The organism is Curtobacterium sp. MCPF17_021, from assembly GCF_003234605.2.
Lineage (GTDB): Bacteria > Actinomycetota > Actinomycetes > Actinomycetales > Microbacteriaceae > Curtobacterium > Curtobacterium flaccumfaciens.
In genome coordinates this window covers 114,955-226,794 of the sequence record NZ_CP126252.1, presented here as the reverse complement: position 1 = coordinate 226,794, position 111,840 = coordinate 114,955, and the positions used below count along the sequence as shown (strand labels likewise).

Annotated in this window: 111 protein-coding genes and 4 tRNA genes (2 of these 115 cut by a window edge); 56 read left to right on the top strand and 59 right to left on the bottom strand. The window is 69.8% G+C overall.

What is annotated here, in order from left to right:
• The 11 genes in view from DEJ29_RS01075 to DEJ29_RS18345 are tightly spaced (at most 35 nt apart) and all read left to right on the top strand, a layout consistent with a single transcriptional unit that may run on beyond the window.
• Positions 1-741, top strand: partial view of an NDP-hexose 2,3-dehydratase family protein gene (locus DEJ29_RS01075; RefSeq protein WP_181438275.1) — the 3' portion only. Its footprint begins 594 nt before the window's first position; 741 of the gene's 1,335 nt are visible here — the last part of the coding sequence; its start codon lies off the left edge, out of view; it ends in the stop codon at positions 739-741.
• Complete coding sequence (locus DEJ29_RS01070) at positions 738-2,222, top strand: condensation domain-containing protein (RefSeq protein WP_111095870.1); 1,485 nt, start codon at positions 738-740, stop codon at positions 2,220-2,222. The genes DEJ29_RS01075 and DEJ29_RS01070 overlap by 4 nt, the downstream gene beginning before the upstream one ends.
• Positions 2,219-3,076, top strand: coding sequence for a formylglycine-generating enzyme family protein (locus DEJ29_RS01065; RefSeq protein ID WP_111095869.1), 858 nt, complete (start codon positions 2,219-2,221; stop codon positions 3,074-3,076). The genes DEJ29_RS01070 and DEJ29_RS01065 overlap by 4 nt, the downstream gene beginning before the upstream one ends.
• Positions 3,069-4,532: an AMP-binding protein gene (locus tag DEJ29_RS01060; protein WP_111095868.1), complete on the top strand. Its 1,464-nt coding sequence runs from the start codon at positions 3,069-3,071 to the stop codon at positions 4,530-4,532. The genes DEJ29_RS01065 and DEJ29_RS01060 overlap by 8 nt, the downstream gene beginning before the upstream one ends.
• On the top strand, positions 4,529-4,795 hold the full coding sequence (locus DEJ29_RS01055; RefSeq protein ID WP_111095867.1) for a MoaD/ThiS family protein: 267 nt from the start codon (positions 4,529-4,531) through the stop codon (positions 4,793-4,795). The genes DEJ29_RS01060 and DEJ29_RS01055 overlap by 4 nt, the downstream gene beginning before the upstream one ends.
• Complete coding sequence (locus DEJ29_RS18350) at positions 4,729-6,081, top strand: NAD(P)/FAD-dependent oxidoreductase (protein WP_502866885.1); 1,353 nt, start codon at positions 4,729-4,731, stop codon at positions 6,079-6,081. Before DEJ29_RS01055 ends, DEJ29_RS18350 begins: the two co-directional genes overlap by 67 nt.
• A complete protein-coding gene (gene rfbD / locus DEJ29_RS01050; protein WP_111095865.1) occupies positions 6,078-6,956 on the top strand; it encodes a dTDP-4-dehydrorhamnose reductase in 879 nt (292 codons plus the stop codon). Before DEJ29_RS18350 ends, rfbD begins: the two co-directional genes overlap by 4 nt.
• Positions 6,953-8,095, top strand: coding sequence for a ThiF family adenylyltransferase (locus DEJ29_RS01045; RefSeq protein ID WP_111095864.1), 1,143 nt, complete (start codon positions 6,953-6,955; stop codon positions 8,093-8,095). The genes rfbD and DEJ29_RS01045 overlap by 4 nt, the downstream gene beginning before the upstream one ends.
• 6 nt (positions 8,096-8,101) lie before the next feature.
• Complete coding sequence (locus tag DEJ29_RS01040) at positions 8,102-9,436, top strand: glycosyltransferase family protein (RefSeq protein WP_111095863.1); 1,335 nt, start codon at positions 8,102-8,104, stop codon at positions 9,434-9,436.
• A gap of 35 nt (positions 9,437-9,471) precedes the next feature.
• Positions 9,472-10,044, top strand: coding sequence for a dTDP-4-dehydrorhamnose 3,5-epimerase family protein (locus DEJ29_RS01035; RefSeq protein ID WP_111095862.1), 573 nt, complete (start codon positions 9,472-9,474; stop codon positions 10,042-10,044).
• Complete coding sequence (locus DEJ29_RS18345; RefSeq protein WP_181438273.1) at positions 10,041-10,823, top strand: aldo/keto reductase; 783 nt, start codon at positions 10,041-10,043, stop codon at positions 10,821-10,823. The genes DEJ29_RS01035 and DEJ29_RS18345 overlap by 4 nt, the downstream gene beginning before the upstream one ends.
• A 506-nt stretch (positions 10,824-11,329) precedes the next feature.
• On the opposite strand, the gene DEJ29_RS01030 is transcribed toward DEJ29_RS18345, so the two are convergent.
• Positions 11,330-12,556: an MFS transporter gene (locus DEJ29_RS01030; RefSeq protein WP_146248399.1), complete on the bottom strand. Its 1,227-nt coding sequence runs from the start codon at positions 12,554-12,556 to the stop codon at positions 11,330-11,332.
• Between the two features lie 219 nt (positions 12,557-12,775).
• On the opposite strand from DEJ29_RS01030, the gene DEJ29_RS01025 reads away from it, so the two are divergent.
• A complete protein-coding gene (locus DEJ29_RS01025; protein ID WP_258376024.1) occupies positions 12,776-13,306 on the top strand; it encodes an LOG family protein in 531 nt (176 codons plus the stop codon).
• Positions 13,303-14,478: a glycosyltransferase family protein gene (locus DEJ29_RS01020; RefSeq protein WP_111095858.1), complete on the top strand. Its 1,176-nt coding sequence runs from the start codon at positions 13,303-13,305 to the stop codon at positions 14,476-14,478. Before DEJ29_RS01025 ends, DEJ29_RS01020 begins: the two co-directional genes overlap by 4 nt.
• 1,133 nt (positions 14,479-15,611) lie before the next feature.
• Here DEJ29_RS01020 and DEJ29_RS01015 read toward each other — a convergent pair.
• Positions 15,612-15,701 (bottom strand) — tRNA-Ser (locus tag DEJ29_RS01015).
• A gap of 143 nt (positions 15,702-15,844) precedes the next feature.
• Here DEJ29_RS01015 and DEJ29_RS01010 point away from each other — a divergent pair.
• Positions 15,845-16,852 (top strand): SGNH/GDSL hydrolase family protein, encoded by a 1,008-nt coding sequence (locus DEJ29_RS01010; protein ID WP_111095857.1) that lies wholly within the window; start codon positions 15,845-15,847, stop codon positions 16,850-16,852.
• A 10-nt stretch (positions 16,853-16,862) separates the two neighbouring features.
• Positions 16,863-18,224: a DNA repair protein RadA gene (radA, locus tag DEJ29_RS01005; protein WP_027467076.1), complete on the top strand. Its 1,362-nt coding sequence runs from the start codon at positions 16,863-16,865 to the stop codon at positions 18,222-18,224.
• A gap of 4 nt (positions 18,225-18,228) precedes the next feature.
• Here the strand turns inward: radA and DEJ29_RS01000 are convergent, their stop codons facing one another.
• Complete coding sequence (locus DEJ29_RS01000) at positions 18,229-18,612, bottom strand: SseB family protein (RefSeq protein WP_017887661.1); 384 nt, start codon at positions 18,610-18,612, stop codon at positions 18,229-18,231.
• Positions 18,613-18,892: 280 nt separating this feature from the next.
• On the opposite strand from DEJ29_RS01000, the gene cspE reads away from it, so the two are divergent.
• A complete protein-coding gene (gene cspE, locus DEJ29_RS00995) occupies positions 18,893-19,102 on the top strand; it encodes a transcription antiterminator/RNA stability regulator CspE (protein WP_017887662.1) in 210 nt (69 codons plus the stop codon).
• Positions 19,103-19,212: 110 nt separating this feature from the next.
• On the opposite strand, the gene DEJ29_RS00990 is transcribed toward cspE, so the two are convergent.
• Both DEJ29_RS00990 and DEJ29_RS00985 read right to left on the bottom strand, forming a co-directional pair.
• The gene (locus DEJ29_RS00990) at positions 19,213-19,911 is read right to left on the bottom strand and encodes a hypothetical protein (protein ID WP_111095856.1); all 699 of its coding nucleotides are present in this window, start codon (positions 19,909-19,911) and stop codon (positions 19,213-19,215) included.
• Between the two features lie 64 nt (positions 19,912-19,975).
• A complete protein-coding gene (locus DEJ29_RS00985; RefSeq protein WP_071245253.1) occupies positions 19,976-20,518 on the bottom strand; it encodes an amino-acid N-acetyltransferase in 543 nt (180 codons plus the stop codon).
• A 106-nt stretch (positions 20,519-20,624) separates the two neighbouring features.
• Between DEJ29_RS00985 and DEJ29_RS00980 the strand changes: the two genes are divergently transcribed.
• The 5 genes from DEJ29_RS00980 to DEJ29_RS00960 all read left to right on the top strand — a co-directional run bounded on the left by DEJ29_RS00980 (position 20,625) and on the right by DEJ29_RS00960 (position 24,136).
• Complete coding sequence (locus tag DEJ29_RS00980) at positions 20,625-21,077, top strand: SRPBCC family protein (RefSeq protein ID WP_071245255.1); 453 nt, start codon at positions 20,625-20,627, stop codon at positions 21,075-21,077.
• A gap of 192 nt (positions 21,078-21,269) precedes the next feature.
• On the top strand, positions 21,270-21,713 hold the full coding sequence (locus tag DEJ29_RS00975; RefSeq protein WP_111095855.1) for a hypothetical protein: 444 nt from the start codon (positions 21,270-21,272) through the stop codon (positions 21,711-21,713).
• Positions 21,710-22,165 (top strand): hypothetical protein, encoded by a 456-nt coding sequence (locus DEJ29_RS00970; protein ID WP_071404519.1) that lies wholly within the window; start codon positions 21,710-21,712, stop codon positions 22,163-22,165. Before DEJ29_RS00975 ends, DEJ29_RS00970 begins: the two co-directional genes overlap by 4 nt.
• A 4-nt stretch (positions 22,166-22,169) precedes the next feature.
• On the top strand, positions 22,170-23,120 hold the full coding sequence (locus tag DEJ29_RS00965; protein WP_111095854.1) for a hypothetical protein: 951 nt from the start codon (positions 22,170-22,172) through the stop codon (positions 23,118-23,120).
• Positions 23,117-24,136, top strand: a complete 1,020-nt coding sequence (locus DEJ29_RS00960; RefSeq protein WP_111095853.1) for an alpha/beta fold hydrolase — start codon at positions 23,117-23,119, stop codon at positions 24,134-24,136. Before DEJ29_RS00965 ends, DEJ29_RS00960 begins: the two co-directional genes overlap by 4 nt.
• Before the next feature lie 297 nt (positions 24,137-24,433).
• On the opposite strand, the gene DEJ29_RS00955 is transcribed toward DEJ29_RS00960, so the two are convergent.
• Positions 24,434-26,953 (bottom strand): ATP-dependent Clp protease ATP-binding subunit, encoded by a 2,520-nt coding sequence (locus DEJ29_RS00955; RefSeq protein WP_111095852.1) that lies wholly within the window; start codon positions 26,951-26,953, stop codon positions 24,434-24,436.
• A gap of 224 nt (positions 26,954-27,177) precedes the next feature.
• Positions 27,178-27,654 (bottom strand): Clp protease N-terminal domain-containing protein, encoded by a 477-nt coding sequence (locus DEJ29_RS00950; RefSeq protein ID WP_181422596.1) that lies wholly within the window; start codon positions 27,652-27,654, stop codon positions 27,178-27,180.
• A gap of 70 nt (positions 27,655-27,724) precedes the next feature.
• Between DEJ29_RS00950 and DEJ29_RS00945 the strand changes: the two genes are divergently transcribed.
• Positions 27,725-28,657 carry an NAD(+)/NADH kinase gene (locus DEJ29_RS00945; RefSeq protein ID WP_071404515.1) on the top strand — a complete coding sequence of 311 codons (933 nt, stop codon included), beginning with the start codon at positions 27,725-27,727 and terminating at the stop codon, positions 28,655-28,657.
• Positions 28,658-28,851: 194 nt separating this feature from the next.
• Here the strand turns inward: DEJ29_RS00945 and DEJ29_RS00940 are convergent, their stop codons facing one another.
• The 15 genes from DEJ29_RS00940 to tilS form a co-directional block, all read right to left on the bottom strand.
• Positions 28,852-29,910 (bottom strand): sigma-70 family RNA polymerase sigma factor, encoded by a 1,059-nt coding sequence (locus DEJ29_RS00940; RefSeq protein ID WP_035809350.1) that lies wholly within the window; start codon positions 29,908-29,910, stop codon positions 28,852-28,854.
• A gap of 353 nt (positions 29,911-30,263) precedes the next feature.
• Entirely contained in the window at positions 30,264-30,398 is a 135-nt protein-coding gene (locus DEJ29_RS00935; protein ID WP_258320880.1) for a hypothetical protein, read from the bottom strand.
• A 63-nt stretch (positions 30,399-30,461) separates the two neighbouring features.
• Positions 30,462-30,623, bottom strand: coding sequence for a hypothetical protein (locus tag DEJ29_RS00930; protein ID WP_181436817.1), 162 nt, complete (start codon positions 30,621-30,623; stop codon positions 30,462-30,464).
• 58 nt (positions 30,624-30,681) lie between these two features.
• Positions 30,682-30,885 carry a hypothetical protein gene (locus DEJ29_RS00925; RefSeq protein WP_071245264.1) on the bottom strand — a complete coding sequence of 68 codons (204 nt, stop codon included), beginning with the start codon at positions 30,883-30,885 and terminating at the stop codon, positions 30,682-30,684.
• Between the two features lie 29 nt (positions 30,886-30,914).
• Positions 30,915-32,441 (bottom strand): lysine--tRNA ligase, encoded by a 1,527-nt coding sequence (lysS, locus tag DEJ29_RS00920; RefSeq protein ID WP_111095850.1) that lies wholly within the window; start codon positions 32,439-32,441, stop codon positions 30,915-30,917.
• A gap of 253 nt (positions 32,442-32,694) precedes the next feature.
• Complete coding sequence (locus DEJ29_RS00915; RefSeq protein ID WP_181436816.1) at positions 32,695-33,387, bottom strand: Rossmann-like and DUF2520 domain-containing protein; 693 nt, start codon at positions 33,385-33,387, stop codon at positions 32,695-32,697.
• Entirely contained in the window at positions 33,384-35,144 is a 1,761-nt protein-coding gene (locus DEJ29_RS00910) for a PH domain-containing protein (RefSeq protein WP_284173977.1), read from the bottom strand. The genes DEJ29_RS00915 and DEJ29_RS00910 overlap by 4 nt, the downstream gene beginning before the upstream one ends.
• A gap of 9 nt (positions 35,145-35,153) precedes the next feature.
• The gene (locus DEJ29_RS00905; protein ID WP_111096121.1) at positions 35,154-35,675 is read right to left on the bottom strand and encodes a PH domain-containing protein; all 522 of its coding nucleotides are present in this window, start codon (positions 35,673-35,675) and stop codon (positions 35,154-35,156) included.
• Between the two features lie 24 nt (positions 35,676-35,699).
• Positions 35,700-36,191, bottom strand: coding sequence for a DUF3180 domain-containing protein (locus DEJ29_RS00900; RefSeq protein WP_071404509.1), 492 nt, complete (start codon positions 36,189-36,191; stop codon positions 35,700-35,702).
• Positions 36,188-36,742 carry a 2-amino-4-hydroxy-6-hydroxymethyldihydropteridine diphosphokinase gene (folK, locus tag DEJ29_RS00895; RefSeq protein WP_111096122.1) on the bottom strand — a complete coding sequence of 185 codons (555 nt, stop codon included), beginning with the start codon at positions 36,740-36,742 and terminating at the stop codon, positions 36,188-36,190. The genes DEJ29_RS00900 and folK overlap by 4 nt, the downstream gene beginning before the upstream one ends.
• Positions 36,739-37,128, bottom strand: a complete 390-nt coding sequence (folB, locus tag DEJ29_RS00890) for a dihydroneopterin aldolase (protein WP_214550217.1) — start codon at positions 37,126-37,128, stop codon at positions 36,739-36,741. The genes folK and folB overlap by 4 nt, the downstream gene beginning before the upstream one ends.
• Positions 37,125-38,093 (bottom strand): dihydropteroate synthase, encoded by a 969-nt coding sequence (gene folP, locus DEJ29_RS00885; RefSeq protein ID WP_173032459.1) that lies wholly within the window; start codon positions 38,091-38,093, stop codon positions 37,125-37,127. Before folP ends, folB begins: the two co-directional genes overlap by 4 nt.
• Positions 38,094-38,099: 6 nt before the next feature.
• Positions 38,100-40,088: an ATP-dependent zinc metalloprotease FtsH gene (gene ftsH, locus DEJ29_RS00880; RefSeq protein ID WP_027467057.1), complete on the bottom strand. Its 1,989-nt coding sequence runs from the start codon at positions 40,086-40,088 to the stop codon at positions 38,100-38,102.
• Positions 40,089-40,246: 158 nt separating this feature from the next.
• Positions 40,247-40,798 carry a hypoxanthine phosphoribosyltransferase gene (hpt, locus tag DEJ29_RS00875; RefSeq protein ID WP_017887686.1) on the bottom strand — a complete coding sequence of 184 codons (552 nt, stop codon included), beginning with the start codon at positions 40,796-40,798 and terminating at the stop codon, positions 40,247-40,249.
• A gap of 9 nt (positions 40,799-40,807) precedes the next feature.
• Positions 40,808-41,827 (bottom strand): tRNA lysidine(34) synthetase TilS, encoded by a 1,020-nt coding sequence (tilS, locus tag DEJ29_RS00870; RefSeq protein ID WP_110863571.1) that lies wholly within the window; start codon positions 41,825-41,827, stop codon positions 40,808-40,810.
• A gap of 64 nt (positions 41,828-41,891) precedes the next feature.
• On the opposite strand from tilS, the gene DEJ29_RS00865 reads away from it, so the two are divergent.
• Positions 41,892-42,383, top strand: a complete 492-nt coding sequence (locus DEJ29_RS00865) for an inorganic diphosphatase (protein ID WP_027467055.1) — start codon at positions 41,892-41,894, stop codon at positions 42,381-42,383.
• A gap of 234 nt (positions 42,384-42,617) precedes the next feature.
• Here DEJ29_RS00865 and DEJ29_RS00860 read toward each other — a convergent pair whose 3' ends face one another.
• Both DEJ29_RS00860 and DEJ29_RS00855 read right to left on the bottom strand, forming a co-directional pair.
• A complete protein-coding gene (locus tag DEJ29_RS00860) occupies positions 42,618-44,078 on the bottom strand; it encodes a C40 family peptidase (protein WP_284173976.1) in 1,461 nt (486 codons plus the stop codon).
• Between the two features lie 34 nt (positions 44,079-44,112).
• Positions 44,113-45,390 carry a M23 family metallopeptidase gene (locus DEJ29_RS00855; protein ID WP_111095596.1) on the bottom strand — a complete coding sequence of 426 codons (1,278 nt, stop codon included), beginning with the start codon at positions 45,388-45,390 and terminating at the stop codon, positions 44,113-44,115.
• A 258-nt stretch (positions 45,391-45,648) separates the two neighbouring features.
• Here DEJ29_RS00855 and DEJ29_RS00850 point away from each other — a divergent pair.
• The 3 genes from DEJ29_RS00850 (at position 45,649) to DEJ29_RS00840 (ending at position 45,925) form a co-directional block, all read left to right on the top strand.
• Positions 45,649-45,721: transfer RNA gene (locus DEJ29_RS00850), tRNA-Glu, on the top strand.
• 53 nt (positions 45,722-45,774) lie between these two features.
• Positions 45,775-45,851 (top strand) — tRNA-Asp (locus tag DEJ29_RS00845).
• A gap of 1 nt (position 45,852) precedes the next feature.
• Positions 45,853-45,925 (top strand) — tRNA-Phe (locus DEJ29_RS00840).
• Positions 45,926-46,065: 140 nt separating this feature from the next.
• On the opposite strand, the gene DEJ29_RS00835 is transcribed toward DEJ29_RS00840, so the two are convergent.
• On the bottom strand, positions 46,066-47,076 hold the full coding sequence (locus tag DEJ29_RS00835; RefSeq protein ID WP_071404504.1) for an aldo/keto reductase family protein: 1,011 nt from the start codon (positions 47,074-47,076) through the stop codon (positions 46,066-46,068).
• 243 nt (positions 47,077-47,319) lie between these two features.
• On the opposite strand from DEJ29_RS00835, the gene DEJ29_RS00830 reads away from it, so the two are divergent.
• The 3 genes from DEJ29_RS00830 to DEJ29_RS00820 all read left to right on the top strand — a co-directional run bounded on the left by DEJ29_RS00830 (position 47,320) and on the right by DEJ29_RS00820 (position 48,999).
• The gene (locus DEJ29_RS00830; RefSeq protein ID WP_146248375.1) at positions 47,320-47,637 is read left to right on the top strand and encodes a hypothetical protein; all 318 of its coding nucleotides are present in this window, start codon (positions 47,320-47,322) and stop codon (positions 47,635-47,637) included.
• A gap of 128 nt (positions 47,638-47,765) precedes the next feature.
• Positions 47,766-47,948 carry a hypothetical protein gene (locus DEJ29_RS00825; RefSeq protein WP_111095594.1) on the top strand — a complete coding sequence of 61 codons (183 nt, stop codon included), beginning with the start codon at positions 47,766-47,768 and terminating at the stop codon, positions 47,946-47,948.
• A 58-nt stretch (positions 47,949-48,006) separates the two neighbouring features.
• Positions 48,007-48,999: an NAD-dependent epimerase/dehydratase family protein gene (locus DEJ29_RS00820; protein WP_111095593.1), complete on the top strand. Its 993-nt coding sequence runs from the start codon at positions 48,007-48,009 to the stop codon at positions 48,997-48,999.
• Positions 49,000-49,072: 73 nt separating this feature from the next.
• On the opposite strand, the gene rocD is transcribed toward DEJ29_RS00820, so the two are convergent.
• Complete coding sequence (rocD, locus tag DEJ29_RS00815; RefSeq protein WP_111095592.1) at positions 49,073-50,302, bottom strand: ornithine--oxo-acid transaminase; 1,230 nt, start codon at positions 50,300-50,302, stop codon at positions 49,073-49,075.
• Positions 50,302-51,210, bottom strand: coding sequence for a dimethylargininase (gene ddaH, locus DEJ29_RS00810; protein ID WP_071245287.1), 909 nt, complete (start codon positions 51,208-51,210; stop codon positions 50,302-50,304). The genes rocD and ddaH overlap by 1 nt, the downstream gene beginning before the upstream one ends.
• Before the next feature lie 245 nt (positions 51,211-51,455).
• Here ddaH and DEJ29_RS00805 point away from each other — a divergent pair, with 245 nt between their 5' ends.
• The 4 genes from DEJ29_RS00805 to DEJ29_RS00790 are packed head-to-tail and all read left to right on the top strand — an operon-like array spanning position 51,456 to position 53,879.
• A complete protein-coding gene (locus DEJ29_RS00805; RefSeq protein ID WP_017887694.1) occupies positions 51,456-51,893 on the top strand; it encodes an Lrp/AsnC family transcriptional regulator in 438 nt (145 codons plus the stop codon).
• 10 nt (positions 51,894-51,903) lie between these two features.
• Entirely contained in the window at positions 51,904-52,284 is a 381-nt protein-coding gene (locus tag DEJ29_RS00800) for a hypothetical protein (RefSeq protein ID WP_111095591.1), read from the top strand.
• A gap of 3 nt (positions 52,285-52,287) precedes the next feature.
• Positions 52,288-53,121 (top strand): nitroreductase family protein, encoded by an 834-nt coding sequence (locus tag DEJ29_RS00795; protein ID WP_071404500.1) that lies wholly within the window; start codon positions 52,288-52,290, stop codon positions 53,119-53,121.
• Positions 53,118-53,879, top strand: a complete 762-nt coding sequence (locus tag DEJ29_RS00790) for a YqjF family protein (RefSeq protein ID WP_220037356.1) — start codon at positions 53,118-53,120, stop codon at positions 53,877-53,879. Before DEJ29_RS00795 ends, DEJ29_RS00790 begins: the two co-directional genes overlap by 4 nt.
• Before the next feature lie 12 nt (positions 53,880-53,891).
• On the opposite strand, the gene DEJ29_RS00785 is transcribed toward DEJ29_RS00790, so the two are convergent.
• Positions 53,892-54,512 (bottom strand): hypothetical protein, encoded by a 621-nt coding sequence (locus tag DEJ29_RS00785; protein ID WP_111095590.1) that lies wholly within the window; start codon positions 54,510-54,512, stop codon positions 53,892-53,894.
• Between the two features lie 99 nt (positions 54,513-54,611).
• Between DEJ29_RS00785 and DEJ29_RS00780 the strand changes: the two genes are divergently transcribed.
• From DEJ29_RS00780 to DEJ29_RS00765, 4 genes are read left to right on the top strand one after another with little or no spacing between them, the layout of a single operon-like run.
• On the top strand, positions 54,612-55,607 hold the full coding sequence (locus DEJ29_RS00780) for an SDR family oxidoreductase (protein ID WP_031260052.1): 996 nt from the start codon (positions 54,612-54,614) through the stop codon (positions 55,605-55,607).
• A 17-nt stretch (positions 55,608-55,624) separates the two neighbouring features.
• Positions 55,625-55,945: a hypothetical protein gene (locus DEJ29_RS00775; RefSeq protein WP_139196653.1), complete on the top strand. Its 321-nt coding sequence runs from the start codon at positions 55,625-55,627 to the stop codon at positions 55,943-55,945.
• Positions 55,946-55,978: 33 nt separating this feature from the next.
• Positions 55,979-56,521, top strand: coding sequence for a dihydrofolate reductase family protein (locus tag DEJ29_RS00770; protein ID WP_111095589.1), 543 nt, complete (start codon positions 55,979-55,981; stop codon positions 56,519-56,521).
• Between the two features lie 10 nt (positions 56,522-56,531).
• Complete coding sequence (locus DEJ29_RS00765; RefSeq protein ID WP_071404495.1) at positions 56,532-56,729, top strand: hypothetical protein; 198 nt, start codon at positions 56,532-56,534, stop codon at positions 56,727-56,729.
• A 107-nt stretch (positions 56,730-56,836) separates the two neighbouring features.
• Here the strand turns inward: DEJ29_RS00765 and DEJ29_RS00760 are convergent, their stop codons facing one another.
• Complete coding sequence (locus DEJ29_RS00760; protein WP_111095588.1) at positions 56,837-60,406, bottom strand: proline dehydrogenase family protein; 3,570 nt, start codon at positions 60,404-60,406, stop codon at positions 56,837-56,839.
• Positions 60,407-60,534: 128 nt separating this feature from the next.
• On the opposite strand from DEJ29_RS00760, the gene DEJ29_RS00755 reads away from it, so the two are divergent.
• Positions 60,535-61,014 carry a MarR family winged helix-turn-helix transcriptional regulator gene (locus DEJ29_RS00755; protein ID WP_071404493.1) on the top strand — a complete coding sequence of 160 codons (480 nt, stop codon included), beginning with the start codon at positions 60,535-60,537 and terminating at the stop codon, positions 61,012-61,014.
• Here DEJ29_RS00755 and DEJ29_RS00750 read toward each other — a convergent pair.
• From DEJ29_RS00750 to DEJ29_RS00735, 4 genes are read right to left on the bottom strand one after another with little or no spacing between them, the layout of a single operon-like run.
• Positions 61,011-61,718: an anti-sigma factor gene (locus DEJ29_RS00750; RefSeq protein ID WP_111095587.1), complete on the bottom strand. Its 708-nt coding sequence runs from the start codon at positions 61,716-61,718 to the stop codon at positions 61,011-61,013. The two genes, DEJ29_RS00755 and DEJ29_RS00750, sit on opposite strands and share 4 nt — an antisense overlap.
• Positions 61,715-62,230, bottom strand: a complete 516-nt coding sequence (locus tag DEJ29_RS00745; protein WP_071404491.1) for a sigma-70 family RNA polymerase sigma factor — start codon at positions 62,228-62,230, stop codon at positions 61,715-61,717. The genes DEJ29_RS00750 and DEJ29_RS00745 overlap by 4 nt, the downstream gene beginning before the upstream one ends.
• A complete protein-coding gene (locus DEJ29_RS00740; protein ID WP_111095586.1) occupies positions 62,227-62,916 on the bottom strand; it encodes a YceI family protein in 690 nt (229 codons plus the stop codon). The genes DEJ29_RS00745 and DEJ29_RS00740 overlap by 4 nt, the downstream gene beginning before the upstream one ends.
• Positions 62,917-62,959: 43 nt before the next feature.
• On the bottom strand, positions 62,960-64,036 hold the full coding sequence (locus tag DEJ29_RS00735; RefSeq protein WP_111095585.1) for a TerC family protein: 1,077 nt from the start codon (positions 64,034-64,036) through the stop codon (positions 62,960-62,962).
• A 163-nt stretch (positions 64,037-64,199) separates the two neighbouring features.
• On the opposite strand from DEJ29_RS00735, the gene DEJ29_RS00730 reads away from it, so the two are divergent.
• Positions 64,200-64,871: an HAD family hydrolase gene (locus DEJ29_RS00730; RefSeq protein ID WP_111095584.1), complete on the top strand. Its 672-nt coding sequence runs from the start codon at positions 64,200-64,202 to the stop codon at positions 64,869-64,871.
• Here DEJ29_RS00730 and DEJ29_RS00725 read toward each other — a convergent pair.
• Together DEJ29_RS00725 and DEJ29_RS00720 are read right to left on the bottom strand one after the other, a co-directional pair.
• Positions 64,860-65,387 carry an ATP-binding protein gene (locus tag DEJ29_RS00725; protein WP_111040147.1) on the bottom strand — a complete coding sequence of 176 codons (528 nt, stop codon included), beginning with the start codon at positions 65,385-65,387 and terminating at the stop codon, positions 64,860-64,862. The two genes, DEJ29_RS00730 and DEJ29_RS00725, sit on opposite strands and share 12 nt — an antisense overlap.
• A 66-nt stretch (positions 65,388-65,453) precedes the next feature.
• Complete coding sequence (locus DEJ29_RS00720; RefSeq protein ID WP_111095583.1) at positions 65,454-66,818, bottom strand: hypothetical protein; 1,365 nt, start codon at positions 66,816-66,818, stop codon at positions 65,454-65,456.
• 99 nt (positions 66,819-66,917) lie between these two features.
• On the opposite strand from DEJ29_RS00720, the gene DEJ29_RS00715 reads away from it, so the two are divergent.
• Entirely contained in the window at positions 66,918-67,775 is an 858-nt protein-coding gene (locus DEJ29_RS00715) for an NAD-dependent epimerase/dehydratase family protein (RefSeq protein WP_111095582.1), read from the top strand.
• Between the two features lie 68 nt (positions 67,776-67,843).
• On the opposite strand, the gene DEJ29_RS00710 is transcribed toward DEJ29_RS00715, so the two are convergent.
• A complete protein-coding gene (locus tag DEJ29_RS00710) occupies positions 67,844-69,331 on the bottom strand; it encodes a sugar porter family MFS transporter (RefSeq protein WP_111095605.1) in 1,488 nt (495 codons plus the stop codon).
• A gap of 89 nt (positions 69,332-69,420) precedes the next feature.
• Positions 69,421-70,386, bottom strand: a complete 966-nt coding sequence (locus tag DEJ29_RS00705) for a DNA-3-methyladenine glycosylase family protein (protein WP_111095581.1) — start codon at positions 70,384-70,386, stop codon at positions 69,421-69,423.
• Positions 70,387-70,459: 73 nt separating this feature from the next.
• Here DEJ29_RS00705 and DEJ29_RS00700 point away from each other — a divergent pair, with 73 nt between their 5' ends.
• The 6 genes from DEJ29_RS00700 (at position 70,460) to DEJ29_RS00675 (ending at position 76,693) form a co-directional block, all read left to right on the top strand.
• Positions 70,460-71,488 carry a 6-phosphofructokinase gene (locus DEJ29_RS00700; RefSeq protein WP_111095580.1) on the top strand — a complete coding sequence of 343 codons (1,029 nt, stop codon included), beginning with the start codon at positions 70,460-70,462 and terminating at the stop codon, positions 71,486-71,488.
• 581 nt (positions 71,489-72,069) lie between these two features.
• Positions 72,070-73,047, top strand: coding sequence for an MDR family oxidoreductase (locus tag DEJ29_RS00695; RefSeq protein WP_111095579.1), 978 nt, complete (start codon positions 72,070-72,072; stop codon positions 73,045-73,047).
• Between the two features lie 92 nt (positions 73,048-73,139).
• Positions 73,140-73,808, top strand: a complete 669-nt coding sequence (locus tag DEJ29_RS00690; RefSeq protein ID WP_111095578.1) for a GntR family transcriptional regulator — start codon at positions 73,140-73,142, stop codon at positions 73,806-73,808.
• 3 nt (positions 73,809-73,811) lie between these two features.
• Positions 73,812-75,134, top strand: a complete 1,323-nt coding sequence (locus tag DEJ29_RS00685; protein WP_111095577.1) for a GntR family transcriptional regulator — start codon at positions 73,812-73,814, stop codon at positions 75,132-75,134.
• Positions 75,131-75,928: an ABC transporter ATP-binding protein gene (locus DEJ29_RS00680; protein ID WP_110863595.1), complete on the top strand. Its 798-nt coding sequence runs from the start codon at positions 75,131-75,133 to the stop codon at positions 75,926-75,928. The genes DEJ29_RS00685 and DEJ29_RS00680 overlap by 4 nt, the downstream gene beginning before the upstream one ends.
• A 99-nt stretch (positions 75,929-76,027) precedes the next feature.
• On the top strand, positions 76,028-76,693 hold the full coding sequence (locus DEJ29_RS00675; protein ID WP_111095576.1) for a hypothetical protein: 666 nt from the start codon (positions 76,028-76,030) through the stop codon (positions 76,691-76,693).
• Positions 76,694-76,741: 48 nt separating this feature from the next.
• Here DEJ29_RS00675 and hemL read toward each other — a convergent pair whose 3' ends face one another.
• The 11 genes from hemL to hemE form a co-directional block, all read right to left on the bottom strand.
• Complete coding sequence (gene hemL, locus DEJ29_RS00670) at positions 76,742-78,073, bottom strand: glutamate-1-semialdehyde 2,1-aminomutase (protein WP_111095575.1); 1,332 nt, start codon at positions 78,071-78,073, stop codon at positions 76,742-76,744.
• Positions 78,070-79,125, bottom strand: a complete 1,056-nt coding sequence (gene hemB / locus DEJ29_RS00665; RefSeq protein ID WP_258375994.1) for a porphobilinogen synthase — start codon at positions 79,123-79,125, stop codon at positions 78,070-78,072. The genes hemL and hemB overlap by 4 nt, the downstream gene beginning before the upstream one ends.
• Positions 79,122-79,703 (bottom strand): uroporphyrinogen-III synthase, encoded by a 582-nt coding sequence (locus DEJ29_RS00660; RefSeq protein ID WP_258370482.1) that lies wholly within the window; start codon positions 79,701-79,703, stop codon positions 79,122-79,124. Before DEJ29_RS00660 ends, hemB begins: the two co-directional genes overlap by 4 nt.
• Before the next feature lie 258 nt (positions 79,704-79,961).
• Positions 79,962-81,014, bottom strand: coding sequence for a hydroxymethylbilane synthase (gene hemC / locus DEJ29_RS00655; RefSeq protein WP_258375993.1), 1,053 nt, complete (start codon positions 81,012-81,014; stop codon positions 79,962-79,964).
• Positions 81,011-82,243, bottom strand: a complete 1,233-nt coding sequence (locus DEJ29_RS00650) for a ferrochelatase (RefSeq protein ID WP_110863600.1) — start codon at positions 82,241-82,243, stop codon at positions 81,011-81,013. Before DEJ29_RS00650 ends, hemC begins: the two co-directional genes overlap by 4 nt.
• The gene (gene hemQ, locus DEJ29_RS00645) at positions 82,240-83,007 is read right to left on the bottom strand and encodes a hydrogen peroxide-dependent heme synthase (RefSeq protein WP_181422600.1); all 768 of its coding nucleotides are present in this window, start codon (positions 83,005-83,007) and stop codon (positions 82,240-82,242) included. Before hemQ ends, DEJ29_RS00650 begins: the two co-directional genes overlap by 4 nt.
• A gap of 68 nt (positions 83,008-83,075) precedes the next feature.
• Positions 83,076-83,306, bottom strand: a complete 231-nt coding sequence (locus DEJ29_RS00640) for a DUF3618 domain-containing protein (RefSeq protein ID WP_027467026.1) — start codon at positions 83,304-83,306, stop codon at positions 83,076-83,078.
• Positions 83,307-83,347: 41 nt separating this feature from the next.
• Positions 83,348-83,806 carry a phage holin family protein gene (locus DEJ29_RS00635; protein ID WP_071404474.1) on the bottom strand — a complete coding sequence of 153 codons (459 nt, stop codon included), beginning with the start codon at positions 83,804-83,806 and terminating at the stop codon, positions 83,348-83,350.
• Positions 83,803-84,057: a hypothetical protein gene (locus DEJ29_RS00630; protein WP_017887727.1), complete on the bottom strand. Its 255-nt coding sequence runs from the start codon at positions 84,055-84,057 to the stop codon at positions 83,803-83,805. Before DEJ29_RS00630 ends, DEJ29_RS00635 begins: the two co-directional genes overlap by 4 nt.
• A gap of 100 nt (positions 84,058-84,157) precedes the next feature.
• Positions 84,158-85,474 (bottom strand): protoporphyrinogen/coproporphyrinogen oxidase, encoded by a 1,317-nt coding sequence (locus tag DEJ29_RS00625; protein WP_258375992.1) that lies wholly within the window; start codon positions 85,472-85,474, stop codon positions 84,158-84,160.
• Positions 85,471-86,607 (bottom strand): uroporphyrinogen decarboxylase, encoded by a 1,137-nt coding sequence (gene hemE, locus DEJ29_RS00620; RefSeq protein ID WP_111095572.1) that lies wholly within the window; start codon positions 86,605-86,607, stop codon positions 85,471-85,473. The genes DEJ29_RS00625 and hemE overlap by 4 nt, the downstream gene beginning before the upstream one ends.
• A 38-nt stretch (positions 86,608-86,645) precedes the next feature.
• Between hemE and DEJ29_RS00615 the strand changes: the two genes are divergently transcribed.
• The gene (locus tag DEJ29_RS00615) at positions 86,646-87,968 is read left to right on the top strand and encodes a glutamyl-tRNA reductase (RefSeq protein WP_111095571.1); all 1,323 of its coding nucleotides are present in this window, start codon (positions 86,646-86,648) and stop codon (positions 87,966-87,968) included.
• Positions 87,969-88,003: 35 nt separating this feature from the next.
• Positions 88,004-88,402: an NUDIX hydrolase gene (locus DEJ29_RS00610; RefSeq protein ID WP_111095570.1), complete on the top strand. Its 399-nt coding sequence runs from the start codon at positions 88,004-88,006 to the stop codon at positions 88,400-88,402.
• Positions 88,403-88,405: 3 nt separating this feature from the next.
• Here the strand turns inward: DEJ29_RS00610 and DEJ29_RS00605 are convergent, their stop codons facing one another.
• Positions 88,406-89,674 (bottom strand): Fic family protein, encoded by a 1,269-nt coding sequence (locus DEJ29_RS00605; RefSeq protein WP_220037355.1) that lies wholly within the window; start codon positions 89,672-89,674, stop codon positions 88,406-88,408.
• A gap of 69 nt (positions 89,675-89,743) precedes the next feature.
• Positions 89,744-90,019: a hypothetical protein gene (locus DEJ29_RS00600; protein WP_071404469.1), complete on the bottom strand. Its 276-nt coding sequence runs from the start codon at positions 90,017-90,019 to the stop codon at positions 89,744-89,746.
• A 99-nt stretch (positions 90,020-90,118) separates the two neighbouring features.
• Here DEJ29_RS00600 and DEJ29_RS00595 point away from each other — a divergent pair, with 99 nt between their 5' ends.
• Genes DEJ29_RS00595 through DEJ29_RS00585 form a run of 3 tightly spaced genes read left to right on the top strand, consistent with a single transcriptional unit; the run spans position 90,119 to position 92,626 of the window.
• Entirely contained in the window at positions 90,119-90,799 is a 681-nt protein-coding gene (locus DEJ29_RS00595) for a DUF4232 domain-containing protein (RefSeq protein WP_111095569.1), read from the top strand.
• A 12-nt stretch (positions 90,800-90,811) separates the two neighbouring features.
• A complete protein-coding gene (locus tag DEJ29_RS00590; RefSeq protein ID WP_181438249.1) occupies positions 90,812-91,240 on the top strand; it encodes a GNAT family N-acetyltransferase in 429 nt (142 codons plus the stop codon).
• Positions 91,241-91,300: 60 nt separating this feature from the next.
• Positions 91,301-92,626 carry a hypothetical protein gene (locus DEJ29_RS00585; RefSeq protein ID WP_146248374.1) on the top strand — a complete coding sequence of 442 codons (1,326 nt, stop codon included), beginning with the start codon at positions 91,301-91,303 and terminating at the stop codon, positions 92,624-92,626.
• Positions 92,627-92,667: 41 nt separating this feature from the next.
• Here DEJ29_RS00585 and DEJ29_RS00580 read toward each other — a convergent pair whose 3' ends face one another.
• The gene (locus DEJ29_RS00580) at positions 92,668-93,606 is read right to left on the bottom strand and encodes a serine hydrolase (protein WP_071248868.1); all 939 of its coding nucleotides are present in this window, start codon (positions 93,604-93,606) and stop codon (positions 92,668-92,670) included.
• Positions 93,606-95,570, bottom strand: coding sequence for a M13 family metallopeptidase (locus tag DEJ29_RS00575; RefSeq protein WP_111095600.1), 1,965 nt, complete (start codon positions 95,568-95,570; stop codon positions 93,606-93,608). Before DEJ29_RS00575 ends, DEJ29_RS00580 begins: the two co-directional genes overlap by 1 nt.
• Before the next feature lie 81 nt (positions 95,571-95,651).
• On the opposite strand from DEJ29_RS00575, the gene DEJ29_RS00570 reads away from it, so the two are divergent.
• The 3 genes from DEJ29_RS00570 (at position 95,652) to DEJ29_RS00560 (ending at position 99,738) form a co-directional block, all read left to right on the top strand.
• Positions 95,652-96,989, top strand: a complete 1,338-nt coding sequence (locus tag DEJ29_RS00570) for a uracil-xanthine permease family protein (protein ID WP_111095567.1) — start codon at positions 95,652-95,654, stop codon at positions 96,987-96,989.
• Positions 96,990-97,171: 182 nt separating this feature from the next.
• Positions 97,172-98,482: an MATE family efflux transporter gene (locus DEJ29_RS00565; RefSeq protein ID WP_111095566.1), complete on the top strand. Its 1,311-nt coding sequence runs from the start codon at positions 97,172-97,174 to the stop codon at positions 98,480-98,482.
• An 83-nt stretch (positions 98,483-98,565) separates the two neighbouring features.
• Positions 98,566-99,738: a lipopolysaccharide biosynthesis protein gene (locus DEJ29_RS00560; protein WP_146248373.1), complete on the top strand. Its 1,173-nt coding sequence runs from the start codon at positions 98,566-98,568 to the stop codon at positions 99,736-99,738.
• Positions 99,739-100,078: 340 nt separating this feature from the next.
• Here the strand turns inward: DEJ29_RS00560 and DEJ29_RS00555 are convergent, their stop codons facing one another.
• Both DEJ29_RS00555 and DEJ29_RS00550 read right to left on the bottom strand, forming a co-directional pair.
• Complete coding sequence (locus tag DEJ29_RS00555) at positions 100,079-101,776, bottom strand: UvrD-helicase domain-containing protein (protein WP_111095564.1); 1,698 nt, start codon at positions 101,774-101,776, stop codon at positions 100,079-100,081.
• Positions 101,773-103,425 carry an ATP-dependent nuclease gene (locus DEJ29_RS00550; RefSeq protein WP_111095563.1) on the bottom strand — a complete coding sequence of 551 codons (1,653 nt, stop codon included), beginning with the start codon at positions 103,423-103,425 and terminating at the stop codon, positions 101,773-101,775. The genes DEJ29_RS00555 and DEJ29_RS00550 overlap by 4 nt, the downstream gene beginning before the upstream one ends.
• A gap of 298 nt (positions 103,426-103,723) precedes the next feature.
• On the opposite strand from DEJ29_RS00550, the gene DEJ29_RS00545 reads away from it, so the two are divergent.
• Positions 103,724-104,482, top strand: coding sequence for a TRADD-N-associated membrane domain-containing protein (locus tag DEJ29_RS00545; RefSeq protein ID WP_111095562.1), 759 nt, complete (start codon positions 103,724-103,726; stop codon positions 104,480-104,482).
• 144 nt (positions 104,483-104,626) lie between these two features.
• On the opposite strand, the gene DEJ29_RS00540 is transcribed toward DEJ29_RS00545, so the two are convergent.
• The gene (locus tag DEJ29_RS00540; RefSeq protein ID WP_181438247.1) at positions 104,627-105,760 is read right to left on the bottom strand and encodes a substrate-binding domain-containing protein; all 1,134 of its coding nucleotides are present in this window, start codon (positions 105,758-105,760) and stop codon (positions 104,627-104,629) included.
• A 115-nt stretch (positions 105,761-105,875) separates the two neighbouring features.
• Between DEJ29_RS00540 and DEJ29_RS00535 the strand changes: the two genes are divergently transcribed.
• Positions 105,876-107,183, top strand: coding sequence for an MFS transporter (locus tag DEJ29_RS00535; protein WP_111095561.1), 1,308 nt, complete (start codon positions 105,876-105,878; stop codon positions 107,181-107,183).
• A 12-nt stretch (positions 107,184-107,195) separates the two neighbouring features.
• Here the strand turns inward: DEJ29_RS00535 and DEJ29_RS00530 are convergent, their stop codons facing one another.
• From DEJ29_RS00530 to DEJ29_RS00515, 4 genes are all read right to left on the bottom strand, one after another.
• Positions 107,196-108,719 (bottom strand): helix-turn-helix domain-containing protein, encoded by a 1,524-nt coding sequence (locus tag DEJ29_RS00530; protein ID WP_111095560.1) that lies wholly within the window; start codon positions 108,717-108,719, stop codon positions 107,196-107,198.
• Positions 108,716-109,810, bottom strand: coding sequence for a DUF917 domain-containing protein (locus DEJ29_RS00525; protein ID WP_111095559.1), 1,095 nt, complete (start codon positions 109,808-109,810; stop codon positions 108,716-108,718). Before DEJ29_RS00525 ends, DEJ29_RS00530 begins: the two co-directional genes overlap by 4 nt.
• Positions 109,811-109,881: 71 nt before the next feature.
• Positions 109,882-111,006 carry an S-methyl thiohydantoin desulfurase family protein gene (locus DEJ29_RS00520; RefSeq protein ID WP_071249921.1) on the bottom strand — a complete coding sequence of 375 codons (1,125 nt, stop codon included), beginning with the start codon at positions 111,004-111,006 and terminating at the stop codon, positions 109,882-109,884.
• A protein-coding gene (locus tag DEJ29_RS00515) for an S-methyl thiohydantoin desulfurase family protein (protein ID WP_258375991.1) crosses the window boundary here: on the bottom strand, positions 111,003-111,840 show its 3' portion. It continues 323 nt past the right edge of the window; the window shows 838 of its 1,161 coding nt (coding positions 324-1,161); the start codon falls outside the window, past its right edge; the stop codon is at positions 111,003-111,005. The genes DEJ29_RS00520 and DEJ29_RS00515 overlap by 4 nt, the downstream gene beginning before the upstream one ends.

Genomic DNA, 111,840 nt, shown 5'->3' with positions numbered 1-111,840 from the left:
CTCGAGTGCGTCAGGCTGACAGAAGTCGTCAACATGGACGCGCGCAGCGTGCTCGTCACCTTTGCTGCCGCTGAACGGCTGAGGATGTGCGACGAGGCTCACCGGTCCGTGGGAGAGCCACCATCCGGCTCCCTCCCGACCCGGGGATCCAACGGCGACTTCACCGTCCGAAGACTTCCCCTGAAGGAACTGACCGACTGGTCCTTCTTCGATGACTGCATCCGGCATCGGACCGGCCGCTACTTTCGCGTGATCGGCGTGCACGTCGAAGGGGTAAGCCGCGAAGTCCGCTCGTGGGAACAACCGATGCTGCACGCGCCCGTCGGCGGGCTTGTGATTCTTGTCGTGCGTCGCTTCGGTGGCACTTGGGAAGCACTTGTGCAAGACAAATGGGAAGCAGGCAATCGACGAGGTCGCGCTCTTGCTCCGACGGTGCAGCGCGGGGCTCAGGATTCATCTGCCAAGACAGCCCAGGACATGCTGTGTGAATGGGTCGCAGCGCAGACCTGCGCCGTAATTAGCGACCGACTACTCGCTGAAGAAGGAGGGCGGTTCTTCCGACAAGAGAACCGTTACCGCGTGCTGGAAGTCTGGGACGATCCGCCAGCGACGAACTCCCACCACTGGACACGATTGGACGATCTATTCCGGGCGATGGTTAACGGGGAAGACGTCAACATCGAGGCGAGGAGCGCCCTCCTCTGTTTCCTCGCCAGCAGAAGGGCCGAGGAAACACAATGACCAGATCACCGTCGCGCCAAGACCTCGTCGCCGATATCTGGCGAGACGTCCTTCGTGCGCGCTCGATCGATCCTGCGACGCCGTTCGTCGCGCAGGGCGGATCTTCCGTGCTTGCCGCGATGCTGGCGGCACGGCTGCGGCGAGAGCTCTCCATCACGGCGTCAATCGCAGAGATCCTCGACGGCGTCAGCGTCGTCGATCTGGCCCGGAGGACGCGAAGCTCACCCGCGCTGGAGGGCTCGGCTCCAGCCATGCAGCAACGTCCAGCTTCGGCGCCGGAAACCTGGCTGCTCGAGCGCCCCCGGCGCAGTTTCGTAGGGGCGATCTCGGTCCTGCCCGAGAAACTTGCTGCCGCCGTCCTGGGTGACGCCGTCCGTTGCGTCGTCGCCTCGCATGCTGCTTTCCGAACGCACTTCATGCAGGATGGCGCGACGTGGTTTGCCATGAATTCAGCAGAGCCCACTCAGCTTGAGGTGCTCGGCAGCGCGGGGGCTGCCCCTCGCGAAGTCGCCATGCGCATGGTCCAGCGCTATAAGTCGTGGCCAAGGACTGTACCGATGGCAGCGCTCGTAAAAGGCGAAGCTGAGGATGTCTTCTGCTTCGTCGCCGATCACAGTCACCTCGATGGCGAGTCCGTCGGGATGTTCATGGACGCCCTCGCCGACAGCTACGAATCCGGAGCATACCCCGCGCCCTGGTCCGCCTCCCCGGTCTTCGTGCGGGAGGCCTCAGGCGATGTCGGCACCGATGTGTACCAGTACTGGGCCGGCGTATTCGACCGGGTCGGGCCATTCCCGCGGCTGAACGACGAGCTGGAGAGCGCCCGGGGTGAGCAGAAATCGGACCAGTTCGACGCTCAGGGGTTCTCCGTTGCCCTCCGTCCTGCCGACCCGCGTCACGTACAGCGACTGCGAGCGCAGGGCACCACCGTGTTCATGCTCTTCGCTGGCTCGCTCCTGGCAGCGCTGAGCCGCATGCCAGGCGCGGGCCGAGGGCCGCTCGGCATCATGACAGCGAGTGCAGGGCGGCATGATCCTCTGGCGGCTCTGGCTCTCGGCAACTTCGCCCACGAGATCACGGTCGAACTGGGAGCTTCAACACGAGACGTCGGCAGAGCCATCCGGCAAGTCCGTGAGAACGTTCGAGCGACGGCACGGTACGACCGCGTGCATCGTTCTGTCCTCCTGGACCGGCTCGGCGGCGCCCCTGCTTCGCGAGGGAAGACGACTGCGTGGCTGACCATCGACGAGCCAGCTCACCGTAGGGCAGGCAGCGGGCCGGCTGGGCCGCTTCGTTCCTTCGAACCGTTGGCCGATGAACACACCCCGAAGCGCGTCTACGCAGGCATCGGATTGCACGTGGACCTCGCCGGCTCACAGCCCACGTTGCAGGCTCGCTTCTCGGGGGACGGTCCTATTCGCAAGTGGGTTGAAGCGCTCGTGGTCGCCTGGGGTGCTGCTGTCGAGGAGGCGCTCGGATGATCCGCATTCCGGGTGGAGTCGTCCGGATCGGTTCGTCCGCGACGGACCTGGACTGGCTCGAATCCGAAGGGCAGGCCTTCCCGCGCGAGTGGTTCAGCGACGAGACGCCGCAGATCGACGTAAGGATCGCCGAGTTCGAGATCGACCCACATCCCGTGACGAACGAGGCGTTCGGCGAGTTCGTCGCGGACACGGGCTACCGAACCGACGCCGAACAGCAAGGATGGGGAATGGTCTACGGCGACCGTTACTGGGTGGAGAGCGAGGGCGCTTGCTGGCGCAGCCCAGGCGGACGCGGCACGCACGTCGCCGAGCGCCCGGACCACCCTGCAGTTCACATCTCTTGGCAGGACGCAACCCAGTACGCGTCCTGGGCCGGCAAGCGTCTTCCGACAGAGTTCGAGTGGGAGTACGCAGCGCGGGGCCCCCTGCCCCGACGTTGGCCGTGGGGCGATTCCTGGGACCGGAATCGGTGCAACGCCGCGGACTGGCACCTCGGAGAGGATCTATTACACCTCGATGTGTGGCGCGCCTGGTGGGACCGGCAGCGAGAACGCCACGGCGGATTGCCCATGACGACGCCAGTCGGATCGTTTCTCGAGTCACCACCCGCGGCCTTCAACCTGGCAGACGCTTCGGGGAACGTCTACGAGTGGACGGAGTCCCTGTGCAAGCCATACCGCGAAGGTGCGAAACATCCGGTGTACGGCCGACTCGAAGGATTGTTCCGCGTACTGCGCGGAGGTTCGTGGATGAACTTCCGTTACCAGTGCCGTCCCGCGGATCGAATGTACGGCGACCCGTTCGGATGGTCCAACTTCGCTACCGGGTTCAGGTGCGCTCGCGATGTCTGATCTGCTGCACGCGCTCACGGGACACGCTCGACGCAGACCGAACACGATCGCGGTAGTCGACGGCCGACGCACTCTGACGTACGAGGAACTCTGGACCGGCGGCACGCCACTGATCGAGTCGCTGCAGCGAGCAGGAGTTGCGCGAGGAGTCGTCGTCGCGGTCGACCTGCCTCGTTCGATCGAACTGGTGGAAGCGGTGTTGGCCCTTCAGCGCCTCGGAGCTGTCTACCTGCCACTCCACCCGAGCGAACCGGAAGCGCGGCGGGCATCGATCCTGCGAGACAGCGGCAGCGCTGCGCTCATCGACCGAGGCGGGGTGCATCCCATCGCTCCCAAAGAGATCGTGACGCACCCCAACGCGGCCTACCTCATGTACACCTCAGGTTCCACTGGGCAACCAAAAGGTGTCTTGCACATGCAGCAGGCCCTCGATGAACTGATTGCTTGGCAGTCAGCAGCTGCCAATAGTCGGGGCGCGGGGCGCACAGCCCTCCTCTCCCCGATCGCGTTCGACGTGTCTGTGCAAGAGATGCTGGCGACCCTGAGCTCAGGGGGAACGCTCATCTGCATCCCTGAAACGACGAAACGTGATCCTACGCATTTGTGGAGGATGCTCATCGGTTCTGGAGTGCGTCGGATCTTCCTCCCGTTCGTACTTCTGCATCTCCTCGCCGAGGCTGCTGTCGACGAAGACGAGGGCCTGCGACATCTGAGTGCTCTCCGAACGGTTATCGTCTCCGGTGAGCAACTCGTCGCCACCCCGGCGGTCGTGCGGCTCTTCGAAGGTATGCCCCGCTGTCGGCTGGTGAACCAGTACGGCCCCCTTGAGACCCACGTCGTCACGCAGCACGTCCTCGACGCACGACCGAGTGAATGGCCAATGCTTCCCCCGATCGGTCGAAGCGTCCGTGCGGCCAGGATCGCGATCGACGATGGCCAATCTCTGTCGTGGCACGGTGAAGCGGAGGGCGAACTGCTTGTGGCCGGGAATTGCCTGGCCGAACGCTACCTCGGTTCCACAGAGGAGTCCGACGCACGCTTCATCCACAGGGAGGGCGTGCGTCTATACCGCACTGGCGACCGTGTGCAGCGTGACAGCGGAGATCGCCTCCAATGGGTCGGTCGCCTCGACGATCAAGTGAAAGTGGACGGCTACCGGATCGATCCGTCCGAAATGGAAGCCCTCATTCTCCAACAGCCCGGAGTCCGTTCCGCGGCGGTCGGTCTGGTCGGTGCTGGTGCATCGCAACGCTTCATCGCTGCTCTCGTGACGGACGACGACGACGCACTCCGAAGAGCATCTCGCCGGATAGCCGCCGAGTATCCCTCTTACGCCTGGCCCACTGAGTTCAGGAAAGTGTCTACTCCCGTCTTGACGGCGAGCGGCAAGACGGCGCGTCGAGCGCTGCTCGTCGAAGCGGAGGAATTGGCCACGAACACCAAGGAGCAAAAATGACGACCCTTATCGTTTCACCAGCCTGGAAGACGGACGACACAACGGAGTTCAGGGTGCCCGCCGAGAGCATCGAGTCCATCCTGCTGAACTTCGCCGAACGGTTCCCAGCGAATCGTCGCAGGGTCGTTGGGGAGGACGGCCGCGTCTACGGCTACTTCAGCGTGTTCTTGGACGGCGAACGTGTCCCGCTATCCCAGTGGCACGACACGGTCGTCGGCGATTCCTCGACTGTCGAAGTGCTTCCGCCGCTGGTGGGCGGTTGAGTAAGACTGCGGGCTCCGTGCTTATCGTGGGGAGCGGGCCGGTCGGTGCCGCGATGGCGCTCGCTCTCAGTGCTCGGGGCCACGCCGTCACAGTGCTGGACCGCGATGTGGAGACACCGCGCTCCGACATCGACGCGTGGGGGCGTTGGCCGAGGCGCTCGGTGCCGCAGTTTCGACAGGTGCACTCGTTCTCCGCGTCGGCGACGGCGTTCCTCCGATCGGAATTGCCCGAAGTATGGCTAGACCTGCTTTCCCACGGCGCACGCGATCAAGCAGTCGAGCCGTCGCTGGGAGACGGATCAACCGTCCTCCGTTGCCGACGCGTCATCGTCGAGATGACCCTCAGACGACACCTGCGAGAAGCCGGTGTGGGCATCATCGCGGGAGTAGCTGTCCAGGCAGGTGCAGTCGGCCAACACGGGCATGTATGCGTGTCACTCGCGGACAGAGCCCGCATGAGCGCGCAGGTCGTCCTCGACTGCTCAGGGAGACGGAGCCGTCTGCACAAGCGCCGACTCGTGCACCACGTTGCGTTGGACTACATGACGGGGTGGTTCCGCGCACGCGCCGGAGCCGTACCGATCAGCGGAGTCCGATCCGAGCACTCGGGTCAGCAAATCGTCGTGACAGCCGCCGATGGGCCGTGGTTCTCCGCAACGATCATCCGCCCGACTTCCAGCGCTCGCGCGGATCTCACCCGCGCAGCTTTCGACAAAGCGCTCCTGCGCGATGCCGCGGTCTCCGAGGTAATCAGCGGCTGCCGGGCGGAAGCTGTCGGAGTGCCGCTTCACGCGGGTCGACTGCTGGACTCCTTGGCGACCCGGATGCTCAATAAGACGCCTCCGCGCGTCCTGCCTCTCGGTGATGCGGCTCTCACCACGAACCCGATGTACGCGAGGGGCGTCGGACTTGGATTGGCACAGGGGCGCATGTTTCTGTCTGAGTTGGACGGTTCGTCGGGAGTCGAAGAGGCAATCCCGCGAGTGTGGCCGCGGCTCCGCGCACTCACGACCGGCTGGTTCCGAGAGTCGGCAGCTCACGATGCGCTCCTCGTGGCGAGGTCTCGGTCGGAAGCGGGGGCGGGGGCGGAGGTCACTCTGCCGGAAACCGACCGCGAGCTCCTCCAGAGCACCCGCCGACGCATGGAGGACCGTGCGATGGCGCAGGTTGCTACCAATGACTTAGCTCGAATGGCGTATCTGCAGTACCTGAACACCACTGCAGGCCCCGACACGCTCGAACGAATCGCTCGCGGGGCGCTGCCCTTGGAAGGACAAACGCAATGATCTTGTTGGTGGGTGCCGGCGGACTCGTCGGACGAAAGATCGTGGACCTATGGGCGACCGGGGACGTTGTGGCGCTCGGCCACGAGGAGCTTGACGTCACTGACGCAGTCGCCGTGCGTCACTTGGTCGGCGAGCTGCAGCCGAGCGTCGTCATAAACTGCGCAGGCAACAAAGCGGCTGACGCTATGGAGCGCAACCCTACGACGGGCTGGGGAGTCAACGCCGTAGCCCCCGGAATCCTTGCGGCTGCTTGCGAGCTCGTCGGGGCTTTACTGATTCATCTGTCCGCGGACTATGTCTTCGGGGAGGGCTTCTCCGCCCCGATCCCGGTCGACGCCACGGCAACTCCTCTCTCCCGGTACGGAGCTTCCAAGCTTGCCGGCGAACGAGCCGTGCTGGAACATTCTCCGCGCGCATACGTGGTCCGCACCTCATCCGTCTTCTCGGTCAAGGATCCAGGATTCGTCACGACGATGCTCAGGCTGGGACGTGAACGGGAAAAGATCGAGGTCGTGTCGGATCAGCGCAGTAGCCCGACGTGGGTAAACGATCTGGTCGCCGGCTTGCAGACGCTCGTTCGCGTCAGACCGCCAGGTGGGGTGTTCCATTGCACCAACAGCGGCGACGCGAGTTGGGCAGAACTTGCGACCGCGACCTTCGCGGAGGCTCTGGTGCCAGTGACCGTTCAAGCCACGACCGCGTCGTCCCAGAACCAGATCGCACGGCGCCCCAGCTACAGCGTCCTCAACGACGAGGAATGGCTCGCAGCCGGACTGGGACCGATGCGGCATTGGAAAGAAGCCCTGCACGAAGCCTTTGCCGCGCAGGGCGACCCTCGGCTTCCAGCAGAAACTCACGTGAAGGGATCCAGATGAAGAACGCGCCGTCGACGGAGATGGACAAGGAAACTCTCGCCAGATACTCACGCCAGATACTCATGCCCGAATTCGGTCGATCCAGCCAATCGGCCCTCACTCGGTCACGGGTCCTCGTGGTCGGCGCAGGTGGTCTCGGATCTCCGGTCATCTCCTACCTCGCCGCAGCAGGCATCGGCACCATTGGCATCGTTGACGACGACTTCGTGGACGTCACGAATCTTCACCGTCAAATCATCCATGAGGAGCGAGCGGTCGGCACGGCGAAGGTGCTGAGCGCGCAACGGTGGGTGCATGAGCACAATTCGAACATCAACGTCCTCGTTCACCAAACACGACTGAACGAGGTGAACGGCCTGGCGATAGCGGACGACTACGACGTAATCGTCGATGGCTCGGACAACTTCGCGACCCGTTATCTCGTGGGTGACATCAGTGCGATCCAGGGCAAACCTCTCGTCTGGGGCTCCGTCTTCAAGTTCAGCGGACAGACAACTGTCTTCTGGCCCGGGCATGGTCCGACCTACCGGGACGTCTTCCCGGAAATGCCCCCGCCTGGCGCGGTTCCGTCGTGCGCTGAAGCTGGCGTGATCGGTGCTGTCTGCGCCACGATCGGGTCGACGATGGCCCTGGAAGTGGTCAAGCTGATCGCCGGCATCGGGGAGCCTCTGGTCGGACGGCTCCTCACCTTCGACGGCCTGACGCAGCGATGGCGCGAACTTGACATCTCCGGCGCTGCCGGCTCGACGCCCATTCCCAGCGCCCTCAGCCGCGAACAACCGCCTGCCTGCCTCATCCCGGACGTCGCCGACGTCTCGCTCACCGCGTCGTACGTCGCCGAGATGCTCCGAGATCGAGAAGCGGGGGGTCGGCCGTTCCGACTGATCGACGTGCGAACGGAGGAAGAACACGTCATCGCCGCGATCGACGGTGCAGAGCTCGTCCCAATGGCGGTACTCGAGGGCGAGGCGAGTGCTTGGAATCCGACAGACTCAATAGTCGTCTTCTGTAAGAGCGGGGTGCGGTCAAATGAGGCTCACCGCTTGCTCGAACAGCGCGGCTTCACCGACGTGCGTACCCTCAAGGGCGGCATCGATGCCTGGTCCGCCACCGTCGATCCAACGCTCGCTCGATACTAGGCACTGATGAAGATCGGAACGATAGCTGCCTGGCACCAGCGCGATCTCGGAGCAATCGTCGAACTCGAGAAGTGGGAGCGTTTCTACCAGCAACAAGGCGTGGAGATCATCCCGATGAGGGGCGGCGGAATCGATGTTCCAGACGGGACACGCGTCCTCGACGAGCTCGACCCGCGAAATCCTTCGCAGGTCGCGTTCCATCGGGAAGTCCTGCGCTCTTCCCCGGATCCGCGCAGCAACGACGCCCTGTTTCGTGAGGTCGCGCGGCGTGGTCTTGCGGCGTACAAGTCCATCCGCTCGGTCATCGAATCAGAGCGACTCGATGGGCTGCACGTCGACGCGCTTGCCTCATACCTGATCTCCCTCCCGGCTGCCTGGGCCGTGGCCGAACTTGCTGCAGAGGGAGTACCGATGGTGCTTCGTTCGCACGACTTCACCTGGGAGCGGGCGTACGCCTCCAACCCGTTTATCGAGTCACTCATCGGGCGGGTCCTTCCGCCGACCGGACCGTCTGTCCTACACGTGGTGAGTACCGGAAGCGCTCGTCGAGCCTTGGCGGAGCACGTGCCGGACGCGAATGCGATCGTCGCGCCGAACCTGTTCCCGGTCCATTCGACCGCAGGCCGAGGGCGCCGCTTCCGCCAGGACTTCGGAGTCCCCGCTGACAGGCTCCTCCTCCTCCAACCCACGCGATTTATCCCCACCAAGGGGATCCACCACAGCGTGCACCTCGCCCACCGACTCACCGTCGCCACCGGTCAGCCCTCCGAGATCCTGGTCACCGGAAGTGCGGCCGGCGGCACCTCTTGGAAGCCCGGAGTCGCGCAGGCCTACGCCGAAGAGGTGACCAGGCTCGCTCAAGCCCTCGGCGTCCGTATCCGAATGCTCGACGGAAAGCTCCGCAGCTATGCAAGCGACGACGGGGCAGCACAAGGAGTGCGCGATGCGTACGCCGCTGCAGACATCGTGACTTATCCGAGCATGGCCGAGGGATTCGGCAATCCTGTCGTCGAGAGCGCGCTTGAGCGCCGTCCGCTCGTCACCGCGGACTTCGAGGTCATGCTGAAGGAATTCGCGCCGCTCGGCTATCGCCCCGCAGCCATCCTCCGCGGCGATGCAACGTCGAATATCTCAAGTGACGGGTGGACTTTCAACATAGCGCTCGATCGAATCGAGGACGAGATGGTCCAAAGAACGCAGGAGGCTCTCAGTATCGAATTCGCCGGGACGGCGAACTCGAACCGCGAGCTCGTCGTGGCGGAGTACGGTGACTCACGCGCGAACCGTAATCGCTACTTCGAACCTGCCGTATCATGGTTCGGACCCACCGGTAGGTCCTAGCAGTTTGCAATCAGAAAATTCATGAGGAGAACAACATGTCTGCTCCAAGCACAAAGTTCGTGCGCCGCACAACCGACATCTCAGGTCTCCTGATCTTCGATGTGACCCGAGTTGAGGACGATCGCGGTTGGTTTCAAGAAAAGTATCACCGCGAAAAGCTGCTCGACGCTGGCTTCCCGGCAGACTTCGACGTCGTGCAGACAAGCGTCGCCTTCAATAAAGAAGGCTCGACTCGCGGTCTTCACGCTGAACCATGGGACAAATACATCTCCATCATTGACGGGGAGGCGTATGCCGCATACGTTGACCTGAGAGAAGGGCCGGGCTTCGGGCAGATGGTGACGGTGACCCTCCGACCAGATGTAGCCGTGTTCCTGCCGGCCGGAGTGGCGAACTCCTATCAATGCCTGAGCCCCCTCCACTATCTCTACGCGGTCAACAAGCATTGGACACCCGACGCTTACGATCGTTACTCGTTTGTGAACCTTGCGGACCCCGACCTCGCCATCGACTGGCCAATCCCCCTCAGTGAAGCTCTGCTATCGGCAAAGGACCAGCAGCACCCCTTCTTGCGCGATGCGGTGCCATTCAAGTCAGAGCCCTCTTGAGCTTCGACACCGCACTTGCCCCTGGACTTCAGCTCCCGCTCATAGGGTTTGGGACATGGAGGGCCGCCGACAGGGCTATTCGAGATGCGTGTGAGCTTTCGTACCAGCTCTTTGACACCGCACCGACTTACGGCACTGAGGAATCTCTTGGAAGGGCGCTGCGACGAAGGACCGACATTCAGCCGATTGTCTGTACGAAATTACCCCGCGAATCCATGGGCTTCAAGGGAAGCATCAGGTCCTTCAAGCGTTCCGCTCGCAATCTCGGTCGTGATGTTATCGACATTCTCCTCATTCATTGGCCGCAGCCGGACTTCCGTCTTGTCGCAGACAGTTGGCGGGCGATGGAGGAACTAGCAGAGTCAGGGCGGGTGCGAGCTATCGGGGTATCGAATTTCAAGCAGTCCGATCTTGACCGGCTCGAGCGGGTTGCCCGCATTCCTCCCGCGGTGAATCAGATTGAAATGCATCTATACCATCAGCAGACCGAATTGAGGCACGAGTTAGCGCAGCGCAATATCCGCGCCTTGGCCTGGTCCCCCCTCGGGAGAGGTGGGGACCTCCTCCTCAACCCAACGTTGGCATCGGTAGCCGCCGAATCGCGCGCTACTGCCTCTCAGGTAGCTCTCGCGTGGTGCCGCAGTGAGGGAGCAGTTGCCCTACCTCGATCCAATGATCGACGCAGAATCGAAGAGAATGCCGGTTCGGTGCATATCCGCCTATCCGAACGCCAGATGTCCAGTCTGTCCGAGCTCGATCGCAGACGCCCAGTGGGATAACCTCTCCCCACCAGTCGTCCAAGCAGCTGTGACGAAGGACTCGGGCGTCAGGCGTCAGGCGTCAGTCGACGCCAGCACTCTGTTCCGTTGGGTGGGGAGTGGAAGACGGAGCGAATCCTAGCCGGAAGGGTTGCCACGGCGACAATAAGCTGGGCCGTCACGACAAATATTGAAGAAGCGCCAAGGGCGCCGCTCGTTACTCCACTAAATGCACTCCCGCCGGCAGATGCAAGCAGGATCATTCTGATACGAGCTCCGGACGCTGCGCCCATCGCCCTGGCGACGTGGCGCGTTCCGTCGCCGAGGCGAGGAGCCCGGCGATCGCTTCCGCCAGACAACACCGCGGTTGCACTAGCGGCCGCCGGAAACCTTGGCCGGCAGCACGTCATGCCAACTACGGTGGCCGGGAGTCGGGCGACTCGACGGATGGCGCTATCAGACAGCCAGCCGCTTGAGAAGGAGACGTGAGTGGGCTGCTGGATGCTCGACCCCACCGATCGGATCGGTCAGGCCCGCAGAACGGTCCGCATGTACAACGGCAAAGCCGCGGCGACGAGCACTACCGATCCCAGTACGCCCAGAACCACGGACGATCCGGCTACTCCGCCGGACGCTCCCGCTACGGCGCTTCCTACGGCCGACGCGAGCAGTGAAACACTGATCCGCATGCCGGACGCAGCACCTATCGCTCCCGACGAGGCGGCGCCTTCAGTCGCCGCGGCTAGCAGCACTGCAACGGGACCCGACGCAGCGCCGATGCCGAACAGCAGGATCGCGAACGCCCACGGCACACCGGTGGTGAAAGTGCAAACGATCAGCATCAGCCCCGTTACGGCCACTACTGCTGCCAATTGAGCCACCTGGCCGAGCGGCCAACGGATCATCCCGTAGACGACAGCTCCGAGTACCTCCCCGACCGCGAGTGACGCGAAGAGTAGGCCAGACAGTTCGATGGAGCCCGTAGCTGCCAGTACACGAGGGATGACGAGCGTCATCACACCGCCGACAGCTCCGACAACGGCAGCGACTCCGAGAATTGCCATCATCGGCCCATGCAGGACGGCACGATCCGGCGGCATGCCTCTTCCCGCTGCCTTCGTCGCGATCGACGGCGTCGCGCTGGGGTGTGTGACCCGGAGGAACCAACCTGCGGCCACGATCGCGAGGAGGGTGATCGCCACGAGGGTTCCTGTGCCCCCAACCCAGGGCACCGCAGCTGTGACGAGAAGGGGACCGAAGACCAGGCCCGTCTGGAAGCAGGCGCCGAGGAGCGAGTAGCTGGCGACGCGCTGGGCTGACGACAACGTGGAACGGGCGAGCCACACGCGAACCGCCGTGGTGATCTCGGGCAGTGACGCCCCGGCGACGGCGGCGAGGGCGACCAGTGCCGACACGGACCGGACTGCCGTTGCTTCGCCGACGACCACGAACGTAATCGACGCAGCGACGAACACCGCGGTGGCGGAGACCACGGTGCTGCGCGTTCCAAGCCGATCTATCAGGTGCCCCTGCGCAGTAAGCCCGACGGCACTTCCACTGGTGAACGCTGCGCTTACCCAACCTGCCACCGCGAACGAGTCGGTCCAGCTGTGGACCGCCAGCACGACCGTGATCGGGAACATACCGAGCGGAACGGTCGCGATGAGAACCGACGCGAGTTGCCCGCGCAACTCACGATTTCGCAGGAGGACGCGATAGGTGACAGCAGCGCCCTCGTCGGTTCCTGCATTCAAGACCGGTACCGGGTGAACTGAAAAACCTTAAAGTCGCCGCTTGGACAACTCGCGCTGACACCGCCCGTGGAAACATCTGTCGATGCAGCCATCAAGCCCACTCCTTGCGTTTCGTTCGCGGGTGCGGAACCGACCCTTGCTGACACGTTGCATCGAGTGTAGCCTTCGAAGCGATGTAACGAGGGGGTTACTTTGGTCGACGCCTCATCGCCGGTTTCCGTGGCGATTTTCTGTGGATCCTCTATGGGATCGAGCCAGCTTTTCAGGAGAACTGCGGAAGAGGTTGGTCAACAATGCGCATCGCGCGGAATCAGGATAGTTTTCGGAGGCTCGGACGTCGGCCTCATGGGAGCGCTATCCGGGGCCGCCGCCGCCGCCGGAGGCGAGGTCATTGGTGTTTCACCCTCCGTTCTGATCGACTTGGAACCGCCGGCGCATGGTATCGAAATCGAGATCGTCAGTTCACTCGGAGAACGTAAGCGCCGATTCATGGAGTTAAGTGACGCCGTCCTCGTCCTTCCCGGTGGTATCGGGAGCCTCGATGAGGCATTCGAAGCGATGACAGCGAAACAACTCGGTCTCACCTCGGCACAAGTGATATTCCTCAACGTCGGTGGGTTCTGGGATCCACTCAAGGTCCTCCTGGATCATCTACGGCATAACGGCTTCGTCGCAGAGGACCGCCGTTTCGAGTTCCCCGAAGACGTGGTGTCGGCCTTCGACATCATCGAAAGGGAGACGAATTCGTGACATCACCGCTGCTGCTCTCCTACTTGAACGTCAGCAACGCATCCAACCTCGAAGCCGACAGCGGGTTCGTCTTCCAGGAGGCCCTGCTCGCCAGTCTTCGGCAGCTCGGGTGGAAGACGGTCCTCATCGGCCCGCCGGGCATCTCGTCGGTGTCGGGCTCCGACACCATCGAAGTGCCCTACCCGGAATCGAAGTACGGAGCCAGGTTCGGCTTCCCGTGGGACGCCCTCGCCAACGAGCTGCAGCGGGTGGGCGCCGTCGATGCGCTACTCGTCAACCAGCCAGAACTCACCGTGCCGTTGCAAGCATTAGTCGCTTCGACGTCCGGGACGCGACCACGCACGGGCGTGTACTTCCACTACATCCCCGTAGAGAGGATCACCGAGGCGGGAGTTGAATGGGACCCGAGTCTGAACCAGCACGACCTCGCGAACCCCATCTGGTCGAGACAGGTCGAAGCGGCCGCTTGCGCGGACGTCGCAATGATTGGCAGCCAGTGGGGCGCGTCCTGGTTTCAGCGGGCCGCCAAGAGTACCGGAACTGAGGCGGTGGACTTGGAGGTAGTACCTCCACCGGTGACGGTTCTGCAGCAGCCCGAGGAGCACTCAAGCCTCGTATCCGTCGTCTACAACCACCGTCTTTACGACCACTACGGCACACCTGAGATGCTGGACTGGCTTGAGGTACTCCACTCTCGACGCCCCGGTCGATTTGAAGTCGTCTTCACGAACCCGACCGGTGAGCGGTCTCTCGAGCGGCGTCGTCTCGACCCAAGCATCGATGAGGCTGTGGAGCGGATCAATGCCCTCCCGTTCGCCCGGGTATCGGAGGCCAAGTCGCGGGAGGAGTACGCAGGTCTGCTCAAGCAGTCGCATGTCGGCCTTGGTCCGCTGCGCAACAACGCACTCTGGAACATGTCGATCGTCGACGTCATGGGCGCTGGGAGGCCCGTCGCAGCACCAGCGCGAGGAGCGTTCTCGGAGATCGTCGGGGACTCGGACCTCCTCTTCGACGACCTCGACTCGTTTCTCGAGGTCATGAAGAGGTTGATCGACGACCGCGAGCACCGATTGAACAAAGGGCAGGCAGCCCTCGAGCGAGCGGCACGCTGGTCGCCCGCCGAGATCGCGGACCGCGTTCATCATCTTCTCGACCCGCGTATCGGGCACTGACCTGCGCGGCCGGCGAACGCTCCGAGCGGTAAACCGACGCGGCGCTGGCCGCCGCTCGCGGCGTCACGATGACACCCCGACCCCAGGAGGTAACCATGCCCGTCCTCCTTGCGTGCATCATCTACGAGCGTCACGCTCGAGTGTGATGTCTCCGTCTCAACCCGGACGCGAACGGCGCCGGTGACAAGGTCGGCGACCTCGCTGCATCCGGTGGTGGTCCCGCCGATTGAACGAGCGGTTGAAGGTGCCTATGGCACCTCGCCGGTCGGGGCGCCCGTCCGGGACCCGCCGGCTGGCGCGACCGCGACGCGAGGCGGGTCGTAGCGGTCGCGTGCTTGGGTGATTCGAGAGACACGCGGCACACGCTGCACCCCAGACGCCCGTGCACATTACGGTCTACCCTTCCGGCCAGCCAACCGTGCACGTAGAGTCAGCTCACCACACGACAACGGGGAGTTCGGGACTGCTGCAGCTCTATCAGTACGGCACCACCGTCTGGCACAAGACCTATCATGTCGACCGGCAGAGCGACGAAAGCTTCAACAACTACCTAAAGAAGCACCACCACATTGACGACCCAAGCCGACGGCTTATTCGCGGCATCGCAGCCCAGCAGCTCTTCATCGGCATCATCGCAGCCGTAGCAAACATGAACCGCATGCTGAAGTGGCTGCACGACCTCGAGCGGTGGCGCGCGAAAACCGGCACGAGACAGCTCAAACCACCGCCAGGGACCGAGAACCCCCGCAAGCCGAAGCTTCCACGCAGACGCGACCGCCTCGGACTATCCCGCTACGGGTCTCATCCCCCGCCGTTAGAAGCGATGGACACGCCCCCTCCGTGGGGTGGAGGCCAAGAGTAAGCCGCGACCGAACCGCATCCGTGGGACCGGTCACTGCGCTGCCCGGAAATCGGCAAGTGAACCCTCAGCACTGCCATCTCGACACTCAGAAGCGGTCTCTGCGGGCGCTGCCGGTGCCGTGTTCGGAGATCCGGCTGAACCAGGGCGCTCAAAGCCCGAACCAGGCTGCCGCGAGCCCCATAACGACGAAGAACCCTCGGGAAAATCCGAGGGTTCTTCGCGTTCGGGCTGCCCTGCAAACCAAAACGGGGTTGGTCTGCAAATGGCCCTGTGGCGGTACCGGTGGGATTTGAACCCACGGTGGAGTTGCCCCCACACATGTTTTCGAGACATGATCCTTCGGCCGCTCGGACACGGTACCGGGAAAGAGTTTACACGATCCGGGAGGCCCGTGATGACACCCCGGGTCGGCTCCCCCTCCACAGGCGGTCAGCTGCAGGGCTCTCCCCACACCCACAGGTCCTCCTCGTCTCCGGCAAGACCGGCGGGCGTACCGTCCACGGCATGAGATCCCGCACGCTCATCGCACTCCTCACCTCCGTCGTCGGCAGCCTCGGCGTCGTCGGTGCCGCAGCCGTCGGTGCCCGCGCCGGCGTGAAGGGCCAACGGGCAGCGGCGCAACGGGTCGTCGACATGCTCCCGATCCACGCCGACTGGTGGCGGGAACGACAGCAGCACGAGGGGCAGCTGCTCTACGTGGCGATCGGTGACTCGGCAGCGCAGGGCGTCGGTGCGACCGCACCCGGCCGCGGTTACGTGGGGCTGCTCGCACGGCGCATCCGGCACCGCTCCCACATGTCGGTACGGGTGGTGAACCTCAGCGTCTCCGGCTCGACCACGTGGGGCGCGAAGCGTGATCAGCTGCCGAAGCTCCGGCACTACGCGCCCGACATCTGCACGGTGTCGATCGGGGCGAACGACATCGCCGACTTCGATCCGGACAAGTTCGAGCGGAACATCCGGGCGATCTACGGCGCGGTCCCGTCGCACGCCGTGGTGGCCGAGCTGCCGTGCATGTTCGTGCCGGACCGGGAGCGCAAGGTGGCGGTGGCGAACGAGATCGTGCACCGGGTGGCCGACGAGTTCGGGCTGACGGTGGCACCGCTGCACACCATCACGAAGCGCGTCGGGGTCCGCCGCACCTTCTTCAACAGCTACGGTGACCTGTTCCACCCGAACGACCGCGGCTACGAGGTCTGGGCGAGCGCGTTCGAACCGGCGGTCGACGCGCGGGTCGACACGGTGGCGGCGATCCGGCACTACCTGTCCGTGCGCGAGGCCGAGAACCTCGGTCGTGAAGCCGGGGCGGTGGCGAACGCCCGCGCCGAACAAGACACCGACGGCGCCGAGGCGCTCGACCACGCCTCGCGCCAGGGTCCGGGGCCGGTCGAGCGCCTGCGCCACCGGATGACCGGGTCGATCGCGGTGCCCGACGAACGAGACCGGTCGGACGAACCAAGCGGACCAGACGAGCCGGGCGACCACGCCGGTGATGTCGGCCGTACGGCCTAGCCTCGACGACATGGCGCGCCCGCAGTCCCTCTACCGTTGCACCGAGTGCGGCTGGACCAGCATCAAGTGGGTCGGCCGGTGCGGTGAGTGCCAGACCTGGGGCACCGTCGAAGACAGCTCTGCGGCGTCGGCGAGCACCCGCGGAACGTCAGCGGTCGCCGTCACCGGTGCCCGGGCCGCGCGACCGATCACCGAAGCCCGCGGCACCTCCGTGCAGCGCTGGCAGACCGGCATCGGCGAGTTCGACCGCGTCCTCGGCGGCGGCGTGGTGCCGGGTGCCGCGGTCCTGCTGAGCGGCGAGCCCGGCGTCGGCAAGTCGACCCTGCTGCTCGAGGTCGCCTCCCGAGCCGCAGCCTCGGGCAAGCGCGTCCTCTACGTCAGCGCCGAAGAGTCCGTCGACCAGGTCCGACTCCGTGCCGAACGCACCGGGGCGATGCACGACGACCTGTACTTGGCGAGCGAGGTCGACCTCGGCGTGATCATCGGCCAGATCGACCAGGTCCAGCCCGACCTGCTCATCGCCGACTCCGTGCAGACCATCTCGTCGAGCTCGATCGACGGCATCGCGGGTGGCACGTCACAGGTGCGCGAGGTCGCCTCGACCCTGATCCGCATCGCGAAGGACCGCGCCCTGCCCGTCCTCATCGTCGGCCACGTCACGAAGGACGGCACGATCGCCGGCCCGCGGCTCCTGGAGCACCTGGTCGACGTCGTCTGCCACTTCGAGGGCGACCGGCAGACCGCACTGCGCTTCGTCCGGGCGCTCAAGAACCGCTTCGGCCCCACCGACGAGGTCGGGTGCTTCGACATGGGCGGCGACGGCATCCACGAGGTCCCCGACCCGAGCGGCCTCTTCATGTCGAAGAACGCCACCCCGGTGTCCGGCACCTGCGTCACCGTCGCACTCGAGGGGCGTCGTGCGCTGCCGGTCGAGGTGCAGGCCCTCATCGTCCCGAGCTCGGCGCCGCAGCCACGCCGGGTCGTGAACGGTGTCGATGCCTCGCGCGTGGCGATGCTGCTCGCGGTGCTCGAACGCCGCGCCGGTCTCAAGCTGTCCGACGCCGACGTCTACGTGTCCACGGTGGGCGGCATGAAGCTCACGGAGCCCGGCGCCGACCTGGCGATCGCACTGGCGCTCGCGAGCGCCGCACGAGACCGTCCGTACCCGCACACGCTCGCAGCCGTCGGCGAGATCAGCCTCGCCGGCGAGATCCGTCCGGCCACGGGCACGAAGCAGCGCGTGAACGAGGCCACCCGCCTCGGGTTCACGACCGTGCTCGGCTCGGACTCCGGGCACCTGCGCGAGGCCCTGCGTGTGGCGTTCTCGATGACGCAGTCCCCACGCGAACGCGAGCTCGACCGCGCGTTCTGAGCGGCTACGCGCGCAAAGCGGCCAGCAGGTCCGCCGGCGCGGCCTGCATCGTGTGCGGGCCGGCGATGTCGAAGAACACGCCCTCGAGCATGTCGAGGTGGGCGGCCAGGAACTCCTCGAGCCGCGGCCCGTCGTAGACCATGACCTGCCGGATCTTCTCGTCCGGCACCATCGCCGTGTAGGCGTCCGCCGACGAGAACAGCAGCAGGATGCGCTTGTCCGACCCCTCACGGCCGAACACCCGCACCTGCATGTCCTTCTTGCCGGTGACGAGTCGGGGGACGATCACGATGTCGTGGCGGAGCGCGAACGCCACCGCAGCGACGTCCTGCTTCGCGAGGGCTTCCTCGAGCTGTTCGCTCCGGAAGCGCTGTTCCTTGTCTGCCATCAGCTCAATTCCACCAGATTTTCGTCGTTCCGTGACGCACGGGTAGCCAGTCGGCCCAGAGCACGCTAGCCTGATGGGACCGCTTCGGCGGCGCTCAACGTCCGGGCGAGGTGGTTTGCCCCTCAACCCGGGCCCCAGGGTCACTGGCCGACAGGCCTGGCCCCGAACCCGTCCCGCCGGCACCTGCCCGCGTGGCGCATCACCCCCGTCGACGTACGTCGGGGTCTCCGTCGGTGCATCTGCACCTTGGCGGAAGCAAGAAAGCTAAGGAAACGCCATCATGGCATCTACCGGTACCGTCAAGTGGTTCAACAACGAAAAGGGCTTCGGCTTCATCGCCCCGGACGACGGCAGCGCTGACGTCTTCGCGCACTTCTCTGCGATTGCTGGCAACGGCTACAAGTCGCTCGAGGAGAACCAGAAGGTGGAGTTCGACATCACCGAGGGCCGCAAGGGCCCGCAGGCGGAGAACATCACCGTCCTCGGCTGATCACATCAGCTTGAACAGGCCCCGTCGTCTTCGGACGACGGGGCCTGTTGCTGTTCCCGGCGCCCTGCTCGGCACAGGCCAGCCGGAACCGCGAACCGCGAACCCGCCACCTACTGCAGGATGAACTGCACCGAGGTCTTCGACTCGAGGTTCCCGACCCCGACCTGCAGGTGGTAGCTCGCGCCTCCCGCGGTGACCGCCGGCCGTGACGAGTCACACGTCGACGTGGACGAGCGGGTCCGGTCCCAGGCGATCGCCGGGGTCGTGAGCGTCTGACCGGACTTGATCGTGACGTCCTGGTTCGTGCCGCCGGTCTGGCAGTCCTTCGACGACCAGTACTGCTCCTGGCCCGAGCTGATCGTCAGCACCTGCTGCGCCGATCCGAGGTCCAGGTGGCAGGAGTTCGTGCCGGAGTTCTTGATCGACATCGCGATCTTCGGGTCCTCGGTGGGGCCGTACGCCGACTTGTCGAGCACGGGGGTCAGGACGATCTGGTCCTTCGTGCAGGTCGAACCGTCGGCAGCGGCGGGCTTCGACGCAGAAGCCGAGGCGGAAGCCGACGGCTTCGGCGCAGCGGACCGCGAGGACCCAGAACCGGACCCAGAACCGTCGGACGATGCGCCGCCAGCAGACCCGGCACCAGCAGAGGCCGACGCACTCGGCGCCGCCGACGTGGCCCCGCTCCCCCGCCCGACGACGATGAGCACCACGAACAGGACGACGACCAGCAGCGCCCCGAGCGCGAGCGCGCGGCGGCGCCAGTAGACGACCGGCTTCTCGGGCCCGACGGGGTGACGCAACGACGACATGCGCACAGGGTAGACAACGGCGCGGGCCGCACACAGCCACCCCGCCGGGCGGCACGGGAAAGCGTCAGAGGTTCTTCAGCATGCGGGTGTTACCGAGGGTGTTCGGCTTGACCCGGGCGAGGTCGAGGAACTCCGCGACCCCTTCGTCCGACGAGCGGACCAGTTCGGCGTAGACGTCCGGTGAGACGACGCTCTCGCCGATCTCCAGGTACCCGTGCTTCGCGAAGAAGTCGACCTCGAAGGTCAGGCAGAAGATCCGGGCGACGCCGAGTTCACGGGCGTCGTGCTCGAGCGCCTCGAGCATCCGGTGGCCGACGCGCTTGTGGATCCACTGCTCGTCGAGGGCGAGCGTGCGCACCTCGGCGATGTCGTCCCAGAAGACGGCGAGCGCGCCGCACCCGATCGGGGTGCCGTCGGGCCCTTCGGCGATCCGGAACTGCTGGATCGAGCCGTACAGGGCGACGTTCTCCTTGCCGAGCAGGATGCGCCGGTCGACGTAGGGGGCGATGAGCCGCTGGATGTGCGGGACGTCCGAGGCGAGCGCCGGACGCACGAGGATCCCGTGGTCGTCGCGCTCGTGGAACGCGTGCTTGCCGTGCTCTGTCATCCGCCTCACACTACTGCGCCGCGACGGACGGACCCGCATCCGCCGAAGCCGCAGGGGGACAGCGCTGCTGAGTGCCGCCCAGGTCGATCGGCCTACCGTCCGGGGTATGCCTCAGATCATCGAAACCGTCGACGTCAACGTCCCCGTCCGCCAGGCCTACGACCAGTGGACCCGTTTCGAGGAGTTCCCGCACTTCCTCGACGAGGTCGAGAAGATCGTCCAGGTGGACGACAAGACCACCGACTGGACCGTGAAGATCGCCGGCCAGGAGCGCGAGTTCCGGGCCCTCATCACGGAGCAGCACCCCGACGAGCGTGTCGCCTGGACCGTGAAGGACGGCGAGACCGACCACGCTGGTGTCGTCACCTTCCACAAGCTCTCCGACGCCGAGACCCGTGTCACCGTGCAGATCGACTGGGAGCCCTCCGGCATCCTCGAGAAGCTCGGCTCGGTCGTGGGCGTCGGCGGCCACGCCGTCAAGAAGGACCTGCAGAACTACAAGGAGCGCGTCGAGAACGCACCGACCCAGCCGGGCTGGCGCGGCGACGTGCAGGCGTAGTCCGCACCACACGACGGACGGGAGGCGCGGTGCCAGCTGGCACCGCGCCTCCCGTTCGTTCGTCCCCCGTTCGGCATCCCCCCATCGAAATGCCGACCTGACGAGCGAGCGCGAGCCTGGCAGAGTGGTGACACCGGCCGACGCGCTGGATCAGTTTTATCATGTCTGAGACAGATGTGAGAGTGGGGACACGTGATCGAGTACAACGACGACGACGCACACCGTCGGGAACTGTCGCGCAAACTGCAGCTCCTGATGGACGTCGTCGAGGCCAACTCGGGCCAGCGACCCCCGTACAAGGAGATCGCCGCCGAGATCGAGGCGCAGGGTGCGTCGATGAGTCGACCGCGCTGGGGCTACATGCTCGGCGGCAACGGTCCGGCCGTCCGAGACCAGCGACTCCTGGCCGCCCTGGCGACCTACTTCGGCGTCCCGGCGGAGTACCTGACCGACGCGGCCGGAAACACGGACGTGCCGGAGCGGGTGCAGGCGCAGCTGGAACTCGTGCTCGAACTCCGCAAGCGCGAGGTCGTCGCGTTCGCCACCCGGCGTCTCGGCGAGTTCGCCTCGGCGGACGAGATCCGCGACTTCACCGACCACCTGCGTCGCGTCGACGAGTCGGGCGGCACCCCGTGAGCGGGTACCGTGACCGCTTCGACGCCCTGCGTCGGCAGACCGAGGCCCGTCGCCGCGTGCAGCGCCTCGGGCTCCCCCGTCGGCTGTCCCTGCCGGAGCTGACCGCCCGTGCCGAGGCGGCGCTCGGCAAGCCGATCCTCGTGCGCACCACGGAGCTGCCGGGCGACCTGTCCGCGCGGCTCATCCAGCGCACCGACCACGCCCTGCTCGAGACCCGCCCCGGGCTGTCCGAGCGCTCCCGGGTGGCCTGCGTGCTGCACGAACTCGCCCACGTGTTCATGGACGACACCGGCTGCGACCACCAGGCGTACACGGGGCTGCTCAGCGGCCGGACGGCGTTCACCCGCTCGCTGGACACCCCGCACGAGCAGGCCGTCGAGCTCGTCGCCGATCAGCTCGCGCTGCGGATCGGGCTGCTCGACCCCGAGGGCCAGCCCGGGATCTTCCGGTGACGCGGTGACGCTGCACGTCTGGGGGTCGATCCCGGTCTGGCTGATCCTGGCGGTGCTGGTCGCCCGGCTGCTCCTGGTGCGCACCCAGTCGGCCAGCGTCACCTGGCTGATGGTCTGCTGCAGCTGCGTCGCCGTCGGGCTCACGATCAACCAGCCCGACGTCACGACGTTCCTCGCCGGTGTGACGCACGTGCCGAACATCGCCGACCTGATCGGCCGCTGCCTGATGGTGTGCGGCATGTTCGCCCTCGCGCAGTCGGTCGAGGCCGCCGCACGCTCCGCCAAGCTCCTGCGCGCCAGCCGCATCATCGGCTGCGTGCTCGTGCTCGTCGCCCTCGTCGTGCTGTTCAGCTTCATCGACGCACCGACCCCCACGGCGCAGTTCATGGTGGCCTACGGCGACCAGCTGCCGACCGCGCTCTACTCGGCGGTCGAGATGACCTACATCGCCATCGTGATCGCCCGGTCGGCCGTCGCCGTGCTGCGCGGGTTCCGGAGCGGTGACGGGCTCGGCCGCCTGTACTGGCTCTTCGTCGTCGGTGCCGCCGGCCTCCTGCTGCTCGCCGGCATCGCGATCGCCCTCGACGCCGTGCACGTCGCCGGCGCCGACGGTGCGGTCGGGGTCCTGTCGAAGCTCTACACCCCGGTGTTCCTCGGCTCGATGGTCCTGCTCGCCATCGGCGCGGCCGGCGGGGTGCTGCCCGACGCCGCACGGGAGTTCCGCGACTGGCGGGCCGCCCGACGCCGGTTCCGCGTGCTCGAACCGGAGCTCCGGCGGCTCGAGACGGCATCGGGCAACACCGGGCTCTACTTCACGATCGTGTGGCAGCGTCGCCAGTGGCGGAGTCGGCAGCACCGACTGTCCGTCGAGATCGAAGACCGCGCGCGCGAGGCCGGGCAGGACGTCCCGGCCGCTGCGACGCTCACCACGGCACGACTCAGGGAGATCACATGACCGGCGCACGCATCACGGCACTCGGTACCGCGGCAGGAGCGGTCGGCACGCTCGGACTCGGTGCCTTCGTCGCACGGCGGCTGCTGTTCCCGACGCCGTACTCGGCGACCGCCACGGTCCGCAGCGCCACGGACACCGAGGTCGAGCTGACCGCCACCCGCGACACCCGCCTGCCGGGCACCTACGACCTGCAGCGCGACGACACCAGGGTGCAGGTCGGCGCGATCACCACCGCGAGCACGGCGACCGGGACCCGCAGCGACGGTGACACCGTCCACCGCAGCGTCACCGCCCCCGTGGCGACCGGTGCGTGGGGCTGGGACGCCCTGCGGTACGACGGACCGGACGACGTCCCCGGCACCGAGCCCGAGGCCGCCACGACCCACGTGGTCCACGTGCACGGCCAGTCCCTCGGCCCGCGCCAGGTCCTGCGCGGTGTCGGCGTCTGGCGTTCGCTCGGCGCCTCGTCCGAGGTCGTCGACACCACTGACCTGCCGCTCCGCTCCCTCGACGGCGGGGCACCGGACCGCATCGTCGCCGCCGTCCGCGCCGCCCGGGGCCGTGGTGCTCAGCGCGTCGTGCTGCAGGGCTGGTCCGCCGGCGCGCTCGCCTGCTCCGTCGCCGCCGCACGCGTCGACGTCGACGGACTCGTGGCCGTCTCGCCCCTGCTCGACGTCGCCTCGGCACTCCGCGGAGCCGTCCGGGGCGCGCACCTGCCCGCGTTCGTCGGCACCGTCGCCGCCCGCATCGCGACCACGAACGTGCTGTCGCGGCTCGCCGGGGCCCCGACTCCCGTCACGACGACCACCTGGCAGGACTCGTCGACACCGACGCTGCTGATCCACTCCGAGGCCGACGCCCTTGTCGCGGCCGACGACGTCGCCGACGCCGCGCAGCAGGGCGCCACCACGGTCACGTTCCGCACGGCACCGCACACGCTCGAGTGGAACGAGGACCCGGAGCGCTGGGAGCGCGCCGTCCGCGACTTCGCCGCACAGCTGCCCGACGCCGCCTGACGCCACGGGCGCCCGCCCGCACGGACGACCGACACCGTCCCCGAACGTGCAACGGCCCCGGTCTGCGAACAGACCGGGGCCGGCTGCGTCTCGATCCGTTGGGGGGAACCGATCGAGCGCGACGCGCGAGGAGTTGGGGGGAACGTCTCGCGCGTTGTCATCACAGTACCCCCGGACGGGGGTCCGTGGCCGCAAGGACGCGCAGATCGGCGATGCGGGTTCTGAACGCGACCCGAGAACGGACAGGAGGCCCGGTGCCAGCTGGCACCGAGCCTCCTGTCCGTGGGGTGTCAGGTCCTAGGACTCGATCTCACCCTGGGGCGTGTCGGTCGCGGCCTCGACCGCGGCTGCACCGGCGAGGACCTCTTCGCGGCCCGGCTGACGCCCGGTCTCGAAGTGGAACGCACCGTCGACGTAGTCGACCTTCACGTGGTCACCGGCGTTGAGCTCACCCTGCAGGATGTGCTCGGACAGCTGGTCCTCGACCTCGTGCTGCATCGCGCGACGCAGGGGCCGTGCACCGAGGGACGGGTCGAACCCGACCTTGATGAGCTGCTCCTTGGCCGGCAGCGTGAGCTCGACGGTCATGTCGCGGTCGAGCAGGCGGTCGGCCAGACGCTTCACGAACAGGTCCACGATCTGCAGCAGCTCGGGCTGCGACAGCTGCGGGAACACGATCGTGTCGTCGACACGGTTCAGGAACTCGGGCTTGAAGTGCTTCTTGAGCTCCTCGTTGACCTTGCCGCGCATGCGGTCGTAGCCGACGGCCGAGTCACCCTCGACCTGGAAGCCCACCGGGCCACCGGCGATGCCCTGCGAACCGAGGTTCGTGGTCATGATGATGACGGTGTTCTTGAAGTCGACCACGCGGCCCTGACCGTCGGTGAGACGGCCTTCCTCGAGCACCTGCAGCAGCGAGTTGAAGATGTCCGGGTGGGCCTTCTCGATCTCGTCGAACAGGACCACGGAGAACGGCTTGCGGCGCACCTTCTCGGTGAGCTGGCCGCCCTCCTCGAACCCGACGAACCCGGGAGGGGCACCGAACAGGCGGGACACGGTGTGCTTCTCACCGAACTCCGACATGTCGAGGGAGATCAGCGCACCCTCGTCGTCGAACAGGAACTCGGCGAGGGCCTTGGCGAGCTCGGTCTTCCCGACGCCCGTGGGCCCGGCGAAGATGAACGAGCCGGAGGGACGGTTCGGGTCCTTCAGGCCGGCACGTGTCCGGCGGATGGTCTTGGACAGGGCCGAGATGGCCTCTTCCTGACCGATGACGCGCTCGTGCAGCGCCTTCTCCATGAAGACGAGACGCGAGGTCTCCTCTTCGGTGAGCTTGAACACCGGGATGCCCGTGGCCTGGGCCAGGACCTCGGCGATGATGCCCTCGTCGACGGTGCCGGACGCGGCGACGTCACCCGCACGCCACTGCTTCTCGAGGCGGAGACGCTCGCCGAGGAGCTTCTTCTCCTCGTCGCGCAGGCTCGCGGCCTTCTCGAAGTCCTGCTCCTCGATGGCGGCTTCCTTCGACCCGCGGACCGTCGAGATCTTCTCGTCGAACTCGCGGAGCTCCGGCGGCGCCGACAGGATCGACAGACGCAGGCGAGCGCCGGCCTCGTCGATCAGGTCGATGGCCTTGTCCGGCAGGAAGCGGTCCTGCACGTAGCGGTCCGCCAGGTTCGCCGCGGCAACGATCGCGCCGTCGGTGATGGACACCTTGTGGAACGCCTCGTACTTGTCGCGCAGACCCTTGAGGATGTTGATCGCGTGGGGCAGCGACGGCTCGTTGACCTGCACCGGCTGGAAGCGACGCTCGAGTGCGGCGTCCTTCTCGAAGTGCTTGCGGTACTCGTCGAGCGTGGTGGCACCGATGGTCTGGAGCTCACCGCGGGCGAGGAGCGGCTTGAGGATCGAGGCAGCGTCGATCGCGCCCTCGGCTGCACCGGCACCGACGAGCGTGTGGATCTCGTCGATGAAGACGATGATGTCGCCGCGGGTCCGGATCTCCTTCGTGACCTTCTTCAGGCGCTCCTCGAAGTCACCGCGGTAGCGGGACCCGGCGATGAGCGATCCGAGGTCGAGCGAGTAGAGCTGCTTGTCCTTCAGCGTCTCGGGCACGTCGCCCTTGACGATCGCCTGGGCGAGGCCCTCGACGACGGCGGTCTTGCCGACGCCGGGCTCACCGATCAGGACGGGGTTGTTCTTGGAGCGGCGGGAGAGGATCTGCATGACCCGCTCCATCTCCTTCTCGCGCCCGATGACGGGGTCGAGCTTGCCGTCGCGCGCGGCCTGGGTGAGGTTCCGACCGAACTGGTCGAGGACCTGCGAACCCTGCTGCGCGTTCTGCTGCTGCTCGCCGCCGACGGCGACCGCTTCCTTGCCCTGGTAGCCGGACAGGAGCTGGATGACCTGCTGGCGCACCCGGTTCAGGTCGGCGCCGAGCTTCACGAGGACCTGGGCTGCGACACCCTCGCCCTCGCGGATCAGGCCGAGCAGGATGTGCTCCGTGCCGATGTAGTTGTGGCCGAGCTGCAGCGCCTCGCGCAGGGACAGCTCGAGCACCTTCTTGGCGCGCGGCGTGAACGGGATGTGCCCGGTCGGCTGCTGCTGGCCCTGCCCGATGATGTCCTGGACCTGCTCGCGCACGGCGTCGAGCGAGATGCCCAGCGACTCCAGCGCCTTGGCGGCGACGCCCTCGCCCTCGTGGATGAGGCCGAGGAGGATGTGCTCGGTGCCGATGTAGTTGTGGTTGAGCATCTTCGCTTCTTCTTGAGCGAGGACGACAACACGACGGGCCCGGTCGGTGAATCTCTCGAACATGTGCTCTCCCTTGGCCCCTGATGAGCGGAGCCGACGCTGTGCCGGTCTCGTGTGAGTCCGGCCAAGTACTTCGAGAGTAACCAGCGCTCCCCCCGGGGGCTGCACCTGTTCGCCGTGGGCGTGACCAGGGTGCGTCTTGTGCGCAGTGAGCGAACGACGAGACGGACTGGAGGCTCGTGGCCGGGCCACCACGGGCCTCCAGTCCGCTTGTCGGTCGCGCTGGGTCAGGCGCGCCGCACCGCGCGACGCAGGTCGCGTCGGAAGCGGCGAGCGTCGACGCCCAGGGCGTCGAGGACGTCGTGCGCCGAACCGGCGAGCGGATCGTCGACCGAGTCGAGCACGGCGAGGACGACGTGCGGTGGCCGGATGCGCTCCGAACGGCCGGCGATCGTCGCGGCGCGGGCGAGCACGCGCATCGCGGCGGGCGTGCACGCGACGCGGTCGTGTTCGCCGGGGCAGGTGGTGTGGGCACCGACGAAGGCGCGGATGCCGGAGCGGACGGTGTCCGGGGTGATCCGGTGGGCGTCGAGGACGGGGCGGAAGCGGGGCATGCCGGCGCAGAGCGTGACGGCGGCCAGCAGCAGGTGTTCGGCGTCGACGAAGCCGAAGCCGGACTCGTGGGATTCGAGGTCGGCGAGCAGCACGATCTCGCGGCCGTGCCGGACGGAAGGGAGGGCGACGGAGAGCTGAGCGGTCTGCATGTATTCAGAATATCGCATGTCTCTGCGAAGAGACAGCCCGCATGGGAGGTCCGCTCGGTACGATCCGGTCATGGAGCAGCCCGTCGTCGGCCTCGTCGTCCACCCGACCAAGAACGTGCAGGAGTCCGTGACGACCCTGCAGCGCTGGAACGCGTCCGGCCAGGGCGAGCTGCTCGCCCGGCGTGCGGACGCCCAGCGCATCGGTGGCGGGGTCGACGTGGTCGACGACGACGACTTCACGGACCGCGTCGACCTGGTCGTGGCCCTCGGCGGCGACGGCACCATGCTCGGCGCGATGCGGCTCGTGGCCAAGCGCCCGGTGCCCGTCCTCGGCGTGAACTACGGCAACGTCGGGTTCCTGGTCGAGATCGAGCCGCCCGAGCTCGAGAGCGCGCTGGAGCGGTTGTCCGCCGGCGAGTACCAGCTCGAGCCGCACCACGCGCTCGAGGCCCGGTTGTCCTGGGGTGGTGCCCGCACCGACTACCTGGCGTTCAACGACCTGACCATCGTGCGACGGCCGGGCTCCGGGCAGGTGTCGGCCGACCTCAGCGTCGGGGGCCTCGGGTACGGGTACTACCGGGCCGACGCCATCGTGGCAGCGACCCCGGCCGGCTCCACCGCGTACAACTACGCCGCCGGTGGGCCGGTGCTCTCCCCCGCGCTGTCCGGCTCGGTGGTGACGCCGGTCGCGCCGATGGCCGGGATCGACCGCTCCGTGGTGCTCGCCGCGCGGGAGCGCTACCGGTTCGACATCGCCGAGGGCACCAGGAGCGCTGCGCTCGAGGTGGACGGGCTCGTGGTCGGCGAGGTGGCCACCGGGGCACAGATCGACATGCGGCTCCGGAAGGACGCCGGGAGCGTGGTGCGCCTCGACGCCGAGCGGCACGGGCGCACCGGACGCGTGAAGCTCAGCCTGCTCGACCTGCCGGTGCGTCCCGACCAGCTGGTCGAGCTCATCCCGAGTGACCTGCGGCAGAAGCTCCGGCGCGAGATCGACGACTGACGCCGCGCCGGGGCTGGCCCTGGCTATGGCTATGGCCCCGGCTCCGGCCCCGGCTCCGGCTCCGGGAACGTGAATGGCCCGCTCGAGCAGTGCTCGAGCGGGCCGTCCCATCACCCCACCGAATCGTCTTCCCACAGAACGACCCGGTTTCCCCGCGCCGGCACGGGTGAACGTGCCGGCCGAAGTCCACTGACCTAGTCGGTCAGGTACAGCTGCATGTCCTGCGAGACCGCCTTGGCGAACAGACGCAGCTTGGCGCGCGACTCCACTCGGCTGACGGCCTGGCGGGTCGTGTGCACGATCTTCGAGATCTCGTCGAGGGTCATCGGCTTGTCGTCGTCCAGGCCGTAGCGCATGCGGATGACGTTCGCCTCGTCGCTGGGCAGCTCGGCGACGATGGAGCGGATGTCGCGGTGCAGCAGCGTCGTCTCGGTGAGCTCGTTCGGGCTCGCGGCGTCCTCGTCCTCGATGAAGTCACCGAGTTCGCTGTCGTCGGAGTCGCCGACCACGGTGTGGATCGAGACCGGCTCGTGCGAGCGGCCCTTGAGGTCGACGAGTTCCTCGACGCTCATGCTCAGCTCGGCGGCCACTTCCTCCGGCATCGGCGCGCGGCCGAGGTCGACGGTCAGGTCACGCTCGGTGCGCGAGATCTTGTTGATGAGCTCGACGGTGTGCACCGGGATGCGGATCGTGCGCGCCTTGTCGGCGAGACCACGGGAGATGGCCTGACGGATCCACCAGGTGGCGTAGGTCGAGAACTTGTAGCCCTGCGTGAAGTCGAACTTCTCGACCGCACGGACCAGGCCGAGGTTGCCTTCCTGGATGACGTCCATGAAGGGCAGGCCGCGCTGCGAGTACCGCTTGGCGATGCTCACGACGAGGCGGAGGTTCGAGGTGATCATGCGCTCCTTGGCGCGCTCACCGTCACGGACGAGCCAGCGGAGTTCACGCTGCAGGGTCTTCGCGAGGCCCTTCTCGGTGGCGAGCTTCTCTTCGGCGAAGAGCCCGACCTCGATGCGGCGTGCGATCTGCGCTTCTTCCTCGGCGGTGAGGAGCGAGAGGCGGCCGATGTGACGGAGGTAGTCGCCGACCTGGTCGACCGAGGCGCCGCGGACACCGGCGAGCTGCTCGTCGGCCTCGACCTCGGTGTCGAGGGAGGTGGTGGCGGACTCGGCGGTCGCGGTCTTCGATGCCGATGCCTTCTTGGTGGCGGTGCGGCGGGTGGTGCTGGGTGCAGCCGTTGCGATCGTCATGGTGTTTCTCCCTGCGTTCGACGGTGATGGCTTCGTGGGGCGTTGCCGGGGGGTGCTGATGAGTAAAGCGGCCCGGAGGTGTACCCCACAAATCGTTCGGAGCGATTCTCAGGGTTCTCCGTGCTTCATCATCGAAAGCGTCCCCCGCGGGGTACAGCCCACCGACAGTCTGGTCCCCCAATCGGCCCTGGATCAAGCGGATAACGCCGTGTTTCCGGCGTTGCAGGCGTGTTTCACCAGCGTTTCCGATCGTGTACCCCAGGCGACTGCGTACTCCGGACATGCAAAAGGGGTACGTCCGACCGGATCAGTGCGATCTGGTCGTCGTACCCCGAATACCGAATGGGTGGGGGTCACCAGGAGGGTTCGAGCCACCCGTCCCGGCGCTTGGAGACCTCGAGGTCTGCGTCTCGGTCGAACTCGTCGTACTCGCTCTCGATGTCACCGACGAGGCTGCGGCCCGTGAAGGGATGTGCGGTGGTTGCCATGCGGACGATGCTCACCCCGGCACGCGTCGGCGAGGTGAACGGTGCGTGACGGTCCGTCGGCGCTCAGACGTCGAGGTCGTCGACGTCGCCCTCGTCGTCGAGCGGTCCGTCGTCGCTGCCGACGGGCGAGACGGACGCTCCGGACACCGGGTGCCCGAAGGCGTCCTCCACGTCGAGGTCGTCGAGGTCATCGACGCCGGCGGCGGACTCCGGGATGGTGGGCATGCGCGACAGGATCACACCGCGCGGTGAACACGGGGTGAAGTGGATCGTGGGCGGGCGGCTACTCGGCCGACGTCGGAGCCGGCGCGGGGCGACCGTGCTCACGCTCGAAGCGGGCGCGCTCCTCGGCCTCGACCTTGGCGTACGCGGCACGCTCGGTCCGGTCGGCACGCATGATCGCGCGCATCACGAACCAGAAGATCAGGCCGACGACGATGGTCGGCGTCAGGGCGAAGACGATCCCGCTTACGACTCCTTCAGGCACCCGAGCATCGTACCCCGGTGGACCGGGAGCTACTTGACCAGCGGGAACAGGATCGTCTCGCGGATGCCCAGGCCCGTGATGGCCATGAGCAGGCGGTCGATCCCCATGCCCATGCCGCCCGACGGGGGCATCGCGTGCTCCAGGGCCCGCAGGAAGTCCTCGTCGACGCGCATCGCCTCGAGGTCACCGCCGGCCGCGAGCTTCGCCTGCTCGACGAACCGCTCCCGCTGCACGACCGGGTCGACGAGCTCCGAGTACGCCGTGCCCAGCTCGAAGCCGCGGACGTACAGGTCCCACTTCTCGACGACGCCAGGACGGGTGCGGTGCTGCCGGGTGAGCGGCGAGGTGTCGACCGGGAAGTTCATCACGAAGGTCGGGCGGTCGAGCGAGTCGATGACGAAGTGCTCCCAGAGCTCCTCGACGTACTTGCCGTGCGTGGCGTGGGCGACCTCGACGCCCTCGGCCTCGGCGAGCGTCTGCAGCTCGGACAGCGGGGTCTCCGGGCTGATCTCGCGCCCCGCGGCCTCGGACAGCGAGCCGTACATGTCGATGCGGGGCCACTCGCCACCCAGGTCGTAGGTGCTGCCGTCGGGCAGGGTGACCTCGAGCGCACCACCGGTGACCGCGCGGGTCGCGTTCTGCACGAGCTCCTGCGTCAGGTCGGCCATCTGCTCGTAGTTGCCGTACGCCTGGTACGCCTCGACCATCGCGAACTCGGGCGAGTGCGACGAGTCAGCGCCCTCGTTCCGGAAGTTGCGGTTGATCTCGAACACCCGGTCGATGCCACCGACGACGGCACGCTTCAGGAACAGCTCGGGTGCGATGCGCAGGAACAGCTCGGTGTCGAAGGCGTTCGAGTGCGTCACGAACGGTCGAGCCGAGGCGCCGCCGTGCTGGGTCTGCAGCATCGGGGTCTCGACCTCGAGGTACTCGTGCGCGGTGAAGGTCTGGCGGATCGAGGCCATCACGGCAGCGCGGGCACGCACGGTGGCTCGGGCCTCGTCGCGGACGATGAGGTCGAGGTAGCGCTGGCGGACCCGCGTCTCCTCGTTGAGCTCGTTGTGCAGGTTCGGCAGCGGCAGGATCGCCTTCGCGGCGATCGCCCAGTCGTCGACCATGATCGACAGCTCACCGCGGCGCGAGGAGATCACCCGGCCGTGCACGAACACGTGGTCGCCCAGGTCGACGAACTCCTTCCAGCGGGCGAGGGACTCGTCCCCCACCTCGGCCAGGGAGACCATCGCCTGGATGCGCGAGCCGTCGCCGGACTGCAGGGACGCGAAGCAGAGCTTGCCGGTGTTGCGCGAGAACACCACACGACCCGCGATGCCCACGACGTCCTGGGTCTCCTCGCCGGTCTCCAGGTGCGCGTACTGCTCGCGCACGGCCGGGATCGTCGTGGTGATGGGGAGCTCGGCGGGGTACGCCTCGATGCCCGACTCCAGCAGCTTCGCCCGCTTGTCGAGCCGGACCTGTCGCTGCTCGCTGGTCTCCTGCTCGGCCAGTGCGGCGGCGTCGGCGATCGCGGTGTCGGGGGTGACGGTCTCGTCGGTCATGCGGGTGCGGCTCCGATGGTCGTGGGGGTCGGGGGAAATGCTACCCGCGCCGCGGTCCCGCCCCCGAACCGTGCTCGCCCGAGAGCGCGGTCACAACTCCCCGCCCGCACCACGCCCACCGGTCACGATCCGTCGGCTTGAGCACGCGCAACCGACAGGTCGTGACCACTCGGGCGAACTGAGCGGGGAGTCGTGACCTCTCGAGCGCCCGGCCCCGACCGACTCCCCGCGCCGCGGTCCCGCCCCCGAACCGCTAGAGCGCCGACTGCCCGTCGGCGGCGGTCAACGCGTTGTCGACGGCGGAGCGGACGAGCGCACCGAGGACACGACCCGGGTGTTCGACGCCGATGCCGGACAGGGTGCCCGCCGACTGGTCGACGATCGCGGTCGAGAAGCTCACGGCGGCCCGCACCGCATCAGCGTAGGCGGGCCGGTCACCCTCGGCCACGACGAACGGTTCGGCGCCCATCTCGACCACGAGCGCCTGCGCGATCGGCAGGACGGGCGCCGGGGCGGTCACCGCGCAGTACGCGTCGCGCAGCCGGGACAGGTCGACGCTCGTGCCCGTGAAGGCCATCGCGGGGTGGATCGCCAACGGGATGGCACCGGCCGCCATCGCCGGGGCGAGGATGCCGACGCCGTGGTCCGGGCTGGTGTGCACGACGAGCTGCCCCGGCTGCCAGATCCCGGCGTCCGCCAGCCCCTGCACGAGCGAGGCGAGCTGGTCGTCCGGCACCGCGAGCAGCACGAGTTCGCTCCGCTCGACCAGGTCGGGCGTCGCGAGCACCGGGGCGCCGGGCAGCATGGCCTCGGCGCGGTCACGGCCCTCGTCGGACACGGCGGTCACCCCGACGACGGCGTGCTCCGCGTTCGCCAGGGCTGCTCCGAGGACGGGTCCGACCCGTCCGGCGCCGACGATGCCGACCCCGAGACGCCCCGCCCTCATCGTGCGGCTCCGGTCGGCGGGACGTCGTCCCAGCCGGCGGGGACGGCGCCGGACCGGTGGTCCGCCGCCTGCCCGGCAGGGGCTCCGGACCCGGGCACGGTGTCGGCCGCAGCGTGCGCGGCGGCCGCGGGACGGGCCTCCCGTTCGCGCCAGCGGTGGGTCGTGTCGACCGCGGCCGCCTCGACGGCACGCTGCGTCGTCTCCGCCCACAGGCGCTGCGCGTCCCGCGCGTCGAGCGCGCCGACGCGGGCCGAGACCGGGCCGGCCACGGTGTGGACGTGGACGGCCGCGAGCCGCAGGGCACGCTCGAGGGGACCCTGCTCGACCTTGACGCTCTGCACCCGGGGCAGCGGCACGATGACGAGCGAGCGCCACACGGCACCGAGCCGCAGCAGCACCGCACCCTGCACGAACCGGTAGCCGTTGCGGCGGAACGCGAACGGACGGAGCCAGGCGCCACGGCGTGGGGAGTGCACGAAGCCGCCGCGGTCGCCCGAGGTGGTGAGGCTGTCGTCGACGACGTCGACGGCTTCGGCTGCCCCCTCGCGCAGGGCTTCCTGCGAGGCCTCGGGGCCGGCGACGACGGTGCCGACGAGCCCCGGCAGGATGATGTCGAGGACCTCGCGGACGTCCGCCGTGGTGCCCACGGGCAGCACGATCGAGGACACCTGCTGGTTGCTCGACGCCCCGTTGCCGGCGCTCGTCGCACGGTTGATGCGGATGTCCCACCAGCCGAACGGACGCCACAGCAGCGGCTGCGCGACGCTGACGGCGTGGATGCGCCCCGGCGGCAACGTCTCGTTCGACGTCGAGACCAGCCCGAAGCCGATCCGGATGCCGTCGCGGGTCTCGGCGATCGTGTACTGCAGCGAACGGGAGAACTTGCGGACGTAGTAGCCACCGGCACCGAGCACGGCGGGGAACAGCCCGAACAGCACCGCGAACTCGCCGGTGAGGGCGACGCTGACGATCATGCCGGCGATGACGAGCAGCAGGAACAGCGTCGTGCCGGACAGCAGCATCGACGCGATGAGCCGACCGGGGCGCACCTTGACGATGCGGGTCGCGTGCACGGCTGCCGGGTCGAGCTCGGGCGAGAACATCTCGTCGACGCGGTCCTGCAGTGCCCCGTGCGACTGTCGCGACGGACCGCCGTGGCCGTCGTCGTCCTTCGCGCCGGACGCGAGCACCAGGATCCGCTGCCGCAGATCGTCGGCGGCGCGGGCCCCGAGGTAGGCGAGCTGCACGTTGGCGTCGTTGCCGGCCTGCGCGATCTCGAGCTTGGCGGTGCCGAACACCCGGGGCACGAGCGGCCGCTGGATGTTGATGCCCTGGATCCGGTCGAGCCGGGCCTTGCGGTGGTTCCGGAACAGCACGCCCGAGCGCACCTCGACGATCTCACCGGTGACGCGGAACTCGTGCATGCGCCAGGACAGGTAGAACAGCCCGATCAGCACCAGGAGCAGCACCACGATGCCGAGCAGGACCCAGCCGACGACGCCGTGCTCGTACACGTACCGGACCGGGTCACCGTCCTCCTGCTGCTCGCCCGGGATGAAGAACTCGACGAGCTGGTCACGCAGGCTGTTCAGCACGTAGCCGAGGATGACGATGAGGAAGATCCCGCCCTTGAGCAGCGGGGTCAGCGGGTGCAGGCGGTGCCACTCGCCGTCGGTCAGGGGCGCCGCGGCGGCCGCGTTGCCCCGGGTGGGCGGGGCGGGCGGAGCGGGTGGCGGGGTGCCCGGTCGGAAGGTCACGGACGACCCCTACAGTCCGGCGCGACGGGACTCGGCGAGCTCGACGAGGCGGTCGCGCAGTTCGTCGGCGTCCGCTGCCGGCACACCCGGGATCCGGACGTTCGTCACGGCCGCGGCGGTCACGAACTTGAGCTCGCTCATGCCGAGCGCCCGGTCGAGCGGCCCACGGGCGACGTCGACGAGCTGCATCCGGCCGTACGGCACGGCCGTGAACCGCTGCCACATGAGGCCACGGCGCACGACCAGGTCGTCGTCGCGGAGCGCGTAGCCGATGGCCCGGACCCGTCGAGGCGTGAGCGCCGCGGTGATCGCCGTGGTGACCGCGACGACGATGCCGATGGAGAGCCAGACCGTGCCGGCCCCGGAACCGAAGCCGTCGGTGACGATCCCGATGAGCACGCAGCCCGCGGTGAGCACGACACCGATCACGAGCGTGGTGATGAGTTCGGTCCACACGAGCTTCGCGGACACCCGCTGCCAGGCGATCCCACCGAGGCCGAGGCCGGGCTCGTCGAGTCGTTCACGCGGCATCGCGGGCCTCCTGGGGTTGCTCGGTCAGTTCACGGTCGTCGAACCGTTGCGGGGATCGTCACGGTCGTCGTCGTCACCCGGAGGTGCGATGCACATGCGCTCTGCCACGAGTGCGCAGACCGTCAGGACGATCCCGCCCCCGACGGCGATCACGTTCGGCAGGGTCGAGCCTAGCGAAGGCGTCGCGGAACGGGTCAGCAGGTACAGCACGAGGCCGAGGGCGAACCCGCCGAGCAGCGTGCCGCAGATGCTGGACGCCTTCGCGAGCACGACGACCCGCGTCGCGTAGAGCGGGTCGACCGGCCGCTGGCGTCCAGCGCCGTCGCGCGCGTGCCGGCGCACCGGGCGTGCCATGAGCACGACGGCGACGCCGATGAACGCGAGCGTGACGCCGAGCGGGATCGAGAACAGGAACGTCGGCAGCTGGCGCGACGCCAGGACGGCGTCGAGTGCGAAGCCGGCGACCACCGTCACGACGGCGATGCTGATCAGCGTGGAGGCACGGGTGGGCTTCATGCGCTGGTCGCGCTCCCCGCAGGCCTGGAGGCCCGTGCCGGCTCAGCGAACAGGCGCGGCTCGTCGACGCGCTCGGTGTCGTCCCCCACGGCGGTGAGCAGGTCGGCCACCGGTCCGGCACCGGGCAGGACGGCCTCGGGGTCGGCGTCGAGCCACGGGGCGAGCACGAACGCGCGCTCCGCTGCCCGGGGGTGGGGCACGACCAGGGTGTCCGTGGCGATCCGCAGGTCATCCACGGCGACGACGTCGAGGTCCAGGGTGCGGTCGCCCCACCGGACCTCGCGCGCGCGGCCGTGGGCGTCCTCGATGCCGTGCAGGGCGTCGAGGAAGGCCTGCGGCTCGAGGTCGGTGTCGACGACCACGACGGCGTTCCGGTAGCGGGGCTTCGACGTGTCGAGGCCGTCGAGGGTCACGGCGACCGACTCGACCTCGCGGCTCGATGCCACCGGCTCGACCCCGGGCAGGGCGGCGATCGCGGTGGCGGCGGCGCGGAGCGTGCTCCCCCGGTCGCCGAGGTTCGCTCCGAGGGCGACGACGACCCGGTGGGTCATTCTTCTTCCTCGTCCGGCACCGTGGCGCCGCGGGAGCGCCGGATGGTGATCGAGACGTCGGTGAACGGCACGGTGATCGGGGCCTGCGGCTTGTGCACCGTGACCTCGGTCGCGAGTGCGGCACGGTGGGTGAGCACGGCTGCGGCGATGCGTTCGGCCAGGGTCTCGATCAGGTCGACCGGGTCGCGTTCGATCTCGGCGACGACCTGCTCGGCGAGGACGCCGTAGTGCACGGTGGCGTCGAGGTCGTCGCTGCCCGAGGCGGCGCGGGCGTCGAGCTCCACGGCGACGTCGACGACGAAGTCCTGGCCGTCCTCGCGCTCGTGGTCGAAGACGCCGTGGTGTCCGCGGGCGCGGACCCCGGTGAGTCGGATGGTGTCGTTCACGATCGAGCTGCCCTCCAGGCGTCCCAGACGTCGAGCACGGCACGGGTCGGTGCCGGGTCGTGCACGCGCACACCCCACGCGCCGCGTTCGGCGGCGAGCAGGCTGATGGCGGCGGTGGCGAGGTCGCGCTCCCTGGGCGGGGCACCCTCGGGGCTCCCGACACCGTCGAGGAACCGCTTGCGTGAGGCGGCGACGAGCACCGGCAGGCCGATCGAGGCGAAGCGCTCGTAGCCGGCCAGGATCTCCCAGTTCTGCACGCCGTGCTTGGCGAAGCCGAGGCCCGGGTCGATGACGACCTGCTCCTGCCGGACGCCGAGCACGATGAGTTCGGCGACTCGGAGCTCGACCTCACGCCGGACCTCCTCGACCGCGTGGGTGTACTCGGCGTTGCGGTACATCCGGTCGCTGTGGCCGCGCCAGTGCATGACGACGAAGCCGACGCCCGTCGACGCCACCACCCGGGCCATGTCCGGGTCGGCGAGCCCGCCGGAGACGTCGTTGACGATGGCGGCACCGAGGTCGACGGCACGTTCGGCCGTCGCGGCGTTCATCGTGTCGACGCTGACCGGGATGCCTTCGGCCACGAGCTGCTGCACGACCGGCAGCACCCGTTCCTGCTCGACCGGCACGGGCACGCGCTCGGAACCGGGGCGGGTGGACTCCCCACCGACGTCGATGACGTCCGCACCGGCGGCGACGAGGTCCCGTGCGTGCTGCACGGCGGCGTCGTAGGCCTGGTGCAGCCCGCCGTCGCTGAACGAGTCGGGGGTGACGTTGAGGATGCCGAGCACCCGGGTGCGCTCCTCGGCCGGACCACCGCGGTCACGGCGACGGCCGGTCACGACCTCGGGCACCGGCTGGGGTGCACGGAGGTCGATCGCGACCGTCGCCGGTTCGGCGGCGGCGGCGCGGGCACGACTCACCTCGGCGAGTCGACGCTCTCGTCGCGTCGGCAGCTCGGTCATGCCGGCCTACGCGGGGGCGATACCCGGGTTGCCGAACGGGCGACGACGGGTCTTCGAGGTCGACTCGGAGTCCGACGGGTCCGCTGCGGTCGAGGCGGCCTTGCCGGGCACGTCGATCGCGGGCAGGTTGCTGACCGGGCGCTTGTCGCTGGAGAGCCACTGCGGGCGCTCCGGCAGCTTGCGGACGTCCTTGAAGATCTCCACGAGCTCCGGGGCGTCGAGCGTCTCCTTCTCGAGGAGCTCGCCGGCCAGGCGGTCGAGGATGTCGCGGTTGTCGTTGAGCACCTGGTAGGCCTCGTCGTGCGCGGCCTCGAGCAGGGCGCGGGTCTCGGCGTCGACCGTCTGGGCGATGGTCTCCGAGTAGTCGCGACCGGTGCCACCGCTCATGTCACGGCCGACGAACGGCTCGCTCGAACCGGACCCGAGCTTGACGGACCCGACGGCCTGGCTCATGCCGTACTCGGTCACCATCTTGCGGGCGGTGCCGGTGGCCTTCTCGATGTCGTTCGAGGCGCCCGTGGTCGGGTCGTGGAACACGATCTCCTCCGCGACGCGACCACCCATGGCGTACGTGAGCTGGTCGAGGAGCTCGTTGCGGGTGACCGAGTACTTGTCCTCGAGCGGGAGCACCATCGTGTAGCCGAGGGCACGGCCGCGGGGCAGGATCGTGATCTTCGTGACCGGGTCGGTGTGCCGCATCGCCGCTGCCGCCAGGGCGTGGCCGCCCTCGTGGTACGCGGTGATCAGGCGTTCCTGGTCGGACATGATCCGGGTGCGACGCTGCGGGCCGGCCATCACGCGGTCGACGGCCTCGTCGAGGGCACGGTTGTCGATGAGCTGCGCGTTCGAACGGGCGGTCAGCAGGGCCGCCTCGTTCAGGACGTTCGCCAGGTCGGCACCGGTGAAGCCCGGCGTCTTGCGGGCGAGCAGCTCGAGGTCGACGCTCGCGGCGAGCGGCTTGCCCTTCGCGTGCACCTCGAGGATCTGCTTGCGGCCGGCGAGGCCCGGGGCGTCGACGCCGATCTGGCGGTCGAAACGGCCGGGGCGCAGGAGCGCGGGGTCGAGCACGTCGGGACGGTTCGTCGCGGCGATGAGGATGACGTTCGTCTTGCCGTCGAAGCCGTCCATCTCGACCAGGAGCTGGTTCAGCGTCTGCTCGCGCTCGTCGTTGCCACCGCCGATGCCGGCACCACGGTGACGACCGACGGCGTCGATCTCGTCGATGAAGACGATGGCCGGCGAGTTCGCCTTGGCCTGCTCGAAGAGGTCACGGACACGGCTCGCACCGACACCGACGAACATCTCGACGAAGTCCGAACCGGAGATCGAGTAGAACGGCACGCCGGCTTCTCCCGCGACGGCGCGGGCGAGCAGGGTCTTGCCGGTTCCGGGAGGGCCGTAGAGCAGCACGCCCTTCGGGATCTTCGCCCCGACGGCCTGGAACTTCGCGGGCTCCTTGAGGAACTCCTTGATCTCGTGCAGTTCCTCGATCGCCTCGTCGGCACCCGCGACGTCGGCGAACGACACCTGCGGGTTCTCCTTGTTGTTGATCTTGGCCTTCGACTTGCCGAACTGCATGACCTTCGAGCCGCCACCCTGGGCGCTCGAGAGCAGGAACCAGAACAGGGCACCGATGATCAGGAACGGCAGCAGGATGCCGAGCAGCGACAGGAACCAGTTGCCCTGGGCGACGCGGTCGTTGTAGCCGTCCGGCAGGTTGGCGTCGTTGACGGCCTGCACCACCTCTTCGCCGCGGGGCGTGGAGTAGTAGAACTGCTCCTGCTTGTCCCCGTCCTTCAGGACGAGGTCGACCCGCTGCTCGGTGGAGTTGATGGTCGCGGACGAGACCTTGTCATCGGAGAGCTGCTCGAGACCCTTCTGGGTGTCGATCTCTTGCGTGCTGCCCTGGCTGATGACGCTCCAGCCGATGAAGATGCCCGCCAGCGCGATCAGCACGTAGAGGTACGGGCCGCGGAAGATGCGCTTGAAGTTCATGTGATCCGGGCGCGAGTGCCCGACACCTTTCTCTGCCGAAGTTGCGTGCAGGTCAGCATACGGCCGCGATTCTGTGGCGAGAATGGGTGTCCTCTGCGGGCGAACTCACCCCCGGGCCAGAGTCGGCCGAGTGCGGCCCGAGCGCGGCGGGCCGCCCGTCAGGAGTAGACGTGCGGAGCGAGGACGCCGACGCCGCGCAGGTTGCGGTAGCGCTCGTCGTAGTCCAGGCCGTACCCGACCACGAAGGCGTCGGGGATGTCGAAGCCCACGTACTTCACGTCGACCTCGACCTTGGCGGCCTCGGGCTTGCGCAGCAGGGCGACGATCTCGACGCTCGCGGCACCACGGGACTGCAGGTTTTGCTTGAGCCACGACAGGGTCAGACCGGAGTCGATGATGTCCTCGACGATCAGGACGTCGCGCCCGTGCAGGTCGGTGTCGAGGTCCTTGAGGATCCGCACCACGCCGGACGACTTCGTGCCGGAGCCGTACGACGACACCGCCATCCAGTCCATCCGCGCCTGCATCTTGAGGTGGCGCGAGAAGTCCGCCATCACCATGACGGCACCCTTGAGCACCCCGACGAGCAGCGGGTCGCGGCCCGCGTAGTCGGCGTCGACGACCGCCGCGAGCTCGGCGAGCTTCTCGTCGATCTGCTCGGGGGTGAAGAGCACTTCGGACAGGTCTGCCTGGACGTCGGAGAGTTCCACCACGCCAGCCTAACCGGCGCTGAACTCGATGCGGTCGCCGGTCCGCGTGGCACGGACGCCCGGCAGGTCGATCGGGCCCTGTCCGCTCCAGTCCGTGACCAGCCGGCAGACCTCGAGCGTCTGGACGCGCGACAACGTCACCCCGAACTCGCTCTCCACCGCCAGGCGCACGAGTCGCTGCCGGAGCGCCGGCGGGTTCGCCCCGAGCGCCCGCACCGACAGCGAGATGCCCGCCTCGGAGTGCTCGGCGATGTCCTCCGCGATCTCCTCGGCGAAGTGGTCCAGCGCCGCGGAGTCCTCGCGCAGCTGGTCGGCCGTGCGGGCCAGGGCCTCGGGCACCCCGGCACCGAGCTCCCGTTCGAGCACCGGCAGCAGGGTGTTCCGCACCCGCACCCGTGCGTACGCGGGGTCGTCGTTCTGCGGGTCGCGCCACGGCGCCAGCCCCGCTGCGGCGCACGCCTGCCGGGTCACGTGGCGCCGGACCGACAGGAGCGGCCGGCCGTACGCCGGACCGCCGTCGCGTCGGGCGAGCGGTTGCATGCCGGACAGGCTGTCCGGCCCGCTGCCGCGCAGCAGGCCGAGCAGCACCGTCTCGGCCTGGTCGTCCAGGGTGTGGCCCAGCAGCACCAGGGGTGACCCGGTGGCGGCGGCGACCTCGGCGATCGACGCGTGGCGGGCCTCCCGGGCGGCGCCTTCCGGACCACCGTCGGAGCCGACCGTGACCCTGCGGACCGTCACCGGGTCGAGTCCCAGCTCGGATGCCTGCCGGGAGGCGCGGCTCGCGACCGCCTCGGAGCCCGCCTGGAGCGCGTGGTCGACGACCACTGCCCCGGCCCGCAGACCCTGCTTGCCCGCTTCGAACGCGGTGGCCGCCGCCAGGGCGAGGGAGTCCGGTCCGCCGCTCAGTGCGACGAGGACCAGGTCGCCTGCTGCGACCACGCCGTCGTCGACGGCTGCGGCGAGCAGGTCGCGGACCGCCAGGCGGGTCTCGGCGACGGCGGGGTCGAGCCGGGGACGCGGAGAGTTCACCCGGTAACGTTAGCCGCGCTTTCGCAACACACGACAGTCCCCGAAGCAGACACAGGAGCGCAACATGGCCGCGTACGACGTCGTCGTCGAGATCCCCAAGGGCAGCCGCAACAAGTACGAGGTGGACCACGAGACCGGTCGCGTCTACCTCGACCGCGTGCTGTTCACCTCGTTCGTCTACCCCACCGACTACGGGTTCTTCGAGAAGACCCTGGCCGACGACGGTGACCCCGTGGACGCGCTGCTGCTGCTCGAGTTCCCGACGTTCCCCGGCGTCGGCGTCAAGGTCCGCCCCGTCGGCGTCTTCAAGATGAGCGACGAGGCCGGCAACGACGAGAAGGTCCTCGTCGTCCCCGCCAAGGACCCGCGCTGGGCGCACATCCAGGACATCTCGGACGTGCCGGAGCAGACGAAGGCCGAGATCGCGCACTTCTTCGAGCGCTACAAGGACCTCGAGCCGAACAAGTGGGTCAAGGCCGAGGGCTGGGGCGACGCCGCCGAGGCCGAGCGCATCGTGCAGGCCGGTCAGGCCGCGTACGTGCCCGGCTCGCACTGACGATCCCCTGACGACGAACGGCGCCCGCTCTCCTTCCGGAGGGCGGGCGCCGTTCTGTGGTGATGCTGTCGCGCGGGGCGGGGCGTGCGGGGGCGCGGCGTGCGTGGGCGCGCCTGGTGGAACGGGCGTACCGGGTGGAAACGGGCGTACCTGGTGCGTTGATCCGTGCAGGTACGCCCGATCTCACTTGGTACCGCAGCCGCTCTGGGAAAGAACGGGCACTCCGGGAGCGGGCTACAGGGAACCGCTCGGGCGGGCGACGTACGGCATGAGCTGGTTCGGCAGCCAGATGGCGCGCTCGACGACGCCGACGCCGGGGCGGGCGGCCTCGACCATGGTGCCGTAGCTCGTCACGATCGAGTCGTGGTACGCCCCCGAGGCCGTGCCGTTCGACGAGTAGAACAGGATGTCGCCGGGCTGGCGCTGGGACAGCGGGACGAGGCGGCCGATCGACTTGAAGTAGTTGTACTGCCAGACGACGTTGTGTCCGCCGGTCGCGATGCCCTGCGAGTTGTAGGCCATCATCACGAGCCCGGAGCAGTCCCAGGTGTTCGGGCCGGCGCCACCGAGGAGGTACGCCTTGCCGAGCTGCCCACGGGCGTAGGAGATCGCGCCGGCGGCCTTCGAGGGGCTGCTCGGGGCAGGAGCGGGGGCCGGGGCGGGCGCCGGAGCGGGGGCGGGGGCGGGGGCGGGGGCCGGAGCAGGCGCGGGTGCCGGCTTGCTCGGGGTGCTCGGCTTCGCGGGGGTGCCGGGGTTCGACGGGGTGCTGGGCTTGGACGGCGTGCTCGGGACGGCCGGGGTGGAGGTCCCGCCGCCGGTGCTGCCGGTGCTGCCGGTGCCGCCCGTGTTGCCACCGCTCGTGCCGCCGCCGGTGGCGTTCCCGGTGCCGGAGCCGTTCCCAGTGCCGGCGTCGTTTGTCTGCTTCGCGATGGCGGCCGCGGCGGCCTTCGCCTGCTGCGCACTCCAGTACGCGGTCTCCGTCGCGACGCTCGTGCCCTTCAGGTACGCGAGCTGGCGCAGGACCTCGGCCTGCTGGTCCTGCTCCTTCTGCACCCGGGCCTGGGCGCCCGCGGCCACGTCGTTGGCCGTCGCGAAGGTGGTCTTCGTCGCCTCGGTCGCCTTGCTCAGGGCCTTCTCGGCCGCGGACTGCTGGGCGGCCAGGGACTCGACGGTCTTCTGGTCGGCGCGTGCCTCGGCCAGGACGGTCGCGGAGCGCTCGGACAGGTGCGACATCGTGCCGACGCGGTAGAGCAGGTCCTTCGAGTCCGACGAGTCCATGAGCATGGTCGTCGACAGGTCACCGCCGCCCGTGCGGGACAGCTCGACCACGAGCCCGGCGACCTGACCGGCCGAGTCGTCCGCCCGGGCCTTCGCACGCTTCGACTGCGCGGACAGGTCGGCGAGGGTGTCCTTCGCCTCCTGCTGCTGCGACGCCGCGAGGGCGTACGCCTGCCCGGCCTGCTGCTCGGCGACACCGGCCTGGTCGGCGGCGTCCTGCAGCGTGCCGAGCCGGTCGCTCAGCTCGTCGACCGTCTGCTGGGCGTCGGCGGCATCCGACTTGGCGGCCTTGACGTCGTCCCAGGACGGACCCGAGGGTGCGGCCTGGGCCGGTCCGGCGATGACGACCGACAGGCCGATCCCGAGCACGGCGATGGTCGCGATCCCGCAGGAGAACGAGCGAGCGGAGGTGGTCATGACGTGGGTCGACGCCTTCTGGTGGCGCTGATGCTCATACCGAGATCCCCCGCGCTGCCATGAAGGGGACCGGGTCGACGGCAGCGCCGTTGATCCGGGTCTCGAAGTGGAGGTGGCACCCGGTCGACCAGCCGGTCGAGCCGATCTTGGCGATCTGCTGTCCGGCGGTGACGTGCTGTCCGGCGGTGACCATGATCCCGCCGTCGACGACGTGGCCGTACGCGGTGGAGATGCCGCCGCCGTTGTCGAGGATGACCTCGTTGCCGTACCCGCCACCGTTGCCGGCGAAGGTGACGGTGCCGTCGTGCGCCGCGTAGATCGGGGCGTAGCACGCCGGGGCCAGGTCGACGCCCGCGTGCAGGGCGCTGACGTGCGTGTAGGGGTCGACGCGGTAGCCGTACGGGCTGGTCTGGAACCCGCCGGCGGGTCGGACCCACCCGGCCGGGTTGGCGCTGCCGCCACCGGTGCCGCCCTGGCTGGTCGCCGCGGCCTTGGCTGCTGCCTTCGCGGCGGCTGCTGCGAGGCGGGCCTGGCGGGCCTTCTCGGCAGCGACGCCCTTGCGGTAGTCGGCCTCGACGCCGCGCTGCTTCGAGGTGAGCGCGGTCAGCTGCGCCTCGAGCCGGGCCTCGTTGTCGTTCTGGGCGTCCACCGCGGTCTGTGCGGCGTCGGCGGCACCCTGGGCCTGCTGCATCTTCGACTGTGCGGCGTCGGCCAGGTCCCCGAGGGCCTGCTTGGCGCGGTCCGCCTTGTCGGCGAGGCCCTGGGCCACACCGCGGTCCTGCGAGGCCTGCGCGTAGATGCCCTCGGACTGCTCGCTGAGCTTCGACATGGCGCCGAGCTCGTAGAGCAGGTCGCCGGAGTCGGACGGGTGCGTGAGGATGTCCGTCGTCACGTCGTCACCGCTGGTGCGACCGAGCTGGGCGGCGAGCTGACCGGCCTGCTCCTCGGACCGTGCGGCGGTCTGCTTGGCCTCATCGGCCTGCGACTGGAACTTCTTCTGCTTGAGCGTCGCCTCGTCGTACTTGTTCTGCGCGGCCTGGTACGCCTCGCCCGCGGCCTGTGCGGCCTTCTGCTTGGCAGCGGCCTCGCTCTTCAGCGATGAGATGAGCGACTTGATCTCGCTGACCTTGGCCTGCTGGGCACTGGTCGACGACTTCGCCCGCTGCACCTCGTCCCAGCTCGGGTAGCTCGCGGCGCTGGCGGACGACGCCGGGGCGAGGACCGCGAGCGTGCCGGCTGTGAGCGCGACGGCGACCGCGGCGGCGATCAGGCGGCTGCGGGAGCGGAGGGAGAAGGGAGTGGAGGTCGACATGTATCTCGATTTCGTAACAGCGCGGCAAGGCTCACGCACGTAACACTGTTAACAGGTGCAACAGTAACAACAGGGGTCGCAGGCTCGACAGCCCCTCGGACGAGGGGTGCGGCCGCCGACGATGCTCGCACCGACAGCATCGGAGATCCGTGCGCTGACGGCGCGACACGCCGGGGATGCACGGTTGGCGGGGTCGGATTTGTGAAACCCGGGGGGCATCCGTATGCTTGTCCATCGGTAGCGCGATGCACTGCTTGCGGCCCTATCGTTTAGTGGCCTAGGACACCGCCCTTTCACGGCGGCAGCACGGGTTCGAATCCCGTTGGGGTCACTCCTTGAGTGAGCGAGCAAGTAGTACTGAACAACACCACAGCAATTCAATATGGCCCTGTAGCGCAGCTGGTTAGCGTGCCGCCCTGTCACGGCGGAGGTCGCGGGTTCAAGTCCCGTCAGGGTCGCCACGGCTGGATAGCTCAGTTGGTAGAGCGTTCGACTGAAAATCGAAAGGTCCACGGATCGATGCCGTGTCCAGCCACCGGTAAAGGCCCCCTGCTTCGGCAGGGGGCCTTTTCCGTTGTCTGGCCGGTGTGACCTGCTCGCAAAACACCGGTGTTCGCGCATCGAGCCGCGGCATGCGCGTGTTCAACGGGCGAACACCGGTGTTTTGCGGACTGCCTACGCCTCGCGGGTCTTCGGGCTGCTGTCGTTCGTCTTCGCCGGGTCGCGCTCGACCACCGCGCCCAGGGCATCGTCGATCCGTGACATGAGCTCTGCCGGGATCGTGACGCCGGCAGCGCCCGCGTTGTCGTGCACCTGCTCCGGACGCGAGGCACCGATGATCGCCGAGGCGACGTTCTCGTTCTGCAGGACCCAGGCGACCGCGAGCTGCGCCATCGACAGGTTCAGCTCGTCGGCGACCGGCTGCAGCTCCTGCACCGAGGACAGCACCTCGTCGCGCATGAACCGCTTGATCATGTCCGCGCCGCCCTTGTCGTCGGTCGCGCGGGAGCCCTCGGGCAGCGGCTGACCCGGCTTGTACTTGCCGGTGAGCACACCCTGGGCGATCGGCGACCAGACGATCTGCGAGATGCCGAGTTCCTTCGAGGTGGGGACGACCTCGTCCTCGATGACCCGCCACAGCGCCGAGTACTGCGGCTGGTTCGAGATGAGCTGGAAGCCGAGGTCCTTCGCGAGCGCAGCGCCGGCCCGCAGCTGGTCCGCGGTCCACTCGCTGACGCCGACGTACAGGACCTTGCCCTGACGCACGATGTCCGCGAAGGCCTGCATCGTCTCTTCGAGCGGGGTCTCGTGGTCGTAACGGTGCGCCTGGTACAGGTCGACGTAGTCCGTCTGCAGCCGCTGCAGCGAGCCGTCGATCGACTCGAGGATGTGCTTGCGGGACAGTCCGGTGTCGTTGTGGCCCTTCGGACCGGTCGGCCCGAACACCTTCGTGGCGATCTCGAGGGACTGGCGCCGCTCCCCCTTGAGCGCTTCGCCGAGGACCGTCTCCGCGCCGGTGTTGGCGTAGACGTCGGCGGTGTCGAACGTCGAGATGCCGACCTCGAGGGCTGCCTTGACGCAGGCGATCGCCGCGTCGTTCTCGACCTGGGATGCGTGGGTGAGCCAGTTGCCGTAGGTGATCTCGGAGACCTTGAGGCCCGAGTTGCCGAGGTAGCGGTACTCCATGTGCGTGTCACTCCTGTCGTGGGGCGCGTCGGTGCGACCCGAACCGTGACGGTAGTCCGACGTCGTCGGCGCGCACTCGGCAAGGCGGCGCGGCGCTGTACGATGATGTTTCAGAAACGGTCGGCAAAGACGAAACCCCGGCGATGTGGCCTGAGCCAGTGATCGTTCCGGGGTCTTCGATATATGAGTTTACGGGGCGAGCGTTCGATGTCAACTGGAGGTCGCGTGGAGCCGGCGGACGTCGTGGACCTGCTGACCCGGGAACGCCTTCGTTCCTCCTTCCACGCTGTGCCCGACGACGCACGCGCTGTCGGGCTCTACGAATGGAACATGCGAGCTGCAGCTGCCGTGATGGAGCTGACCGGGGCGGTCGAGATCGTGGTGCGCAACGCCGCAGACGTGCAGCTCCGCGCTTGGGCAACTGCTCGTCACCCCGGCTCATCCTGGCTCGACGTCGTTCCCCTCGACACCCAAGGCAAGAACGATCTGGTCGTCGCGCGACGACGTGCCACGCGAGGGGGAAACGAGCAGAAGTGCACGGGCGAGTCGTCGCCGAACTGAGCTTCGGGTTCTGGCGGTAACTGTTCGAGTCTCGTTACCTGACGGCCCTGTGGACACCGGCACTCCACCGCGCGTTCCCACACGGCCCGGCGGATGCGCTGACTCGCCAGCGCGAGGTTCGGACACGTATGCAGCAGCTGCACTTCGTGCGGAACCGCGCCGCGCACCACGAGCCGATCCATGGGCGTGATCTTCGGCGGGACCACGATTACGCGATCGAACTGCTCGGATGGATCCACCCCGGCGCCGCGGCTTGGGCACAGGACGTGACGATGCTCGGCACGGTGCTCGGTGCCCGACCCAGCATCTGAGGGGCAGGATCGGAGGGGTTCGGCGCAGGGCTGCGCCGCGGAGAGCGAGGGAGCATCCATGACCGGAGCGAGCGTGTTGTTCATCGGCGGGAGCGGCGTCATCAGCGCCGCCTGCGTCCGGGAAGCCGTCGAGCAGGGGTTCGACGTGACCGTGCTCAACCGGGGGACCACCGGGGGCAGGCCGATCCCGGAGGGTGTGACGCGCCTCCAGGCCGACGCGTCGGACCGCAGCACACTGGCGGACGCACTCGGCGACCAGCGCTTCGACGTGGTCGTGAACTGGATCGCCTTCACGCCGGACCAGGTGCAGGCCGACGTCGACTTCTTCGCGGGGCGGACGCGGCAGTACGTGTTCATCAGCTCGGCCTCGGCGTACCAGACGCCGGCAACGCACCTGCCGATCACCGAGTCGACGCCGCTGAAGAACCCGTACTGGCAGTACTCGCGCGACAAGATCGCGTGCGAGGAGCTGCTGATGGAGGCGTACCGGGAGCAGGACTTCCCGGTGACGATCGTGCGGCCGTCGCACACCTACGACGAGACGAAGCTGCCGCTGACCGGCGGCTGGACCGCGGTCGCTCGGATGCGTGCCGGCAAGCCGGTCATCATCACCGGCGACGGCACCTCGCTGTGGACCCTGACGCACAGTCGCGACTTCGCGGTCGGGTTCACGGGGCTGCTCGACCGGGCCGAGGCGATCGGTGAGCCCTTCACGATCACGAGCGATGAGGCCCCGACGTGGAACGCCATCGCGCACGAGATCGCGGCGGCGGCCGGGGTCGAGGACCTGCGGATCGTGCACGTGCCGGCGGACGCGATCAACGCCGTCGACCCCGAGTGGGGCGCGGCGCTGCTCGGCGACAAGGCGAACAGCTCGGTGTTCGACAACAGCAAGGTCCGGTCGCTCGTGCCGTGGTACCGGCCGCGCACGACCTACCGGCAGGGTGTGCGCGAGGTCATCGCCTGGTACGAGGCGCACCCCGAGGAGCAGGCCGTCGACGAGCGGCTCGATGCCCTGATGGACGAGCTGGCGGCGCGCTGGGCGGTGTGAGCCGCACTTGGTGAGCAGAAATGGTCGGGTGCCGTGTGGCGACCCGACCATTTCTGCTCACGAAACGCCCGCGTCAGGCGCGCGCGGCGAGCACGTCCGCCAGGGTTCCGATCGCGAAGCGCACCTCGTCGTCGGTGACGACCAGGGGCGGCGCGAAGCGGATCGTCGACCCGTGGGTGTCCTTCACCAGGAGCCCGCGGTCGGCGAGGTCCTTCGAGATCGCCTTGCCGGTGCCGAGCGCGGGGTCGATGTCGATCCCCGCCCAGAGTCCGGCGACCCGGTGCGAGACGACACCCTTGCCGAGCAGGTCGTCGAGCAGCCCGCGCAACAGCGGTTCGCCGTCGAGTGCCCGCTGCTGGAACGTGCCCTCACCGAGCATCGCCACGACCTCGGCACCGACGGCTGCGGCGAGCGGGTTGCCGCCGAAGGTCGATCCGTGCTCGCCGGGGCGCAGGACGCCCAGGACATCGCGCGAGCCCACCACCGCGGACACCGGCACGATGCCGCCACCGAGGGCCTTGCCGAGTGTGATCAGGTCGGGACGCACCCCGACGCGCTGCACCGCGAGCGTGTGCCCCGTGCGACCGAGGCCGGACTGGATCTCATCGGCGATGAACAGCGCACCGAACTCGTCGCAGACCGCGCGGACGTCAGGAAGGTAGGACTCCGGCGGGATGACCACGCCGCCCTCGCCCTGGATCGGCTCGAGCAGCACGGCGACGACGGTCTCGTCCATCGCCTCGCGCAGAGCCGCAGCATCGCCGTACGGCACCGTGCGGAAGCCCGGCGTGAACGGCCCGAAGTCATCGTGGGCCGAGGGGTCGTCCGAGAACGAGATGATCGTCGTGGTGCGCCCGTGGAAGTTCCCGGACGCGACGATGATCGTCGCCCGCTCGGCCGGCACGCCCTTGACCCGGTAGCCCCAGGCGCGGGACACCTTGATCGCGGACTCGACGGCCTCGGCACCGGTGTTCATCGGCAGGACCATCTCGGTCTCCGTCAACGCAGCCAGTGCTGCGGCGAACGGCCCGAGCTGGTCGTTCACGAACGCGCGGCTCGTGAGCGTCACGCGGTCGAGCTGCGCCCGTGCGGCATCGAGCAGCCGCGGGTTGCCGTGGCCGAAGTTCACCGCCGAGTACGCGGCGAGGCCGTCCAGGTACTGCTTGCCGTCGACGTCGGTGACGGTCGCTCCGGCACCCGACGCGATGACGACGGGCAGCGGGCGGTAGTTGTGCGCGAGGGCGCGGTCCTCGACGGCGAGCGCCGCCGCGGTGTTGACCCCGAGCGACGCTGCCGCCGACATCAGCTGACCCCGAGCGAACGCGCGACCGAGGTGCCGGTGCCGACCGGGTGCAGGTCGAGCGTGCAGCACTTCACGCCGCCACCGCCGAGCAGCAGCTCGGACAGGTCGACGCCGATCGGGTTGTAGCCCTTCTCGCGCAGCTGCTCGGCGAACCGAACAGCCCGGGCGGCGATCACGACGTTGTACCCGTCGGAGTAGGAGTTCAGGCCGAGGATCGCGGCGTCCTCCTCGGTGGCGATGATCGCGTCCGGGAAGCGCTCGCGCAGGATCGCCAGCGACGGCTCGTCGAAGGCGCTCTCCAGGTACGCGATGTTGCTCGTCCCGTCGACGGCGGGCTCGGGGTCGAGCACGGCGATGGCGGTGTCGAGGTGGTAGAAGCTCGGGTTGATGAGCTTGAGCGTGACGACCTCTCGGCCGTAGATCTTCGCGAGCTCGTCGTGCGAGGTGCTGTCCGACCGGAAGCCGGTGCCGGCGAAGATCGTGTCCCCGATGAGCAGGAAGTCACCCTCGCCCTCGTTGGTCTGCTCCGGCTCGGCGACGGTCAGACCGGCCTGGCGGAACCAGTCCATGTACGCGGGGCCCTCGGGCTGGCGCTCCGGGTACTGGAACTTCGCGCCGTACGCGATGCCGTCGAGGACGAACCCGCCGTTGGCCGCGTAGACCATGTCCGGCAGGCCGTCGATCGGGTCGATGTACGAGATGTCGAAGCCGAGCTGCTCGTAGACGGCGACGAGCGACTCCCACTGCTCGACGGCCTTCGACGTGTCGGTCGGCTCCTCCGGGTGCATCCACGGGTTGATCCGGTAGCTCACGGTGTAGAAGTCCGGCTTGCACATCAGGATCGTGCGCTTGGTGGCGACACGGGCCGGGGTGGCGACGGACTCGGGGGCGGGTGCGGTGTTCGACATCAGTCCTCCTGGAAGGGACCGGGGCCCGAGCCTGCCAGGAACCGAAACGGAACGAGGAGAAGAGCTCCGGTGAGATGCAGGCTCACTCACCGCAGCGGACCAGGTCGACGCCGTGTCGATCTTTCCACACACCGTCCACGGAGTGCAGTCCCCCGCCTGCGGGACCGTGACACCCGTTCGGGTGACGCACGTTTCGTGCGCGAGACCCACCAGCCTCGCAACAAGTCCGCGTACGATGGGGACAAATGGATACGCTCGACCACCGCATCCTGGATCAGCTCCGGGACAACGCCCGCGCCGGCTACGGCGACATCGGGTCGGTGGTCGGACTCTCGGCCTCGGCCGTCAAGCGCCGTGTCGACCGGCTGGTCGGTGACGGCGTCATCCAGGGCTTCACGATCAAGGTCGACCCCGCCGTCGAGGACCGCGGCACCGAGGCCTGGGTCGAGCTCTACTGCCGCGGCACCGTCTCGCCCGACGAGCTGCGTGCCCTGCTCGACACCGTCCCCGAGGTCATCGACGCCGGCACGGTCACCGGCAGCGCCGACGCCGTCGTGCACATGCGCTCGAAGGACCTGTCCGCGCTCGAGGAGGCGCTCGACAAGGTCCGCCTCGCACCCCAGGTCGACCACACCCGCTCCGCGATCGTGCTCTCCAAGCTCGTCAGTCGAGAGACCGCGTAACGTCCCACGCATGGGACGGAAGACGGCCGGGAGGCGCGGATCACCGCCCACGGGATCGCGTCCGGCCCGGCAGCTGGTCACCGCTGCGGGCCTCGCCTACGTCGCGAACTGCCTGTGGGGCACGGCGGTCGCCGTGCGGCTGATCCGCACGAAGAAGCTCCGCGTCGTGCACCACGGCCTGTTCGTCGTGACCGCGACCCTGACCGGCGTCGCCGCGACGGCCCCCGCGTGGACGCGCGACCGAACCGCACTGTTCCTGCTGCCGGCACTCGTGCCGCTGGCGGTCGCTCCACGCACGAATCCGCGCTCCGGAGCACACTGGAGGGTCGCGGTCGCCGCCGCACCGTCCTACCTGGGGGCCGTGCTCGCACGCAGGCGATCAGAGAGGTGAGCAGTGGAGCTGTTCGAGGCCATCCGACGACGACGCACGACGAACGGGCCGTTCCTGCCCGATCCGGTGTCGGACGAGCACCAGCGACTGCTCATGGAGCTCGCCGGCCGGGCGCCGTCGCAGCTCAACAGCCAGCCGTGGCGCTTCGTGCTGATCGAGGAACGCCAGACGATCGACCGCGTCGCCGAGATCAGCGGCAGCTCGATGACCCGCACCATGGCCGAGGGCACGTTCTTCGAGCGGTACAAGCCGTACTTCCGGTTCTCGAAGGCCGAGATGGACGAGCGGCGCGACGGCATGCTGTTCGACAAGCTCCCCGGGCCGCTGCGGCCGTTCACGAAGCAGGTGTTCACGAAGCGCGGGCAGCTGCTCATGAACACGCTCCGGGTGCCGCAGACCCTGGGTGAGGAGAACCGGAAGCTCGTCGCCGGGTCGCCGCTGCTGCTCGGCGTGCTGCTCGACCGCCACGAGTACCGGAAGGAGGAGCTGTCCGGCTTCTACTCGGTGTTCAGCATGGGCGCGGCGATGGAGAACATCTGGCTCGCGACGACCGAGCTCGGCCTGGGGATCCAGTTCGTGTCCTTCCCGATGGAGACCCCCGGCGCGTGGGAGGAGATCGAGGGACTGCTCCGCGTGCCCGAGTCGCTCGAGCTGATGGCCGTCTACCGGATCGGGTACCTGCCACCGGAACGACGACGTCCGGCCATCGACTGGACCTCGAGCGAGCGGAAGCGACCCTCGCAGTACGTGTTCCGCGGCACCTGCGACACCCCGCAGCGCGGGTGGGACGACGCACCCGTCGCAGCCCACATCGAACCGGAGGCGACCACATCGTGACCGACACCCGACCCACCCAGACCGCTCCGAGCCTCCAGGCCGTCGCCCCCGGCCTGCCGGGCCGCCCCTGGATCTCGCAGGACTGGCTCGACGTCGTCTTCGTGCACTGGCGCGTCGACGTGTCGGCGGTGGCCCCGCTGCTGCCGGCCGGCACCCGGCCCGACACGATGGCGCTCGACGGCACCGACGACGGGGTGACCACCTGGGTGGGCCTCATCGCGTTCCGGTTCGAGGACACGCGGTTCCCGCCGTTCTCGACCGGGAGCATCGGCGACTTCGTCGAGCTGAACGTCCGCGTCTACACGGTCGATGAACAGGGGCAGCGCGGGGTGGTGTTCCTGTCGCTCGACGCCGGGAAGCTCCTGCCGACCATCGGGGCGCGCGTCGCGACCGGCCTGCCGTACCGGTGGGCGATCGCGGAGTCGCGCAGCGGTGACGGCCGCGTGGGGTACGCGATGCGTCGGCACGGCACTCACCTGCGGTCGATGCTCGACGTCCGGATCGGCGAGGCGCTCGACGAGCCGGGGCCCCTCGAGACGTTCCTGACGGCGCGGTGGGGCATGCACGTGCACCGGGCCGGACGGACGCGGTTCTGGCCGAACGAGCACGAGTCGTGGCCGTTGCACCGGGCCTCGGTGGTGTCGCTGCGGGACGACCTGGTCGGAGCGGCCGGGCTGCCCTTCGGGCTGACCGAGCTCGAGCCGGACTCGGTGCTCTACTCGCCGGGGGTCACGACGCGGTTCGGTCGGGGGCGCTGAGGGCGGACGACGTCAGTCGTGGGGTGACCGACGCGCGACGACGAACTGATGGACGGCCATCAGGGCGCTGATCACCGCGAAGGCAGCGCCGAACGTCCAGAAGGTGCTCCGGTAGTCGGGGAGATCAGCGAGCGTCAGGCCGAGGGTCGCCAGGACGACGCAGCACACGGCGACCGCGAGTGCTGTCCACGCGACGACGAGGCGATCGATCCGCGGCACGGAGCGCGCGAAGCGGAACGCCGTCGGGACGCCAGCGAGCGCACCGAACAGGGCGCCGAAGGGGAACCCGACGGTCAAGGTGGTGACCGACACGATACCGACGCTCACGACCGCGACGACCACGCGGGTGACGTGGGACCGCCACGAGGCTCCGCGGCTCTGCTCGACGTACGCGCGCCGACCCGTCACGAACAGGGCAACTGCGCCGACGGTCGTCACCACTGCGGCGGACACCCCGACGACGAGCGCCAACGCACCACCGAAGGCGATGCCGAAGACGACGTGTGCGGCGGCGAGGAGCAGCGCGAGGACCGGGTACGTCCAGACCTCGCGCGGCCGGGTCGGTGTGTTGAGCACCCAACCGGGCGGCGTCTCCTCGGCGGGGCCGGCGGTGTCGGGGTCTCGGGTCTCCACCTGGCCATGATGTCCGATCGGTGCGTGCGTGGTCCGGGACGGCGAATTCGGGGGACAGCGGCTGAGTGGTGCACGGCCGGCCGCAGGTACAAGGGAGCCATGACTCGAGTGGCAGTGGTGACCGGTGGATCGGCAGGACTGGGACGGGCGACCGTCCGGGAGCTCGCTGCGCGGGGGTGGGACGTGGCCGTCCTGGCCCGCGGGCAGGAGGGCGTCGACGCCGCCGTCGCCGAGGTCGAGGCTGCCGGGCGCCGCGGGCTGGCCCTGGTCGCCGACGTCTCCGACCGTGACGCCGTCGAGGCTGCGGCCGACCGGGTCGAGCAGGAGCTCGGACCGATCGACCTGTGGGTGAACGGCGTGATGGTCGGGGTGTTCGGGAAGTTCCTCGACACCGCGCCGGAGGACTTCGAGCGGGCGCTGCACGTGACCTACCTCGGCTTCGTGAACGGCACCCGGTCGGCACTGTCGCGGATGGTCCCCCGCGGTCGTGGGCACGTGATCCAGGTCGGCTCGGCGCTCGGGTTCCGCGGGATCCCCCTGCAGGCCGCGTACTGCGGTGCGAAGCACGCGATCGTCGGGTTCACCGAGTCCGTCGTCTCCGAGCTGCGCGAACAGGGCAGCAAGGTCAAGGTGTCCCGCGTGGACATGCCCGCGCTCAACACGATCCAGTTCCAGTGGGTGAAGTCGAAGCTGCCGCACCACCCGCAGCCGGTCGCCCCGATCTACCAGCCCGAGGTCGGTGCCCGGGCCATCGCCGCCGTGGCCGAACGGCCGCGCAGCCGCACCTGGGTGGGCGAGTCGACGGTCTACACGATCCTCGGCAACCGGATCAGCGGACGCTTCGCCGACTGGTACGCCGCCAAGACCCTGGTCGACGGGCAGCAGGCCCCAGACAAGGACGGCCTCGAGATGCGGGACAACCTGTACGAGCCGGTGCCGGGCGACCACGGTGCGCACGGCGTCTTCGACGAGTCAGCACACGCCTGGTCGCCGCAGACCTGGTGGGTGGAGCACCGCCGGGTCGGCAACGGCATCATCGGGGCCGTGCTCGGTGCCGCCGGGGCCGTCGCACTCGTCGCGGGACGCCGACGATGAGCCGCCGGTCGTCGACCGTGAGCGGGACAGCCGTCGTCGAGCTGGCCCGGGCCGGGCTCGGCCTGTGGCACCTGAGCCGTGCGGCCCGAGGGTCCGACCAGGCCGTGCTGCACGGCGTGCTCGGGGTCCGGCAGATCGCACAGGCCGTCCTCGTCGCGCGGGCGGGTTCCGGCAACGCGCACACCCTGAGTGCCGTCGTGGACGCCCTGCACGGCGCGACGATGGTGCCGCTCGCCGTCGATCCACGTCGACGCCGGTTCGCGGTCGACCAGTTCTGGATCGCCGTGGTGCTCGCGGTCGCCGAGGCAGCGGTCGTCGGTCGCGGGGGTCGTCGCTGACTCCTGTCGGAGGTGCTCGGTAGCGTCCCCGGCATGAGCACGATCTACTCCGTCGCGTCCTCGCTGGACGGCTTCGTCGCTGCGCCCGACGACGACCTCGACTGGCTGCTGCAGTTCGGGTTCGAGCCGTTCCAGGAGCACCACGACCGGTTCTACGCGGGCGTCGGCGCGATCGCGATGGGGTCGACGACGTACGAGTGGCTGCTCGAGCACGACGACACGTGGGCGTACCCGGACCTGGCGACGTGGGTGTTCACCACGCGAGACCTTCCGGTGCCGGACGGCGCCGACGTGCGCTTCGTCTCCGGCGAGGTCGGCGACCACCAGGCCGACCTCGAGCGCGTGGCCGACGGCCGCGACGTCTGGATCGTCGGGGGCGGACTGCTCGCGGCGCAGTACCAGCAGGCGGGCATCCTCGACGAGCTGCGGGTCACCGTGATGCCGATCGCGCTCGGCGCCGGAGTACCCCTGCTGCCGGTCGCCGCACCGACCCCGGTGTTCGAGCTCGTCGGCACCACGCAGTTCGACGGCGGGGCGGTCGAGCTCCACTACCGTTCCGCAGCAACCGCGGCGTAGCGTCCGGAGCATGAGCGACAACGAGCAGACCGAGCCCGTCATGGACGGCGCCACCGATGCCACGAACCACGAGAAGCTGCAGGGCCTGATCGAGCAGGTCGACCACGACCACGCCGGTGAGGGTGCGGGCGCGATGGCGGACCACCTGCGGGACCGCATGGACGAGACCGGCGTCGAGGACGAAGAAGCGGGTGACGCCGAGGACTGATCCTCGGGTCACTTCGTGAGCAGAAGAGGTCGGGTTCCCACACGGGACCCGACCTCTTCTGCTCACGAAGCGGAACGCGCGAAGCGGAACGCGCAACGCACGACTGCTCACACGCGCAGCTCGGAGAAGTCGCTGTCGACGTCGCCGAACCGGTGCGCGGTGATCGACACCGACTGCTCGCGCAGGTACGGCAGCATCTCGATCACGCCGGCCTCGACCACGGGGTCGTCGTGGATCGCGACGTCGATGCTCGCACCCAGGGCTTCTTCGAGGGCCAGGGGGTCACCGCCGAGCAACCGGATCCGGGCACCGGGACCACCGAACGCCGTGTGCGCCGGGCGGTCCGGCCCCTGCGACAACACGGCCTCGAGCGCGTCGACCGGCTGGTCGTCCTGGTCGCTGGACCAGTCCGCTTGGAACACGGCCCCCGAGGACGCGCGGGCGTGGAACTCCTGATCGGACTCCACCAGGTGGTCGACGACGTCGAGCGGCGACCGGTTCCCCGCCAGCAGCTGCGTGAGCGGGCCGGGTAGCGGGCGAGCCGTGCTGAGCAGGACGTGCGCACGTGCCGAGGTCGCGGCGACGAGCGTCCGGACGAGGTCCACGGTCGAGGCGTCCTCGGCCTGGCGCACGATGACGGACTGGGGGCGGTGGCGCAGCACGTTCCGCTGCACCACGAGCCCGGACAGGTCCCGCGACCGGAAGAGGGTCTCTCGTGCGTGCACGTCGCTCAGGGCCCCGGCGCGGACGCGGTCGAACTCCTCGAAGGACAGCCCGCTGCGTGCGGCCTCGATCACCGCGGTGACGCGCGGGGGCAGGCCGTGCAGCTGGATGCTCTTGTGCACGGTGCGGGGCGTGGGCAGCCAGCGGCCGAGCGTCGCGACGTACATGGGCCCGCCGGCCTTGGTGCCGGTGCCGACCGAGGAGCCCTTCCAGCCACCGAACGGCTGGCGTCCCACGACGGCACCGGTGATGCCGCGGTTGACGGAGAGGTTGCCGGCGCGGACGCGAGCCAGCCACTCGGACACCTCGTCGACGTCGAGCGAGTGGATGCCCGCCGTCAGCCCGAAGTCGGTGCCGTTCTGGATGGCGATGGCCTGCTCGAGGGTCTCGGCGCGCATGATGCCGAGCACCGGGCCGGGGTACTCGGTCTGGTGGAAGTCGCTACCGGGGCGGACGCCGTCGCGGATGCCCGGCGACCAGAGCCGGCCGGAGTCGTCGACCGCCTCGGGCTGCACGAGCCAGGACTCCCCCGGCCCGAGTTCGGTCAGCCCCTGGCGGAGCGTGCCTTGCGGTTCGGCGATGAGCGGGCCGACCTGCGCCGTGGGGTCGTCCGGCCACGCGACCCGGAGTGTGCGGGTGGCATCGACGAGCTGCCGCTGGAAGCGCTCGCTCTCGCCCACCGACCCGACCAGGATCACGAGGGACGCCGCCGAGCACTGCTGTCCGGCGTGCCCGAAGGCGGACTGCACGATGTCCTGCACCGCCAGGTCGAGGTCGGCGCTCGGCGTGACGACGATGGCGTTCTTGCCGCTCGTCCCGGCGGTGAGCGGCAGTCCGGCACGCCACCAGCGGAACGAACGGGCGGTGTCGGACGAGCCGGTCAGGATGATGCGGTCGACCGTGGGGTGGCCGATGAGGTCGCGGCCGAGTTCGTCCTCGGCCAGGTCGACGAGCTGCAGCAGCGAGTGCGGCACCCCGGCGTCCCAGAGCACGTCGGCGAGCACGGCACCGGACCGCTTGGCCTCGGGCGCTGGCTTGAGCACGACACCGCTGCCCGCGGCGAGCGCCGCCAGCACACCACCGGCGGGGATGGCGACGGCGGAGCTCCACGGCGGCACGACGACGGTCAGCCGCGGCGGCACGTACTGCGCGCCCTCGATGTCCCCGAGGCGGCGGGCGCTCTCGGCGTAGTAGTGCGCGGCGTCGACGGCCTCGGTCACCTCGGCGTCGGCCTCGGCGAAGGTCGTGCCGGTCTCGGCGGCCATCACCTCGATCAGGTCGGCGCGGCGGGTCTCGAGTTCGTGCCCGATGAGGTCGAGGAGCTCAGCACGGTCGGACGGGTCCTGCCGCCCCCAGTTCACGCCGGCCTGGGCGGTGCGCGCCATGATCCGCTCGAGCTTGGAGCGGTCGGCGACCTTCGCACCGCGGATCGTCTGCGCGCCGAGCTGCGAGCGCGGCACCCGGCGCAGGACGTCGAGTGCCCAGGCCCGGTTCGCGGCGATGGACGGGTCGGTGTCGGGGGCGTTGCGGAACGCGTCGCGCAGGACCGGTTCGCCGAGCGCGCGGTGGCGGTCCTGCGTGCGGTGGGTGGCGGGGACGGGCTCGTCGAGTGCGGCGACGGACGCCAGGAACCGGCTGTGCTCCCGCTCGAAGACGCTGGCGTCGTGGTCGATGTCGGACGCGGCGGCGATGAAGTTCTCGGGGCTCGCGCTCTCCTGCAGGCGACGGGCCAGGTACGCGATGGCCGAGTCGAACTCGTCCGGCTGCACGACGGGCGTGTAGAGCAGGATCTGGCCGACGTCGGCCCGGACGGCCCGGGTGTGGGTGGACGCCATGCCGAGCAGCATCTCGACGTCGACGGCGTCGGTGACCCCGCGGCGCTGGGCGAGCACCCACGCGGTGGCGAGGTCGAACAGGTTGTGCCCGGCGACCCCGATCCGCACGGCGTCGGTGCGTTCCGGTGTCAGTGCGGCGTCGAGCAGCCGGAGGTAGGCGGTGTCGGTCTCGCGCTTGCTGCCCCAGGTGGCGAGGGGCCACCCGTGCAGGATCGCGTCGACGTGCTCCATGGCGAGGTTCGCGCCCTTGACGAGCCGCACCGTGATCGGGGCGCCGCCGCGCGCCCGGCGTTCCTGCGCCCACGCGGTCAGCGCGTCGAGTGCTCCCGCTGCGTCGGGCAGGTAGGCCTGCAGCACGATGCCGGCCGGCAGGTCGGCGAACTCGTCACGGTCGAGCAGCGCCCGGAACACGGCGAGGGTGACGTCGAGGTCGCGGTAGTCCTCGATGTCGAGGTTGATGAACTTGGCGGGGCGTCCGGCGGCCGTCGGTGCCGCGGCCAGGCGGTAGAGCGGGACGAGCCGGTCGACGACGCGCTCGACCGTCTGGTCGAAGGCCCACGGCGAGGTCTGCGGCACGACGGCGCTCACCTTGATCGACACGTGGTCGACGTCGTCGCGGGCGAGCAGGTCCATGGTGCCCTGCAGGCGTCGGTCGCTCTCGGCACTGCCGAGGACGGCTTCGCCGAGCAGGTTCACGTTCAGTCGCGTCCCCGGACCGCGGACCTTGGCGAGGGCCGGGCCGAGCTTGCTCGTGCTCGCGTCGATGACCAGGTGCCCGGTCATCCGGCGCAGGATCCGGCGCGCGGTCGGGATCACGGCCCACGGCGCCATGGTGGCGAACCCGCCGCCGAGCGTCACCGCCCCGCGCAGGTACCAGGCGAGGAAGTCGGGGACGTCACGGCTCAGCTGCTCGAGGTTCCGTGCCGCCACCCGGGGGTCTTCGGGGCGGATGACCTTGTCCACGAACCCCCGCGTGAAGTCGAGGCCCTGCTCGTCGCGCAGGACCTCGGCCAGACGGACCGCACCCGGGTCGGGCTTCACCCCGGCGGACGCCGCCAGCCACCGGCGCACGAGCGCGACGGCGTCATCGGTGGTGTCCTGGAGGCGAGCGCTCGGCATCCCCCGATCGTATGCCGCACGTCCGACGCGACCTCGGAGCACGCCGTACGTCGGCCAGGAGTCATCCGAGCGGATGAAAGGGGTCGCTGGGCGGACCGACCGTCCCCCCGGTGGATACGCTGGTCGGCATGTCGACGGAGGGCAACGGTGGCCACGACTGGGCCACCTGGGACGCGTACCACGACGCCTGGCGACGACTCGACCGGGCGCTCGACCGGGCCGTCCAGGCGGGCGCCGGCATCTCCGTCCCCGAGTTCGAGATCCTGATCGGCCTGCACCGGGACCCCGACCACCGTCTGCGCGTCCGGGACATCGCGGCGGGGATCGGCTGGGAGAAGTCGCGCGTCAGCCACCAGGTCACGCGGATGGTCTCCCGCGGCCTGGTCGAGCGGGCGGACTGCCCGAGCGACGCCCGTGGCAGCTGGGTGGTGATGACCGCGGACGGTCGTCGCGCGGTGCTCGCCGGCATCCGCGCGCACACCGGTGCGCTCGAGGACCTGTTCTGGAGGCCCGTGGGGACCGATGCCGAGACGCTGCGGTCCGTCAGTGCGCGCGTCCAGGACGCCATCGGCCCCGACGACGCCTCGGACGAGGCCGACGTCGGCTAGAGCGTGACGTCGGCGAGCGCGCCGCGCTCACCGCGCAGCCGGACCTGCACGCTCTTGATCTCGTCCCGCGGGATGTCCGTCGACGCCGACAGTCCGCGCGCATCGGCACCGGCAGCCGTCCACGAGCCCACGGTCTGCGTCGTGCCGTCGGTCCGGACGACGACCAGGTCGTAGAGGATCGACCCGTCCGGCGACCACTCCTTGCCGCCGTACGAGCACCCCCAGTCGAAGCGGGTGCCCCACTGCTCGCCGCTGATGGCGAGCTGGACGTCGAGTCCCTGCACGCCGGTCATGTCGTAGCGGTCGGCGGTGGCAGCCGCCGTCGGAGCGGCACCGGCCTGCACCGTGGTGCGCTCACCCGCGGCACCGACCGCGAGCCCGCCCAGGACGGCGGCGACCACCGCGAGCCCCGCGGTTGCGGCGACCCAGACCCGGCGACGGCGGCGACGGTGTCGGACGCGGTGCGCGACGGAGGCGAGGTCGCTCTCGGAACGGGTGTCGGGCCTCCCGTCCGGCTCTGCGATCTCGATCGCCTGGTCGGCCGGCAACTTGCCGAGCAGCCCCGGCAGACCGACCAGCTCCGCGACGGCGGCCGCACAGCGGTCGCACGTCTCGAGGTGCCGTTCGTACTCCAGCCGCTCACCGGCCGGGAGCGACCCCAGGACGTACGCCGCATCCCACTCCGCGTACTTGTCGTCGCTCATCGGGTCACTCCTCGTTCCTGCAGTGCGAGCCGCAGGGCTCGCAGCCCGTAGTGCAACCGCGACTTGGCGGTGCCCTCCGGGATGTCGTGTCGTCGCGCGATCTCCGGCACCGTGTGCCCGAGCCAGTACGCGTCCACCACCACGCGACGGTGGTCCGGGCTCAGCGACGCGAGTGCGTCGGCGACCACGATCCGGTCCAGCACGGCGTCCGTGCTGTCCGACTCGATCCGTTCGACCTGGTGCTCGGTGCCGTGCTCACGGCGGTTGCGGGCCGACCGTGCGTCGTCGACCACCAGGTTGCGCGCCACCGTGAAGAGCCACGCCCGTGCGCTGTCGGGTGCCCGTTCGAGCACGGCCGGGCGCTGCCAGGCGCGGACCATCGTCTCCTGCACGACGTCCTCGACCGTCGAGCCGTCCCGCGTGAGGTGCCGGACGTACCGCGTGAGCGCGTCACCGTGCTCGCGGTACAGCGTCGCGAGCAGCTCGTCCGCGGAACGACTCGTCACGGTCACTTCCCGAGGTCGAGGGAGAACTCGACGGAGCCCTTCCCGTCCACGGTGACGAAGCCGAGCGAGGGGGCCTTCACGCCGTAGTCGGCGAAGGTGATCGGCACGGTGCCGGCGACCTGGACGGTCCCGCCCTTGCCGACCGCGACCTGGGCGTCGGCCGTGACCGGCTTCTCGACGCCGTGCAGGTCCATCGTGCCGGTCAGGGTGACGTCCTGCGTGGAGCCGTCGAGCGCCTTCGTGACGTCGACGGGCTTCGTCAGCTCGAACGTCGCCGTGGGGTACTTGTCGGTCTGCAGCGCGGTGGAGCGGAAGTACTCGTCGCGGGCGGCTTCGGGGGTGCTGATCTTGCCGACCTGGACGGTGACGGTCGCCTTGGTGAGGGAGCCGCCGTCGACGACGGCGGTGCCCTTGACGTCCTTCGTGCGACCGACCACGTTCACATCATTCCCCTGCAGGACCTCGTGCACCCGGTACCCGGCGTACGAGGTGCTCTTGCTGGTCCAGGTGCCGTCGGCGTCCTTCGCGTCGAGGGTGCCGGACGAGGACGCCGACAGCGAGGGTGCTGCGGCGGCCTGGCCGTTGACGGTGTTCGCGTAGATGACGGGGCCGGCGATGACGGCTGCTGCCGCCACGACGACGACGCCGGCGGAGATCCCGATGATGACCTTGGTTCGTTTGCGGAGTGCCATACCCTCAACGACGAGGCAGCCGGGCGGATCGTTCAAACGGGTTTCAGTCGGAGGTGCGGGCGCGGTCCTGGTCGGCGCGGTCCTGGTCGGCGCGGTCCTGGTCGGATCGGTCGTCGTCCGCCGCTGTGTCGTCCGCGGTCACGGCGTCGGCGGGGGTCTCCCCGCGCATCCGGACGAGGCTCGCCAGCGTCGACACGGCCATCGCGGCGACGATCACCAGCAGGGACACCCACGTGTTGATCTCCGGCGCCCACTCGATGTGGTGGCCGCCGTTCAGGAACGGCAGCTCGTTGTCGTGCAGCGCGTGCAGGACGAGCTTCACGCCGATGAAGGCCAGGATCACGGCGATGCCGTACTTCAGGTAGACCAGACGCTCGAGCAGTCCGCCCAGCAGGAAGTAGAGCTGGCGCAGACCCATCAGCGCGAAGACGTTCGCGGTGAACACGATGAAGGGGCTCTCGGTGATGCCGAAGATCGCCGGGATCGAGTCGAGCGCGAACAGCAGGTCCGTGGTGCCGATCGCGATGAGCACGATGAGCAGCGGCGTGAAGTGCCGAACACCGTCGTGGTGGGTGCGGAACTTCATGCCGTCGTACGTGTCGGTGAGACGGACCCGGCGGCGGAGCAGCCGGACGATGAAGGTGTCCTTCTGGTCGTCCTCGTCCTCGCCGCGGAGCTGCTGGATCGCCGTCCAGATCAGCCAGGCGCCGAAGATGTAGAAGATCCACGAGAAGTTCTCGATGAGCTGCGCGCCGACCAGGATGAAGATCCCGCGGAGCACGAGCGCGATGATGATGCCGAGCAGCAGCACCTCCTGCTGGATCTTCTTCGGCACCGAGAAGCGCGCCATGATGATGACGAACACGAACAGGTTGTCGATGCTCAGGCTGTACTCGGTCAGCCAGCCCGCCAGGAACTGCCCCGCGGAGTCGCCACCGGCGAAGACCAGCATGAGCACCGCGAAGACCAGTGCGAGCCCGACGTAGATGCCCACCCAGATGCCGGATTCGCGCAGCGTCGGCACGTGCGGGCGACGCGCGACGATGAGCAGGTCGGCGAGCAGGATCGCGACCAGGGCGATCATCGAGCCGACTTCGAACACGACGGGGAGCTCGGGCATGCGGAGCCTTCCTTGCTGGTGGTGGGGCGGGCAGCTTCGTGAGCGACCCGCACCAGTCTCCGGCATGATCCGGGCGGTGGCGAACCCCGGGGCTGCGTGCGGCGGACAGAGCCGTGCCGCTCGGCGGCCGTCGCGACGTTCGGACGCGCCGTAGCCTGGGCGCGTGGCGACTCCGCGAGCGATCTGCTTCGACCTGGACGGGACGCTGTTCGACCACCACGGGTCCGCTCGGGTGGGCGCGACCCGGTTCCTGCAGGGCCTCGGCGTCGAGCCCACCGAGGAAGCGATCGGCGCCTGGTTCACGGCGGAGGACGAGCAGTTCGAGCGCTGGCGGTCCGGGGCGATCAGCTTCCGGGAACAGCGACGCGCACGGCTCCGCACGGTCCTGCCGCACCTGGGCATCGAGGCGCCCGGCGACGAGGCCGGCCTGGACGCGGTGTTCGACGACTACCTGCTCGCGTACCGCGAGGCCTGGCGGCTCTTCCCCGAGAGCCTGCCGCTGCTGCACGAGCTGCGCGCAAGCGGACACCGCCTCGGTCTCTTGACGAACGGCACGGAGAGCCAGCAGCTCGACAAGCTCGCTCGGACCGGCCTGGCCGACGCGTTCGACGGCGTCTGCGTCTCGGAACGCATCGGGTTCCAGAAGCCGGACGTCCGCGCGTTCCACGCCCTCGCTGGGCAGCTCGGCGTCGACCCGGCGGACTGTCTGTTCGTCGGTGACGACCCCGAGCGCGACGTGGCCGGTGCCCGGGCAGCCGGGATGCGGGCGGTGCTGGTCGACCACGCGCAGCCGGAGGCCCCTGGTCTCCGCGCACTCGTGCTGTCAGCGCGCTGACGTCACCGCGTCCGCGACGGCCCGGGCGACCTCGGTGGCGGGGACCTCGGTCGCGTCGATGACCTCTGCCTCGGCGTGCAGCCAGCCGCGAGCCGCCTCGGCGTAGGCGTCGACGTACGCGAACCGGAACGTGGACGGGCCCACGATCGGGTCGTTCTGGATCCGGTCGCGGAGCGTCGACTCGTCGACGTGCAGCACGAAGTGCCGGACCGGGATGCCGTGAGAGGCGAGCCCCGCGGCGATCTCACGCCAGTACGCCTCGACCAGGACCGTCATCGGCATGATGAGCGGCCCGCCCACGTAGTCGTGCACCCGGCGAGCGGTCTCGACCACGAGCGGCCGCCACGGGTCCCAGTGCTGGAAGTTGTCGCTCTCCGGCAGCCCCGGTGTGACGTCCATCAGCACCTCGCCGACCTTCTCGGCATCGAGGATCCGCGAGCCGGGCAGCAGCGGCTGGAGCAGTCGGCTCGTCGTGGTCTTGCCCGCCCCGTGTGTTCCGTTCAACCAGACGATCACACCAGGACCCTAGCCGCCGACCACCCCGAGGGGCGGTCGGCGGCTGGTTGTCGATCGACCGAACGGTCAGCGACCGCTGAGGTCGTACGGACGCACGGTGGAGTCGACCGTCGTCAGATATCCGCCTCCGGCGAGCGCCGTGGGCAGCGTGATGGTGCGGAGCACGGACGGCTTCGTACCGGTGGTGTCGATCTGGGTGATCTTCCCCTCGTCGCCCCGCGTCACGAACACACTGCGGCCGTCGTCCGTCGCCGCGGTGAACCGCACCGACGCCCCGGTGGCCGGCTGTCCGGCGACGGGGCCCTTGCGCAGCGGCGTGAGCGCGACCGAGGTCGTGCGGCCGGAGTAGACACCGTCGGCCTGCTTCCGCACCAGGACGAGCGAGTCCCCGGTGCCCGACGTCAGCGCGACGGCGGCGAACCGGGCGGTGACGGCGACCCGGGTGAAGGATCCGGTACCGAGGTCGACGCTGCTGATCCTGCTGGACGACGTCGACGAGGTGGTCAAGTAGGCGGGGACGGCGTTCCACGGGGTCCCCGCGGCCGTGCTGCCGGCCTGGGTACCGACCACGGTCGTGCCGTCCGGTGCCATGCGGGGCCGGTAGCTCTGCACGCTCGGCTTCGGGTAGGCGACGGACCGGGAGCCCGTGAAGCCGGTCCGTGTCACCCGGACGGTCTGCACGCCGGCGGCCAGGTCGGAGCCGATCACCGTCCCGGTGGCGTTGACGATCGGGCCGTGCGGGTAGGCACCGAGGGGCGTGGTCGCGACGGGGCGCGGGTGGGTCGCACCCTGCATGATCGCGGACACGGAGTAGGCGTCGAGTCGTCCGCCCGCGGTGACCACCAGGCGCAGGGGGCTGCCGACCAGGAACGTCTCGACCTCTTCGGTGCCGCGCTTGCCCGTCGTGGCGAGCTGCACGGCCGAGGTGTCGATCCGGGCGGTGCGCTCCGTCTTCCGCCGCAGGTCGATCACCGTGACCCGCTGGCGCTCGGAGCCGTCGAAGTCGGAACCGACCGCCAGGTGACGCCGTGCAGTGTCGGTGGACAGCCAGCCGGCACGCTCCCAGCGCTGGTCGGCGTTCGGGATCGCGTAGTGCTGCGCGATGCGCGCCGTGCCGCGGGGGCCGATGGCGAGGACGTCGAGCCGCGGCTTCGACTCGTCCATGAACGCGATCCGCCCGTGGCCGAGCTGCACGGACCCCGCGTGGGTGCCGAACTCGATCCCGCTCAGGGTGGCGGTCCGCCGACCGGTCACGGCGTCGTTGACGTACACGCGCTTCGCCGTCGGGTCAGCCGTCACGAGCCAGCTGTGGTGGGCGGTCCGCGTCACGGCGGGTGCAGCCGACGCAGGGACGGCGATCGCGGTACCGACGAGCGGCACGAGCCCGGCCAGGACGAGCGCGGGGAGGAGACGCAGGGATCGAGGGGACATGGAACTCCTGTCGAGAAGACCGGACGGTGATCGCCCAGTTGAGAACCATTATCATCAAACTCCCCGCCTTCCACCATGAGACCGTGCCAAGGTCGAGCCGTGCAGAACTCCACGACAGTCGTCATCGCCGGATGCGGCGACCTCGGGACCGAAGCTGGCCTGCGCTTCGCCGACCAGGGCCACCACGTGATCGGACTCCGCCGCCGTGCCGAGCTGATCCCCGCACCGATCACCGGCCGGAGCCTCGACCTGCGCCACGAGGTCCCCGAGATCCCCGCCGACACGAGCGTCGTCGTCGTGGCCTTCGCCGCGGGCAGCCGCGACGTCGACGAGTACCGCGCCACCTACGTCGACGGGCTGCGCAACGTGCTCGACGGCATCGACGCCTCGGACGCCGACCCACGGGTGCTGGTCGTGTCCTCGACCGCCGTGTACGACGTCTCGGACGGCAGCGAGGTCACCGAGGAGACCCCGGCGCGCGGTGCGACCCCGACCGCCGAGGTCCTGGTCGAGGCCGAGGTCCTGCTGCGCGAGCGCGCTCCCGGCGCCGTGCTGGTCCGGCTGTCGGGCGTCTACGGCCCCGGCCGCGAGCGACTCATCGACCAGGTCCGGTCCGGGTCCGCACGGCTGGCGCCGGGGACCTCACCGCACACGAACCGCATCCACCGCGACGACGCCGCCGCAGCACTCGTGCACCTGGCGGCCCTGCCCGACCCGGCGCCGCTCTACCTGGGCACGGACGACGAGCCGAGCCGGCTGGACGACGTGCTGCGGTTCCTGGCCGAGGAACTCCACGTCGCCGAGCCGTCGACGGGCGACGGTGACGCGCGGCAGACCGGCGGCGACAAGCGCCTGTCGAACGCGCTGCTCCGGTCGACGGGATGGGTGCCGCAGTACCCGACGTTCCGCGAGGGCTACCGCGCCGTCCTGGCCGGCGAGGGCACCCGCCACCCGTGACGCGCGCGGGTGCCGTGACCTGACGGCCGGGAGGCCCGTGGCGGACGTGGCCACGGGCCTCCCGTCCGTCAGGCGGTCCGGTCCACTGCGCGACGCTCGCGTCCGCCCCGGTGCGGCAGGAACGTCTCGTCCCGCAGGGACTGCTCGATCTGCTCCAGGGACTTGCCCTTCGTCTCCGGCACCCGCAGGAACACCAGGACCCACCCGAGCACGTTGAGCGCGGCGTAGACGAGCATCGTGCCGCCCAGGCTGATCCAGCCGGTCAGCGTCAGCGCGGTCGAGGTCACCAGCAGGTTGGCGCCCCAGAGCACCATCGCGTGCAGGCTCGTCGCGGCGGCCCGGATCCGCAGCGGGTACATCTCGGAACCGACGAGCCACCCGACGACCTGGATGCCGCCGGCCTGGAAGAACATGAACGCCAGGATCAGCACGAGCGTGAGCACCGGTGAGGGCTTGCCGTCCTGGACGTAGAAGAGCACACCGAACAGGCCGATGCTCACGGCGGCACCCGGCAGCATCACGAGGGTCAGCCGTCGACGCCCGATCCGGTCCACCAACCGCGACCCGACGAACGTCATCACGAGGTAGACGACGCCCACACCGACGTTCGCCCACAGGGAGTAGACGTGCGGGAACCCGGCATCGGTGAGGATCGTCGGCGTGTAGTAGATCATCATCTCGAGGCCGGTCAGCTGCGTGAACGCGGCGACGATGAGCCCCGCGATCAGGGCCGGCCGCACCCACGGCTTGCGCAGCTGGGCCCACTGCCCGGAACCGGCGCTCGGTTCGGCCTCGTCGAGCTTGCGGATGTCGTCGAGCTCGTCCTCGGCGGCATCGTGGTCCGGACGCAGCCAGCGCAGCACCCGTCGAGCCGGACCGATGCGGTCCTGCGACACGAACCAGCGCGGGCTCTCGGGCAGGCGGAGCATCCCGAGCAGCAGCACGATGGCGGGTGCGGCGGCGACCCCGATCATGAAGCGCCAGGACACGACGCCGTTCAGGGCCACCCCGACGATGGCGGCGGACAGGATGCCGACGCCGATCGCGCAGTTGAACACCGTGACCAGGCTGCCGCGGCGCGGGCCCGGGGCGATCTCCGCGATGTAGGTCGGGATCGTCTGGGTCGAACCGCCCACCGCCAGTCCGAGGAACAGTCGGCTGAGGATCAGGAACACCGGGCTCGGCGACACCGCGGCGAAGAGCACGCCCAGGCCGAAGACGCCCGCGATCAGCAGGATGGTCCGCCGCCGCCCGATCTTCGCCGAGATCGGACCGGTGACGAGTGCGCCGAGGATCGCGCCGACCAGGATCGACGCCGTGATGAACTCCTTGACGGCGGAACCGATCGAGAACTCCTTGCCGATCTCGATGAGCGTGCCGGAGATGACACCGGTGTCGTAGCCGTAGAGCAGTCCGCCGAGTGCCGCGACGAACGCGACCCGGGTGACGTGCCGCTTCGTGACGCGAGCCGTCTCGGCCGACCCGGTGTCCTCGGGGATCTCCGGAGGGACGCCGGGCACCTTGTCGTGCTCGTCCTCGTCGGTGGTGGTCGTCATCGCGTCCTCTCCGTGCCGGGCACGCCCCGGACCGGCGGTCACGGTAGACGGACCAGCACGAACGGACGTTGAGGAAGCGTCGCCCGGGCTCAGTGGCCGCGGTGGTCCTGGATCGTGATCCGCGGCCCGAACGACGGCTTCCGGAACCCGGAACCACCGATCAACCGCACGACCCGCTCCCGGTGCCCGCGCCAGGGTTCGAGCAGCTCGAGCATCCCGTCGTCGTCGACCGGGGCCCCGGTGAGCGCCCACCCGACGAGCGCCGGCACGTGGAAGTCCCCCACGCTCGGCGAGTCCGGGTCGCCGTGGGAGCGCTGGGCGGTCTCGGCGGCGGTCCACCGCCCCACCCCGGGGATCGACTGCAGCTTCGTGGAGACGACCTCGCCACCGCGCCCGTGCGCCAGGGTCCGTTCGAGTGCCGGCGCGAGCTTCACGGCGCGCATCACGGTGGCCGACCGCCCGGGTTCGATGCCGGCCCGGTGCCACTCCCAGCTCGGGATCCGTGCCCACGTCGGAGCATCGGGCGGCACCATCATGCCCGTGGGAGCCGGTCCGGGCGCCGGGGAGCCGTGCCGACGGAGCAGGTACCGCCACGCGCCCCACGCCTGGCGCGAGGTCACCTTCTGCTCCATGATCGCCGGCACGAGCATCGCGACCACGGTGTTCGTGCGGAGCAGCCGGAGCCCCGGCTGCCGGTGTCGTGCCGCGGCGAGGAACTCGTTGCCGGAGACGTCGAACGACGACCAGTCGTCGCCGCGTCCGAGCAGATCGGGGGCGTGCTCGACCGCCCACGACGCACCGCTCCCCCACGCCGACACCGCGATGGTGTCGGCGGCCCGCCGGATCGCCACGGAAGCGGGACCGGAGGGCGTGCGCAGCGCGAGCCACACGACGCCGCCGACCACCTGGAAGGCCGGGTCGCCGGAGCCACGCTGCAGGGGCCGCAGGGTCGACGCGACGTCCACCGCGCCTCCAGGCCGGTACACCGTGTCGACGCGAGACGCGTCACCGGACGCACCAGCGGCGTCGACGGTGGCGGAAGCGAGCAGGGACACACGGGGATGGTAATGCGGAACCACCGTCAGTCATGATGGGCACTGATCCCCACCACCCGACGACGGAGTTCCCATGCGCATCGGCATCCTCACCTCCGGAGGCGACTGCCCCGGCCTGAACGCGGTCATCCGCGCGATCGTCCTGAAGGGCATCGCCATCTACGGACACGACTTCGTCGGCTTCCGCGACGGGTGGCGCGGGGTGGTCGACGGCGACATCGTCCCGCTCGGCCGCAAGGACATCCAGGGCATCGCGAAGCAGGGCGGCACGATCCTCGGCACCAGCCGCACGAACCCGTTCGAGGGCCCCAACGGCGGGTTCGAGAACATCTCCGCGACCCTGCAGCGGCACGGCATCGACGCGATCGTCGCGATCGGCGGCGAGGGCACCCTGGCCGCCGCGAAGCGCCTGACCGACGCCGGCCTGAGGATCGTGGGCGTGCCGAAGACGGTCGACAACGACCTGGGCGCGACCGACTACACGTTCGGTTTCGACACCGCCGTCGCCATCGCCACCGAGGCCATGGACCGCCTCCGAACCACCGGTGAGTCGCACTCGCGCTGCATGGTCGCCGAGGTGATGGGCCGGCACGTGGGCTGGATCGCGCTGCACTCCGGCATGGCCGCGGGCGCGCACGCGATCCTCATCCCGGAGCAGAAGACGAGCATGGAACAGATCGCGAAGTGGGTGCGGGCCGCCTACGACCGCGGTCGCGCACCGCTCGTGGTCGTGGCCGAGGGCTTCGTCCCCGACCACGAGGACACGGCGCACACCGAGCGCGGGCTCGACGCCTTCGGGCGCCCGCGGCTGGGTGGCATCGGCGAGCGCCTCGCGCCGCTCATCGAGGAGATGACGGGCATCGAGACGCGGGCCACGACCCTGGGGCACATCCAGCGCGGTGGTACGCCGACCGCGTACGACCGGGTGCTCTCGACCCGGCTCGGGCTGGCGGCGATCGACTCGGTCGTCGAGGAGCGCTGGGGCCGGATGGTGGCGCTCCGGGGCACCGAGATCGAGCACGTCTCGTTCGAGGAGGCGCTCGGGGAGCTGAAGACGGTGCCGCAGGCGCGCTTCGACGAGGCCGCCATCATGTTCGGCTGAGTGCGGCTGGCTGGGCTGCGCGGGCTGGGGCGGCGGGGCTGTTTCGGGCGTACCTGGTCGAATCGGGCGTACCTGGTCGGTTCTTCTGCCCCGGTATGCCCGAACCCACCAGGCATCGCACGCGTTCTGGGAAAGAACGGGCACAGCGACGGGCCCGCCGACTCTGCGCCGGGTCAGATCGGGCGTACCTGGTCGAATCGGGCGTACCTGGTCGGTAGTTCTGCCCCGGTACGCCCGAATCCACCAGGCATCGCACACGTTCTGGGAAAGAACGGGCATGCCGAGGCGCCCGCCGACTCTGCGCCGGGTCAGATCGGGCGTACCTGGTCGAATCGGGCGTACCTGGTCGGTTGTTCTGGCCCGGTACGCCCGAACCCACCAGGCATCGCACACGTTCTGGGAAAGAACGGGCATGCCGAGGCGCCCGCCGACTCTGCGCCGCGTCAGATCGGGCGTACCTGGTCGAATCGGGCGTACCTGGTCGGTTCTTCTGGCCAGGTACGCCCGAATCCGCCAGGCATCGCGCACGTTCTGGGAAAGAACGGACCGAAGGCCGGGAGGCCCGGGGTAGCGTCCGGCGCATGACCCGCGCCGTCCTCGTGTCCAGTGCAGCCCCGCCCACCGTCACCGACGTCGACCTGCCAGATCCGGCCGAGGGCGAGGCCCTGGTCGACGTCACGTACTCGAGCGTCAACTACAAGGACGGCCTGGCCCTCGCGCGGAACCCCGGCGTCGCCCGGCTCGACCCGCTCGTGCCCGGGATCGACGTCGTCGGCACCGTGTCAGGGCTCGGCCCCGGCGTCCACGAGGTCGCGATCGGCGACCGGGTGGTGCTGAACGGGGCCGGGCTGGGCGAATCCCGGCACGGTGGCTGGGCGACGCAGGCGGTGGTGCCGTCCGGGTCGCTCGTCGTGCTGCCCGAGGCGATCGACGACTCGTTCGCGGCGGCCATCGGCACCGCGGGGTTCACGGCGATGCTCAGTGTGCTGGCGCTCGAGCGCTTCGTCGCACCGGACGACGGGCCGGTGCTGGTGACCGGGGCATCCGGCGGGGTCGGCACCGTGGCGATCGCACTGCTGGCGGCCCGCGGGTACCGGGTCACGGCGTCAACCGGTCGCGCGGCAAACACGGACTCCCTCCGCCGGCTCGGGGCGACCGAGGTGGTCGACCGCGGCACCCTGTCCGAGCCGGGCAAGCCGATGCAGCGCGCCACCTGGGCCGGAGCGGTGGACAGCGTCGGCGGGGCCACGCTGGCGAACGTCCTGGCATCGACCCGGTGGGGCGGTGCGGTGACGGCGTGCGGGCTGGCGCAGGACTCAGCGCTGCCGACGACCGTGCTGCCGTTCATCCTGCGGTCGGTGTCGCTGCTCGGGATCAACTCCGTCGATGCCCCGCTGGAGCTCCGTCGTCGGGCGTGGGACCGGCTCGCGACCGACCTCGACGCGGCGCTCCTGGCCGACGTCACCCGCACGGTCACGCCGGAGCAGGCCATCGAGGTGGGCGCCGAGGTCGTCGCAGGTCGGGTGCACGGCCGAACAGTCGTCGCGGTCGCGGGCTGAGTCCCGGCCGGCGATCCACGCGACATTTAGCAAACGTTTGCATATTGGCACGCTAGGATTTCGAGTGTCGATTTCGTCCTCGAGGAGATGACATGCCGGTCCCCAAGTCCACCGTGGAGAGCTCTCCCCGGAAGCTCCTGCGCGACGTCGTCTACGACAAGATGCTCGCGGCCCTGCGTGACGGAACCCTGCAGCACGGCGAGCGCCTGAACGACGACGAGCTGGTCCAGTGGCTGGGTGTGAGTCGCACCCCGATCCGCGAGGCCATCGCGAAGCTCGTCGACATCGGTCTGGTCGAGATGGAGGCGAACCGGTACACCCGCGTCGCCACCCCGACCTTCGAGGACTGGGTCACCGCGACCCGCGCGACCGCCGGGTTCTTCGAGCTCAGCCTGCGCTGGGGCGTCCCCGAGTACAGCGACGAGGACGTCGATGCCCTCACCGCGCTGCTCGACAAGGCCGACCGCATGCGCAAGGTGCGCGACTACGGGTTCAGCGGCGCGCTCACCGAGATCATCGAGTTCGCCGTCGAGCACTCCGGCAACCCCCTGGTGCAGAACGCGGCCGTGGGCGCCATGGAGCGGGTCCGCTTCACGCTGAACCCCACGCCCCCGTTCGAGCAGTACGGGTCCGAGGCCTTCTTCTCGATCCTGCGCGAAGCGCTCACCGAGCGCGACGGTGAAGGCGCCGCCGAGGCCGGACGAGCCCTCACCCGCAACTTCGAACAGCACATCGAGGCGGTCCGCGCCGACCGCGGCTGACCCGTGGTCGCCGGCGAGTGGGGTGACGCCGATCCCTGGGCGGCCGTGCACGACGACGCCTACGCGTCCCTGCTCGCGCACGTCCGGACCGGCCCCCGCGGACCGGTGTCCGTCGACCTCGACGCACTGAGCTGGGAGTGGGGCACCCCGCGTGGTGACGTCCGTGCGGCGGCGGCCCGGCTCGAGGACCTCGGCATCCTGGTCCACCAGCCGGACGGCACGTGGCAGTACGAGGAGCTCTCCGACGCCGACCTGTCCGACGCACTGGACTTCTGGGTCACGCTCATCGGTCCGGCCCTCCGTGCCACGATCCCGGCGCTCACCCCCGAGCTGCGTGCCGAACTCGACCGCCGAGTCGCACGAGCCCGCACCACCGCGGCGTTCCGGTTGCCGGAGTACCCGACGGCGTTCGCCGCCGCCTGCCAGTTCTGGTTCGAGCACTCCCCGAACCCCTTGGTGCGGAGCCTCGGCCTGCGCGCGTTCGAGCGGATGCGGTGGGCACGCGTCCCGACCCAACTCTGGTCGGTCCACGACGTGCACGCCTGGTTCGTCACGACCGCCCGCGCGGTGGACACCCGCGATCCGGCCGACGCGGCCGCGGCGGCAGAGGTCATCGATGAGCTGTTCGAGGTCCACCGGCGGAACGTCGGGGTCCCGCGGACGAGCCGCCCGGCGGACGACACCACCGAACACCGCGCAGGTCCGGTCGACCGCGCCCTGCTCCGCGACGTCCGATCCGGCGCGCTGGCGCTCGGGTCCACCCACACGATCGACGACCTGGTGGCACGGACCGGGGCTCCGCCCGAGCAGGTCCTCGGCGCGCTGCGCTGGCTGCACGACCTCGGTCTCCTCGAGGACGACCGGGGACGCCACCGCGTCGTCGAGCCGTCGTTGGCGACCTGGCGCGACACGATGGAGCTGCTCACCGGGGTCTTCACCCACGGCGCCGTCCACGTCCTGCCCGGGCTCCGTGGGCCCGCGCTCGAGGAGCTCCGCCAGCTCGTGGCACGGGCCCGCGAGGACGGCCAGGTGCGCGACCACCGGTACACCGAGAGCGCGTTCGCCGTCACCCGGTTCCTGTCCGAGCAGTCCGGCAACCGCTGGACCCGTGAAGCCCTGCGCCTGGTGATGGCCCGGCTCGCCTACGCGCTGCCCGAGGCCCCCACGTTCCGGCAGTGGGACGCCGAGGCGCTCTGGCTCGCGCTGGACACGGCCGCGGGCAGCGCAGACGTCAGCACCGCACGGGCCGCAGCCCGCCGGTTCGTCGACGTCGCACGGGCGCACGTGGACGACGTCACGGCGCGGTGGGGCACGATGGGGTCATGACCGACGCGCACGACGACGTCCTGATCCACGCCACCGGGGTCCGCGTCACGCGCTCCGGCCGCGACCTGCTGCACGACGTCGACCTGACCGTCCGGCGCGGGGAGCACTGGGCCTTGCTCGGACCGAACGGTGCGGGCAAGTCCACACTGCTGGCCGTCCTCGGCGCGACCGGACACCCCACCGCGGGCACCGTCGAGGTCCTCGGCCGCCGGCTCGGGCGCATCGACGTCCGCGAACTCCGGGAGCACATCGGCCACGTCGACCCCCGGCACCGGATGCTGTCACCGCTCACGGTGCTCGAGACCGTGCTCACCGGGCTGACCGGCACGACGGACCTCATGATGCGGTGGGAGCCCTCGGGCGAGCAGGTCGCCCTGGCCGAGCAGCACATCGCCGACGTCGGACTCACGGCACGACGGGACGCACGCTGGCCGGTGCTGTCGCAGGGTGAGCGGGGACGCGCCCTCATCGCCCGTGCCCTGATGTCCGAACCCCAGTTGCTGCTGCTCGACGAGCCGGCGACCGGTCTCGACGTCGCCGCACGGGAGCACCTGCTCGAGACCGTCGACGCGCTGCGGCACCGGCACCCCGAGCTGGGCAGTGTCATGGTGACCCACCACCTGGAGGACCTGCCGGCCTCGACGTCGCACGCCATGCTGCTCCGCGACGGCGCCGTCGTGGCCCAGGGCACCTCGGACGAGGTCATCACGTCGTCGGCGGTGTCGCACGCGTTCGACTTCCCGCTCGCGATCCTGCGGGCAGAGGGGCGCTGGGCCGCGCGCCGATCCGCCTGACGCGTGCTTGAATGGCTGTTCAGTGTCCGCGGCCCGTGTCGGGGAGGGACCCGGCACCGCACCACGGTGTCACGCCGCGGACCGTCACCAGGGGGAACCATGACGAACACGCCGCCGCCCTACCCGGGGTCCGAACCGCAGCCGAACGGCGGGCAGCCCGACGCCGGCCAGCAGTACCCGCAGCAGCCCGCCGGCCAGCCCCAGCAGCAGCCCAGCGCGAACCAGCAGTACCCGCAGCAGCCCGCCGGTCAGCCGTACGCCCAGCAGCAGCCCGCCGGCCAGCCGTACGCCCAGGCTTCCCCCGCCGGTGCCGCTCCCTACGCACCCCCGCCCAAGTCGTCGTCCTCCCGCGGCAAGCGCGTCCTGATCTCGGTGCTCGGCGTCGTCGTCGCCGTGGTGGTGGCGTTCCTCGTCCGCCAGGGCCTCAACGCAGCCTTCAGCGACTCCACGGAAGAGAAGGTCTCGAAGGCCGTCGAGCAGATCCGCGAGCAGAGCGACCTGCCGAAGCAGGTCGACTCCGTCACGACGTGGACCGGTATCGAGGCCGAGGGCGCCGCGATCCACTACGACTACACGGTGTCGTCGAACGTCGATCCGGCCTCGATCACCGAGGGGGCCATCCGCGACGCCGTCGGGCCGAACCTCTGCTCGAACAGCGAGACGAAGAAGCTCCTCGACGAGGACGTCGACATGCGGTACACCTACAAGTTCGAGGGCTCGTCGAAGACCGTCGACACGACCTTCACGAAGGCCGACTGCTCCTGAGCCCCGACGCCCGTCACGCGGGCGCGGCGGCAGCAGCCTCCGCGCCCGTCACACGGTCGCGGCGGCAGCAGCCTTCGCGGCCGCGGGCAGGGCGTCGAGGATCCGTCCGACGGCGCGGTCGTCGTGCGCGGCCGTGACGAACCACGCCTCGAAGACGCTCGGCGGCAGGGTCACCCCGGCCTCGAGCATCGCGTGGAAGAACGGCGCGTAGCGGAACACGTCCTGTGCCCGCACGTCGTCGTAGTTCCGCGGTGCCTGCTCGGTGAACGCGAACGAGAACAGGTTGCCGGCGCGCTGCACGGTGTGGGCGACGCCCTCGGCCGACAGGGCCTCCGACGTGGCCGCGGAGATGACCGCAGCGGTGCGGTTGAGCGACTCGTACACGGACGGCGTCGCGGCCCGCAGCGTGGCGATGCCGGCGGCGACGGCCAACGGGTTCCCCGACAGGGTGCCCGCCTGGTACACCGGCCCGAGCGGGGCGAGGAAGTCCATGACCTCGCGCCGTCCACCGAGTGCGGCGAGGGGCATGCCACCGCCGATGACCTTGCCGAACGTGATGAGGTCGGGCTTCCACCCGGCACCGTCCGGCACGACCTTGGACGCCTCGACGCCCCACCAGCCGGCAGCACCGACGCGGAACCCGGTCAGGACCTCGTCGACGATGAGCAGCGCCCCGTACGAGCGGGTGATCTGCGCCAGTGCACGGTTGAAGCCGCGCTCCGGTGCCAGGACGCCCATGTTCGCGGCGGCGGACTCGACGATGACGGCGGCGATGCGCTCGGAGTGCTCGTCGAAGGCCCGGCGGACGGCGTCGAGGTCGTTGTACGGCAGCACGAGGGTCTGCGCGGCGGTCTCGGCAGTGATGCCCGCGCTGCCCGGCATGGCCAGGGTCGCGACGCCCGAGCCGGCCTCGGCCAGCAGGGAGTCCGAGTGCCCGTGGTAGTGCCCGGCGAACTTCACGAGCAGGTCGCGACCGGTGTAGCCGCGGGCCAGTCGGATCGCGGTCATCGTGGCCTCGGTGCCGGTCGACACCATGCGGAGCTTCTCGATGGGACCGTCGCCGTCCACCGACACCCGCTGCTTCACGAGTTCGGCGAGCTCGGTCTCCCCCGGGGTCGACGCCCCGAACGACAGTCCGCGCGCGGCGGCCTGCTGCACGGCCTCGACCGTGCCGGGGTGGGCGTGCCCGAGGATCGCGGGGCCCCACGACGCGACGAGGTCGACGTACTCGCGACCCTCGGCGTCGGTGACGTAGGCGCCCTTCGCGGACACCAGGAACCGCGGGGTGCCGCCGACCGACCCGTAGGCGCGGACCGGGGAGTTCACGCCACCCGGGATCGCGTTCTTGGCACGGCCGAAGAGCTGGTCGTTCGTGGTCATTCGGGGGCCTTCCCGGTCGAGGCGATGCCGGCGACGTCCGCGGTGCTGCCCGAGTTGCGGAGGCCCGCTTCCTCGTTGAGCTTCCGCGCGATGTCGACGGCGAAGTAGGTCAGGATCGCGTCGGCACCGGCGCGCTTGATGCCGACGAGCGACTCCATCGCGGCGGCGTCGCGGTCGATCCACCCGTTCTGCGCTGCTGCGGTGATCATCGCGTACTCGCCCGAGATCTGGTACGCCCAGACCGGCACAGGCGAGGTCGCAGCGGTCTCGGCGAGCACGTCGAGGTAGCTCATCGCGGGCTTCACCATCACGATGTCGGCGCCCTCGTCGACGTCGAGCGCGACCTCGCGGAGCCCCTGTCGACCGTTCGCGGCGTCGATCTGGTACGTCCGGCGGTCACCGACGAGCGACGACGACACGGCCTCGCGGAAGGGACCGTAGAACGCCGAGGCGTACTTGGCGGCGTAGGCGAGCAGCGCGGTGCCGCTGTGTCCCGCGCCGTCGAGGGCGTCACGTGCGGCGGCGATCTGGCCGTCCATCATGCCGCTCATGCAGACGAGCTCGGCACCGGCTTCGGCCTGGGCGACCGCCATGTCGCGGTAGCGCAGCAGGGTGGCGTCGTTGTCGACGGAGCCGTCGGCGGCCAGCACACCGCAGTGTCCGTGGTCGGTGAACTCGTCGAGGCACAGGTCGGACTGCACCACGAGCGCATCCCCCACCTCCTGCCGAGCGACCCGGATCGCCACGTTGAGGATGCCGTCCGGGTCGGTCGCGCCGGAGCCCTCGGCGTCCTTCGTGGTCGGGACGCCGAACAGGTTCACGCCACCCACACCGACCGACGCGGCGTCGACCAGCGCGCGGCGGAACGAGTCGAGGGAGTGCTGCTGCACGCCGGGCATGCTCGAGATGTCCACGGCGTCGGTCGCGCCTTCGCGGATGAACATCGGCAGCACGAGCTCGGCCGGGTGGAGCCGGGTCTCGGCCACGAGTCGTCGCATCGCGGGGGTGGCGCGGAGCCGACGGGGGCGGACCTGGGGGAAGCGTCCAGTCACGGGTGACCTTCCTGGTGGGGGGTGGTTGGGTTCAGTGCCTCGACGACGGCGTCGAGCAGGGCTTCTGCGGACCGGGTGCGTCCGACCGCGTGCACGGGCAGACCGGCCGCACGGGCGTCGGTCGCGGTCCCGGGGCCGATGCAGGCCACGATGGTGCGGGGGTCGAGCGGGGTCATCCGGCGGGCGATCTCGCGGGCGACGCTGCCGCTCGTCACGAGCACCGCAGCGGGCGCCGTCTCGAGGGTGATCGGCTCGTCGCCGGTCCCCACGGTACGGTACGCGACCACGTCGTCCACGTCGATGCCGCGGGCACGGAGGCCGTCGACGAGCGTGGGTGCCGCGATCTCGGAGCGGGGGAACAGCACGGTGCCGTCGGTGTCCGGCAACTCCTGCACCAGGCCGGCCGCGGACGTCTCGTCCGGCACCAGGTCGACGACCCAGCCCGCAGCGCGCGCGGCACGGGCGGTCGGCTCGCCGACCGCGGCGACGCGCACCCCGGCCGGGAGGCCCGCCACGCGTTCCGACAGGACCGTCACGGCCGTCGCACTGGTCACCACCACCCATGCGTAACCAGCCACAGGGGTTCGGTCCCCGATGGAATTCGGCGATCCGTTCCTCCCGGCCGCACCGGAGGCGACCAGGCGGCGGACCGAAGTATCGAGGGCGACGGGGTCGGACGGCGGAGCGTCCGTGATGAGGGGGACGACGACGGGGGCGAGCCCTCGGGCCCGCGCCGCTTCGGCGACCCGGTCCCCCCACGCACCGCCACGCGGGACGAGGACGACCGGGGGTCGCGCCTCGTCCGTCGCGGTGGTGGAGGGTTCCGTGGTGACCGCCTACTCGGCCGGCGTCGCGAGGCCGGGGCCCGCGGTGTACGGCCCGTCCGTGGTGTCCTCTGCGACGGTGGTCGCCAGGTCGGCAAGGTCGGCAGCGCCGTTCTCGAGCAGCTCGGTCGCCACACGGCCACCGACCGCGAGCGCTTCGTCGAGACGCTCCTGCGCCGAACCGTCGAGCACGGCCGCGTGCGACGCGGTGCGGTACTCGGTGCCGTCGGGGCGGTAGACGGTAGCGGACACGAGCAGCAGCTCGGCGTCCACGACGGCCGTCGCACCGATCGGAGCGGAGCAGCCGGCCTCGAGCTTGGCGAGCACCTCGCGCTCGGCCGTCACCGTCAGGCGGGTGGGGGCGTGCTCGATCTTGCGGAGTGCGGCGAGCAGCCCACGATCGGTCTCGTCCGAGCGGATCTCCACCGCGAGCGCGCCCTGTCCGGGAGCACTCGGCCAGAAGCCGAGGTCGAGCAGTTCCGTGGCGGCCGACAGGCGGTCGATGCGCCCGAGGCCGGCGGCGGCGAGCACCACGGCGTCGAGGTCGTCGTCCACCCGGCCGAGGCGGGTGTCGATGTTGCCGCGGATGTCGATCACGTCGAGGTCGGGGCGCTGCGCACGGAGCTGCGCGGCACGGCGGGGCGAACCGGTGCCGACCTTCGCGCCCTCGGGCAGGGTGTTGACGGTGGCGCCGTTCCGGGCGACGAGGACGTCACGAGCGTCCGCACGCTTCGGCACGGCACCGATCGTCAGGCCCGGGTACGGCGCGGTCGGCAGGTCCTTGAGCGAGTGCACGAGGACGTCGACCTCACCGGCGACCAGGGCTTCACGCAGGGCGCTGGCGAAGACACCGGTGCCGCCGAGTGACGCCAGGGAGGCACGGTTCGTGTCGCCCTCGCTCGTGACGGTGACGAGCTCGACGGGCCGACCGGCCGCCTTCGCCAGGCGGTCGGCGACGTCCTGCGACTGCGCGACCGCGAGCCGGCTGGCACGGGTGCCGAGCCGGATCGGGGTCGGTCCGTCGGGCCCTGTGGCGCTGGGGTCGTTCACGGTCGTGTCGGTCACGGAGCGACGCCCGCGGCGGCGGGCTTGAACCCCGCTCGCACGTTCTCGCAGCACCCCGGACGGCACACGTCGTACCAGGGGCCGATGTCGGTCATGTGCGGGCGCTCGGCCTTGGGCGTGCCGTTGACCCGCTCGAGCACCAGGTCGACGAGACCGGACACGTAGGCCGGGTCGATGCCGGGGGTCTGCGTGCGGAGCGACCAGAAGCCGAGCTCACCGGCGGTCTCGGTGGCCTCCTCGTCGAGGTCCCACATGACCTCCATGTGGTCGCTGACGAAGCCGAGCGGGACGATCAGCACGGCACGCGTCGGGCCGCCCTTGAGGTCCTCGTTCATGTAGTCGTTGATGTCGGGCTCGAGCCACGGCTGCGTCGGGGGGCCGGAGCGCGACTGGTAGACGAGCTTCCAGGCGGGCTTCGACGTGCCCTGCAGGTGGGCGTGCTCGGGCTGCTCGAGGAGCTCGGCCCAGGCCTGGTCGAGGACGACCTCGCCGACGGCCAGGTGCTGCGCCTCGTACGCGCCGTGCTCGTCGAACCCGCGGTAGTCGGGGCCCGAGCGGGCGGCGTCGGTCGAGGGGATGGAGTGCGTCGAGAAGAGCACCTGCAGCTCGGTCGCGACGTCGAGGCCCTCGTTCTCGGCGATCGCGCGGGCCATGCCGTCGCGGACGCCGTCGATGAACGGGCGGACGAAGCCCGGGTGGTCGAAGAACTGGCGGACCTTGTCGATCTGGATGGTGTCGATCAGACCGGTCTCGTTGAGCACGCGGGCGTAGTCCTCGCGGTACTGCCGGCAGCTCGAGAACGACGAGTACGCGCTCGTGGCGATGGCGACGAGCTTCGTGTAGCCCTTGTCCGCCGCCTCGGTGAAGGCCTGCTCCAGGTACGGCTCCCAGTTGCGGTTGCCCCAGAGGACCGGCATGTCGATGCCGCGCGACGCCAGCTCGGCCTCGAGCGCGGCCTTGAGCGCACGGTTCTGCGCGTTGATCGGGCTCACGCCACCGAAGTGGCGGTAGTGGTGCGCCACTTCTTCCAGACGCTCGTCCGGGATCCCGCGGCCGCGGGTGACGTTGCGCAGGAAGGGGATGACGTCGTCCTGTCCCTCGGGGCCACCGAAGCCGGCGAGCAGGATCGCGTCGTACGCGGTCGGGGTCTCGACGTGCTCGGGACCGGACGCCGCCGCGGGGGTGGCGGCGAGGACCTGGCCGTTCGTGATCATGCTGGTGTCGGTCATGACAGCACCTCCGGGAGTTCGGCGGTCGTCACGCGACGACCCGTGAAGAAGGGGACCTCTTCGCGCACGTGCATGCGCGCTTCGGTGTAGCGGAGATCGCGCATCAGGTCGACCAGGTCGACGAGGTCCGGGCTCTCGAGCGGCAGGATCCACTCGTAGTCGCTCAGGGCGAAGGTCGCGATGGTGTTCGTGAGCACGCGGCGGTACTTCGCGCCGGCGACGCCGTGGTCGCGGAGCATCTTGGAGCGCTCCTCTTCCGGCAGCAGGTACCACTCGTAGGAGCGGACGAACGGGTACACCGTGATCCACGCCTCGGGGTCCTTGCCGCGCAGGAACGCGGGGGTGTGCCGCTTGTTGAACTCGGCCTCGCGGTGCATGGCCATGACGTGCCAGACCGGCTCGGCGTCCTGGAACAGGCCGGTGCGACGGATCTCGCGCAGCACGGCCTGGATCGCCTGTGCGTCGTCGCCGTGCAGCCAGACCATGACGTCGGCGTCGGCACGGAAGGCCGAGACGTCGTAGAAGCCACGGATCGTGACCCCGCGCTCGGCGGCGCTGGCGATCACGGTGTCGAGTTCGGCCACGGCGTCGTCGCCGACGCGGTGCACCGGGCCGAGGGGCCGGCGGAACACTGCCCAGAGGGCGTAGGCCGTCAGCAGGTTCGGGTCGATCCCGGAGTCCGGCTGACCGGTCTCGGCGGGTTCCGTGTGGGGGTGGTCGTGCGCGGGCACGGGCCCGGTGTTCGTGGGCGCGTCGGAGCTCATGGATCCATTGTCCTATCGGTTGCCAGGGTGTTGGCCGCCCCGCATCCGGTGGACCGCGCTCGGGCGGTCTACCGCCGTCGGAGCACCATCACGACGATACCCCCGACCACCGCTACGCCGGCTGCGAGACCGGCCAGGTAGGGCACCGGCTTCTCGTCGAGGCCGCGCTTGAACTTCGACGCCGCGATCCCGATCTGCTTCGGGACGTTGAGCTTGTCCTCGATCGCGTCGAGGGTGTCGAACAGCTGGGCGCGGGTCGCGGCGACGCGAGCAGCGAGATCGTCGTGCGGGTCGGTCACGGTTCCTCCGTCGGTGGTGCGGCTGTCGGGGCTGTCGGCGCTCAGGAGCGGCCGTCGACGTCCGGCTTGCGGCTGCCGTACTGCGTCGGCGGGGTCGGCTTCTTGCCGAGGCCCTTGACCGCGTTGATGTCGTCCTTGACGCTGGCGATCGTGCGCTTCGGCGTGATCGGCAGGCCCTTCTTCAGGCGCTTCCAGCCGATCAGGCCGAGGATCGCGGCGATGATCAGCATCACCACGGCCACCACCAGTGCGGCCAGCCACGCCGGCATCACGGTCGCGAGGCCCATCACGGCTGCGGTCAGCAGGACGCCGATCGCGTAGAGCACGACGACGAGCGCACCGACCAGCAGGCCGGCTGCGAGGCCGAAGATCTTCGCCTTCGCGAGCATCTCGGCCTTGAGCAGGTCGATCTCGCCCTTGACCAGGCCCTTGACGAGCTTCGGGACGTCGCCGACCAGGCCGAACAGCGAACGCGACTTGCGATCGCGGGTGTCGGTCATGAGGTGGTGGTGTCCTTCTTCTGGCCGACCTTGCGGACGGCCTTCTTGGTCGTCTCACCGATGAACTCGGCGACGTCCGGGGTCTTGTCGGCGATGAAGTCCTCGGCGACGTGCACGCCCTTCTGGACGCCGTTGCTGTTCCAGACCTTGCCGCTGACGGTCTTGATCTGCTCGTACCGCGCCCGTCCGGCTCGCGACCCCAGGACGTACCCGAGTGCGGCGCCGGCGACGAACAGGAGCTTTCCGCGCATGTGCGATTCCTCCGTGCATTGGTTGTGCGGTGGTCATGCACCGAACGGAATACGTCCGGCGGTCTGACCAACAGTAGCCCTCAGGGGCTGCGCGGTCCGCTCAGGAACCGAGGATCTGGTCGGCTGCCTTCCGAGCGGCGGCGATGATCCCGGCCAGGCCCCGTCCGGTCGAGGCCTCACCGATGCCGACGACACCCTCGGCCAGCCCGGCCGCGGTGAGGTCCGGTCCGTACCAGCCGACGCGTGCGGCGCCGCTGACGCGGTCGGCCGTGATCGGCACACCGAGCAGCGTGGACGCGTCCTGCAGGGCACGGCTGCCGACGGGGTCGGTCGGGTCGACCGGGAGGCTCGTGGCGACGCCCGCAGGGTCCGTCCCGGTGGTCGCGTAGCTGAGTCGCAGGACGTGGCGTCCGCCCGCCACGTCGGCCAGCCACGGCCACTTCACCGTCGCGTGCGTGAGGGCCTTCGCCGACACCGCCTGAGCATCGGGGTGCACGAGCATCCCGGTGCCACGCGGGGCGGCGTCGAGCTCCGGCTGGTCGACGACGAGCGTGACCAGCTGGATACCGGTCCGGTCGGGGGCGGCGGTGCGCTCCGGGTCGGCGACGGAGGACAGGGTGTGCTGGGCCGGCAGCCGTTCGGTCGTGCCGTCGGCGCTGACGATCTCGACCGCGTGCGCCTCGATGCGGGTCGCCCGGGTGTGCAGCCGGACGTCCACCCCGTAGGTCTCCATGTCGGCGACGAGCTCGTCCACCAGGCGCACCGTCCCTCCGCGGATCCCCTGCACCGGGGTGCCGGCGGCCGCGCGTGCCCGCAGCGACAGGACCGCTCGGGCGAGTGAGCCCTCGCGCAGCAGTGCGGCACGCAGGCCCGGAGCCACCCGGTCGGGATCGAGCTGGTCGGGGTGCGTGGAGTGCACGCCACCGGCGATCGGCACCACGAGGTCGTCGAGCACCCGCTCCCCCATGCGCCGGCGGACGAGTTCGCCGAGCGACGAGGCCTTGGCGCCCACCGGTGCCGGCAGCAGCGAGTCCATCTGGGCGCGCAGGCCGCCCTTCTGCCCGACCACGGCCAGCACGTCCGCGGCCATCGGGGTGCTCGGGATACCGAGGAGCCCGGTCGCCGGGATCGAGGAGGTCCGACCGTCGCGGGTCATCAGCCAGGCGCCGCGGGGGTCGGGGGCGACGACGTCGTTGCCGAGCCCGAGCTCGATCGCCAGGCGGCCGACGGCGTCCGTGCGGGTGGCGAAGGAGTCCGCCGCCATGTCCAGGTCGATCCCGCCGACGGTGTGCCGACGGATCATGCCGCCGAGCTCGCCCGAGGACTCGACGAGCACCACGTGGGCGCCGCCCTCGGCGAGGTCACGGGCGGTGACGAGCCCGGCGACCCCGCCGCCGACCACGACGACGTCGGTCACGCGCCGGCTCCGTCCTGCGCTGCACCGTCGTCCGCGCGGCCGTCGCCGAGCGAGTGGACCAGTTCGACCACCCGGGTCAGGACGTCCGGGTCGGTCTCGGGCGGGACCCCGTGGCCGAGGTTCACGACGTGGGCCCGTGCGACGCCACCCCGACGGACGACGTCGCGGACGTGCGCTTCGAGGACAGCCCACGGCGCCGAGAGCATCGCCGGGTCGATGTTGCCCTGCACGCTGACCCCGGTGCCGACGCGCTGGACCGCCTGGTCGAGCGGCAGGCGCCAGTCGACCCCGACCGCGTCGACGCCCACGGTGTCCGTGCCGAAGGTCGTCATGTCGGCCAGGACCTCGCCGCTGCCGACGCCGAAGTGGATGCGCGGCACCCCGAGCTCGGCGACGTGCGACATCGCCTGGGCGGAGTGCGGCGCGACGGACCGGACGTAGTCGGCGCGGGAGAGCGACCCGACCCACGAGTCGAAGAGCTGCGCGGCCGAGGCCCCGGCGAGCACCTGGGCTCGCAGGAACATCCCGGACACCTCGGCGGCCCAGGCGAGCAGGCGCGACCAGGTCTCGGGGTCGGCGTGCATGAGCGTGCGGGCGCGGATGTGGTCCTTGGACGGGCCGCCCTCGACCAGGTAGGCGGCGAGGGTGAACGGCGCCCCCGCGAAGCCGATCAGCGGGGTGTCGCCGAGCTGCTCGACCGTGCGACGGACGGCCTGCTCGATGGGGGCGAGGGCCGCGGGGTCGAGCTGCTCGAGCGCGTCGACGTCGGCGGGGGTGCGGATCGGCGACGAGAGCACCGGGCCACGACCGGGGACGATCTCGACGTCCACGCCGGCGAGCTTGATCGGCACGACGATGTCGCTGAAGAAGATGCCCGCGTCGACCCCGTGCCGGCGCACCGGCTGCAGGGTGATCTCCGACGCCATCTCCGGGTCGAGGCACGCGTCGAGCATGGCTGTGCCGATCCGAAGCTCCCGGTACTCGGGCAGGGAGCGACCGGCCTGCCGCATGAACCAGACCGGGAGCGTCTCCGGACGGTCACCCCGCAGGGCCCGCACCAGGCGGGAACCACTCGTCCGCCCTGATGCCAGGGGGTGGGAGTCGGGGAGTGATGTGGTCGTCGCTTCGGTCACCGGATGATTGTCCCATCGAGCGCGTTACCATTGGCTACGTGCTCATCTGTCTCACGGCGTCGCATCGCAACGCCAGCTTCGATCTCCTGGAGCGACTGAGCATCGGTGCACCCGCGGCAGCCAGCCGACTCGTCACGGATGCCGGCGTCCTGGACGGTGCCGTGGTCCTCGCGACCTGCAACCGCTTCGAGGCGTACCTCGATATCCCGGGCGACGAGAGCGACTCCGCCGTCTCCGCCACCGTGCAGGCCGTGGCCGCCGCGAGCGACCTGGACGCCACCGAGGTGCTCGACTCCGTCAACGTCCTGGGCGGCAAGGACGTCGTGCAGCACCTGTTCGCCGTGTCGAGCGGACTGGAGTCCGTCGTCGTCGGCGAGACCGAGATCTCCGGCCAGGTCCGTCGCTCGCTCGAGGACGCCCGGTCCCACGGCACCACGACCTCGGACCTCGAGCGCCTGTTCCAGGAAGCCGCGCACACCTCGCGCGGCGTCAAGACCCGCACCCGCATCGGTGCCGCCGGCCGCTCGCTCGTGCGCCTCGGCCTCGAGCTCGCGTCGTCGCGCGTCACCGACTGGGCCCGCACCCGCGTGCTGCTCGTCGGCACCGGCAGCTACGCGGCGACCACCATCGCGGCCCTGCGCGACCGCGGTGCCACGAACATCCAGGTGTTCTCGCCCTCGGGCCGGGCGCCGTGGTTCGCCGCCAAGCACGACCTCGTCGCCGCCCGTGACCTGCGCCAGGCCATCGGGGAGAGCGACGTCCTGATCACCTGCACCTCGAGCGAGGTCCCGGTCGTCGCACCGGCCGACCTCGACGACGGGGTCCGCCGCATCGTCATCGACCTCGGGCTCCCCCGCAACGTCGACCCCGCGGCCGCCGGCGTCGACGGCGTCGAACTGCTCGACCTCGAGACGATCAGCATCCACGCCCCGATCTCCGAGCTGAACGCCGAGTCCGAGGCCCGCGCGATGGTCGACGACGCGGTGTCCCGGTTCCGCGCGCAGGCAATGGAGCAGTCGACGACCCCGGCGCTCGTGGCGTTCCGCAAGCACGTGTTCGACATCCTCGACGACGAGATCGAGCGGGCCAAGCGCCGCGCGGACGCCGACGGCGAGTCCGTCGAGCACACCGAGCGGGCGCTCCGGCACCTGGTCGGCGTCCTGCTGCACCGTCCCTCGGTCCGCGCCCGCGAGCTCGGTCGCGCCGGTCGCGGCGAGGAGTTCGTCGGGGCGATCGACTCCCTGTACGGCGTCCGGCCGGAGGCCGAGCCGGAGCTGCCGTCGCCCGTCGTCCCGCTGGCCGACCGCACGGCACTGGACCCGACCGCCTCGGATCGCGACGACCAGGCGGACGCGAGCTGAGCCTCCAGACAGGCCCGCAACCACCCACGCTGCGCGTGAGTGCGCTGCTGCTGGTGCGTGACCGACGCGTCCTGATGGTGCGCGCCCGGGCGCGCGACGTGCTCTACCTGCCCGGCGGCAAGGCGGAGCCGCACGAGACCGACGTCGAAGCCGCCGTGCGCGAGGCGTACGAGGAGACCGGCCTGCGGCTCACCGCCGACGACGTCGACCCGTTCGGCGTCATGCTCGAGCCCGCCCACGGGCAGGCTCCGGGGACCATGGTCGCGATGACGCTGTTCCTGGTCCGGCCGGGAGGCCCGCTGGACTCCGCCACGCCCGTCGCCTCGGCCGAGGTGGACGAGGTCGAGTGGGTCACCTCCGCCGACGCGGACCGCTGCCCGCCTGCGGGCGTGGAGACGCTCCGCCGCCTGGTGGCGGCGGAGCTCATCGACTGACCGTCAGGCCCTGGGCGGAGCTGCCGGCACGTGTCTGGTCGGCGGCACGACGCCGGTGTCACCAGCCGGAGAGGCGAGACGGCGTTCCAGCAGTGCCAGCGCGCCGATCACGGCGTCTGCCTCGAAGACACGGTTCCGCCGTCCCGCCGATCGTTGTGTCAGGACTCCACGCTCGACGAGGACCCCCAAGGCCGTGTTCGCGGCCTGCTCGCTCCGGCCCGTCGCGGCCGCGAACGTCTGCGCGGTGAGCACGGGCATGCGGGGCGCGAGTTCGAGCGCCGACCATGCAGCGGAGTCAGAGCGGACTCCGGCGAGCGCAGATCGCCAGGACTCCTTGATCCGGACGAGCTCGTGCTCGAACTGCGTCATCCGGTCCACGACCTCGGCCATGGCCTCGGCGAAGAGCCGGACGAGCTGCCCGACGGCACGCTGCGCTGGCTCCGATGCCGGCGGATCGGTGGACCGGAAGCGCTGGAGCCCCGCTTCGTAGTCGACAGCGCGGGTCGCCAGGACCAGGGACACCGGTGGAGACGACTCGATGGTCAGCCCCCGTGACCGCAGGACGGCGTGGATCAGTGCGCGTCCGATGCGACCGTTACCGTCGGCGAACGGGTGGATCGTCTCGAACTGCGCGTGTGCGATGGCGGCGATGGCGATCGTCGGCAGCGTGCTCGAGTTCACGAACTCCAGCAGGTCGTCGAGGAGCCCTGGCACCCGCTCCGGCACGGGCGGGACGAACGCCGCTGCAGCAGGCGTCGGTCCACCGATCCAGTTCTGGACCGCTCGGACCGTGCCCCCGACCTCGGGGGTCGTCGAGGCCTCCATCAGACGCCGGTGCGCCTCGAGGAGCAGGTCGAGGGTCACCGGAGAACCCGGACCGACCGACTCGGTGAGGAAGGTCATGGCGTCGATGTTGCCGAGGACCTCGGTTGCGGTGCTCCACTGCCCGAACGGGCTCCGTCCGCGGGCTTCTTCTTCGAGCAGCTTCCGCGGGGAGACCTCGAGGCCCTCGATCATCGACGACCCGACCGCCTCGGCCCGGAGGAGCATCCGACCCAGTGCGTCTCCGCTACCGAGCAGCGTGGATCTCGTCTCGGCTTCCGTCACCGCAGCGGTGGCCTCGAGCACGGCCGCTTGTTCGGTCGGTCCGAGTTCGACCGTTCGGCCGTGCAGCGGATCCGGCACGTAGGCGTCGAAGACCATCGGCATCCGGAAGGCGCGTGTCGCGGCCGACGGGTCGCCCGTGCGGCGGATCGTCTCGTACGAAGCCATACATGGATCATCCCATGATCAAGGATGACTGCCTATCCTTGATCATGGGATGCGTTCCACTCGGGTTCGTCAGGCCTTGTCGGTGTCGGTGTACTCCCCGACCTCGCCGTTCTGGGCCGGCTCGGCCTCGCCGGGGATGTCCGAGTCGACGTACTCGCCGTCGGGTCCGGTTCCGGTCGGACGCGTCTCGCCGGGGATGTCGCTCGAGACGAACTCGCCGACGGGCTCCGTCGACTCGACGTGCTCCTCGCCCGGGATCTCGCTGTCCGTGAAGGCTCCGGCGCGGGGTTCGACCCCGTCCGCGCGACCCTCGTCGCCTCGTGCCTGTTCGTGCTTGCCCGTCATGTCCGACCTCCGCTGCTCGGGTTGCTTGCCTCGGAGTGTGCCCGTGGTCCCTGGACGCCGACCGAACCGGATGCGGCGTTCGGTGGTTGCCTGTGCACCATGCAACGCAGCAGCCGATCGAAGTTCCTGCTCGTCGTGACCGGGCTCGTCGCCGTCGGGACACTGGCGGGGTGCGCCTCGGACGGGCAGCCCGCAGCCACCGAGACCGTCACGGCGCCCGCGCCGTCGCCGTCCGTGTCGGCGTCCACGCCGCAGTCGTCCGAGGAGTCCGCCTCGGCGGCACCTTCGTCCGGGTCCGGCTCATCCGCCGGATCCGGTGCCACCGGTTCGTCTGCTGGTGACCGGTGCGCGGCATCGTCGCTCGCCGGGCGCATCGAGGCCGGCAGTGGTGGTGCCGCCGGAAGCGTCATCGTGCACCTGGTGCTCGAGAACACCGGGTCGACGACCTGCACCGTGCAGGGGTGGCCCGGCGTCTCGTTCGTCGGGGGTGGCACCGGCAAGCAGATCGGAGCGGCGGCGATCGCGGAGAAGAGTTCCCCGCACCCGACCGTCACACTCGCTCCCGGCAAGACCGCCGTCGCACCGCTCAAGATCGTCCGGGCCGAGAACTACTCGGCGGGCGACTGCTCGCCCAAGACCCCGGACGGCTTCCGCGTGTACCCGCCCGGGTCGAAGCAGTCCCTGTTCGTGAAGGACACCGACTTCCAGGCATGTGCGTCGACCGATGCCTCACTGCTGTCGGTGCAGGCGTTCGTGCCGGAGGGGCAGGCGACCTCGTAGGAGTCGGGCACGATGAGCACCGTGACCACCACGATCAGCGACGAACGACCGGGCACCGACGAACTGGTGGCGCTGTACGACGCCGTCGGGTGGACCGCGTACACGCAGGACCCCGCAGCCCTCACCGCGGCGATCGCCGGCTCCCACACCGTGCTGACCGCCCGCGACGACGAAGGACACCTGCTCGGCCTGGTCCGCACGGTCTCCGACGGCGTGACGATCGTGTACGTGCAGGACGTCCTCGTCCTGCCGTCCGCGCACCGGTCCGGCATCGGCGGCGCACTCCTCGACGCCGTCCTGCAGCGGTACGCCGACGTTCGCCAGACGGTACTGCTCACCGACGCGGAGCCGGGGCAGCGGGCGTTCTACGAGTCACGTGGGTTCGTCGAGGCCCACGAAGTCGACCCGCAGCCGCTGCGCTCCTTCGTGCTCCTGCGCTGAGCACGGATGGGTCTCGCGACCGATTCCGGGCGGCGAGACGCCGTTCCTAGACTCGGACGCATGGGGGCTCGCGCACGGACACGTTCAGCGGCAGCCCTCGCAACCGCGCTCGGCGTCGTGCTCGCCCTCGCCGCGTGCACGTCGCCACCACCGCCGGCTGGGTCGGAATCGGCGCTCGCGAAGCTCATCACCCGGGTCGAGCGGTTGCCCGGGGTCGACACGGCCGAGGGCGAGATCCGTCAGGTCGACGCGAAGGACGACCCGCAGAACTGGATCGCTTCGCTCGAGGTGCAGGCCGACACGAGCGACCTCGCCGTCGCCGAACGGATCCGGCACACGGCAGCGCGGGGTGTGACCGGCACGACGCTGTCGGTGACCGTGGACGTGCCCCGCGGCCGGGCGGCGGCGCCGGTCATCATCGACCCGATGGACGCCGACGTCGTCGAGCTGGCCGGACGGCTGCGCGCGGAGCCCTTCGTGCACCGGCTGTGGGCGACCCCGTCACGTTCCACGATCTGGCTCGTGCCGGGCGTCAGCTTCACCGACGCCGTCGCGCAGGCCCGTCCGATCGTCGGGGACCACCCGGCCTCGCTGGACCGTGCTGACGTTTCGGTGGGGATCACGGCGACGCACCCCGGGCGAGCACTCCTGCGCACGATCGACGGGTTCGACCGCGACGGTGACCACGACGTCGAGGGCCTGTACTACTCACCGGGCACGACCTACGCCGACGCTGCGCAGGCACCCGCAGACGAGTACGGAGCGGCTGCCGAGCCCGAGCGGCCTTCCCTGTCGTTCTACGGCGACAGAACCGGTGCCGTCGCCGACGTACTCGTCCGGACGAAGGACGAAGCCGCCGACGCACACCGCGCTCCGCGCACCGCGTTCTCCGTCGGCCTCGACGGAACGAGAGGCTGGGTGGGACTCCCCCTCGACGCGAAGAAGCCTCGGGACGCCACCGCCCCGGGCACCCCGACGACGAGCGCCACCCCGGCTCCCTGGGTGCCCGCCGACGTCAGCGACCACGCTGCGACGCTCCGGGCGTTCCTCGAGCGCTCGGCCGAGGCCGCCGGAGTCCCGGCGACCGTGACCACGGGCACCGAACAGTGCGCGCCGCCCGGATCGACCTGGTCACCCAATGCGACCGGCACCCGCGCGACGGCGTTCAGCATCGTGCCCGTGTTCCAGATCGTCGACGACGCGCAGGAGCCGTTCGACGCCGTGACCGCGCTGTGGACGTCGGAGGGCCTCGAGGTCAGCGGCCGGGCGATGGGGCGGGACTACTGGTCGTCGTCAACGGATGCGGACCCCGCCACGGCGAGCATCCGCGGCACCGTCGACGGGCTGAGTCTGAGCGCCGAGTCTGTCTGCGTCCCCCGGTCCTGACACGGTGACGCCGCACCCGCGACGAACAGCACCAAGCGCCGTCAGCGACGCGCAGGCGCGTGCACCGCCTCGAGCACCTCGGTCCCCATGGTCCGCAGCGCCTCGACCACGGCCAACCGCCGCTGCAACGAAGCGTCGTCGAACGTGACGGTCACGGCGTAGCTGACCGACGACCCGGGCCCCCGCAGGATCCCCGCCTCGGCCCGCACACCGGTGCTCGACCCGGTGACCGCGACGACCTGCAACCCGTGGTCGAGCGCACGGTGCGCCAGGGGGTCGAGCCCGAAGGACCCGGCGACCAGGTTCAGGTCACTCGCCAGGGACAACCAGCCCAGCACCCGGTTCGACACCGCCTCGTCGACGACTTCGCCGAGCGCCAGTCCGCGCATCACCCACGACAGCTCCCCGGTCGGTGCGACGGAGGCGTCGGGGGCGTCATCCGGGCCGCGGCGGTCCCGCACGCGGTCGATCAACGCGGTGCGCTCGATGCCCAGGGACTCCGCACGCTCCCGGACGGCGTCGATGCCCACGGTCGACAGCAGCGCGTTCATGGCCCAGGCGTCGGCGGTTGCTCCGACCAGTGTCGCCAGGTCGGGCACCTGCATGGTCGGCTCCTGCAGGAACTGCCACAGGCCGGCACCGGTCGCGGTGTCGCGGGCCATGCGCTGCAGGCGGTCACCGTGCAGGCGGCCGTCCTCGAGCTGGGCGGCGACCTCGATGAGCAGCAGGACGCGGCCCAGGCTCGCGACCGGCTGCACCAGGGTGTCGTCGATCGCGAGCAGGGCCTTGCCACTGGAGGTGTCGATCACCGAGGCGCTGACCCCGGCACCCTCGAGCGCGAGGGCACCGAGCGCCTCGGTGGTGGCGGTGAAGCGGTCGTCGGACCGGCCGCTGTGCCGCCCACGACCGCGGCCGCCACCTGCTGGGCGGTCGTCCGGTCGCCGGCGGCGCGACGACCGGGCCGCGTCCGGCTCCGTCATCACCAGATCGCGACGCGCTCGGCGGGGTCGAGGTACATCGCGTCCTGCTCGGTCACGCCGAAGGTGTCGTACCAGACGTCGATGTTCCGCACGACCTGGTTGCAGCGGAACTCGTTCGGCGAGTGCGGGTCGATCGACAGCAGTCGAGCGGCTTCTTCCGGTCGGATCGCCATGCGCCAGGCCTGGGCCCAGCTCAGGAAGAAGCGCTCGGCGCCGGTCAGGCCGTCGACGACCGGGGGCTCCTGGCCGTCGAGCGAGAGCAGGTACGCCTTCCATGCGATCGACAGGCCACCGAGGTCACCGATGTTCTCGCCGATCGTCAGGGCGCCGTTCACGTGGCTGTCGGGCACCTCGGTCGGCACCAGGGCGTCGTACTGGGCGATGAGGGCCTTCGTGCGCTCCTCGAACGCGGCACGGTCCGCCTCGGTCCACCAGTTCTCGAGCTTGCCGTCGCCGTCGTACTGCGAGCCCTGGTCGTCGAAACCGTGGCCGATCTCATGGCCGATGACAGCCCCGATCGCACCGTAGTTCGCGGCGGCATCGCGGCTCGCGTCGAAGAACGGGAACTGCAGGATCGCCGCGGGGAACACGATCTCGTTGAAGCCCGGGTTGTAGTAGGCGTTGATCGTCTGCGGGGTCATGAACCACTCGTCGCGGTCGATCGGCTTGCCGATCTTGCCGAGCTCCCGGTCGACCTGGAACGAGGCGGTGGCGCGGACGTTGGCGACCAGGTCGTCGGCACGGACGGGCAGCGCGGAATAGTCGCGCCACTTCACCGGGTACCCGATCTTCGGCGTGAACTTGTCGAGCTTGTCGAGCGCACGGGCACGGGTCTCGTCGGTCATCCACTCGAGCCCCGTGATGCTCTGCCGGTAGGCCTCGACCAGGTTGGCGACGAGGTCGTCCATCTTGGCCTTCGAGGTCTCGTCGAAGTGCTCCTGCACGTAGATGCGGCCGACGGCCTCGCCCATCGCGCCCTCGACCAGCGAGACGCCGCGCTTCCAGCGCTCGCGCTGCTTGGGCGCACCGGTCAGTGCGGTGCCGTAGAACGAGAAGTTCGTGGCCGAGAACGCGCTCGTCAGGTACGCGGCGGAGCCGCGGATGACCTGCCAGCGCAGCCAGTCCTTCCAGACCTCGAGCGGCTGCTCGTTCAGCAGGTCGGCCAGGCCGGTGATGAACGAGGGCTCGCGGACCACGACGGTCTCGAAGGCGCCGGCCGGTGCCTCGATCGCCTGCCACCAGATCTGCAGGTCGACGCCCTTGGCGAGCACGGCGACCTCGGCCCACGGCAGCTTGTTGTAGGTCTTCTGGCTGTCACGGGTGGTGACGTTGTCCCAGTGCTTCGACGCGAGCGCCGTCTCGAGCGCGATGACGTGCTCGGTGCGGGCACCGCCGTCGTCGAGGCCGGCGAGCGGGAACATCGCCGCGACGAACTCGCGGTACTTCTCGCGGATGTCGGCGAAGCGCTCTTCGCGGTAGTACGACTCGTCGGGCAGCCCGAGGCCGGACTGCTCCAGGAACACGACGTACGACTCGGGGTCGCCCGGGTCGTTGTCGACGAAGAGCTGCAGGAAGCTCGGCAGGCCGAGGCGCTCGAAGCGGCCCACGGCGGCGATGACCTCTCGCGTGGACTGGATCTCGGTGATCTCGGCGAGCAGGTGCTCGATCGGTGCGGTGCCGAGCTCCTCGAGCCGCGCTTCGTCGGTGAACGAGGTGAAGAGGTCACCGACCTTCCGCTCCTCGGTGCCGGGGGCGGCCTGCTGCGAGCGCTCGATGATGTCGCGCACGGCGATCTCGGCGGCTTCGGCCAGCACCGTGAAGGAGCCGTACCGGGCCTTGTCGTCGGGGATCGGCGTCGCCTCGATCCAGGTCCCGTTCACGTGGCGGTACAGGTCGTCCTGGGGGCGCACCGCGGGGTCGAGTTCGTCAGTGTGGATGCCGGAGGCACGTGCGACGTCGGTCATGTCGTCCACGATAGCCACCGTCCCCATGGGGCAGGCCGATCCGGGTCGTCACCGGCGCATCGCTGCCGGTACGGTCATCGCATGGGACTTCCGTGGAAGCTGCACGGGGACGGCAAGACCGTCTCCGCGACGACGATCGTGACGCCGGACGAACGACTCACCTGGCCCCGGACGATCGGCCTGGGCGTGCAGCACGTCGTCGCGATGTTCGGCGCCACGTTCCTGGTGCCGCTGATCACCGGGTTCCCGCCGTCGACGACGCTGCTGTTCAGCGGCATCGGCACGATCCTGTTCCTGCTCATCACGGGCAACCGCCTGCCGAGCTACCTCGGTTCGTCGTTCGCGTTCATCGCCCCGATCGGTGCTGCCACGAAGATCGGCGGGATCCCGCTCGCCCTGTCCGGCATCATCGTCGTCGGCGCGCTGCTCGCGATCGTCGGCCTCGTCGTGCACCTGGCCGGAGCCGGCTGGACCGACCGCCTGATGCCCCCGGTGGTCTCCGGCGCGATCGTCGCGCTGATCGGCTTCAACCTGGCACCGGCCGCCCGCGACAACTTCACGGCGTCCCCGGTCATCGCACTCATCACCCTGGCGGCGATCATCCTGGTCACCGTCCTGTTCAAGGGCCTGATCGGCCGACTGTCGATCGTCATCGGTGTGCTCGTCGGGTACGTCGCGGCGCTCATCGGCGGGCAGGTCGACTTCTCGAAGGTCGGTGAGGCGAAGTGGATCGGCCTGCCGGACTTCACCGCTCCCGCCTTCGACCCGTCGCAGCTCGCGATCTACCTGGCGTTCGTGCCGGTCGTCCTGGCGCTGGTCGCCGAGAACGTCGGGCACGTCAAGGGCGTCGGACAGCTGACCGGCCGTGACCTCACGCCGCTCACCGGTCGCGCGCTCTTCGCCGACGGCGTCTCGACCGTCCTGGCCGGGGTCGGCGGCGGCTCCGCCACCACCACCTACGGCGAGAACATCGGCGTCATGGCCGCCACCCGCGTCTTCTCGACCGCCGCCTACTGGGTCGCCGCGATCGCGGCCGTCCTGCTCGGCCTGTCACCGAAGATCGGCGTGGTCATCTCCTCGGTGCCGGCCGGTGTGCTCGGCGGTGCCACCACCGCGCTCTACGGCCTGATCGGCGTCATCGGCATCCGGATCTGGGTCGAGAACCGCGTCGACTTCTCGAAGCCGAAGAACCAGCTGACGGCCGGCATCGCCCTGATCATCGGCATCGCCGACTTCACGTTCCGCTTCGGCCAGGCGAGCTTCGGCGGCATCATCGTCGGCACCATCGCAGCGATCGTCGTCTACCACGTGATGGACGTCATCGGCCGGGCCCGTGGCGCCGACGGGCCGTCGACCGAGGTCTCCGACCCCGCGCACGCCGCCACCGTCGCCGTCCCCGCGGAACCGCGCGCCGACTGACGCGAGTGGTCGGCTGGAACGCGCGTCCGGCCTGACGACGTGGGACCACCGGACTGGAGGCCCGTGGCGGCGCCGCCACGGGCCTCCAGTCCGTCGTGGCGTCGCGCCCACCCCGCCTGGTGACCGCGACGGGTCGGCATCGCCGACAGAATGGGTCGGTGCACCCACCGACGCGACCCGCTGTGACCGCTGAGCGGCGCGCGGTCGACCGCGACATCGTGCGGCTGGCGGTGCCGGCGCTCGGAGCGCTCGTGGTCGAGCCGCTGTTCCTGCTGACCGACACCGCGCTCGTCGGGCACCTCGGGGCGACGCCGCTGGCGGCCGTCGGGCTCGCGAGTGCCGTGCTGTCGACGGTGACCGGGCTGCTGGTGTTCCTGGCGTACTCGACGACCCCGGCCGTGGCACGGGCGCTCGGTGGTGGCGACCGTCGCGGCGCCGTGCACGCGGGCATCGACGGGATGTGGCTCGCGCTCGTGCTGGGGGTGGTGCTGGCGCTGGTCGGGTGGCCGCTTGCCGGACCGCTCGTCGACCTGTTCGGCGCCTCGGCCGAGGTGTCGGCGGCGGCGACCGCGTACCTGACCATCTCGCTGGTCGGGCTGCCCGGCATCCTGGTCGTGACCGCCTCGACCGGGCTGCTGCGTGGGCTGCAGGACACGAAGACCCCGCTCGTCGTCGCGACCATCGGGTTCGTCGCGAACGGGCTGCTCAACGCCGTCCTGATCTACGGCGCCGGCTGGGGTGTCCAGGGATCCGCCGCCGGCACCGTCATCGTGCAGTGGGCGATGGCCGTCGTCTACGTGCGCATCGCGGTGCGGGCCGCTCGGTCGTCGGGGGCCCCGCTGCGACCCGGCGCCTCGGGCGTCGCCCGGGCCCTGTGGTCTGGGGCATGGCTGTTCCTGCGGACCGCGTCGCTGCGGATCGCGATGCTCGCGACCGTCGGGGCCGCTGCCGGACTGGGGACCACCGGGTTGGCGACGACGCAGGTCGGGCTGACCGTCTTCTCGACGCTGGCGTTCGCGCTCGACGCACTGGCGATCGCCGGGCAGGCGCTCGTCGGGCACGGACTCGGCGGGCGTGACCCGGAGCGGGTGCGACTGGTGACGCGACGGCTCGTGCTGCTCGGGATAGCCGGTGGTGTGCTGCTCGGAGTGCTGACCCTGGCGGTGAGCGGGGTGCTCGGGCCGGTGTTCTCGGACTCGCAGGCGGTGCGGGACGCCCTGCCCGTCGTGCTGGTGCTCATCGCCGTCGGGATGCCCGTCGCCGGGTACGTCTTCGTGCTCGACGGGGTGCTGATCGGCGCCGGTGACGCGCGGTACCTGGCCATCGCCGGAGGCGCGAACCTCGTCGTGTACCTGCCCCTGCTGTGGTGGGCCGGCGGGACGCTCGCGGGGCTGTGGGCGGCGTTCACCCTCGGGTACATCGGGGTCCGGGCGGTGACGCTCGGGGTGCGGGCGCACCGGCGCGGCTGGGTGGAACAGGCGTTGGCGCGATGAGCGGGTCGTCTCCGGCTGGGCCTGCTTCGTCTGCCGGGCCTGATTCTCCTGCGGCGCCGTCGTCGTCGGTGGCTTCGTCGGCCGTGCTCGCCACGGTCGGCATCGGGGTGCAGGGCGTCGCGAAGCTGCTCGTGACCGTCGTCGTCGGTCGGGTGTTCGGCACCGAGACCCTCGGGCAGACCACGGCGCTGCTGTCACTCTCGGTCTTCGTCGCGCTGCTCTGGCCGAACGCCGCGGGCAACACTGCATCGCGGTTCCTGGCCATCGCACTGCGGGGTCGGCGCTCGGACGCCGCCGTGAACCGGCTGCTCGGGGTGTCCATGCTGGTGTCGAGCGCGGTGCTCGCGGCGGTCACCGTGCCGATCGCGCTGGCCTGGGGCAACGGCCCCGGGATGGTTCTGGGCGGTGCCGCGGTCGTCGTCGGCTACGGGCTCTACTGCTACGCCCGCGGCGCACAGCTCGGCTACGACCGGGCGCCCCGGGTCGCTCTCTGGGACTCGGTGACGAGTGTGCTGGCGCTCGGGTTGCTCGTGGTGGCGTGTGCCGCGCGGCTCGAGCCCTTCGTGCTGCTGCCCCTGGCCATCGGGTACACGGTGTTCGCGATCGCGTGCTGGCCGCGGGGCAACGGCTTCGCGCCTGCTTCGCGCGAACCGGCTGCCGGGGTGCTCGGGTTCGCGGCGTGGAACGTGCTGGCGGTGGTGACCTCGAACGGGTTGCTGCAGTTGACGATGATCTCGGCGCAGGTGACGTCGTCGGCGTACGACGCCGGTGTCTACGCAGCCGCGTTCACCCTGGCGACGCCGGCGTCGATGCTCGGGCAGGCGTTGGGGCAGGTGCTCGTGCCGGCGTTCGCGCACCGGACCGATGGCGGATCGCTGCGCTCCCGCGGGGCCCTGCTGCTCGTCGTCGGGTTCGCCGCTGCATCCGCCGTCGTCTTCGGTCTGATCGCCCTGCTCGCCGGATGGTTCCTGCCGATCGTCTACCCCGCCGAGGGCGCCGCTGCCGTCGCCGACCTGCGGTACCTGATGGTTGCCGTGTGGGTGTTCACCGTCGGACTCGTGCCGGCGGCGTTGCTGCTCGCCGCTGGACGCTCGCGCCAGGTTGCCCTCGCCTCGGTCGCCGGGTTCGTCGTCGGGGCTGGGCTCATGGCGGTGCTCGGACCCGTCGCAGGTGTCGCGGGTGGCACCACGGGGTTCTTGGTGGGGAGTGCGGTGAACCTGGTTGCGGTGGTGGGGATCGGGGTGCGACGGCGCTGACCGCGACGCGCACGGGCGGCGTGTGCGCGGTGTGACGTTTGGCGCCCCGGAAAGAGAGTCGTTCTCGACCAGGTACCCGAGAATGTGCTGATCAGGATGCAGGAGCCTGACGTTTGAATAGGACCACCGAAAACGACTGGCCAGTGAGCAGGCGTCGCCTTACCCGCCTGGGAACTGAACATCAGCGCGAACCAGCGACTATGTGGCCAAGACGTACGAACCGCGGAGGAGCTAGAGGGCGACAAAGCACTTCATCATCTCGTGCTTAATGACGCGACCGTTCGTCGACTCAACCGAACGAAGGAGACGACCCTGAGGTGATATGGCCCCGAAAGGGAACTCATGGCGCATCAGTGTCGGCGTGGATGTCAGTCCGCTTGTACATCCGTCGAACGTGTTCCAAAACATCGTCGCTGCTGGTATGCGACATCGCGCCGCGAAGCAGCGTTGTCCAGCGGCTCGGTTTGACATCGTAGGGACGACGGGCTTTCGAGATGAGGGAACGTGCGCCTGTGACGATGACGCCGTGGCGTGCTCGCGAAATGACTACGAGGAGGATCCGCAGTTCCTCGGCCAGGTCGGCGGGTCGCTGCGCGAGGAAGCTTGGCATGTTTCCTTCGTCGAATCCAGGCACGAAGACCCAGTCGAATTGTTGGCCTTTCCCCAAATGTGCGTTCAGCAGATGGATCCCAGGAGAGATAGCGTCCGTGGCATCCTCGATGGCTCGTAGCCGCGCAAGTGCGGCTCCGAGGGACCCGGATTCCGCGACAAGTTCGTCGACCTGCGTTAGCACCTCGGTGATGTCTGCGATTGTCTCTGAGTCAGCGATGTTGACACTTTCGAGCAAGTGTGTGCGCAGTTGCTCCATGCTCGCGTTAGCTCCGATGCGAGCAACAGCATCGTGGATTCGTTTGACCACAGCCGGATCGTCAATCGCGAGGTCCCACCTGGTCACTGGCGTGTCCGACGACGCAAAGGCCGCATCGACGGGTTTCCGCCGCCAGCCCGACCTGCAGATCACGCCGATTGTGGTCTCAGGCGCAAGACGCTGAATTTCTGCGGAAGCCGACCGGACAAACTCGGCTTCATCGGACCCGGTGCCGAACATGAACCCGGCCGCAACGCCACCTTCGAACCAGTGTTCGGGATCTACAGGTACGAGAGTTCTACCGCCGACCTCGGACGCCACAGCACCGAGGAGTCCGAGCACGTTTGGGGAAGAGCGATAGGAGGTTCCGAGGGTTAGCGGTTCGCCGCTGATCCGACGGAGCAACCGCTCGTTTTCGACGGGCCGCGCACCTGCCCAGCTGTAGATGCCCTGCAGTGGGTCTCCGACAATCGTGCGGTTGCAGTCAGCGGAACGGAGCACCAGGTCGAGTTGCTGTGGCGAAAGGTCTTGGAACTCGTCAACCATCACCGTTTGGAAGTGTGTTCGATACATACGCGCGACCTGTGGCACCCGGAGCAGTCGTTGAGCGTGACGCAGCAGGTCGTCGTAGAACAGCTGGCCCGATCGTTGCCGATGCTCTTCCACGAGCAAGCTTCGCTCATCGCCTCCGTCTCGAAGTCGTTCGAGGACTTCGGCGTCGCTGTACGGCCCGCGTTTTGCTTCGCCGAGCTCCCCATTGATCCGAGCCCGGACGTCGTTAGCCTCACGCTCGGTAAGCCCCTCGAGGTAGACGTCAACAACATCGTCCTGGGTCCGGTCGTTCGGAGGGTCGAAGTCGATCGGGATGCCGAGCGTGCGTCCATGGCAGCGGATGATCTCTGCACTATGTCCATGGAAGTTGTGCACAACGACGAAGCGTCGCTTTCGCTCGACGCCGAGGATTTCGATAAGTCGCCCGTTGAGATTCGCCTTGGCTTTGTTTGAGAACGTCAGCGCGAGAATTTGACGTCCCGCCTCGAGATCTGCGACATTTCGATGCGCACGGTGGGCGAGTAACTCGGTCTTCCCGCAGCCTGGCGGTGCGATCACGAGTAGATTGCGTCTGTCGCATCGAACTGCCCGTTCGAAGGCCTCGTTCCGCTTTATCATTCGACGGCTCGTCTTGCAAGCTCTGCGAGTAGCGCGTTCACGCTGTCCATCCGCGAGACCTCATCCCGATTCAGACGCTTGGCCACGGCCAAAGCAGCAGGAACCTTTCGATTGATTCGAGGTTGTCCACCACTCGTCCGGCAGTACTTCGCGATGCTGCTCGGTGTCAACGCCGCATCGTCGGCAACCCCGCACGCGGCTAGAAGCGTCTGCACATCCCGGGCCACTCCCGCGTCAATGAGCCGAGCGGTCATCGCCTCCGCGCCGAGGGCCCGGCAATACTCATCTTCGAGGTCGGCCTTCGAGACGAACACCGTGCGCTCAAGGACGTCGCGCGGACGACCGCCGACCGCACCGACCCATTTCCCCTTTTCAGCGTCATCGACCAGGCCCAGGACATCGATCCCGAAGCCCGATGGGCCGAGCAGCTTGTGAACGACCGGGAAGTTCTCAGCACCTCCCAGCTCGAACACCGTCGCCCCGATGCGATCCAGTGAGATCCCGAGGGCACGAGCTGCAGCTTCGACAATTAGGCGGTCCGCGACCCCCTCGACCGCGATGACGAACCGCGCTGTGAGTGCTTCGAGCATCCGAGGCGACCACCAGTGCGCTTGGACGCGTTCTTCGATCCTCGTTCGAGTCGGATCGAGGTAGTGCGACTCCCCGTTCGGATCGACGGCGATGACTTCCGTCGGGTCGAACTTTTGGACGATGTAGGGCGAATGGGTGACGATGACCTTCTGGTTTCGGTCCGAGGCAAGCAAGTCCGCTACCGTCCGCTGGCTAGATGGATGGAGGTGGATTTCCGGTTCGTCAATCGCGATAACGTTCGCTGCGCCCTCGGCCAAGTCGAACAGTGTCATGGCTATAAGTTGGCGGATACCGTCGGATTGCTCGGATATCGGGGAAAATCCGGATTCCGAACGGGTGAACAGTGACACTCCGTCGAGTACCGAGTCGGTTGGGTCCGCGACAGTGCGTACAGCGAGGTCCTCCGACGCAATGGTTCGCGGCATTGCATCAGACAGCCTCTCAGCCACCCCGGAGAGCAGCTCACCCAAGGGAACGCTCGTCGCCAGCATCGAATTGAACGAACTGAGAATCTCTCCAAGCGCCGACTTCTCGTCGCCGAGCTCGGGCTCGAGTGCGCGCAGCAACGTCTTTACCGCCCCCGCAGGGCTCTCCAACTGAGCTGCGGAGGCCTGACGGGCGGCTGGCAGATATCGCCATCCGATCGCGGCTAGCTGCTCCCGCGTGATGGGCCGCACCTCGCCACGTCCGGGGCTCCACCTCGTGATCAGAATCGATTCGGGGTCGTCGGGGTCCACCCGGACTTCGAGTCTGACCTCGAGCGCTTCCGCTTTGCTCGTGGCGTCGATGTCAATTTCTCGATAGAAGACCGCGCGCTCTGCCTCGCTAAATGCTACGAAATGAGCGCTGACAATCATCGGTTGCTCCGCATCTGCGAGATCCTGCACCGATAGCGACTGGTACAACTGGGCAGCCGCACCGAGCGCCAGATTTAGTGCACGCAGAATGGATGTCTTCCCGACGTCGTTGGCTCCGACAACGACAAGATGGTTCCCAACAGGAACGTCGAGGTCGGCGACGCGCGAGTAGTTCTTGATGGTGATGCGCGACAGGCGCACGGTGCTCCTCGATCTCGGATAGGGGGACCGAGTTGTTGCTGACGGTCCTTCACTTCCTGCGTATGGTCGCATGCTCTCGAGCACTGGACGTGAAGGACACGACCGTTATCTCGCGCAAAGGAGGGTCTCGTGTTGGGAAGCTCTGCCGCGCCAGCGCCCCTCCCGCCTGAGGGACCCGACCCCGCAGCGCTGGCAGCGGCGCCGCCGAGCGCGAGCGCCGGCGCCACGAACAGCCATGCGGGGACGATGTCCGCTCGCGATGTAATCAGGTGATCTGCGCTACCCGTAAGGTCTAGCTGTGGAGCCGGTCATGAGTGCGAGTCAGGTAAATGACGTTCTTGGCTCGCTCGGCGGTGCGACGAGCGGTCTACTGGCGTGTGTCGCGGCCGCGGTCGGGGTCCTGGGCTTGGTTCGGGCAGTGCTTTCGGTTCGCAGCACTAAGTCGGAGCTTCAAGAGCTAGATGCGCGACTCAGGCAGGTTCGGAACTCGGAAACCATCGCCATGACCAAGCGGCGGGCGATCGAGATACCGGACCTTCTAGAGCGCCCCGAGGGTGAGCCAGGAGGCAGTGTCCCCCAAAGCAGCTCGAAGCTCGAATCGGTTGGTCCCGAACCTACGGATCTTTCACTCGCAGCACTCTGGCCGGTCACGCAGGAGCGGATCGACACCTACCACAGCATTGTCACCAAGCAGGCCAGGAGGAGCTTCGTCTCCACCCAGGTCACTGCTGGGGCAGGGTTCGCAATCGTCCTGGGCCTTGGGGTTCTTGCTGCGACCGCCCCATCGTTCGCGGCCTCCGTGACCACGGCATCAGTAGGCGTGATTGGCGGGGCGCTTAGCACGTACCTGGGAGCTACATTCATGAAAGCCTCGGCCCAGGCCAACGCTCAGTTGCGAAGATTCTTCGCGCAGCCGATGGAGAACACGCGTCTTCTTGGCATCGAGCGCCTCATCGAGACGCTGCCCCCTGCTGAACGGTCCAAAGCGATTTTGAAAGTGATCGATAAAATGAACTTCACGATCGACGAACAGACCAGCGCGCAAGCAGACAGATGATGAGCCCCCGCCTGGTCCGTTGCGAACGCAGACCTACACGACTCAGACAGGCTCACCGCCGGAACGAGCTGTTCCAGCTCGACCGCACGGAACCTGTTCAGCACGCGACGGGTTCTCGGTATGCGGGATTCGGACGACGTGGGATCAGCGCGAAGGCGGCGGCCCCGTCGTGTCCCCCACCCGCAACTCCGACCTGAACGACGCGGGCTGCGGTTCAGCCCCCTCGAGCATGGCCAGGGCGGCACGGGCGGCGGCCTGACCCTTCTGCACGAACGGCTGCACCAGAGTGGTCAGGTGCCGGATGGGTGTGCGGTGGAGCAGGCTGTCGTCCACCGTGATGCCGTCGAACCCGACGACACTGACGTCCTCGGGCACACGGAGTCCGGCGTCAAGCGCGGCCGAGATCACCCCGACGGCGATCAGGTCGCTCTGCGCGATGACGGCGGTGGGGCGGGGGCCGTCCGGTGCGAACAAGGCGGTCCCGGCCAGACGGCCCTCTTCGACCGAACTGCCGGCCGTCTCGATGGCGACCGCAGAGGGGTAGACCTCCCGCACACCGCGCAGTCGCTCGAGCGTCGTGAATGCGATACCGGAGCCGAAGCGGTCGTCGTCGATCGGCCCGCGTCGGCGTGCGGCGTCGAGGGGCAGGGTCACGACGGTCACGTCCTGGTGGCCGAGCCCCTGCAGGTACTCCGCAGCACGGCGTGAGGCATCCCGGTTGTCGAGCTGGACGGGGACAGCGCCCTCGATCTCGGCCGCCTCGATCGCGACGACGGGGATCTGCCGACGCCGCAGTACGGCGACGGCGGGGTCGATCCGGACGTTGCACCCGACGAGCACGACGGCGTCCATCGGGGCGTCGACCAGCGGGCCGGCACCCTGCTCGTCGTCGAGTGGACTCCGCACGAGCAGCAGTGAGACACCGGCAGCACCGGCGACCTCGGCGATGCCGTCGAGCGTCAGGACGTTGACCGGGTCACGGAACGCGTCGCTCAGGCGCTCGTCCATCACGACGCCGATGACGCCGGAACGACCGCGGCGCAGCGAACGGGCACGGGGATCGGGGCCGCCGTAACCGAGGTCGGCGGCAGCGGCGAGCACGCGAGCCTTGGCGTCCTCGGACACCGGGCCGAGACCGCTGAAGGCGAGCGAGGCCGTCGACGGCGCGACACCGGCAGCACGGGCGACCGCGGCGAGCGTCGGGCGCGACGGACGTGCAGCACCGTCGCGGAGGGGCTTCATCCGCGACGCGCCGGGTTCTGTTGCCGGTTCGACCATCGCCCGTTAGCGTAGCCGGAACGAGCAGTCGAATCGATTCGACAGCCGTGAGACCAGCACCGACACGCACCAGAACGCGCAGCACCACGCGCGCCGCAGCACGATGGGAACCACCATGACGACGCCGTCCACCCGAACCGTCCCGACCACCAAGGCCTGGATCATCGCGGTGTTCGTGGTGTTCACCCTGTCCGGGCTCGACATCGCGACGTGGCTGGGCCGGATCCCGAGCGTTCGCGACTCCCTCGGCGCGAGCACGTTCGAGATGGGCATCCTCGTGCTCGGCATGGCGGTCGGCTCCATCGGTGGTCTGACGTTCGCCGGGCACATCGTCGCGAAGCTCGGTGCTCGGCGGGGCGTGCAGGTGGCTGCGGCGTGCCTGGCACTCGGCATGGTCTTCGCGGGGGTCGCGGTCACGCTCGGGTGGGGCTTCGCCGCCATCTGGATCGCGCTCATCGCCTTCGGCTTCGGCAACGGCCTGTGCGACGTGTCGATGAACGTCTCCGGTGCCGCCGCCGAGAAGGCCGGCGGGCGCACGATCATGCCGCTGTTCCACGCCGCGTTCAGCCTCGGCACGCTCGCCGGCGCGGGCCTCGGTGCGTTGGCCGAGAAGCTCGAGATCCCGGTGGCGTGGCACTTCATCGTGCTCGTCGTCATCACGAGTGCCGCCATGCTCGTCGCGGTCACGAAGTTCCAGGACGAGCACCGCTTCGAGCAGCCGGTGTCGACCGACACCAGCCCGGTCGCGACGCCGCTCACCCGCTGGCAGGTCTGGGCGCAGCCCTCGACGCTGTTGATCGGCGTGATCGTGCTCGGCATGGCGCTGGCCGAGGGGTCCGCGAACGACTGGCTGCCCCTCGCGATGATCGACGGCCACGGGCTCGACAACGCCGCGGGTGCCGGGGTGCTCACCGTGTTCCTGGCCGCGATGACCGCGGGCCGTGTCGCCGGCAGCCCCCTGATCGACAGGTTCGGCCGGGTGCCGATCCTGCGCATCAGCGCCGCCGTCGCGGTGGTCGGCCTCGGGATGCTCATCTTCATCGACAACGTGCCGCTCGCGATCGTCGGCGTCGTGCTCTGGGGCCTCGGGGCCAGCCTCGGCTTCCCGATGGGCATGTCCGCCGCGGCCGACGACCCCCGCACCGCGGCCGCCAAGGTCAGCGCCGTCGCGACGATCGGCTACGTCGCGTTCCTGGCCGGGCCGCCCCTGATCGGCTTCCTCGGGGAGCACATCGGGCTGCTCGGTGCGCTGCTGATCGTCTTCGTGTTCATCATCGCGGCCGGCCTGGCCTCGGGTGCAGCGCGCGAGACCGGCGCCGCCGCCCGGCCCGCCCGCGGGACCGCCAAGACGAGCGGGACAACGAAGCGCGAGACCGAGAAGGCCAGCCAGACGGACAAGACGAGCGAGACCAGCCGCAGCTGACGCAGCAAGGCCTCAGCCGCCGTCGCCCGCCCTCGCCCGCGTCGCCAGGTGCAGGGCGAGCCGGGTCTCCGGGTCGGACAGGTCCACCCCGAGCAGCCGCTCCACCCGCGCGATGCGGTCGGACACGGTGTTCCGGTGCACGCCGAGCACCGCGGCGGTCTCGGCGATCGACGACTCCGCGTCCAGGTAGGCGGCGAGCGTCGTCAGGAGCGCCCCGCCACCGCGTTCGAGCGGCGCGAGCAACTGCCGCGACGCCGGCAGGAACGTGTCCGTCTGCGTCCACGCGAGCAGCAGCTGCGCGAGCCCGAGCCGGTCGACGTGCACGAAGTGCCCCGACTCCGGACGGCTCGCGGCCAGACGGGCGGCGTCGCCCGCCTCGCCGAGCGTCCGGACCAGCCCGGCAGGGCCCGCCTGCAGACTGCCGACGCCCACGTTGGTCTCCACGGTGGTGCGGAGCGTGTTCTGCGCGCGCCGCAGCCGACCGGCGATGTCGGCCACTGCCTCCCGGCCGGGTTCGTCGGGTTCCGACAGCCACAGCACCCAGCCGTCCGCCTGTTCGACGACGACCGCGTCGAGTCCCTCGGCGCGCACCGCGGCGTCGACCTGCTGGCGGAGCGCGACCAGGTCGACGCCCTGCCGCGCGACCACGCGCGCACCGACGTGCCAGGCGTCCAGCCGCCACCCCGCGGCGATGGTCCGCTGCACGAGCTGCGGGGCGGGCGCCCCGTCGGCCGCGCGGAGTTCGTCGAGCATCGCCATCCGGTAGCGGGCGTCACGCTCGTCGTCGAGCCGGGTGAGCAGCAACCGGTGCCCGACGGCGACGGCGGCGACCTGCAGGGCACTCGCGACCACCTGCTGTTCGGCGGCGATCGGGACGGGCAGGCCGACGGCCAGCCAGGCGCGCGGTCCGATGCCGGTGCCGACCGGGATCGCCACGAGCGTCTCGTCGACGCCCTCGGCGGTCAGCACGTCGCTCGTGCCGGCGCGGCGGACGAGCACGGCGCGGGCCGCGTCGTCGACGGCGGCTCCGCGGAGTGCCAGGCCCGAGGCGTCGAGGAACCGCACCGGGTGGCCGAGCGAGCGGTCGAGCCGGGCGAACAGGTCGTCGAGTTCGGGGCCGGCGTCGAGCGCGACGCGGGAGGCGTCGAGGGCTGCCCGGGCCGCCGGCCCCATCCCGGTGCCGATGAGTTCGTGCAGGCGGACCGAGGTCGCCCACGGGTCCGGGGTGGCGAGCACGGCGACGCCGAGCCGGTCGGCGAGCGTCGTGGTGCCGGGGCCGAGTTCCAGTGCCCCGTCGACGACGAGCAGGGTGGTGCCGGCCGCGGACGCCCGGCGCAGCAGCACGTCGAAGCGCGCGTCCGCGCGGTCGACGGGGGTGAGCAGCACGACGACGTCGTCGCCCTGCGACAGGGACCGGCCGACCTGGTCGGGGGTCCCCACCACCCCGCGGACGCTGCGGACCGCGGTGCTGCCGGGGCCGACGAGCAGGCGAGTGCCGGCCGGCAGGAGCGGGAGCAGGTCGCCGACGGCGTTCACGCGAGCACCTGGCCCACGGCCTCGGGCACGACGTCCGCGTCGATGCCGAACGCCCGCGGTCCCATGCGCGCGGTGCGGTCGGGGTCCGCCCACCACCACGGCGCCGACGGCAGCACGAGCACCGCGAGCTCGTTGCCGACCCGCGTGCGGTCGGTCGCCACCGGCGCGAGCGACCGCGCGTCGACGACGGTGATGACGCTCGGGGTGCTGGCGACCGGCAGGCCGTCGACCAGGCAGTGCACGTACTCGCTGCCCGCCTCGACCCGGGCGACAGCACCGGTGCCGGCGTCGCGGATGGCCAGGCTGCTGCGCACGAACGCGAGGGCGTCCCCCTCGCGCTGGACGTCGATGACCCGGCCCTGCGCGACGACCCGGCCGCCGATGAGCGCGGCGAGTTCCACCGCGTCACGTGCGCCGCCCGCTGCGCGTCCGATCCGGAGGGCGCGCTGCACGCTGCCGACGACGGCTCGCTCGCGCAGCAATGCGACCGGGACCGGGCCGATCGCGAAGGCCGCCCAGCCGCCGCTGTGCGAGACGGCCTCGCGCCAGACCGTCTCGACGTCGTGGGGGTGCCGGGCGTCGACCACGATCCGCAGACCGCTCGTGGTGGCCGCGGCTGCCGTGACCGTCGTGGTCGGGCCGACGAAGACCGACAGTTGGTCGATGCGCGGGACCGCGCGGCCGACCAGGTCCGCGTCGACGAGCGGCAGTCCGGCGGCGTGGGCGGTGAGGGCCGCGGCCGGTCCGGTCACGCCGCCGATCTGTGCGGCGACGACGGCGTCGGCACGGACGCCCGTCCAGCGTTCGACCGCCGCGAGCGCGGCCGGCAGCTCCTCGCCGCTCGGCATCTTCTCCTCGAGCACGGTCGTCGACCCGATCAGCCCGACGGCCACCAACGATCCGAGCGCGGGGTCGTCGAGGTCGACGACCGGCACGCTGCGGTCGCCGAGCGCGAATCGCAGCGCGCTGACCATGTGGTCGACGCGGCCGCCACCGCCGCAGCCGAGCAGGGCGGTGCCGCGTCCGAAGACGGTCGCGTCGTCGGCCTGGAGGCCCGCCACACCGCCGCCCCGCCGCTCACCCTGGTCCATGGGTCCATTCTGCTGCCGTGGTCGCGTCTCGGGGCCGGGGGTCGGCGCCGGGGTCGGCGCGCGGCCGTTCGTCAGCCGACCGCCGGGGCGGCCGGGCGGACGTGCTCGTGCAGGTCCTCGACCGGGACGAACGGTTCGTCGAGCCCGAAGCACGACGGCCCGAACACGGCGAGCGCCTCCGGGGTCCGCATCAGGTCGGGGGTCGAGATGCCGATGACCCGGACGCGCTGCCCGAAGCGCAGGCGTTCGGTGGTGATGGGCTCGGCTGTCTCGGCGTCGAGGACGCAGATCAGGTCGGGCACGACGGCGACGAGCTGCCCGTCACGCCGGGCGACGAGGTTCTCGTTCTGGAACCGGAGCTCGAGCTCGGACCCGTCGGTGCCCTGCACGGTGGCACGACCGCGGGCGAACCCGTCGACCGTGCGGCGCTCGACGTCGACGACCTTGCCGTCGAACAGCTCGCGCAGGTGCGTGTAGATCGTCGTGCCGAGGGCCTCGGCGAGCGCGTCGATGGGGTCGCGGTGGGCTTCGCGGGCGACCCGGATGGCCCGACCAACGGCGAGTGCCAGGGAGAGCGTGCGCGGGACGGCGGTCTCCTTCACCTGGCGGCCGGACATCGCGTACTCGGCGATGTAGGCGACGCCGCCGAGCCGGATGGTGACCCCGCGGGCGAGCCACTCCATCTTCTTGTTGTCCGTGCCGGTCTCGATGATGACGCCGTGGCCGTTCTCGTCGCTGATCGCCAGCGGACTGCCGGGGACGCCGTAGACCGAGAACGTCTCCATCTGCAGCTCGGGGAACGCGCGGCCCATGCCGTCCGCGTCGACGACGGGCAGGCCGCCGGTGGCGCCGACGAGCAGCGGGATCATCGAGTTGATGCCGCCGCACTCGATGGGCATCGTCGCGGTCGCCGTCCGGCCCAGGTGGGCTTCGAGCCGACGGAGGGCGCCGAGGGGTTCCGGTCCGGCCGGGATGCGTTCGAGCACCACGGTCGGTGCGCCCATCTGCGCGGTGGGGATGACGAGAGCGTCGTCGGGCACCTCGGACGGGTCGAGGATCGTGACGGGGCCGTGCTGTTCGATCGCGGCACGGACCAGGAGCATCCCGATGGTCGGGTCGCCTCCGCCGCCGGTGCCGAGCAGGGCGGCGCCGCGGGCCAGGTCGGGCAGGTCGTCGACGTCGAGGATCCAGCTCATCGGTGCGCTCCCGTGTTCGTCTCGCCCGCGCTCGTGGTGCCGTCGTGGCGGACCGCGGGGGTGTCGTAGCCGAAGTACCGCGGGCCGGTCAGGCGCAGACCGTCCGGGGAGTGCCAGCGTTCGTCGGCCGGTGCGGTGACGATCCGGATGCGGGCGCCGAAGCGCAGGGCCTCGGTGGTGATCGGCTCGCCGGTCTCGGCGTCCAGGGTGATGATGAGGTCGGGAGCCGTGGTGCGGACCTGGCCGGCCACCTCGACCAGCAGGTGCTCGTTCTGGAACCGGAGCACCGCCTCCAGGCCGGTGTCGCTGCCGGAACCGGCGATGCGGGCCGTGCCACGGGCGAACCCGGTGACGGTCTTGCGCTCGATGTCGGCGACCTTGCCCTCGAACACGACCGTGCCGCCGAGCACCTCGGTGACCGCCGCGACGGGGTCCGCGTTCTCGCTGCGTGCGCGGACCAGCGTCTCGCCGAGCCGGACGCTCAGCGACAGACTGCCCCGGACGAACGACTCCTTCACCTGCGCGCCGGACATGGCGTACTGCGCCGTGATCGCGGAGCAGCCCATCTCGACCGTCGCCGTGCGGGCGAGCCGCTCCGCCCACCGGTTGTCCACCGTGTCGAAGACGACGGTGTTGCCCTTTTCGTCGGCCAGGGCCATCGGTGTCGCGCTGACCCCGGACAGGGTCGGCAGCACCATCTGCACCTCGGGGAACGCGCGGCCCATGCCGTCACCGTCGACCAGGGGCAGGCCGAGCTCGGCCGCGGCGACGATCGGGGTCGTCGAGTTCACGCCGCCGACCTCGATGCAGGCCAGGTGGGTGGGGGTGACCCCG

Coding starts and splice junctions, on each gene's coding strand:
- DEJ29_RS01070 (WP_111095870.1), top strand. CDS start 738: ATGACCAGATCACCGTCGCGCCAAGACCTCGTCGCCGATATCTGGCGA.
- DEJ29_RS01065 (WP_111095869.1), top strand. CDS start 2,219: ATGATCCGCATTCCGGGTGGAGTCGTCCGGATCGGTTCGTCCGCGACG.
- DEJ29_RS01060 (WP_111095868.1), top strand. CDS start 3,069: ATGTCTGATCTGCTGCACGCGCTCACGGGACACGCTCGACGCAGACCG.
- DEJ29_RS01055 (WP_111095867.1), top strand. CDS start 4,529: ATGACGACCCTTATCGTTTCACCAGCCTGGAAGACGGACGACACAACG.
- rfbD (WP_111095865.1), top strand. CDS start 6,078: ATGATCTTGTTGGTGGGTGCCGGCGGACTCGTCGGACGAAAGATCGTG.
- DEJ29_RS01045 (WP_111095864.1), top strand. CDS start 6,953: ATGAAGAACGCGCCGTCGACGGAGATGGACAAGGAAACTCTCGCCAGA.
- DEJ29_RS01040 (WP_111095863.1), top strand. CDS start 8,102: ATGAAGATCGGAACGATAGCTGCCTGGCACCAGCGCGATCTCGGAGCA.
- DEJ29_RS01035 (WP_111095862.1), top strand. CDS start 9,472: ATGTCTGCTCCAAGCACAAAGTTCGTGCGCCGCACAACCGACATCTCA.
- DEJ29_RS01010 (WP_111095857.1), top strand. CDS start 15,845: ATGAGATCCCGCACGCTCATCGCACTCCTCACCTCCGTCGTCGGCAGC.
- radA (WP_027467076.1), top strand. CDS start 16,863: ATGGCGCGCCCGCAGTCCCTCTACCGTTGCACCGAGTGCGGCTGGACC.
- DEJ29_RS01000 (WP_017887661.1), bottom strand. CDS start 18,612: ATGGCAGACAAGGAACAGCGCTTCCGGAGCGAACAGCTCGAGGAAGCC.
- cspE (WP_017887662.1), top strand. CDS start 18,893: ATGGCATCTACCGGTACCGTCAAGTGGTTCAACAACGAAAAGGGCTTC.
- DEJ29_RS00990 (WP_111095856.1), bottom strand. CDS start 19,911: ATGTCGTCGTTGCGTCACCCCGTCGGGCCCGAGAAGCCGGTCGTCTAC.
- DEJ29_RS00985 (WP_071245253.1), bottom strand. CDS start 20,518: ATGACAGAGCACGGCAAGCACGCGTTCCACGAGCGCGACGACCACGGG.
- DEJ29_RS00980 (WP_071245255.1), top strand. CDS start 20,625: ATGCCTCAGATCATCGAAACCGTCGACGTCAACGTCCCCGTCCGCCAG.
- DEJ29_RS00960 (WP_111095853.1), top strand. CDS start 23,117: ATGACCGGCGCACGCATCACGGCACTCGGTACCGCGGCAGGAGCGGTC.
- DEJ29_RS00955 (WP_111095852.1), bottom strand. CDS start 26,953: ATGTTCGAGAGATTCACCGACCGGGCCCGTCGTGTTGTCGTCCTCGCT.
- DEJ29_RS00950 (WP_181422596.1), bottom strand. CDS start 27,654: ATGCAGACCGCTCAGCTCTCCGTCGCCCTCCCTTCCGTCCGGCACGGC.
- DEJ29_RS00945 (WP_071404515.1), top strand. CDS start 27,725: ATGGAGCAGCCCGTCGTCGGCCTCGTCGTCCACCCGACCAAGAACGTG.
- DEJ29_RS00940 (WP_035809350.1), bottom strand. CDS start 29,910: ATGACGATCGCAACGGCTGCACCCAGCACCACCCGCCGCACCGCCACC.
- DEJ29_RS00935 (WP_258320880.1), bottom strand. CDS start 30,398: ATGGCAACCACCGCACATCCCTTCACGGGCCGCAGCCTCGTCGGTGAC.
- DEJ29_RS00930 (WP_181436817.1), bottom strand. CDS start 30,623: ATGCCCACCATCCCGGAGTCCGCCGCCGGCGTCGATGACCTCGACGAC.
- lysS (WP_111095850.1), bottom strand. CDS start 32,441: ATGACCGACGAGACCGTCACCCCCGACACCGCGATCGCCGACGCCGCC.
- DEJ29_RS00915 (WP_181436816.1), bottom strand. CDS start 33,387: ATGAGGGCGGGGCGTCTCGGGGTCGGCATCGTCGGCGCCGGACGGGTC.
- DEJ29_RS00905 (WP_111096121.1), bottom strand. CDS start 35,675: ATGCCGCGTGAACGACTCGACGAGCCCGGCCTCGGCCTCGGTGGGATC.
- DEJ29_RS00900 (WP_071404509.1), bottom strand. CDS start 36,191: ATGAAGCCCACCCGTGCCTCCACGCTGATCAGCATCGCCGTCGTGACG.
- folK (WP_111096122.1), bottom strand. CDS start 36,742: ATGACCCACCGGGTCGTCGTCGCCCTCGGAGCGAACCTCGGCGACCGG.
- folP (WP_173032459.1), bottom strand. CDS start 38,093: ATGACCGAGCTGCCGACGCGACGAGAGCGTCGACTCGCCGAGGTGAGT.
- ftsH (WP_027467057.1), bottom strand. CDS start 40,088: ATGAACTTCAAGCGCATCTTCCGCGGCCCGTACCTCTACGTGCTGATC.
- DEJ29_RS00865 (WP_027467055.1), top strand. CDS start 41,892: ATGGCCGCGTACGACGTCGTCGTCGAGATCCCCAAGGGCAGCCGCAAC.
- DEJ29_RS00860 (WP_284173976.1), bottom strand. CDS start 44,078: ATGACCACCTCCGCTCGCTCGTTCTCCTGCGGGATCGCGACCATCGCC.
- DEJ29_RS00855 (WP_111095596.1), bottom strand. CDS start 45,390: ATGTCGACCTCCACTCCCTTCTCCCTCCGCTCCCGCAGCCGCCTGATC.
- DEJ29_RS00835 (WP_071404504.1), bottom strand. CDS start 47,076: ATGGAGTACCGCTACCTCGGCAACTCGGGCCTCAAGGTCTCCGAGATC.
- DEJ29_RS00825 (WP_111095594.1), top strand. CDS start 47,766: ATGCAGCAGCTGCACTTCGTGCGGAACCGCGCCGCGCACCACGAGCCG.
- DEJ29_RS00820 (WP_111095593.1), top strand. CDS start 48,007: ATGACCGGAGCGAGCGTGTTGTTCATCGGCGGGAGCGGCGTCATCAGC.
- rocD (WP_111095592.1), bottom strand. CDS start 50,302: ATGTCGGCGGCAGCGTCGCTCGGGGTCAACACCGCGGCGGCGCTCGCC.
- ddaH (WP_071245287.1), bottom strand. CDS start 51,210: ATGTCGAACACCGCACCCGCCCCCGAGTCCGTCGCCACCCCGGCCCGT.
- DEJ29_RS00805 (WP_017887694.1), top strand. CDS start 51,456: ATGGATACGCTCGACCACCGCATCCTGGATCAGCTCCGGGACAACGCC.
- DEJ29_RS00800 (WP_111095591.1), top strand. CDS start 51,904: ATGGGACGGAAGACGGCCGGGAGGCGCGGATCACCGCCCACGGGATCG.
- DEJ29_RS00780 (WP_031260052.1), top strand. CDS start 54,612: ATGACTCGAGTGGCAGTGGTGACCGGTGGATCGGCAGGACTGGGACGG.
- DEJ29_RS00770 (WP_111095589.1), top strand. CDS start 55,979: ATGAGCACGATCTACTCCGTCGCGTCCTCGCTGGACGGCTTCGTCGCT.
- DEJ29_RS00765 (WP_071404495.1), top strand. CDS start 56,532: ATGAGCGACAACGAGCAGACCGAGCCCGTCATGGACGGCGCCACCGAT.
- DEJ29_RS00760 (WP_111095588.1), bottom strand. CDS start 60,406: ATGCCGAGCGCTCGCCTCCAGGACACCACCGATGACGCCGTCGCGCTC.
- DEJ29_RS00755 (WP_071404493.1), top strand. CDS start 60,535: ATGTCGACGGAGGGCAACGGTGGCCACGACTGGGCCACCTGGGACGCG.
- DEJ29_RS00750 (WP_111095587.1), bottom strand. CDS start 61,718: ATGAGCGACGACAAGTACGCGGAGTGGGATGCGGCGTACGTCCTGGGG.
- DEJ29_RS00740 (WP_111095586.1), bottom strand. CDS start 62,916: ATGGCACTCCGCAAACGAACCAAGGTCATCATCGGGATCTCCGCCGGC.
- DEJ29_RS00735 (WP_111095585.1), bottom strand. CDS start 64,036: ATGCCCGAGCTCCCCGTCGTGTTCGAAGTCGGCTCGATGATCGCCCTG.
- DEJ29_RS00720 (WP_111095583.1), bottom strand. CDS start 66,818: ATGTCCCCTCGATCCCTGCGTCTCCTCCCCGCGCTCGTCCTGGCCGGG.
- DEJ29_RS00710 (WP_111095605.1), bottom strand. CDS start 69,331: ATGACGACCACCACCGACGAGGACGAGCACGACAAGGTGCCCGGCGTC.
- DEJ29_RS00700 (WP_111095580.1), top strand. CDS start 70,460: ATGCGCATCGGCATCCTCACCTCCGGAGGCGACTGCCCCGGCCTGAAC.
- DEJ29_RS00695 (WP_111095579.1), top strand. CDS start 72,070: ATGACCCGCGCCGTCCTCGTGTCCAGTGCAGCCCCGCCCACCGTCACC.
- DEJ29_RS00690 (WP_111095578.1), top strand. CDS start 73,140: ATGCCGGTCCCCAAGTCCACCGTGGAGAGCTCTCCCCGGAAGCTCCTG.
- DEJ29_RS00680 (WP_110863595.1), top strand. CDS start 75,131: ATGACCGACGCGCACGACGACGTCCTGATCCACGCCACCGGGGTCCGC.
- DEJ29_RS00675 (WP_111095576.1), top strand. CDS start 76,028: ATGACGAACACGCCGCCGCCCTACCCGGGGTCCGAACCGCAGCCGAAC.
- hemL (WP_111095575.1), bottom strand. CDS start 78,073: ATGACCACGAACGACCAGCTCTTCGGCCGTGCCAAGAACGCGATCCCG.
- DEJ29_RS00650 (WP_110863600.1), bottom strand. CDS start 82,243: ATGACCGACACCAGCATGATCACGAACGGCCAGGTCCTCGCCGCCACC.
- hemQ (WP_181422600.1), bottom strand. CDS start 83,007: ATGAGCTCCGACGCGCCCACGAACACCGGGCCCGTGCCCGCGCACGAC.
- DEJ29_RS00635 (WP_071404474.1), bottom strand. CDS start 83,806: ATGACCGACACCCGCGATCGCAAGTCGCGTTCGCTGTTCGGCCTGGTC.
- DEJ29_RS00630 (WP_017887727.1), bottom strand. CDS start 84,057: ATGCGCGGAAAGCTCCTGTTCGTCGCCGGCGCCGCACTCGGGTACGTC.
- DEJ29_RS00605 (WP_220037355.1), bottom strand. CDS start 89,674: ATGGCTTCGTACGAGACGATCCGCCGCACGGGCGACCCGTCGGCCGCG.
- DEJ29_RS00600 (WP_071404469.1), bottom strand. CDS start 90,019: ATGACGGGCAAGCACGAACAGGCACGAGGCGACGAGGGTCGCGCGGAC.
- DEJ29_RS00595 (WP_111095569.1), top strand. CDS start 90,119: ATGCAACGCAGCAGCCGATCGAAGTTCCTGCTCGTCGTGACCGGGCTC.
- DEJ29_RS00590 (WP_181438249.1), top strand. CDS start 90,812: ATGAGCACCGTGACCACCACGATCAGCGACGAACGACCGGGCACCGAC.
- DEJ29_RS00585 (WP_146248374.1), top strand. CDS start 91,301: ATGGGGGCTCGCGCACGGACACGTTCAGCGGCAGCCCTCGCAACCGCG.
- DEJ29_RS00580 (WP_071248868.1), bottom strand. CDS start 93,606: ATGACGGAGCCGGACGCGGCCCGGTCGTCGCGCCGCCGGCGACCGGAC.
- DEJ29_RS00575 (WP_111095600.1), bottom strand. CDS start 95,570: ATGACCGACGTCGCACGTGCCTCCGGCATCCACACTGACGAACTCGAC.
- DEJ29_RS00570 (WP_111095567.1), top strand. CDS start 95,652: ATGGGACTTCCGTGGAAGCTGCACGGGGACGGCAAGACCGTCTCCGCG.
- DEJ29_RS00555 (WP_111095564.1), bottom strand. CDS start 101,776: ATGATAAAGCGGAACGAGGCCTTCGAACGGGCAGTTCGATGCGACAGA.
- DEJ29_RS00540 (WP_181438247.1), bottom strand. CDS start 105,760: ATGGTCGAACCGGCAACAGAACCCGGCGCGTCGCGGATGAAGCCCCTC.
- DEJ29_RS00535 (WP_111095561.1), top strand. CDS start 105,876: ATGACGACGCCGTCCACCCGAACCGTCCCGACCACCAAGGCCTGGATC.
- DEJ29_RS00525 (WP_111095559.1), bottom strand. CDS start 109,810: ATGGACCAGGGTGAGCGGCGGGGCGGCGGTGTGGCGGGCCTCCAGGCC.
- DEJ29_RS00520 (WP_071249921.1), bottom strand. CDS start 111,006: ATGAGCTGGATCCTCGACGTCGACGACCTGCCCGACCTGGCCCGCGGC.